General features: G+C 43.7%; 88 protein-coding genes, 4 tRNA genes, 3 rRNA genes, 3 pseudogenes and 1 riboswitch (2 of these 99 cut by a window edge). Of the genes and pseudogenes, 28 read left to right on the forward strand and 70 right to left on the reverse strand.

Going from position 1 to position 115,343, the window contains the following annotated elements; translation table 11 throughout:
• From C825_RS24120 to C825_RS24155, 8 genes are all read right to left on the reverse strand, one after another.
• On the reverse strand, window positions 1-1,124 hold the 5' portion of the coding sequence (locus C825_RS24120) for a hypothetical protein (RefSeq protein ID WP_228100149.1). Its footprint begins 1,078 nt before the window's first position; the window shows 1,124 of its 2,202 coding nt (coding positions 1-1,124); it begins with the start codon at window positions 1,122-1,124; the stop codon falls past the left edge of the window.
• A gap of 249 nt (window positions 1,125-1,373) precedes the next feature.
• Window positions 1,374-2,306 (reverse strand): DUF1735 domain-containing protein, encoded by a 933-nt coding sequence (locus C825_RS24125; RefSeq protein WP_228100150.1) that lies wholly within the window; start codon window positions 2,304-2,306, stop codon window positions 1,374-1,376.
• A gap of 95 nt (window positions 2,307-2,401) precedes the next feature.
• On the reverse strand, window positions 2,402-4,393 hold the full coding sequence (locus C825_RS24130) for a RagB/SusD family nutrient uptake outer membrane protein (RefSeq protein ID WP_007654202.1): 1,992 nt from the start codon (window positions 4,391-4,393) through the stop codon (window positions 2,402-2,404).
• 12 nt (window positions 4,394-4,405) lie between these two features.
• A complete protein-coding gene (locus C825_RS24135) occupies window positions 4,406-7,510 on the reverse strand; it encodes a SusC/RagA family TonB-linked outer membrane protein (protein ID WP_010800490.1) in 3,105 nt (1,034 codons plus the stop codon).
• Window positions 7,511-7,543: 33 nt separating this feature from the next.
• Complete coding sequence (locus C825_RS24140) at window positions 7,544-8,830, reverse strand: IPT/TIG domain-containing protein (protein WP_232434161.1); 1,287 nt, start codon at window positions 8,828-8,830, stop codon at window positions 7,544-7,546.
• Between the two features lie 828 nt (window positions 8,831-9,658).
• Window positions 9,659-10,705: an S-methyl-5-thioribose-1-phosphate isomerase gene (gene mtnA / locus C825_RS24145; protein WP_010800492.1), complete on the reverse strand. Its 1,047-nt coding sequence runs from the start codon at window positions 10,703-10,705 to the stop codon at window positions 9,659-9,661.
• A gap of 6 nt (window positions 10,706-10,711) precedes the next feature.
• The gene (locus C825_RS24150) at window positions 10,712-11,590 is read right to left on the reverse strand and encodes a hypothetical protein (protein WP_010800493.1); all 879 of its coding nucleotides are present in this window, start codon (window positions 11,588-11,590) and stop codon (window positions 10,712-10,714) included.
• A gap of 39 nt (window positions 11,591-11,629) precedes the next feature.
• Window positions 11,630-12,484, reverse strand: a complete 855-nt coding sequence (locus C825_RS24155) for a hypothetical protein (protein WP_044215225.1) — start codon at window positions 12,482-12,484, stop codon at window positions 11,630-11,632.
• 479 nt (window positions 12,485-12,963) lie between these two features.
• Here C825_RS24155 and C825_RS24160 point away from each other — a divergent pair, with 479 nt between their 5' ends.
• From C825_RS24160 to C825_RS24190, 7 genes are all read left to right on the forward strand, one after another.
• Complete coding sequence (locus tag C825_RS24160; protein ID WP_010800494.1) at window positions 12,964-14,751, forward strand: aminopeptidase P family protein; 1,788 nt, start codon at window positions 12,964-12,966, stop codon at window positions 14,749-14,751.
• Between the two features lie 20 nt (window positions 14,752-14,771).
• On the forward strand, window positions 14,772-15,296 hold the full coding sequence (locus tag C825_RS24165; RefSeq protein ID WP_010800495.1) for a gamma carbonic anhydrase family protein: 525 nt from the start codon (window positions 14,772-14,774) through the stop codon (window positions 15,294-15,296).
• Window positions 15,297-16,469: a serine hydrolase domain-containing protein gene (locus C825_RS24170; protein WP_010800496.1), complete on the forward strand. Its 1,173-nt coding sequence runs from the start codon at window positions 15,297-15,299 to the stop codon at window positions 16,467-16,469.
• A gap of 21 nt (window positions 16,470-16,490) precedes the next feature.
• Entirely contained in the window at window positions 16,491-17,606 is a 1,116-nt protein-coding gene (locus C825_RS24175) for a carbohydrate-binding family 9-like protein (protein ID WP_010800497.1), read from the forward strand.
• 467 nt (window positions 17,607-18,073) lie between these two features.
• Window positions 18,074-18,724: an HAD family hydrolase gene (locus C825_RS24180; protein ID WP_010800498.1), complete on the forward strand. Its 651-nt coding sequence runs from the start codon at window positions 18,074-18,076 to the stop codon at window positions 18,722-18,724.
• A gap of 88 nt (window positions 18,725-18,812) precedes the next feature.
• A complete protein-coding gene (locus C825_RS24185; protein ID WP_010800499.1) occupies window positions 18,813-19,376 on the forward strand; it encodes a Crp/Fnr family transcriptional regulator in 564 nt (187 codons plus the stop codon).
• A gap of 112 nt (window positions 19,377-19,488) precedes the next feature.
• Window positions 19,489-20,643 carry an acyltransferase family protein gene (locus C825_RS24190; protein ID WP_010800500.1) on the forward strand — a complete coding sequence of 385 codons (1,155 nt, stop codon included), beginning with the start codon at window positions 19,489-19,491 and terminating at the stop codon, window positions 20,641-20,643.
• A gap of 85 nt (window positions 20,644-20,728) precedes the next feature.
• On the opposite strand, the gene C825_RS24195 is transcribed toward C825_RS24190, so the two are convergent.
• From C825_RS24195 to C825_RS24205, 3 genes are read right to left on the reverse strand one after another with little or no spacing between them, the layout of a single operon-like run.
• Window positions 20,729-21,316 carry a YIP1 family protein gene (locus C825_RS24195; protein ID WP_010800501.1) on the reverse strand — a complete coding sequence of 196 codons (588 nt, stop codon included), beginning with the start codon at window positions 21,314-21,316 and terminating at the stop codon, window positions 20,729-20,731.
• Window positions 21,317-21,318: 2 nt separating this feature from the next.
• Window positions 21,319-21,597 carry a DUF2089 family protein gene (locus C825_RS24200; protein WP_007654224.1) on the reverse strand — a complete coding sequence of 93 codons (279 nt, stop codon included), beginning with the start codon at window positions 21,595-21,597 and terminating at the stop codon, window positions 21,319-21,321.
• Window positions 21,598-21,599: 2 nt separating this feature from the next.
• Window positions 21,600-22,568, reverse strand: a complete 969-nt coding sequence (locus C825_RS24205; protein ID WP_010800502.1) for an alpha/beta hydrolase — start codon at window positions 22,566-22,568, stop codon at window positions 21,600-21,602.
• 225 nt (window positions 22,569-22,793) lie between these two features.
• Here C825_RS24205 and C825_RS24210 point away from each other — a divergent pair, with 225 nt between their 5' ends.
• Entirely contained in the window at window positions 22,794-24,194 is a 1,401-nt protein-coding gene (locus C825_RS24210) for a C1 family peptidase (protein ID WP_010800503.1), read from the forward strand.
• 190 nt (window positions 24,195-24,384) lie between these two features.
• Here C825_RS24210 and C825_RS24215 read toward each other — a convergent pair whose 3' ends face one another.
• The 4 genes and pseudogenes from C825_RS24215 to C825_RS24230 form a co-directional block, all read right to left on the reverse strand.
• A complete protein-coding gene (locus C825_RS24215; protein ID WP_044215217.1) occupies window positions 24,385-24,819 on the reverse strand; it encodes a PD-(D/E)XK nuclease family transposase in 435 nt (144 codons plus the stop codon).
• Between the two features lie 111 nt (window positions 24,820-24,930).
• A complete protein-coding gene (locus C825_RS24220) occupies window positions 24,931-27,255 on the reverse strand; it encodes a GH92 family glycosyl hydrolase (protein WP_010800505.1) in 2,325 nt (774 codons plus the stop codon).
• Window positions 27,256-27,344: 89 nt separating this feature from the next.
• Window positions 27,345-27,991, reverse strand: a pseudogene (locus C825_RS24225) (nucleotidyl transferase AbiEii/AbiGii toxin family protein).
• On the reverse strand, window positions 27,946-28,272 hold the full coding sequence (locus tag C825_RS24230) for a DUF6922 domain-containing protein (protein WP_007654232.1): 327 nt from the start codon (window positions 28,270-28,272) through the stop codon (window positions 27,946-27,948). Before C825_RS24230 ends, C825_RS24225 begins: the two are co-directional and overlap by 46 nt.
• A gap of 1,089 nt (window positions 28,273-29,361) precedes the next feature.
• On the opposite strand from C825_RS24230, the gene C825_RS24235 reads away from it, so the two are divergent.
• Both C825_RS24235 and C825_RS24240 read left to right on the forward strand, forming a co-directional pair.
• A complete protein-coding gene (locus tag C825_RS24235) occupies window positions 29,362-32,502 on the forward strand; it encodes a SusC/RagA family TonB-linked outer membrane protein (protein ID WP_010800506.1) in 3,141 nt (1,046 codons plus the stop codon).
• 29 nt (window positions 32,503-32,531) lie between these two features.
• On the forward strand, window positions 32,532-34,424 hold the full coding sequence (locus C825_RS24240; protein WP_010800507.1) for a RagB/SusD family nutrient uptake outer membrane protein: 1,893 nt from the start codon (window positions 32,532-32,534) through the stop codon (window positions 34,422-34,424).
• A gap of 186 nt (window positions 34,425-34,610) precedes the next feature.
• Here the strand turns inward: C825_RS24240 and C825_RS24245 are convergent, their stop codons facing one another.
• Both C825_RS24245 and gltX read right to left on the reverse strand, forming a co-directional pair.
• Window positions 34,611-35,849 (reverse strand): 3-deoxy-D-manno-octulosonic acid transferase, encoded by a 1,239-nt coding sequence (locus C825_RS24245; protein WP_010800508.1) that lies wholly within the window; start codon window positions 35,847-35,849, stop codon window positions 34,611-34,613.
• 3 nt (window positions 35,850-35,852) lie between these two features.
• Window positions 35,853-37,370 carry a glutamate--tRNA ligase gene (gltX, locus tag C825_RS24250; protein ID WP_007654238.1) on the reverse strand — a complete coding sequence of 506 codons (1,518 nt, stop codon included), beginning with the start codon at window positions 37,368-37,370 and terminating at the stop codon, window positions 35,853-35,855.
• A gap of 94 nt (window positions 37,371-37,464) precedes the next feature.
• Here gltX and C825_RS24255 point away from each other — a divergent pair, with 94 nt between their 5' ends.
• The gene (locus tag C825_RS24255) at window positions 37,465-39,495 is read left to right on the forward strand and encodes an HD family phosphohydrolase (RefSeq protein WP_044215216.1); all 2,031 of its coding nucleotides are present in this window, start codon (window positions 37,465-37,467) and stop codon (window positions 39,493-39,495) included.
• Here the strand turns inward: C825_RS24255 and C825_RS24260 are convergent.
• From C825_RS24260 to mutA, 22 genes are all read right to left on the reverse strand, one after another.
• Window positions 39,470-39,961: a low molecular weight protein-tyrosine-phosphatase gene (locus C825_RS24260; RefSeq protein ID WP_010800510.1), complete on the reverse strand. Its 492-nt coding sequence runs from the start codon at window positions 39,959-39,961 to the stop codon at window positions 39,470-39,472. The two genes, C825_RS24255 and C825_RS24260, sit on opposite strands and share 26 nt — an antisense overlap.
• 33 nt (window positions 39,962-39,994) lie before the next feature.
• A complete protein-coding gene (gene priA, locus C825_RS24265) occupies window positions 39,995-42,457 on the reverse strand; it encodes a replication restart helicase PriA (RefSeq protein ID WP_044215224.1) in 2,463 nt (820 codons plus the stop codon).
• A 69-nt stretch (window positions 42,458-42,526) separates the two neighbouring features.
• Window positions 42,527-43,126 carry a porin family protein gene (locus C825_RS24270; protein ID WP_007654242.1) on the reverse strand — a complete coding sequence of 200 codons (600 nt, stop codon included), beginning with the start codon at window positions 43,124-43,126 and terminating at the stop codon, window positions 42,527-42,529.
• 268 nt (window positions 43,127-43,394) lie between these two features.
• Window positions 43,395-43,593: riboswitch (cobalamin riboswitch) on the reverse strand.
• Window positions 43,594-43,633: 40 nt separating this feature from the next.
• The gene (locus tag C825_RS24275; RefSeq protein ID WP_010800512.1) at window positions 43,634-44,680 is read right to left on the reverse strand and encodes a carbon-nitrogen hydrolase family protein; all 1,047 of its coding nucleotides are present in this window, start codon (window positions 44,678-44,680) and stop codon (window positions 43,634-43,636) included.
• 11 nt (window positions 44,681-44,691) lie between these two features.
• Window positions 44,692-45,891, reverse strand: coding sequence for a heparinase II/III domain-containing protein (locus C825_RS24280; protein ID WP_010800513.1), 1,200 nt, complete (start codon window positions 45,889-45,891; stop codon window positions 44,692-44,694).
• A 48-nt stretch (window positions 45,892-45,939) separates the two neighbouring features.
• The gene (locus tag C825_RS24285) at window positions 45,940-46,746 is read right to left on the reverse strand and encodes a hypothetical protein (RefSeq protein WP_135033564.1); all 807 of its coding nucleotides are present in this window, start codon (window positions 46,744-46,746) and stop codon (window positions 45,940-45,942) included.
• An 84-nt stretch (window positions 46,747-46,830) separates the two neighbouring features.
• Window positions 46,831-47,094 (reverse strand): hypothetical protein, encoded by a 264-nt coding sequence (locus C825_RS24290; protein WP_250690617.1) that lies wholly within the window; start codon window positions 47,092-47,094, stop codon window positions 46,831-46,833.
• Window positions 47,085-47,315: a hypothetical protein gene (locus C825_RS24295; protein ID WP_250690618.1), complete on the reverse strand. Its 231-nt coding sequence runs from the start codon at window positions 47,313-47,315 to the stop codon at window positions 47,085-47,087. The genes C825_RS24290 and C825_RS24295 overlap by 10 nt, the downstream gene beginning before the upstream one ends.
• A 22-nt stretch (window positions 47,316-47,337) precedes the next feature.
• Window positions 47,338-48,876 carry a Gfo/Idh/MocA family protein gene (locus C825_RS24300; RefSeq protein ID WP_010800515.1) on the reverse strand — a complete coding sequence of 513 codons (1,539 nt, stop codon included), beginning with the start codon at window positions 48,874-48,876 and terminating at the stop codon, window positions 47,338-47,340.
• Window positions 48,877-49,028: 152 nt separating this feature from the next.
• On the reverse strand, window positions 49,029-50,774 hold the full coding sequence (locus C825_RS24305) for a RagB/SusD family nutrient uptake outer membrane protein (protein WP_007654249.1): 1,746 nt from the start codon (window positions 50,772-50,774) through the stop codon (window positions 49,029-49,031).
• A gap of 12 nt (window positions 50,775-50,786) precedes the next feature.
• Complete coding sequence (locus tag C825_RS24310; RefSeq protein WP_228100151.1) at window positions 50,787-54,245, reverse strand: TonB-dependent receptor; 3,459 nt, start codon at window positions 54,243-54,245, stop codon at window positions 50,787-50,789.
• Window positions 54,246-54,437: 192 nt separating this feature from the next.
• A complete protein-coding gene (locus tag C825_RS24315; RefSeq protein WP_010800517.1) occupies window positions 54,438-55,526 on the reverse strand; it encodes a FecR family protein in 1,089 nt (362 codons plus the stop codon).
• Window positions 55,527-55,621: 95 nt separating this feature from the next.
• Window positions 55,622-56,215, reverse strand: a complete 594-nt coding sequence (locus tag C825_RS24320) for an RNA polymerase sigma factor (RefSeq protein WP_007654267.1) — start codon at window positions 56,213-56,215, stop codon at window positions 55,622-55,624.
• A gap of 158 nt (window positions 56,216-56,373) precedes the next feature.
• The gene (murQ, locus tag C825_RS24325; protein WP_010800518.1) at window positions 56,374-57,195 is read right to left on the reverse strand and encodes an N-acetylmuramic acid 6-phosphate etherase; all 822 of its coding nucleotides are present in this window, start codon (window positions 57,193-57,195) and stop codon (window positions 56,374-56,376) included.
• A 70-nt stretch (window positions 57,196-57,265) separates the two neighbouring features.
• Window positions 57,266-58,546: an acetylxylan esterase gene (locus C825_RS24330; RefSeq protein WP_007654269.1), complete on the reverse strand. Its 1,281-nt coding sequence runs from the start codon at window positions 58,544-58,546 to the stop codon at window positions 57,266-57,268.
• A 62-nt stretch (window positions 58,547-58,608) separates the two neighbouring features.
• Window positions 58,609-59,451, reverse strand: a complete 843-nt coding sequence (locus tag C825_RS24335; RefSeq protein ID WP_010800519.1) for a hypothetical protein — start codon at window positions 59,449-59,451, stop codon at window positions 58,609-58,611.
• A gap of 19 nt (window positions 59,452-59,470) precedes the next feature.
• Complete coding sequence (locus tag C825_RS24340) at window positions 59,471-60,769, reverse strand: MFS transporter (RefSeq protein ID WP_007654276.1); 1,299 nt, start codon at window positions 60,767-60,769, stop codon at window positions 59,471-59,473.
• Window positions 60,766-61,746, reverse strand: a complete 981-nt coding sequence (locus tag C825_RS24345; protein ID WP_010800520.1) for a DUF4922 domain-containing protein — start codon at window positions 61,744-61,746, stop codon at window positions 60,766-60,768. Before C825_RS24345 ends, C825_RS24340 begins: the two co-directional genes overlap by 4 nt.
• Window position 61,747: 1 nt before the next feature.
• Window positions 61,748-63,220, reverse strand: a complete 1,473-nt coding sequence (locus C825_RS24350; RefSeq protein ID WP_010800521.1) for a glycosyltransferase family 2 protein — start codon at window positions 63,218-63,220, stop codon at window positions 61,748-61,750.
• A gap of 41 nt (window positions 63,221-63,261) precedes the next feature.
• Window positions 63,262-64,488: a J domain-containing protein gene (locus C825_RS24355; protein WP_007654281.1), complete on the reverse strand. Its 1,227-nt coding sequence runs from the start codon at window positions 64,486-64,488 to the stop codon at window positions 63,262-63,264.
• A gap of 88 nt (window positions 64,489-64,576) precedes the next feature.
• Window positions 64,577-66,727: a methylmalonyl-CoA mutase gene (scpA, locus tag C825_RS24360; protein WP_010800522.1), complete on the reverse strand. Its 2,151-nt coding sequence runs from the start codon at window positions 66,725-66,727 to the stop codon at window positions 64,577-64,579.
• Window positions 66,728-66,739: 12 nt separating this feature from the next.
• On the reverse strand, window positions 66,740-68,602 hold the full coding sequence (mutA, locus tag C825_RS24365) for a methylmalonyl-CoA mutase small subunit (protein WP_010800523.1): 1,863 nt from the start codon (window positions 68,600-68,602) through the stop codon (window positions 66,740-66,742).
• A gap of 274 nt (window positions 68,603-68,876) precedes the next feature.
• Between mutA and C825_RS24370 the strand changes: the two genes are divergently transcribed.
• Window positions 68,877-68,949: transfer RNA gene (locus C825_RS24370), tRNA-Glu, on the forward strand.
• Between the two features lie 217 nt (window positions 68,950-69,166).
• Here the strand turns inward: C825_RS24370 and rbp are convergent.
• Window positions 69,167-69,544: an RNA-binding regulator gene (gene rbp / locus C825_RS24375; protein WP_010800524.1), complete on the reverse strand. Its 378-nt coding sequence runs from the start codon at window positions 69,542-69,544 to the stop codon at window positions 69,167-69,169.
• Between the two features lie 381 nt (window positions 69,545-69,925).
• Here rbp and C825_RS24380 point away from each other — a divergent pair, with 381 nt between their 5' ends.
• A complete protein-coding gene (locus tag C825_RS24380; protein ID WP_007654296.1) occupies window positions 69,926-70,141 on the forward strand; it encodes a winged helix-turn-helix domain-containing protein in 216 nt (71 codons plus the stop codon).
• 57 nt (window positions 70,142-70,198) lie between these two features.
• Here C825_RS24380 and C825_RS24385 read toward each other — a convergent pair whose 3' ends face one another.
• The 3 genes and pseudogenes from C825_RS24385 to C825_RS24395 all read right to left on the reverse strand — a co-directional run bounded on the left by C825_RS24385 (window position 70,199) and on the right by C825_RS24395 (window position 76,781).
• Complete coding sequence (locus C825_RS24385; RefSeq protein ID WP_007654297.1) at window positions 70,199-71,398, reverse strand: alkaline phosphatase family protein; 1,200 nt, start codon at window positions 71,396-71,398, stop codon at window positions 70,199-70,201.
• A gap of 82 nt (window positions 71,399-71,480) precedes the next feature.
• Complete coding sequence (locus tag C825_RS24390) at window positions 71,481-74,666, reverse strand: TonB-dependent receptor (protein WP_010800525.1); 3,186 nt, start codon at window positions 74,664-74,666, stop codon at window positions 71,481-71,483.
• Window positions 74,667-74,778: 112 nt separating this feature from the next.
• Window positions 74,779-76,781 (reverse strand): annotated as a pseudogene (locus C825_RS24395) (tetratricopeptide repeat protein).
• 134 nt (window positions 76,782-76,915) lie between these two features.
• Here C825_RS24395 and C825_RS24400 point away from each other — a divergent pair.
• Together C825_RS24400 and C825_RS24405 are read left to right on the forward strand one after the other, a co-directional pair.
• Entirely contained in the window at window positions 76,916-77,866 is a 951-nt protein-coding gene (locus C825_RS24400; RefSeq protein ID WP_007654301.1) for an SPFH domain-containing protein, read from the forward strand.
• 28 nt (window positions 77,867-77,894) lie between these two features.
• Window positions 77,895-78,086, forward strand: a complete 192-nt coding sequence (locus C825_RS24405) for a type II toxin-antitoxin system antitoxin (protein ID WP_007654302.1) — start codon at window positions 77,895-77,897, stop codon at window positions 78,084-78,086.
• Between the two features lie 43 nt (window positions 78,087-78,129).
• On the opposite strand, the gene C825_RS24410 is transcribed toward C825_RS24405, so the two are convergent.
• Window positions 78,130-79,152 (reverse strand): HU domain-containing protein, encoded by a 1,023-nt coding sequence (locus C825_RS24410; protein WP_007654303.1) that lies wholly within the window; start codon window positions 79,150-79,152, stop codon window positions 78,130-78,132.
• Window positions 79,153-79,234: 82 nt separating this feature from the next.
• Here C825_RS24410 and cbiB point away from each other — a divergent pair, with 82 nt between their 5' ends.
• From cbiB to cobC, 6 genes are read left to right on the forward strand one after another with little or no spacing between them, the layout of a single operon-like run.
• Window positions 79,235-80,185, forward strand: a complete 951-nt coding sequence (cbiB, locus tag C825_RS24415) for an adenosylcobinamide-phosphate synthase CbiB (protein ID WP_007654305.1) — start codon at window positions 79,235-79,237, stop codon at window positions 80,183-80,185.
• A 16-nt stretch (window positions 80,186-80,201) separates the two neighbouring features.
• Complete coding sequence (locus tag C825_RS24420; protein WP_007654307.1) at window positions 80,202-80,795, forward strand: S4 domain-containing protein; 594 nt, start codon at window positions 80,202-80,204, stop codon at window positions 80,793-80,795.
• A gap of 4 nt (window positions 80,796-80,799) precedes the next feature.
• Complete coding sequence (locus C825_RS24425; protein WP_010800527.1) at window positions 80,800-81,318, forward strand: bifunctional adenosylcobinamide kinase/adenosylcobinamide-phosphate guanylyltransferase; 519 nt, start codon at window positions 80,800-80,802, stop codon at window positions 81,316-81,318.
• A gap of 15 nt (window positions 81,319-81,333) precedes the next feature.
• Entirely contained in the window at window positions 81,334-82,371 is a 1,038-nt protein-coding gene (gene cobT / locus C825_RS24430) for a nicotinate-nucleotide--dimethylbenzimidazole phosphoribosyltransferase (RefSeq protein ID WP_010800528.1), read from the forward strand.
• Window positions 82,372-82,403: 32 nt separating this feature from the next.
• Window positions 82,404-83,156 (forward strand): adenosylcobinamide-GDP ribazoletransferase, encoded by a 753-nt coding sequence (locus C825_RS24435; RefSeq protein WP_010800529.1) that lies wholly within the window; start codon window positions 82,404-82,406, stop codon window positions 83,154-83,156.
• A 10-nt stretch (window positions 83,157-83,166) separates the two neighbouring features.
• Entirely contained in the window at window positions 83,167-83,700 is a 534-nt protein-coding gene (cobC, locus tag C825_RS24440; RefSeq protein ID WP_007654315.1) for an alpha-ribazole phosphatase, read from the forward strand.
• 98 nt (window positions 83,701-83,798) lie between these two features.
• Here the strand turns inward: cobC and rrf are convergent.
• The 6 genes from rrf to C825_RS24470 form a co-directional block, all read right to left on the reverse strand.
• A 5S ribosomal RNA gene (gene rrf / locus C825_RS24445) occupies window positions 83,799-83,909 on the reverse strand.
• A 104-nt stretch (window positions 83,910-84,013) separates the two neighbouring features.
• Window positions 84,014-86,892, reverse strand: a 23S ribosomal RNA gene (locus tag C825_RS24450).
• Window positions 86,893-87,023: 131 nt separating this feature from the next.
• Window positions 87,024-87,097: transfer RNA gene (locus C825_RS24455), tRNA-Ala, on the reverse strand.
• A gap of 23 nt (window positions 87,098-87,120) precedes the next feature.
• Window positions 87,121-87,194: transfer RNA gene (locus C825_RS24460), tRNA-Ile, on the reverse strand.
• Window positions 87,195-87,341: 147 nt separating this feature from the next.
• A 16S ribosomal RNA gene (locus C825_RS24465) occupies window positions 87,342-88,867 on the reverse strand.
• The 16S, 23S and 5S rRNA genes sit together here with 2 tRNA genes alongside, the layout of an rRNA operon.
• A 706-nt stretch (window positions 88,868-89,573) precedes the next feature.
• Entirely contained in the window at window positions 89,574-90,206 is a 633-nt protein-coding gene (locus tag C825_RS24470; protein WP_010800531.1) for a hypothetical protein, read from the reverse strand.
• A gap of 130 nt (window positions 90,207-90,336) precedes the next feature.
• Here C825_RS24470 and C825_RS24475 point away from each other — a divergent pair, with 130 nt between their 5' ends.
• Both C825_RS24475 and C825_RS24480 read left to right on the forward strand, forming a co-directional pair.
• Complete coding sequence (locus C825_RS24475) at window positions 90,337-91,770, forward strand: sensor histidine kinase (protein WP_228100065.1); 1,434 nt, start codon at window positions 90,337-90,339, stop codon at window positions 91,768-91,770.
• The gene (locus tag C825_RS24480) at window positions 91,767-92,450 is read left to right on the forward strand and encodes a response regulator transcription factor (RefSeq protein ID WP_010800533.1); all 684 of its coding nucleotides are present in this window, start codon (window positions 91,767-91,769) and stop codon (window positions 92,448-92,450) included. Before C825_RS24475 ends, C825_RS24480 begins: the two co-directional genes overlap by 4 nt.
• Before the next feature lie 5 nt (window positions 92,451-92,455).
• Here the strand turns inward: C825_RS24480 and C825_RS24485 are convergent, their stop codons facing one another.
• From C825_RS24485 to mltG, 5 genes are all read right to left on the reverse strand, one after another.
• A complete protein-coding gene (locus tag C825_RS24485) occupies window positions 92,456-93,244 on the reverse strand; it encodes a 4Fe-4S binding protein (protein ID WP_009859486.1) in 789 nt (262 codons plus the stop codon).
• Between the two features lie 5 nt (window positions 93,245-93,249).
• Window positions 93,250-93,756 carry a peroxiredoxin family protein gene (locus tag C825_RS24490; protein ID WP_009859487.1) on the reverse strand — a complete coding sequence of 169 codons (507 nt, stop codon included), beginning with the start codon at window positions 93,754-93,756 and terminating at the stop codon, window positions 93,250-93,252.
• Window positions 93,757-93,761: 5 nt separating this feature from the next.
• Complete coding sequence (locus C825_RS24495) at window positions 93,762-94,343, reverse strand: indolepyruvate oxidoreductase subunit beta (RefSeq protein WP_009859488.1); 582 nt, start codon at window positions 94,341-94,343, stop codon at window positions 93,762-93,764.
• Window positions 94,340-95,938, reverse strand: coding sequence for a thiamine pyrophosphate-dependent enzyme (locus C825_RS24500; RefSeq protein ID WP_010800534.1), 1,599 nt, complete (start codon window positions 95,936-95,938; stop codon window positions 94,340-94,342). Before C825_RS24500 ends, C825_RS24495 begins: the two co-directional genes overlap by 4 nt.
• 83 nt (window positions 95,939-96,021) lie before the next feature.
• Window positions 96,022-97,065 carry an endolytic transglycosylase MltG gene (mltG, locus tag C825_RS24505; RefSeq protein WP_009859490.1) on the reverse strand — a complete coding sequence of 348 codons (1,044 nt, stop codon included), beginning with the start codon at window positions 97,063-97,065 and terminating at the stop codon, window positions 96,022-96,024.
• Between the two features lie 146 nt (window positions 97,066-97,211).
• Between mltG and C825_RS24510 the strand changes: the two genes are divergently transcribed.
• Both C825_RS24510 and C825_RS24515 read left to right on the forward strand, forming a co-directional pair.
• Window positions 97,212-97,298 (forward strand) — tRNA-Ser (locus C825_RS24510).
• 251 nt (window positions 97,299-97,549) lie between these two features.
• On the forward strand, window positions 97,550-97,858 hold the full coding sequence (locus C825_RS24515) for a hypothetical protein (RefSeq protein ID WP_010800535.1): 309 nt from the start codon (window positions 97,550-97,552) through the stop codon (window positions 97,856-97,858).
• A gap of 76 nt (window positions 97,859-97,934) precedes the next feature.
• Here C825_RS24515 and C825_RS24520 read toward each other — a convergent pair whose 3' ends face one another.
• The 10 genes from C825_RS24520 to C825_RS24565 form a co-directional block, all read right to left on the reverse strand.
• On the reverse strand, window positions 97,935-98,192 hold the full coding sequence (locus tag C825_RS24520) for a hypothetical protein (protein ID WP_009859492.1): 258 nt from the start codon (window positions 98,190-98,192) through the stop codon (window positions 97,935-97,937).
• A 96-nt stretch (window positions 98,193-98,288) separates the two neighbouring features.
• A complete protein-coding gene (locus C825_RS24525) occupies window positions 98,289-99,032 on the reverse strand; it encodes an alpha/beta hydrolase (protein ID WP_009859493.1) in 744 nt (247 codons plus the stop codon).
• Window positions 99,033-99,081: 49 nt separating this feature from the next.
• The gene (locus C825_RS24530) at window positions 99,082-99,939 is read right to left on the reverse strand and encodes a helix-turn-helix transcriptional regulator (RefSeq protein ID WP_224264370.1); all 858 of its coding nucleotides are present in this window, start codon (window positions 99,937-99,939) and stop codon (window positions 99,082-99,084) included.
• Between the two features lie 292 nt (window positions 99,940-100,231).
• Entirely contained in the window at window positions 100,232-101,632 is a 1,401-nt protein-coding gene (fumC, locus tag C825_RS24535; protein ID WP_009859495.1) for a class II fumarate hydratase, read from the reverse strand.
• A 56-nt stretch (window positions 101,633-101,688) separates the two neighbouring features.
• On the reverse strand, window positions 101,689-103,008 hold the full coding sequence (locus C825_RS24540; RefSeq protein ID WP_010800537.1) for an MATE family efflux transporter: 1,320 nt from the start codon (window positions 103,006-103,008) through the stop codon (window positions 101,689-101,691).
• Between the two features lie 378 nt (window positions 103,009-103,386).
• Entirely contained in the window at window positions 103,387-103,755 is a 369-nt protein-coding gene (locus C825_RS24545; protein WP_010800538.1) for a VOC family protein, read from the reverse strand.
• An 89-nt stretch (window positions 103,756-103,844) separates the two neighbouring features.
• Entirely contained in the window at window positions 103,845-104,666 is an 822-nt protein-coding gene (locus C825_RS24550; protein WP_010800539.1) for an AraC family transcriptional regulator, read from the reverse strand.
• A gap of 225 nt (window positions 104,667-104,891) precedes the next feature.
• Window positions 104,892-105,749: an AraC family transcriptional regulator gene (locus tag C825_RS24555; RefSeq protein WP_044215299.1), complete on the reverse strand. Its 858-nt coding sequence runs from the start codon at window positions 105,747-105,749 to the stop codon at window positions 104,892-104,894.
• Between the two features lie 106 nt (window positions 105,750-105,855).
• On the reverse strand, window positions 105,856-106,227 hold the full coding sequence (locus C825_RS24560; RefSeq protein ID WP_009859500.1) for a DUF4907 domain-containing protein: 372 nt from the start codon (window positions 106,225-106,227) through the stop codon (window positions 105,856-105,858).
• Entirely contained in the window at window positions 106,202-107,203 is a 1,002-nt protein-coding gene (locus C825_RS24565; protein WP_009859501.1) for a Kelch repeat-containing protein, read from the reverse strand. The genes C825_RS24560 and C825_RS24565 overlap by 26 nt, the downstream gene beginning before the upstream one ends.
• A gap of 264 nt (window positions 107,204-107,467) precedes the next feature.
• Here C825_RS24565 and C825_RS24570 point away from each other — a divergent pair, with 264 nt between their 5' ends.
• Both C825_RS24570 and bamG read left to right on the forward strand, forming a co-directional pair.
• On the forward strand, window positions 107,468-108,790 hold the full coding sequence (locus C825_RS24570; protein WP_010800541.1) for a DUF4270 family protein: 1,323 nt from the start codon (window positions 107,468-107,470) through the stop codon (window positions 108,788-108,790).
• The gene (gene bamG / locus C825_RS24575) at window positions 108,777-109,979 is read left to right on the forward strand and encodes a BamG family beta-barrel-assembly machinery protein (protein ID WP_010800542.1); all 1,203 of its coding nucleotides are present in this window, start codon (window positions 108,777-108,779) and stop codon (window positions 109,977-109,979) included. Before C825_RS24570 ends, bamG begins: the two co-directional genes overlap by 14 nt.
• 11 nt (window positions 109,980-109,990) lie before the next feature.
• Here bamG and C825_RS24580 read toward each other — a convergent pair whose 3' ends face one another.
• The 5 genes from C825_RS24580 to rplS all read right to left on the reverse strand — a co-directional run bounded on the left by C825_RS24580 (window position 109,991) and on the right by rplS (window position 114,226).
• On the reverse strand, window positions 109,991-111,037 hold the full coding sequence (locus C825_RS24580; RefSeq protein ID WP_009859504.1) for a DUF2776 domain-containing protein: 1,047 nt from the start codon (window positions 111,035-111,037) through the stop codon (window positions 109,991-109,993).
• Window positions 111,038-111,139: 102 nt separating this feature from the next.
• Window positions 111,140-111,577, reverse strand: a complete 438-nt coding sequence (locus C825_RS24585) for a LytR/AlgR family response regulator transcription factor (protein WP_010800543.1) — start codon at window positions 111,575-111,577, stop codon at window positions 111,140-111,142.
• 150 nt (window positions 111,578-111,727) lie between these two features.
• The gene (locus tag C825_RS24590; RefSeq protein ID WP_009859506.1) at window positions 111,728-112,486 is read right to left on the reverse strand and encodes a LytR/AlgR family response regulator transcription factor; all 759 of its coding nucleotides are present in this window, start codon (window positions 112,484-112,486) and stop codon (window positions 111,728-111,730) included.
• Window positions 112,487-112,506: 20 nt separating this feature from the next.
• Window positions 112,507-113,691, reverse strand: a complete 1,185-nt coding sequence (locus tag C825_RS24595; RefSeq protein WP_010800544.1) for a sensor histidine kinase — start codon at window positions 113,689-113,691, stop codon at window positions 112,507-112,509.
• 187 nt (window positions 113,692-113,878) lie between these two features.
• On the reverse strand, window positions 113,879-114,226 hold the full coding sequence (rplS, locus tag C825_RS24600) for a 50S ribosomal protein L19 (protein WP_009859510.1): 348 nt from the start codon (window positions 114,224-114,226) through the stop codon (window positions 113,879-113,881).
• A 411-nt stretch (window positions 114,227-114,637) separates the two neighbouring features.
• Here rplS and C825_RS24605 point away from each other — a divergent pair.
• A pseudogene (locus C825_RS24605) lies at window positions 114,638-115,343 on the forward strand (glycoside hydrolase family 3 protein) (it continues 793 nt past the right edge of the window).

Raw genomic sequence — 115,343 nt, forward strand, 5'->3', positions numbered from 1 at the left:
TCTTTAAAATACCATCCGGGATTCTCCACAAATCCCTTCAAATCCGACACAAGTAACAGATCAGAGTAAATATTGCTTGACAGTGAATCCACAGAAACCGAATTATTATCCGTAATGCTTAATGAAAAAGAGCCTTTTGCCGGCAATCCCGATTCATTATCCAACCTGATATTTATTTTTATTTTTTCCCGACGCTCATATGTATCTTTATCAGTTTGTAAAGTCCAATAGCTTTCCTTCTTTGGATAATTAAATATCAGTCGTTCACTCAATTTATTACCAGCCTGATCCATCAACAGAAAATGAGAAATACCATCCGGAAAATAAGAAGAACTAATAACACCCGTATGATTCTCTTTACTTATTGGCAATAAAAAACGAAGTAATCCTCGCGTATGACCAATCAAATATAGGGAATCCGATTGTTGACTATCCGGCAGTGATGAAAATATCTGATAACGTATTTTTCCAGCCGATTGATTTAATGATAATGTAATGCCTGAATCTTCAGCTTTTGGTAATTGTATCTTTTTCTCTTCACATCCGGGAGAACGGACTAATGCGTAATATGAATTATCCTTCGCCGGAAGAAAAGAAAAAGTTCCCATTCCATCATGCTCGCTCTTCACTTGTGTTAGCGTATCCCCTGACTGATTGACTATATATCCTTCCAACATTCCACTATAACCATTTGAACGCTGACATTTAAAAGCCATTTGCTGACGATATCCCGTTAATAAATGTCCTCCCTCCGGAAAAAAAGAAACACTAAAATCATTTTTACTTATATCTTTCTTCTTTAGTTCCAAAGTATCCGGCCTATCCAAAGTATTGGCTATCGGAATATTTTTTTGAAAGAAAAAGTTTACATTAGCATTACGCATCCAATTTGTATATCCCCTCAATGTATATTCTCCTACAATCATATCCGTTGGTAATAGTAAATTACCCCAAAAGCCACCTTCATTTTTCTTTACTTTTTGCCTACAAACAATTTTATTATTCTGATTTACCAATTCCACATAAATAAAATTATCCGGCATATCCGGAGCATGGGTAGACGAGTTCACCAGATATCCTTTAAACCAAATTTGCTCTCCTGCAGCATAATAAGGTTTATCCAAATGCAAATACAACTTTTCCTGTTGAACTGTTTGAAGATTTAAAAAAAAGGAGATTATCTGTTCACTTGTTGTTTTTTCCCGAAACAAACGAAATGACATTCCATTCAATAGGACACAGACGATAGTTATAAATAGGAATTTCATAAATCAACTGATATTTTTCATCATTCTCTCACTGTGTTTTATAGTAGGTCCAAAAAACAAAACCATCGTTCCCGCCTTTTGGACCTACCGATAATCAGTATGATACTACTTCGCTAACTGTTTCATATTTTCAGTAACAACAACCCAATCACTCCATTCTGCCTCCAATCCTTCCGAAGCAGGAGTAACTAAAGTCCGATATCGATAAGAAATATGGAATCTCATTATTCCCAGTTCTTCTCCGTACCGATTCGATTCAGCCACTGTCAGGACTTCTTTATCTTCCTCACTTCCAAGCATCTCAACTTGTATATTTTCCTTATTATAAGGATAGACTGTCAATGGATAATAAGAAACACCTTTATAATTCAGCGTTTTTTCTTCGCCAATCTTTACAATAACGCTATATTTATTGATTAACTCCAGATCTGCCTTATTTCCACTGTTTTCCATACCTGCGTTAATCCTTACTTCCTGCTTACTTAAAGGATACATACGCTTATTGGCTGCAATTTTAGAAACAGGCCCATCACCGACCTGGCGAGTACCTCTCATCGACATTAATGTATTGTCCTTTTCCGATGCAAAATCATTCTCCAGAACAACCTGATAAAGCACACGGTTCTTCTTTGGATTAATTTCATAAGCTGAAACGCCTGTCAACTTCAATGGTATCATATATAAAGAGTCCGGAGAAAGTCCTTCCGGACGTATCTTGATCGGCAATAAAGCATAAGGCATTTCTCCCCCCTGCTTCATTGTTACCGAATATGACTCGATCGTGTATTTAGACGGATCCAATCTTTTTGCATATTTATCCGTATCCAAATCATAGTTCAGCAGATTATATTCACCCAACAACTCTTCATCAGGCTCCAACGTAAACGTTATATCCTGATCTATGTCCAATGTCCCTCCTGCATATAAAGTCAAATAACCAGTACTTTCTGTTTCATTTAGCGAATGAACAACCTGAAAAGCCATATTATCATCACTTAACACATAAAGCACCTTTTTATATTGTTCTTCCTTAAACATATCACTTTGGTTACAAGCGAGAAGTCCGGAAAAAAACAAACATGCGGTTATTCTATATATTACCTTGTTTATCATATCCATATATTTTAATATTATTAATTATCCCATCCCGGATTTTGATCCATTTTCGGTACTTTTCTGATCTCCTGGCGACTAATAGGCAACCAGATCATTTTTCTTTCGACTTTACGATTTCTGGCTATCGGATGATTGACCACCGTACGCTCATAATAACCGTCTTTACGTGATTCGGTGTCCATTCCGACAATAGGCTCTTTGTCGACCTCTTCATAAATACCCCAGCGACGTACGTCATAGAAACGACGATTCTCATGTAAAAACTCGATCATTCTTTCGCGTACTATTAAATCAAACATTTGATCAGGGGATGATAATTCAGCAGATGTCAATCCCGGAAGCCCGGCACGGTAACGGATCATATTAAAATATTTAGCCATCTCATTCACATCTCTGGTAAATGTCTGACTGTTACCTTCAGCATCTGTAATGGTATGCCCTCCCGTCAGGTTGTTGAGTGCTTCCACATAAGAAAGAAGAATTTCTGCATATCGGATTATAGGGAAAGGTTTTTCCAGTGTTTCCGCATCATTTCCGGCCCAGGCATCGTCTTTGTGGATAAACTTCTTGATTACGTAACCTGTGATCGGGTAATTTCGAATATCTGAATTTGTACGGTCTTTCCCGGAGTTCCCTCCCTTAAAATAGGTGATCGTCTGATTTCTGCGTCCACTCTCGCTTGTAGAAAGACAAGGCCAAAAACATTCACTGAAACCGATAGAGGCATAAAAGCGCATTTCTCTGTTCATATACATATTATATACACCATTATTCAACTGATAACCGGAGAAGGATTGCTTCTCACTGGAAAATCCGATTTCCGAATAAGGATATTCTTCACTCGAGTTGTTGATATCACGACCGTCTACCATATAATACGCATCTACAATCTTTTGAGGAATAGCCATACCATTCCAGCCACCTAAATTATCAATAGGAAACGCATGCCGGGTATAGTTTCTTACATTACTGGAAATACGCCCCCACACAAATTCCGTATTTTTTTGAGACAACGCTTCTCCTGTAAACATATCGCTATACGACTTGAAAGGGTCGATATTTCCCGCTCCATTAGGAAAATCTCCCGAAGGAACATTTTTGGGTAACGGCATAGTTGTCGAATCTCGTTTTACCGTATATAACTCATAAACTCCCATATCAATCACCCGTTTTGCTGCCGCAGCGGCAACCGCCCATTTCTTTTCGTCATATTGCTGTGAAACATAATCAACTCCATCGACCGTACGTTTCCACGATGCAAAATGGGTTTTAGCAGCTGCACCACCGTTAAACAAGGGACTTGCCTGCTGCAAACGCAGACGCGCAATCAGCCCGTAAGCCGCTCCACGGGTAGGACGTCCGAATTGCCCCATAGAAACAGTAAGAGGTATATATTTCGCAGCCAACTCCAACTCATCACAAATATAATCTACCGACTCGTCATAGGTCGCTCTTTCCCGGTTGTAATACTCCGGTTTCTCATTCGTCTCCAGAGTTTCATCACCTATCAAAACAACCGGACCAAAATTCATCAATATATGATAATAGGCATAAGCACGCATAAAATGAGCATATCCTAATATCTCACGCTCTTCTAAGGTCGTAAGGTCTTTACACTCATCTATTCGTTGAAAAATAAGATTGGTTTTCCGTATGATCTTATACATTTGCGGCCAGACATTCATACTCATCAGGTTGTCAGGATTTATATTTCCCAACACAAATTGCGTACCCGGATACTCATCATGGTCCCACATAGTAAAAGCTTCATCCGAACCGACAACTCCCGGTGTATACGTACTACCCCAAATAGCTCCTTCATCATAAAAAAAGGCTGCCGTACCCCATAAATATTGTTGTAAATTCAACTTATTCTGAAAGATAGAATCATATCCCAACGTATCCATAAAATAATCATCAACATTCAGATAATTACACGAACTCATAGAACAATACAAAGCAATAAAAGCAACAATGATTAAATGCTTCAAATATCTTAAATATCTCATATTCCGTTATTTTTAGAAATTAACATACATCTGTATCGCATACCGGGCCGGTATCGGATATACATTCCCGTTTTTACCGGCTTGCTCCGGATCTACCGTCTTTACCTTATCCCATACACAAAGATTATAGCCGACCAATTGAAGGTCTACAGAGGAAATTCCTACATTGTTCAACCAACCTAAAGACTTCAGGTTGTAGGTCAAGCTGATTTCCTGCAAACGCAAATATTTGGAATTACCTTTCCAGAAAGTCGAGACTTGTGTATTGTTCTCATTCTTTCCATAAGTCAAACGAGGAAACATGGCATCAGGATTTTCTGTAGACGGATCTCCTGAATACCAGGCCGGAGTCCATCGGTTTGCCTGGATGCCAGCCTGTACCGGAACATTACCTACTACCGCTTTATGGAACGGTATATACCCCATTTCATACACATCATAATTACCATAACCATCCGGTAAACCGGCTTTGTAATAGTCAGTGTTACCGGTACCTTTAAACAATACCGACAAGGTTAGATTTTTATATCTGAACTCACCACCAAAACCATACATCAACCGTGGATAATCAGAAAAAGATAAAGGAACCTTGTCGTCAGTCGTTATTTTTCCATCTCCATTGACATCTTTATATTTGATATCCCCTGGGCGAACCGTACCGAACTGGGCTGGACTACTTGCCACATCCTGGTCATCCTTAAACAACCCTAAAGCTATATATCCTCTCTGTATATTCAACGGATTACCGGCAATACGTTGATACTCATATTTAGGATATGCCTGTTCCCAGTCTTGAACATCATTTGTCGAATAGGTAAAGTTTCCACGAACCGTAAAAGCAAAATCTTTACCAAATGTTTGTGTATACGAAATATTACCATCAGATCCATAACTTCTCATACGTCCGACATTACCAAAAGGCATCGTTATAATACCTGCAAAATCAGGAACCTGGGTACGCTGTTGGAAAATGCCTTCCCGTTGATCATTAAAAAAGTCCACAACAAAATTCACTCGTTCATCAAACAAACGACCTTCAATACCTAAATCCGCTTTTGTTGATTTTTCCCAGGCCAGATTATCCGCGCCGACGATAGACTCGTTTACCCCCCAGGAATAACGACTTCCCCAACCGGTATTCGCAGTCGAATTGATAATAGTCAAATAAGGGAATCGTTTATCCGAAATACGGTCGTTACCTACTTGCCCGTAAGAGAATCTGAATTTCAAGAAGTTCAACCAAGGCAACGCTTTTTTCATAAAATCATAGTTTGTCGGAACCCAACCGACTGCACCGGAAGGGAAAAAACCGAATTGTTGTCCAGGACGGAAATTTTCAGAACCGGTATAACCAAAGTTAGCATCAATGAAATAAGTATCCTTAAAACCATATGTCACACGTCCGGATAACCCTTGATACCTCTTTGGTATCGCATCCATACTTGTTTTTACATTATATGTGTCTTTCTCATCACTCATATAGTAGTAAAGTAGTCCGGTAAAACGATGATCGTCACCGATCATATTTTCATAATTCACATTTGCTTCAAAATGGTATTTACGCCATTGCCGCTGATAATTCATAAACTGAGCCGCTTCCGCATTAATTTTCTTTACCAACTTCAACTCCCCGTCAGTCGAACGTCCCACCGCATAATACATATCAGGTAAAACATAGCGCGTTTCATCATAGTAACTCTTATTATTTAAAGCACCCTGTATCTTTACTTTTAACCCCTTCAGAATCGGAGAAAAATCCTGAGTTAAAGCAAGCGTCACCATATTGGAATAGGTCTCGGACGTTTTCATCCCCGTATGGTTCAACATCACATAAGGAGAATACTGGCTACCCGTTCCATAAGCCGGTAACATACCGTTTGAATATTTAGTTGGAATCGTAAGGGGAGTCAGAGCGGCTTGTGCATACCACAAATAGTCGGTATTTGCCATACCCGGTTCTTTTTTAGATGTTAAAGTTCCATCGAGTCCCAAATAGACTTGAGTCGTCTTCGTCACATTAACATCCAAGTTCGTTCTATAATTATATGTATTATATCCGGAACCGGCCTTATATTTACTATTCTTATCCTGTTTATAAGCGGCGCCTTCATCAGACATACCCAAACTGATGAAATAACGGGCAATACTACCTCCCCCCTGCGCATTGATATAATAAGTTTGCTGCAAAGACGTCTTATTCAAAACCTCATTCTGCCAGTTTACGTCCGGATATAAATCCGGGTCAAGCTGGTATTTGATCAAATCCATTTCCATGGGAGAATATAAAGGCGTTGATCCTGATACTACCCGAGCTTCATTGGCCAGTTTGGCATAATCGTAAGCTCCCACGTATTCCGGCAAACGCTTCAATGTAGATACTGTCAAATTTGCGCGCGCTGTAATTCTCAAACGATCCACCGTTCCACGTTTGGTTGTCACCAATACAACCCCATTAGCACCTCTCACCCCATATACTGCGGTTGCAGAGGCATCCTTCAGTACAGAAAAACTTTCAATATCAGCCGGTTCTATATGACTCAAATCCCCTTCCAAGCCGTCAATAAGTACCAAAGCACTACTATTTGCACCGAAAGTACTCATACCGCGAACCCAGAATTCCGATATATTTTTACCGGGCTCTCCACTCGTTTGTAAAGAAATTACTCCGGCAACTCTACCTCCCAGCATATTATTGATCGACGTAGACGGTACTTGTAAATCTTTTGTATCAACAGTTGAAACAGCACTAAGCACACTGATTTTCCGTTGTTTATTACCCATAGCAGTAACAACAGCTTCCTCCAACTGAACCGAAGAAGTTACCATTTTGATAACCAAATTCTTTTCTTCCTTTGCGACTTGGTATTCAAAATTATCATATCCCAAATAAGTAAAGACAATCATATCGCCTTTACTGGCCTTTATTAAAAATTTACCGTCTATATCCGAAGCCGTACCGACACCCGGACGATCCTTCAGGTATACATTCACTCCTGATAACGGTTCATTATTAAATGACGGATCAATAATTGTTCCTTGTATCGTAAATGTTTGCTTCTGTGCGACCACAACCAGAGCACACCATAGCAACATTTGTATGATGAAGAGTCTTTTCATACCATCAATTTTAAAATTGTTTAATTTATTAGATTATTCTATAGCCAACTTACGAACACAATTATTCCTTGCATCACCGACATAAATAGTGCCTTCTTTGTCGATAGCCACTCCTGTAGGATATTGAAACAAGGCATCTTCCGGCGAACCATCCACATACCCCTTTACACCGGCAATACCAATAACAGTACTAACCACACCATCACGTGTTATTTTTCGTATAACATGATTTCCGGCATCAGCGACATACATCACTCCGTCTTGATCAAAACAGATTTGTTTCGGATCATTAAATAAAGCATCTTCACGTTCTCCATCCTGCCATCCGGTTTCATTCTGAACACCGGCGTAGAGTTCATGCTTTTTGGTTTTGATGTTATAGCTATATATACAATGTTTAGCAGAATAACAGATATACAACATATCAGGCTCAAGAGTATCAAAACTAACAAAGCTATCAGAGCTACTTAATAATCCTTCATCCAGTTGTTCCGCAGATTTTGTTCTCGGATCAAAGCGAACAAGTTGACCATTATAGGCACGTGTATAGATTAATCCGTCGTTTACATTTGGTGCAACCGAATGCATCCAGTCAAGTGTAAAGGCAGGGGTTCCTTCTTTGGGCCTAGGTTTAATTCTTTTAGGCGCCCACTGAGTTTCAGGATCAAACTCGATCAATCCCTGAGACCCCTGATCTAAGGCTACAAAAACGGTTTTACCTTCTGCATCCGTTGCAGAAGCGTTGGGATACGGACAATTACCTGAACCTTTGACCAACGTACTGACAACATTCTTTTCCTCATTAATTTGGCGAACTGCATGTCCAAGACGTTCACTAACAAAAATATTTTTCTCTGCATCCACACATAAGAACCAGGGTTGATCAAAAGAAGCCTCTGCCAATGTTCCATCAATCATCTCACCATGTCCATCGTCACCTCCCACTGGTTTTCCGGCTATAGTAGAAACCGTAGTCTGCGTTGTATAGGAAAATGTGTTTTCAAAAGTAAGGGAGTCTTTTCCTATTGCAACAGATATTTGACACTCTGCACCGGGCTGTCTCGGAGTAATTACATAAAGCATATCACCGGCAGCACGCACAACAGCCGCTTTTTTGGTGTTATAATATACTTTTATAGCTTCCGGATCTGTTCCGAAATTAGTACCTTTAATGATCACCTTAGTTGCCATCCCTCCCGAATCGGGATAAAATGTTTCCAACTTGACCGGAGTATTCGGATCATAGGGTTGCCCGCTTCCATTTGCATTCGTCTTATCATCAGAACAAGAAAAAATGGAGATAAGCAAACAACTTAACATAAGAGATGGTACATTCTTAGTAACAAATCTCTTGGGTTTAAAATAAATTGTCATAATTGATTACTTTAGATGTTTAGGTATAACTTTCTGTTTCAGTATCATTGTACTGCAAAAACCGGGGTTCAACTTTATCCGCTCATAGACATTTTTTTAATAGGTTAACAATATATTCACATTGAAGAAACTCTATCCGGCTATTCTGTTTTTCAATTTTTTACATGGTGAATCGAGTTCTGCCAGAACTATGGTAATTATTCCTTATACATGCTGAATATCACCCAAAGCAAATAATAAGAGCTATTATATTAGAGTATTTTTTAATAAATGCGGGCTGGTTTAATCTGAATTTCCCAAAATTGGATACAAAATATCTTTAGCAATACGCAAACATACACGCGCAACAAAATTTAACACGTACAATAACAGACAAAACGAAAACTTTTATATTTATTGATTTGTTTTTCATAAATTTAGTCCGTACATTTGCATTCGAAGGACATAGTTCTGGCAGAACTATAAACAAGAAGAATTTCAAGGCTTAATTATCAACAATACCCTCATCCGGACTACACAGAGCGGATTAAAATGCTACCATTTAAATAGGTTACTTTTATTAAATTCAATTGCAGGCTTACATGTCTTCTAATTCTAGATAAACAATCTTTTTCCTTGGATACAAGAAAAAATCAATATCTTTTTCTACTCTATTTCTATCACTTAACAAAACACCACAAAACATTGAATACAAAGCAAGTAGATAACTGCATAACGACTTTTGGAGCCCCTGAAAATGCAGCTATCCCACTTAGTGTCATACCGATTTATCCACTATGACTCAAATCCCCCATTCGCCGGATTGAAAATTCCTTTTTCCGTAATAATTGCAGTAATTAATTCGTTAGGTGTTACATCAAAAGCCGGGTTAAATATTTTTACATCTTTCGGAGCCATACGATGCATATACCACATTTCTGTTACTTCAGCAGGATCCCGCTCTTCAATAACAATGGATTTTCCATCGGGACATTGCATATCAATCGTAGAAGTAGGTCCCAAAACATAAAAAGGAATGCCATAATGCCGGGCAAGTATGGCAACGCCCGAAGTCCCGATCTTATTAGCGATATCGCCATTGGCAGCGATCCTGTCACAACCGACAATGACCGCCTGTACCCAACCCTTCTGCATAACAGACGAAGCCATATTATCGCAAATAAGCGTGACATCCACCCCGGCTCTGTTCAACTCGTATGCCGTCAGGCGAGCTCCCTGGAGCAGCGGGCGGGTTTCATCGGCAAAAACTTTAAAACCATATCCTCTCTCTTCTCCCAGGTAAACCGGAGCCAATGCCGTCCCATATTCAGATACGGCCAGATGACCTGCATTGCAATGGGTCAAAATCCCCATCCCCGGACGCAACAATGACAGGCAATGTTCCCCGATACGCCGGCAGGCAGCCGCATCTTCCTCACGGATAGCCAGTGATTCCTTATGTAATAGTTCAACCAAAGCCGGTACTGTTTCCGAAGCATTTTCCAATACGACCTTTTCCATCCGGTTCAAAGCTGCGACCAGGTTGACAGCCGTAGGCCGCGATCCCGCCAAATATTCTTTAACCCGACGAAACGCCGTATAGAATTCATCGAATGAGCCGGCCTCGATCTGCCTGCTACAAACATATATACCATAGGCCGCAGCAACACCGATTGCAGGTGCTCCGCGTACTTTCAATTTATAAATTGCATCCCAGATATCCTCAGCCGAAGTAAGTTCCAAATAACATTCTTCAGCCGGTAACCGGGTCTGGTCCAGAATCACGACTGCATTCTGGTCGTCGCTGAGACGGACGGTTTTCAAATCTGTAATATTCTTCATTGTCATTTAAAAATGAGGCATATCAAGCGAAGGAGTTTTCGTTGCCAGTAATATAACAGTAGTAAGCCCGGCAACACCAAGAGCAACAGATCCCCAAATCAATCCGGTACGTCTGCTCCGATAATCGCAGTTATAAAAAAAGTTTCCTTCTTCATTTCTCCAGGCCTGAAAGCTGGAAGGGGCCACATTTCCGGCTTTTATCAACTCCGACAAATAAAAAGACGTTTCATAATAAGAATAATGACGTTCCACTCCGTTTTCTCCCCCGGTAAAAAGCGCCAGATAACTTCTGAAACGTAAAGGACTGTTTCTCTCACTGAAAGTCTTCATCTTCAAGTTTGTCCGGCCACCGTTTGCCTTTTCAAACGGCTGATCGGTCAAATCTTCACGTGATACTATATCAAATACTAATTTATCTAATGTAAGATTGGAGGATTCTATCTGAGCACAAGGAGGTATAAACTCCACTCCTTTCGGAAGCTGTATCTCTCCGGAGAAACTGCCACGCGAACGGCTACTCACCGAACCATATTGCCGGTTCCAGTTATACGAACTTCCGTACGAAGAAGACTCCGTGACCCCTTCGACAGGAATGGCATCTTTATAATAGCTGGTTGCCTTACCGTTAATGATCAATGCCGAACGCTGCCAGTCCACAAACAGAGGTTCATCCATTTTGTTTTGAACCGTCACCAATACCGGACCATCCTCTCCATGAAAGTTATAGATGATACACACACTATCGTTATCGATCACAAAATCTTTATTGACATCATAACGACCCGACCGGTCATTAGAAGCAAGCGTCGAATAGTAATAAGAAGAACAACTACTCAGACTCAACAACATCCCTGACAAACAAACCAAAAACATCCACTTCTTCATAACCTTCCATTTTTATATTATCCTCATTTCCTACCGCTATCAATAGTGATCAGGTGTCAGCGTCGACTCTATTACAATACCGGCAGCACCAATGGCTACGGCACCTACGATAATTCCGGCATCAGCGCCTTTTACCTTATGCACATAGAAAAAGTCTCCGGCCTGCTTTTTCCCGGCATCAAAAGAAGCTGGCGGCACATTCCCCGTCTTGATCAGCTGTGCAACATAGAAACTACTTTCATAAGAAGAATAGTTTTTCCCTCCGTTCTCCGGATTAGCCGTATATAAACTCAGATAACTCCTGAAAGACAAAGGACTATCATCCTCCGTAAACTTCTTCACTTTCACATTTACCACATCTGAATTGGACTTGGCAAATTTCTGTGTCGTATATGCCCCTTTGGGTATACGGTCGAACGGAAAATTCGTAAGTCTCAAAGGAGTAGATTCCACCTTTGACCTGGGAGGAATAAAACTGACACCTTTAGGCAAAGCTATCTGACCGGCAAATGAGCCGCTAGAATAAGCGTCTGTCGAACTATATCTTCTGCTCCAACTGAAACTGTCACCATATGAAGAAGATTCGGTTTGTCCCTGTATCGGGGCATTCTCCTGGTAATAGCTGGTTGCAACGTCGTCAATGATCAATGCAGAACGTTGCCAGTCAACAAACAGAGGCTCATCCATCTTATTATATACCGTGATAGATATAGGCGCATCTTCACCATAAAAACAGTAAGATATGCACACACTGTCATTTTCTATGACAAAATCTTTATCGTCATTTTTCTCTCCGACTGCATCATTCGACTCCAATACTGAATAATAGTAAGAAGAACATGAACTCATGCAAAGCAGAGCCACTACACTCAAAACAAACAACATTCTTTTCATGATCATCCGATTAAGTAAAGTCCAACAAATATATTCTTTTTTATTTAAAATCTTCAACGTTTCCAGCTTTAAACGAATGCGACCCGCACTTTTCCGTATTAGCTTACCGAAGTTGCCTGTTTTAATGACATCCTGGTATATTTAAGACATTCCATCAATAAAAAACCCCTACTTCATATGTCTAAATTATACTTACCACAGACACAATCCTTCTTATCGTTTCAATTTTTTTCCGTTACATTTTTGTTTGTTGATAACTATCGGCAAGCTTGCGCATAATTATCGATAAGATTACCTACAATTGTCGACAAGTTTGCCCATAATTATCGGCAAACAATTTCATCGGCAAAAATTCAGACAGACATAACGATGATATTTAAAGAGGATCACAATGTTCCGGTATTTTCCAGGTGAAGAAAATGGTTTTCCCGATATTTTCTTAACTTTGCGAATAGTAACGTTGACTAAACAATAATGCGATGAAAACAAACATTCCGGAACGTATTGCCGCGCTTAGAGAGGCAATGAAAGAAAAGAATATAGATGCTTACATCATCCCCAGTTCAGACCCGCATCTGAGCGAATACCCTGCCGACCGTTGGAAATCACGCGAATGGATATCCGGTTTTGACGGTTCTGCCGGAACAGTGGTCGTAACAGCCGATAAAGCCGGGTTATGGACAGACTCTCGGTATTTCCTGCAGGCCAGTATCCAACTCGAAGGTTCAGGTATCGAACTATATAAAATGGCTTTGCCGGAAACTCCGACAATCCAGGAGTTTCTGCTTCATGAACTGGAAAGCGGACAAACCGTCGGAACCGACGGACAGACATACAGCGTAGCTGAAACGGCAATACTTGAAAAGGCCCTGCGCCGGAAAGAGATCAAACTGGAAACATCCTGCGATCTGATCGATCTGGTCTGGAAAGACCGGCCTGCCATCCCTGGTAATCCGCTGTTTGAAATGCCTGTCGAGTTAAGTGGAAAATCCGTCCGCGAAAAGCTGGATGAATTAAATAACATGCTTCGCAAGGAAGGAGCCGACAGCCTGATCCTCGCTGCTCTCGACGAAGTGGCCTGGACATTTAATATACGCGGAACAGACGTCGCTTACAATCCGGTGGTAATCAGTTATGCGTTTGTCTCGGAAGACGAAAGTGTGCTTTTTATCGACCCTAAAAAGATAACGGCAGAGTCTGCTGAAAACCTAAAAAAAGAGGGGGTTATACTGGCCGACTACACGATGATACAGAAATACCTGTCCCGGCTTCCGGAAAACAGCCGCGTATTCATCGACCCGGCAAAAACAAATATATCATTGTACAACGCCCTTCCCAAAGGTTGCACGATCATCGAAGGCATCACTCCCGCCAACCACCTGAAAAGTATCAAGAACGAAACAGAAATAAAAGGATTCCGCAATGCTGTGATAAAAGACGGTATTGCCCTGACCCGTTTCTACATTTGGCTGGAAAAGAAATTAGCTGCAGGAGAAAAAGTAACAGAACTTAGCGCATCAGCCATGCTGACGGCTTTACGTGCAGAACAGCCGCAATACATCATGGATAGTTTTGAGACCATCTGCGGATACGCCGCCCACGGAGCCATCGTACATTATGCCGCCACGCCCGAGACCGATGTGGAAATAAAAGCAGACAGTATGCTTCTGATGGACTCCGGTGCCCAGTATCTGGACGGAACGACCGACATCACCCGTACAATAGCCCTGGGTGAACCGACCGAACAGATGAAAAAAGATTTTACCCGTGTGCTGAAAGGCACGATCGGGATTGCCAAATGCAAATTCCCGGCCGGAGCAAAAGGTGTTCAGTTGGATATCCTGGCCCGCAAAGCATTATGGGACGCAGGTATTAATTACCTGCACGGAACGGGACACGGAATCGGTCATTGCCTGAATGTACACGAAGGCCCGCAGAGTATCCGTATGGAAGCAAACCCCGTCCCGCTGAAACCCGGCATGGTTATCAGTGATGAACCTGCCATGTACCGGACAGGCGAATACGGCATCCGGACAGAGAATATGGTTCTGGTCCGCGAAGACAGTGAAACGGAATATGGCAAATTTTACGGATTCGACACACTGACTTTATGCTACATCGACACCAAACTGATCGTTGTCCCCATGTTGTCAGTGAGAGAACACGCATGGATCAACAAATACCACCAAATGGTATACGACTTGTTAAGCCCTCATCTGAATGAAGATGAAAAAGCCTGGTTAAAAGAGAAAACAGCAGAAATCTGAAGAATTACAATTATATAAACATGGCAATAATAAAATCAGTAAGAGGTTTTACCCCGAAGATCGGTAAAGACACATTTTTAGCAGACAACGCCGCAATTATCGGCGATGTCGAAATTGGAGACGGTTGCAGCATCTGGTTCGGGACTGTCCTCCGCGGCGACGTAAACTCGATCCGCATCGGAAACGGTGTCAACATACAGGATGGTTCCGTACTACATACATTATATGAAAAGTCAACCATAGAGATTGGCGATGACGTTTCGGTGGGACACAACGTTACCATACACGGGGCTAAGATATCCAACGGTGCCCTGATCGGAATGGGATCGGTTGTCCTCGATCATGCCGTGATCGGTGAAGGAGCGATCATAGCTGCCGGTTCAGTCGTACTGAGCAAGACGATTGTCGAACCGGGCAGTATCTATGCCGGCGTACCGGCTAAGTTCGTAAAGAAAGTAGACCCGGAACAGGCGAAAGAGATAAATCAGAAGATTGCTAAAAACTACCACATGTATTCAAGCTGGTATAAAGAAGATTCGGAATAAATGAAAAAAACAGGTTGGGCAATACTGCTGGCTCTATGTTGTATCGGAGGCTATCTGGTATTGCCCTCCAATTATTATCTGCGTCGTGCGCTGATTCATCTGCTCCCGAAGATCGACCAGTATCCGATCTTTGAAAACCGGACCATAGAAGCAGGAGCTCCACAAGCATGGATACAGTCTGAGGACTACAACAAACTCTCCATCCCCGAAAAATACCTGCCGGTATTTGATGAACTGGGAACGGTCGCTTTTGTCATTATCAAAGACAGTTCTTTACTTTTCGAACAATACTGGGAAGATTATTCCCCTAAATCGCACAGTAACTCGTTTTCCATGGCCAAAAGCATTGTTTCGCTAGCTATAGGATGTGCTATTGACGACGGATTCATCAAAAACGTAGATCAACCGGTCAGCGATTTCTATCCGGAATTTCAGGGATACAATGGGAAAGTGCTGACCCTCCGTCATCTGCTGACAATGAGTGCCGGTGTGGATTTCGACGAAGCCTACTCCTCCCCTTTCTCGCCTACCACGAAATTGTATTACGGGGATGACCTGGAAAAGATCGCTTTAGGCATGAAAGAAACGGAAGAGCCGGGCGTTAACTTTATCTACCAGAGCGGGGTGACACAACTACTTTCCCTCATTGTAGAAAAAGCGACCGGAGAAAACATCAGTTCGTACGTTTCAAGAAAATTATGGACTCCAATGAATGCGGAAGAAGATGCGCTCTGGAGTCTGGATAAAAAAGAGGGTATCGAAAAAGCATATTGCTGTTTCAACAGTAATGCCCGCGACTTCGCCCGTTTCGGACAACTAATCTTAAACAAAGGCAGCTGGAACGGCAGGCAACTGGTTTCCGAATCCTATATAACGGAAGCGACAACACCCGACACCTGCCTGACCTTCAAAGAGTATAATGAGACAAACCACTGTTACAGTTTCCAGTTCTGGCATCTTACCTATAAAGGCATGGAAATTCCTTATATGCGGGGAATTCTCGGCCAATATGTTTTTGCCATTCCGGAACTGAATGCCGTCGTCGTACGCCTGGGGCATAAACGCAGTGATACGCGTTCCGCCCAACATTATCCGGATGATATTGATACATGGTTGGGAGCAGCGGTGGAAATGATACAGGAATCAACTGAAAATCAGAATAAATCAGAATAAACATACTAAATTAAACAACAAATGAAGAAAACAGTTTTAACTGCGCCAATCGCAGCATTGTTACTCCTTTCTTGTGCAGAAGCGCCACAGGAGAAAGGGAAAGAGATCACTTACACGCCGCAGGCTGCTTACAATCCTCCGACGTATGTATGTTACAAGGCTCCGGCTCCGATCAAGATAGACGGCAAACTCTCTCCCGAAGAATGGGATGCGATTCCCTGGACTACCGACTTTGTCGATATCGAAGGAGACAAACGTCCTAAACCACTTCTGCAAACACGGGCAAAAATGACTTATGATGATAACGGTATGTACTTCGCCGTTCTGATGGAAGAACCGCATGTATGGGGCACCATCACGGAACACGATGCCGTAATCTATCAGGATAACGATTTTGAAATATTCCTCAATCCGACAAACGATACGCATAACTATCTGGAATATGAAGTAAACTCACTGGGTACGGAATGGGATCTGTATCTGAGCAAACCTTACCGGGATAATCCGCAAGTCCTGAACAACTGGGAATTTGCCGGTATGAAATCGGCCGTTCATGTAGACGGGACTTTGAACAACCCGAAAGATACAGACAAATCATGGAGCGTGGAAGTTTTCATTCCCTGGTCTTCCATCTATCAGGTGGCGAGAGGAAAAGAAAAACCTGTACCCGGCGAACATATCCGTACGAACTTCTCACGTGTGGAATGGACAACGGATATACGGGACGGAAAATACGTAAAAGTCCCTATCAAAGGCGAAGATAAGATTCGTGAATACAACTGGGTATGGGCTCCGACAGGGGTAATCAATATTCATATGCCGGAATACTGGGGATTCGTACAGATATCCGATAAAGTGGCCGGAACCGGCGAAACACCATTCGTAACAGACCCGAATGATGAAGTTAAATGGCTTCTGCGTAACCTGTATTACCGTCAGAACGAATATGCTGCTACCTTCGGCGAATATGCACCATCTGTAACCGCCCTCAAACCGGAAGAATTATGCCCGGCAGAACAGGCCAAACAGATCAAACTGTTCAATACGCCTTCCATGTATGAAATCACATTGCCCGGAACAGACGGTAATGTATGGCATATCCGGCAGGACGGATTGGTTTGGACTTCCAAGAAATAATTGAACCTACTTTTCCCTTGATGGAAAAGTAGCCAAAAGATCAAGGCTTAACCGGCTTCACTGCTACGGTGAAAGACTACACCGTCGCCTCTGAACTCGCTACGCTCAAACAGCAGATACTCCGAACGCTTCGTCTTTCCCCTTCGCGGACGTTCACCCGCTTAGGCCTTGACAAGAACGCAAAGCGTTCTTTTAGGATTGCCAATACTGTCTGTTAATAGGTATCAGTCTGTTATAGAAGGTCGGAATCGGCAACCCTAAAAGGAAGCTCCGCTTCCTCTGAAAGGCCTCATCTGGTGAGCATAAAGCGAAGCATCCGGAGTGAGCGCCCGAAGGCTGTGCTGTTTGAGCGAAGCGAGTTCACAGACGACAGCGAACGCAGGAGGCTGAGTAGCGAGGCAGATGTAGCCTTGATCTTTTGGTTACTTTTCTATCAAGAGAAAAATAACATTCAAATATGATAACAAATGAAACAATACAAATACCTCCTTTTTGATCTCGACGGTACAATTACCGATTCGGAAAGCGGGATTACCCGTTGCGTTGAATATGCACTGAACCATTTTGGCATTCAGGTAAACGATTTACGCGAATTATCACCGTTCATCGGTCCTCCTTTGATGGATTCATTCAAAGACTTTTACAATTTTACCGATGAACAGGCAACCATCGCCGTTGCCAAATACAGAGAAAGGTATGCTGTCAAGGGTATTCTGGAAAATGAGTTATATCCGGGAATTAAAGAATTGCTGGCACAAGTCCGACAAAACGGCAAAACCGTCATACTGGCCACATCCAAACCGGAAATATTCGCCAGACGCATTCTGGATTATTTTGAATTAAGCAGTTATTTTTCTTTCGTCGCAGGAAGTGGCCTGGATGGTTCGCTTCATACCAAAACGGATGTAATCAACTATATATTAGAGGAAAACAATACAACGAACCGAGATTCAGTCGTCATGATCGGCGACAGGAAACACGATATCATCGGTGCCAAAAACACAGGTATAGATTCTATCGGCGTTTTATACGGATTCGGAGATTACGAAGAACTATCGGAAGCCGGAGCGGATTACATAGCAGAAGATATTCCGGCACTCCGCAGATTACTTCTGTAGTTTTGCATTATTCTTCCGATTTTATTCACGTTTTCGGTGTTTTCCTCTTACTTTTGCATATGAAGGAAAGCAATTTAGTATTTGCCTTATGATGAATGTTATAGAAAAGATAAACTCTTCGTACCCCATTTCTGATGATACGATACGAACATTGAAAGAAAATGTGACTTTATGCCATTTCCCTAAAAAATATCAGTTGATAAAGGCAGATATGTTTTGCAAATCAGCCTATTTCATAGAAAAAGGAATGACCCGCTCTTTCTGGCTGGTAAACGGGGAAGAAATAACGACCTCCTTTTCTGACGAGGGGGGAATTGTATTCAGCATGGACGAATTATACTATAACAAACCCAGTGAAGAATTTGTGGAAACACTTGAAGACGTTGTTGCCTATAGAATATCACTGACCGATTTATTACGGCTGTTTGAGACAAATATTGAATTAGCCAATTGGGGAAGAGTCATTCATCAAAACGAATACAGACGATTGCACCGTTCACATAAAGAACACCTTACATTATCAGCCAAAGATAGATACGAAGAATTTAAACAGCAGTTTCCTCTGGTTTGCCAGCGAGCACAACTGGGATATATCGCTTCATATCTGGGAATAACGTTGTCGACACTCAGCCGTCTCAGAGCTCAGAAATAATCTTTCCCCGGCAAAATTTGACGTAGGACAAATGTTTGGAAACAGAAGTTCTCTAATTTTGGGGCGTCATAAGCAACAGCTTACAATAATAATCTAAATTATAAATTTTATCATGCAAAACATTTCTTCCGCTGCATTTACAGACACTAAACCTCATTACGACCTTCTTGACGGATTAAGAGGGGTTGCGGCCCTTTTAGTCGTATGGTATCATGTGTACGAAGGCTACGCTTTTGCCGGAGGCAGCGATACCATCGGAGGTATCAACCATGGCTATCTGGCCGTGGATTTCTTTTTTATCCTATCCGGCTTCGTTATCGGCTATGCTTACGACGACCGTTGGGCAAAGAGTTTAACCCTGAAAGATTTCTTTAAACGCCGTTTAATCCGTCTGCATCCGATGGTTATCATGGGAGCGGTTCTGGGTCTTATCACTTTCCTTATTCAAGGCAGTGTAAAATGGGACGGAACACATGTGGCTATCTCCACAGTTATGTTATCTTTGCTTTGCTCCCTGTTTTTCATACCCGCCATACCGGGAGCCAGTTACGATGTCAGAGGGAATGGCGAAATGTTTCCGTTGAACGGTCCCAGCTGGTCATTATTCTTCGAGTATATCGGTAATATTCTTTATGCCTTGTTTATTCGCCGATTATCCACCAAAGCATTGACTGTAGTCGTCTTTTTGATGGGTGTGGCACTGGCTGCGTTCGCTTCCCTCAATGTTTCCGGATACGGTAATATCGGAGTGGGTTGGACACTGGATGGCGTGAACTTTATCGGCGGATTGTTACGAATGCTTTTCCCTTTCTCCATGGGTATGCTCTTATCCCGTAACTTCAAACCCATAAAGATTAGAGGCGCTTTTTGGATTTGTTCAATTATATTACTGGGATTGTTCTCAGTTCCTTATCTGGAAGGAACCGACCCGATTTGCATAAACGGACTTTACGAATCGTTTTGTATCATCATCGTTTTCCCTATCCTTATTTGGTTGGGAGCATCGGGAACGACTACGGATATAAAGTCTACGAAGATTTGTAAATTTTTAGGGGATATCTCTTTCCCGCTTTATATCATACACTATCCGTTCATGTACCTGTTCTATGCCTGGTTGATCGACAAGCAGCTTTTCACTCTCGGAGAAACCTGGCAAATGGTTCTGGGTGTTCTTACCTTAAATATAGTTGTGGCTTATCTGTGCCTGAAACTATATGATGAACCGGTAAGAAAATGGTTAAGCAAAAAGTTCCTGGCTAAGAAATAAGTATTCTATACATTAATTATAATACAGACGCGGATTTACGGATAACTCTTTATACAAGAACCGTAAAGTCCGTGTCTGCAATATATTAATAACATAAACCAATCAGATACCGGCAAAGAATATCTCCGCCAAACACAGCCACACAATAAAGAATACCTAACGGATATCCTTTCAGATTACAGGACACTTTCAAAGCCTTGAACATCCATACCAATGCCCACACCAAAAATATCATACCGATCAACGACAGCCATATCCCGACCAGGAAACCGGGTTGAGCCATTAGTTCCATCGGCGGCACATTCATATCGATCTTCGCCAGGTTTTGCATCGGAGGCAGCATATTGAATAAATTCATAAAGATAAAAGGTAACTGGGCAAAAGCGACAGTCCCCAAGACATCGATCACCCTTATCCGTGAACGTGACAGGATCAATCCACCCAGATAAAACAACACAGCCGGGACTATCCAGACAACCAAATGTTCCACCGCATAACACCACCAGGCCGGATTAGGTGCCGGACCAAAATGTAACAACCCGTGATAATGCCAGCCGGAAAGATAACATATAACTGTAGAAACTACCATTCCTAATAATCCCCACCCTAACGCTTGTCCTCCGGCAATCCATTCAAACGGATTAACAAGAAAATTTAACCACTGTCTTTTCATAACTACTCTATCTTATTTAATTTATCAATCAGATCATCCAGTACATTCCTGACGGTAGGATAACTCACTCCCATACTCTTCGCCATGTCTTTCAGGCTTCCGCTTGACTTAATAAAATCAACGATAAACTGTTGTTCTTTCTCGGTCAACCGTGCCAAAAGAGGCAGTTCAAAGTTCCCGCAAACCTCCGTGTCGCATTGCCCGCAAAACAACCTCCCCACTCTCAGAGGGGAATCACAGGCCGGACACTGCAACGGCAAACGTTTTCTGACTTCTCCCATAATCACTTTTTCTCTTTAATAAACGAACTCAGCGACGAAATCAAAGTGGCATTAACCGGTAAAGAAGGATTTGCATACACCGCCATCTGTTTTTGAGGATCAGTCGTATCACAATCTTTCAGTACATGATTCATCTTTTCTATCAAAAGAAGTGTTGCAGAAGGAGCCGCTTTCTTCAACAACTCCGCATCTTCCACCAGAACCTGTATATCATTTTTCCCTTGTACGATCAACACTGGAATTTTCAACTCCTTTATTACCTGTTGGGGATTATATTTATACCATGATATCATATAGGGTTGGACCGATTGCCTGAACAAAGCCTCCATACCGAACGGTACATTCGGGACTAATTTACCCTGCTTCAACGAATCATTGATAGAAGCGATCATATTCCTGACAGATTCAGGTTGGGACGAAAGCTGTTTTTCTATTATCTCATAAGCCGGTCTTCCCGCCCCAGCCAAAGAAACAAAAGCCTTTACTTTCGGATCATTACGGCATGCCAGCATCCCGATCAACGAACCTTCACTATGGCCGATCACCGTAATACCGGTAAAACGTGAATCCTTTCCCAGATAATCGATCCAGCCTTTCACATCGTTGACATAATCCTCAAAACGTAGGTCAGACTCTTTCTTTCCTGCCGGTGCACTGGATGCTATTCCCCGTTTATCGAAACGTAAAGAAGCTATGCCCTGCTCTGCCAGATCTTCGGCCAGATACTTTAAAGAATTATTCGTCATCTGTCCGATCGCAGAATTACCATCCATATCGGTCGGTCCTGATCCGGCAATCAACAAGACTACAGGAGAAGATTTCATTCCCGGGGGAAGAAGTATTTTTCCATGAATGGCTCCGTTTTGAGTATTCAGGGTTACCGCCTCATCGGCCAGCGGCATCAACTGCCCGAAACAAACAACGGTAATAAAAGAGAAGATAATGCTGAATAATAATTTTACCTGTTTCATATTATTGCTTTTCTAATAACTTATCCGGACAAATATATAAATTATATTGAATAAAATTCAATACGAGATAAACTTTATTCAATTACAGATAAAAATAATTCATAACAGGTGAGGTATTCCTGTCCCAGGATATCCCTTATTTTTCTTTTCCCATATTTTAGCCATTCCAATTTGTATCCCTTATCTTTGCAGCAGATTAAATACATAACATAAACGAACTATATCATGAAACGAAACAACCTATGGATAACCACCCTGGCCTTGGGTATCGCGTTATCCGCCTACGGACAGCAAGCCGACGGAGGTATTTCCGCGGAGATGCTGCAACAGATCAAACAATCTTACAAAGGAACACCGACTGATAAAGCAATTCATAATGCGATCAGTAATAACGACATCAACAAACTGGCAGTAAACGCTGAAAGCAAAAACAATTTCGACACTTACTTTTCTCACAAAGTAAACGGTAAAGGCATCACCAACCAGAAATCTTCCGGACGTTGCTGGCTGTTTACCGGACTGAACGTATTCCGTGCACAGGCAATCGCTAAATATAATATGGGAGATTTCCAGTTCTCACAAAACTATTCTTTCTTCTGGGACCAACTTGAAAAAGCAAACCTTTTCCTGCAAGGCATCATCGATACCCGGGAAAAACCGATGGATGACAAGATGGTGGAATGGTTATTTAAAAATCCGCTCAGCGACGGAGGACAGTTTACCGGAATATCCGATATCCTGGGAAAATATGGCGTTGTCCCCTCCGACGTAATGGTAGAAACCAATAGTAGCGAGAGCACCGGAAGAATGGCAAACCTGATCAGTCTCAAACTGAAAGAATTTGGTCTGCAACTACGCGACCAGTCAGCCAAAGGGGCTAAAGTAGCCGCACTGGAAAAGAATAAAACCGAAATGCTGGGAACTATTTACCGGATGCTGGTCCTCAACCTGGGTGAACCGCCTACGAAATTTACCTGGACACGCAAAGACGCCAAAGGCGATCCGGTTGAAACGAAAGAATACACGCCCCAGTCATTCTTCGACGAATATATCGGAAAGGATCTGACAAACAATTATGTCATGTTGATGAACGATCCGAGCCGCGAATACTATAAGTTATACGAAATCGACTTCGACCGCCACCGCTATGACGGCAAGAACTGGACATACGTTAACCTGCCGATAGAGGACATCAAGGAAATGGCTATCGCCTCTATCAAAGACAGCACTATGATGTACTTCTCTTGCGACGTGGGTAAATTCTTCGATCGTGAACGTGGCCTGCTGGACGTGAACTATTACGATTACGGCTCACTGATGGGTACCACTTTCGGTATGGATAAGAAACAACGCATCCAGACATTCGCCAGCGGTTCGTCGCATGCCATGACCTTAATGGCAGTAGACCTGGACAGCAACGGCCAACCGAAAAAATGGATGGTTGAAAACAGTTGGGGACCGGGTGCCAACAACGGACATTTGATCATGACCGACGAATGGTTCAACGAATATATGTTCCGTCTGGTAGTCGATAAGAAATATATCACCGACAAAGTAAAAAACGTCCTCAAACAAACACCGACCCGTCTTCCGGCCTGGGACCCGATGTTTGCTGACGAAAATTAATCGTTCTTTTATTACTTTTCGAGATGTTTCCGTTGCAAAATAAGAGCCTGTTTAAATTTATTATCAGGCTCGATTTTAGAAAATAATGAGCCAATATGCCAATGTGCCAATTTAGAAATAATTGAAACAACAAATCAGCAAAGTACTCCGATGGTTCGGGACTTTGCTGATTCAATATCGTGTGAATAGCTTACAATTCGTTTATCTCTTCAACAGACAGACCAGTGCACAGGGTAATTGTCTCAATATTAACTCCCTGATTTTTTAAGTTGGCTGCAATTTGACGTTGTCCTTCGGCTTTTCCTTTAGCCAGCCCTTCTGCTATCCCTTCAATCTTTCCTTTTTTCAAGCCTTTCACCTCTGCTTCCTCTACCGCATATTCCAGCGTATTACGCCAGTCGCGATAAATCTTCAGGTTCTCATCGTAAACTGCCCGTTCGTGAGGAGTCATTGCATTCAGGTTGGCTACATCGAGCAGGCGTTTGAAAGCATCATTTTTCTCCTTAAACGGAGACATATCAAATAAATTCATATTCTTCAATATATAAACCATATTCTCCAGAGGTGTTTTACATTCCTCTTCTCTTAGATTGAACAGATCGAACGACAGATAAATCTGTTTCAGTTCTTTTTAGAAGTTTTACTTCCTATCCAAGTCCCTTGTTTCCACAAATACTCCAATAGCCCTTGTTTGTGACCCGACAGCCAGTAACGGCTGAAATGTTTTTATTCCGTTCTATTTCCCCCAATCCGAAGGCTCCGCCCCCATCTGCAAGACCAAAGTCCCTCCCTTCATCAGGTCGTCATGTATCAGATAACATTTATCGTAAGGCTTTCCATTTAGAGTTGCCTGCTGGATATATATATTTTCAGGGCTATTATTGTGAGCTTCAATCACAAATGTCTTTCCCTCAGCATAGTTCGGGTCCAGATTGAAGACAACCTTCTCAAACACCGGACTCGTCAATTCATACCGCTGATCGCCCGGACAAACCGGATGTAATCCACTAGCCGCCAACACATACCAGGCAGACATCTGGCCAACATCTTCATTACCGACCAATCCCAGCACCGAATTTTTATAAGCATTCCGGCAAATATCCCGCGTCCATTTCTGTGTAAGCTCCGGAGCACCCAGGCGGTTGAACAGGAATGGCACGTGATGTACCGGCTCGTTGGCATGATTATAATATTGATTCCATAAATAGTTGGCTGGTGTTTGTTCAAACATATCCGTCAGATCGGCCAGCACCTTTTCCCGTCCGCCCATCAGTTTGATCATACCTTCCACATCATGAGGTACAAACCAGCCTTGCTGGTAGGCATTACTTTCCACACAGCCATATCCTTCGGCCAGTCTTCCCTGTTCCGGCAACGGCAAATATTCCCCTTTTTCATTACGGGGACGAAACCATCCGTAATCCGGATCGTACAGGGTCGTATAAGTTCCTGCCCTACGATCAAAAACATCCTTATCCGCCTCTTTCCCTAGCCATTCGGCCAAACGGGCCATACACCAGTCGTTGTAAGCATATTCTAATGTATGGGAAATGGAACCCGGTGTATATCCGTTCTCATTATTTCCAAACATCCGGGATGTATTCAAAGCATACTGATAAGCCTTGTCTATATCATACGAACGGATTCCTTTAGAATAAGCGTCACATAACACGGAGATAGCCGGATTTCCCAGCATACAGCCGGAATAGGCATTCAGCAACTCCCAACGTTCCAGATAGTTATTTCCGCTCTGGTCCGCAATCTCAACCAACGAATTAATCTGGTCATTGATCAAGGTCGGATTAATAATCGTCTGCAAAGGCATTTGGCTCCGGAAAACATCCCAGCCGCTAAAGATCGTCCGTTTAGAAAACTGGTCTGTTACATGTACCTGTTTATCCGCTCCCATATACTCTCCGTTTACATCACTGCAAACACGGGGATCGATCATCGTGTGATAAAGGGCTGTATAAAAGATATGCTTTTCATCCTCCGTCCCGCCAGACACGGATATTTTGGAAAGTGCGTCATTCCATAACTGCCGGCAGGATGCCAGTGTCGCATCAAAATCCCACGCATTCATTTCCGAATGCAGGTTCTCTTCCGCATTCCTCATACTGGTAAAAGAGATACCGCTTTTCATCAGAATCTGATCTCCGGTTTCCGTCTCAAAGTCAGCATAGAATCCAAGATGTTTGCCTACATAAGAAGTCACGTCCGGAATGATCCGGGCATTCCTCACTACTTCCTGATAGCGTTCGCTCTCTATATCTCCACGTTTGCACGTCCAGTCATCCGGTATATCGGCCGACCATACGCCATGTGACCGAAACGGTCTCGAGAACTCGGCATAGAAATAGACAGTATAATCTGCTTTACCGTCGCCATTCCCCCAACCGCCGCCTTCGGGAGGACATTTCATCTCTCCGCGGATCGTATGGTCATTGATCACTTCGACGGCTTGCCAGGTGGAAGTTCCCCCCACCCTTCTCGCCAGGTCTATCTGGATACGCGATTCTTTACTTTCAGGAAATGTAAAACGCAACATTCCACTATGGGGAAGTGCCGTTGCCTCCGCTTTTATCTGATAATCCGTCAGCATCACAGCGTAATAACCGGCAGATGCTTCTTCCGAAGACTTGTCGTAGCGGGACCGGTATCCCTTATCCGGATCGTCCGATGCACCCGAAAACGTATGCAGTTTTCCTACCGTGGGCATAACCAGCAGGTTTCCCAGATCGCCATACCAGCCAATCCCGCTCATTTGTGTAAAAGCAAAACCTTCGATAGAAGTATGTTCGTCACTATACCCGGAACCATTATCCCCTCCGGTAATCGTATTCGGACTGACCTGTACCATACCGAACGGTGCCGTTGCCCCGGGAAAAGTCTTCCCCAGACCATGATAAGAACCTCCGGCATCCATACTGGTGGATGCCCCGATAAAAGGGTTTACATAAGAAGAAAGGGCCTGTTGCTCCTCCGACCGGTCTTTCACTGAGCCACAGGAAATATAAATTGCACCAAGAACCAATAAACACAAACTAATCTTTTTTTTCATAATGCTATCGATTGATAAGAATAAAATTAAGAATATTAGGACTACACCTCGAACTTTTCCATTCTGCAAACCTACATATGAGACATAAACTAAGAGAGCGGAAACGACTCAAAAACTTTATTTTGAATTTGAGTCATATCAATCAGTCTCCTTTCAATGAGTTTCCAATCATATTTACCATTCAACATAACAATATCTTCTTCGAAATCTATGTCTTCAAAATAAGTAATAGCTTTGAAAGGTCTAATGAGATTTGATCCGGGAAATTTACGCTCATACAATCTCAGCATTAAATTAAAAGGAAAGCGAGTGGAAAGGAAAGCTATATCAATGAAATCTTTTAGCCGCGAACCATTATCGGCAATAGCTGAAAGTTTCATGGCTACGATATCCTCCATACTATACAATCTTATATCAGACTCGGTGTATGGCTTCTCAAGATAACCCCATAAGAATGGGTAATGCAGTCTATCTTAACACCGTCTATGGTTCCCTTCAAGGTATTTTTTTCCATGAAGTCAGTACGGAAACCATATTTATCACGAAGGAATATTTCTAGTTTCCCTGCATCAAATGATTCCGGTGTAAAAAGATCCAGATCAACACTGATTCTATGACCTAAATATAAGGCCAAAGAAGTTCCCTCTGCCAAATTAAAATTTGACATCACACTTTCACTTTCCAGCATTTTTAAGAGTTCAAGAGTTGATCTCGCAACAGTTTCCGTGTGTAACATTTTAGTTCTTCTTTTTTAAGATTAAAGGCAATACAGACAAAATTCATATCCCGGGACGACAAATTGGGAACTTCTTTTATTATTTCCCTAAATCCTTCTATACCGCCATACAATTTAAATGCAGCATAAAAATCCTTTAGCCATCCCCTCTCTATGACACGTTGAACTACTACTTTTCTTGATTTCCACCAATCAAAATGAGACAAGTCATATTCCCAAAGCAAGGATGACGAGATTGATGTATCACCAGTGTATGTCTTATATTCATCAAATATAGTCATTTCCTGTTCTTTTTGTACCTATACAAATTTACTACATTTCGAAAGAAGACACAATTATTCAAACGTTTTTATTATTTATCCTCCTCACAACAATTATCTTTTTATTGGAATGCCCCATCGACTCCATCCCCTATTTCCCATATTCTAAATGTTTATTACATCATCGGAGGATACAATCACAAACTAACCGGCGAAAGCAGGGATACTAATTTATTCCTCCCTACTAACTAATTGACAAGTAAGGACTCATTATTGCCAGGGTGTACAGGGTAACCGATTAAGGTGTACAGGTTAATTCGCCAAGGTGTACAGGCTGGTCAGTTATCCTGTACAGGGTAATTATTCAGAGTCGGGAGTTAACTATTAGTTTGTTATAGGCTATGATTTAGTAAGACTGGAGGATAGCAATAGTTTAAAGAAGGGGGCATGATAAAAACATCCTTTATACACAAAGTTTTCAACATTCTATTTGTTATTTGCAATATACCGGTGTAACTCACTGCTAATAAGGATAATGAAGCATTGCAAATGGACTTTTTATTTGCAATGCTATTTGTCATTTGCCATTATTCTTCTTGCTGTTTATATATGACAAATGACAGGTTCATTTTTTCTAATCTTGAATATAACACCATTTAATAGGGATTAACCATCATTTTGATGCAGTAGCTCAGAATATTATGACATCATCTAATGAAAAACTTTTTCGTTTTTATTTGCTTTATTCAACACTTCTCCATACATTTGTTGCCGTACACACTGGTAAAGCGTTATTGGTCGGTACATTTTATTGATTACGGAAGCGTTTTAAAGATATTATCTTAGTTGGAAACTTCGACACTTTTCAATGTAGCTAGATAATAGACAACAAGAACGCTCACGTACCTTTCCTTGTTATATCTGTTCATAGGCATTGTTATATGCATATGTCTCTATGGATATACTAGATAAAAGGGCGTGAGTTGTTGTTTATATTAGCTACAGGGCAGTCGAAGGCCTCCAACTAGATATAATCAACAATCCTCACGCCTCTTTTATTTGTATAACCATCCACTTGGGGATTGATGGATATCTAGTATTAGTATTTGTATGAAAAATCATGTTCTCAGTTTTTTTCATCGGTTCGCCTTGATACTATTCTTATCAGGGATGTTTATCTGTCAGGCCTATGCGCAAAGAACTACCGTTAAAGGTATTGTAAAAGATCATTCAGGAGAAGCACTTATCGGTGTGAATGTTATGGAAAAAGGAAAGACCAATGGGACCATAACCGGTAGTGACGGAATGTTCAGTCTGAATGTATCTGGGAAAAAGCCGGTATTAGTATGCTCTTATATCGGTTATGTAACGGAGGAAATTCCTGTCGTCAGCCAGGAAATGCTCACAATCACGCTAAAAGAAGACACCGAAGAACTGGACGAAGTGCTGGTTATCGGTTACGGCACGGCTAAGAAAAAAGACCTGACTGGTGCTATTTCCCGTGTAAAAGCAGAAAAAATGGAAGCAGAAGCTCCACGGTCTGTCCAGGACCTGCTACGTGCCAGTGCAGCCGGTTTATCCATCAGTATGTCTACCGATGCAGCCGGTACAGCCGACCTGCAGATACGAGGGAAAAACACATTAAGCGCAGGTTCGGCTCCCCTGATCGTACTGGATGGTGTCATTTACGACGGTTCCATGCAGGATATCAATGCCATGGATGTCGAAAGCATCGATGTTCTGAAAGATGCCAGTTCAGTCGCTGTCTATGGGGCCAAAGCGGCGAATGGCGTTATTGCTATTACGACAAAAAAGGGGAATACGGGCAAGCCGGTTATCACTTTTAATGCCAATGTCGGCCTGGTACATAATTCGCGACTACCTAAGACTGTCGACGGAGCAGGCTTCCTGGCTTTCCGTCAGGAATATGCAGAAGGCTTGTTATCACAAGACGAGTTAACCGCACAACCCGGCAAATATGCCGACCCGCGAACCTTGTCATCGATGGGAATCGATCCATTGACATGGTATAATTACGATCAGAAAAATCCGGGTTCAGCCCTGCCTGATGACAAGACACTGGTCACGACCTGGCTGACCCGTCTGAATCTACAGAACATCGAGATTGAAAATTATCTGAACGGCGTGGAAACCAATTGGGATGACATTGTTTATCAGACCGGCCTGCAACAGGATTATACCACCAGTATTTCCAACCGTACGGATAATTTCTCTTATTACTGGTCGTTAGGATATGCCGACCGTGAAGGAGTAAAAACCGGCGACCGCTACCGGAACTTCCGCTCACGACTGAATCTGGAATCAAAGGTTACTTCTTTTCTTACTGTCGGACTGAATTCCCAGTTCGCAACCCGTATCGGCGGTTATCTGGCAGCTGATGTCGACCAGCGTGAACATAATTCGCCTTACACGACTAATGAAATTGACAACCTGGATAGTCCGTACCGGATGTATCCCTCCGGCGACAACAATACAAAAAATCCGTTCTTTGACAACCTGTACCGTGACAGACGCGATATAAACCATGATTTCAATGCCAATTTGTATGCCATCCTGAAACTACCCTTCGGCCTGGAATATCAAATGAATTTTACTCCCCGTTACCATTGGTACGAATACATGAACCATGAATCGTCCCAGCATCCCGAATGGGCCGGGGAAGGCGGCAAGTCGGAACGTAAAAACGAGAAAACGTTCAACTGGCTGCTTGACCATATTGTACGCTGGAAACAGGAGTTCGGAAAGGATCACCGTGTAGAAGCAACATTCCTGTTCAATGCGGAAAAAGGACAATGGTGGCAAACGGTAGCCAAGAACCAGCAATTTACCCCGAGCGACGTACTGGGATATCATAACATCGGAGCAGGAGCCATTCCATCCGTTTCCAGTAACGATACTTATAAAACGGGGGATGCGCTGATGGGACGTATATTCTACTCTTTCAAGGATAAGTATCTGATCACAGCCTCGGTACGCCGTGACGGTTATTCCGCTTTCGGGCAGATGAATCCGCGTGCCACATTCCCTGCCGTGGCTTTAGGATGGGTCTTTACTTCCGAAAAATTCATGGAGGCATCGGGCAGCTGGCTGAATTACGGAAAACTCCGTTTCTCCTGGGGACAGAACGGGAACAGGGATATCGGTCAATATGATGCATTGGCTTCCCTCAACTCCGGACTGCATCCCTATATCGACCAGAACGGAAATGTGTATGTTACCTCCCAGATATACATCAACCGTATGCCGAACAATACATTGAAATGGGAACGTACTGCCTCTTATAATATAGGTATCGACTTCTCTGTGTGCGGTGACAGACTGAGCGGCAGCATGGAAACCTACATGGCCGAAACCAACGATCTGCTGGTTAACCGCTCCCTGCCCTCTATTTTAGGATATGACAATGTGAAGGCCAACCTGGGTACACTGACCAACCGCGGTTTTGAACTGACCTTGAATGCCAATGTGATAGAGAACAGAAACTTCTCCTGGAATTCGAGCGGAACCTTCTCTTTCAACCGGCGGAAGATCAAACATCTGTACGGAGACAAAGAAGAAATAAAGGATGCCGACGGGAATGTGATCGGTTATAAAGAAGCAGACGACCTGGCAAACAAATGGTTTATCGGGCATGATACGGATCAGATCTGGGACTATGAACGCGACGGTGTCTGGCAACTCGGAGAAGAAGAAGAGGCTGCCAAATATGGGAATAAGCCGGGTGATTTCAAATATATCGACCAGAATAACGACGGGGTAATGGATAATGATGACAAAATATTCCAGGGTTACACCACTCCACGCTTCCGCTGGTCCTGGAGAAATGAGTTCACATTCTATAAGAACTTCAATTTATCCTTTATGGTGTATTCGCACATCGGGCAATACGGAACCTTCAACCGGGCAGCCAATACGGGAGGAATGTTTGACCGCTACACCGTTGTAGATATCCCGCGCTGGACAAAAGATAATCCGACGAACGATTACGGACGCCTGGGTTCCAAGAACATCGGCAGTAATTATGTAAAGAAAACATTCGTGCGTATGGAAAACATCACACTGTCATATAATGTGCCGCAGAATTTCCTGAAAAGATTCTCCGTACAGAACATGCGTTTCTCCGTTGCCGTCCGTAATCCGTTCGTCATCACGGGATGGACTTTCGGCGATCCGGAAGGCGGTGACACGACGCTGAGAACCGTCAATTTCGGTGTAAACTTTACTTTATAAACATTGATTAACCCATAAGAATTAAGATTATGAATCAGAATAATAAAAAATACCTGGTACTGGCTTTAGCTGCCTTACCTTTACTGAATTCCTGCAATGACAGTTGGCTCGACCCGAAGCCGCTATCTTTTTATACTCCCGAAAACACCTATGTAGATGCTGCCGGTTTGTATTCGGCACTGGTTGCCTGTGAACGTAATATGCGCCACGAATTCTTTACGGACGGCGCTCCGATCCTGACGGAAATGTACACCGCAGATATTGCCGTACATGGGAAAACCGACGAAAGCGGTTCGTTGGTGGACTTCGATAACGAGATGCTTCCTGCCCGAACCAAGAATGATATGAAAGGCAAGAACGGCTGGTATTGGGCAGAAGGTTTTAAAGGAATCAAGTATGCCAATATCGTGATCAGCCGTCTGGATGCCGCCACTTTTAAGGATGAGGCGGAGCGGAATGCCGTACTGGGCGGGGCCTATTTCCACCGCTCCTATCGTTACTATAAACTCACCCACCAGTTCGGAGACGTTCCTTGGTTAAGTGAAGAAATTACCCGGCCGAAACTCGACTTTTACTCCTATGACCGTTGGAGTATTCTTGAGCAATGTAAAAAAGATATGGAATTCGCTTACCAATGGGTACCCGAACAAATGGACCGGGGCCGAGCCAACAAAGATGCCTGCGGTATGTTACTGATGAAAATATGCATGTCATTGGGAGACTTTGACCGAGCCATTGAAGTTGGAAAGGAAGTCGTCGCACGGCACCCGCTGATGACACAGCGCTTCACGACCAACCAGAACAAGCCCAATACGAATTTAATGCATGACCTGCATAGTGTAGAAGCCAAAATAGACATGAGCAACACGGAGGGTATCATGTATGTGGTAGCCTACCCCGACATCGTCGAAGCCGGAGACAAACGTATTTATACGATGCGTAACGGACTCCCTTACTGGGCAAAAGGGGCAGCGATCAAGACACCCGACGGAAAATCAGGAACAGCCATCGTCCCTGCTTCCGAAGACAAAAACACGGAAATTGACAATGATGCCAACTACGGCCGTGGCATCGGAACCTGTCGTCCTACGAATTATTTCCAGTATGAGATCTGGACCGACAAGGAAAAGAATGACCTGCGCAGCCCGAACAATCATGACAGCTGGAAACGAATGGAAGACCTGCGGTATAATGAGCCGAGCCTGAAGAAGAACAACAGCCCGTGGTATGGTCAGCAACTGGTTCGTCCGAACGACATTTCCGTGGCAGACTCCATCCGTTGCTGGTACATGTGGCCGCATTATAAACTGTTTGTCCCGGACCCAACGAAAACCCAGGATCTTCAGGGTGGAGAAACACCCTGGTATATCTATCGTTCAGCAGAAACCTATCTGATGATGGCCGAATGCTATTACTGGAAAGGCGACAATGCCAACGCCGCCTCCATGCTGAATATCGTCCGTGCACGTGCCGGAGCAGAGCCTTTGACCGGCACGATCGGTATAGCAGAAGTACTGGCTGAACGTGCCCGTGAGTTGTATTATGAAGAGAACCGCCATGTAGAACTGGTCCGTATATCCTATCTGTATGCCAAAACAGGCAAAGCATGTGAGGCTTTCGGAGGACGTATCTATACCCTGAATAATTTCTCAGGACCAGGTGGAACCGGAACAAACAACAAAGATGCAGGCGTGAATTTCTATTTTGACTGGGTGATCAAGCACAATAACTTCTATAATAAAGGTATAGTTATCCCTTATGGCGAATATCGCCTGAGTGTACATCATGTACTGTGGCCCGTTCCGGAAAATGCGATCAAGACAAATACCGGAGGAGTTATCAATCAGAATATCGGATATCCGGGAGCAGAAAACAACATCACTCCCCTGAAAGTAGGTGAAGTAATTCCTGAAACAGAATAGACCAATGATAAGAAGCGCAATTCATTAGAAACATCAACAATGCGCTATGCCCCGGACGATCGGAAGAAAGTGGAATACACCGGATTCTGAGACTCCGGGGCTAAAAAACAAAATACCGATTGACTGGTGTCCAATTCCTTATCGGCATAAACCTAAAATCAAACACCAGATCAATCGGTATATTTTTTACAACTTTATTATTCGTAATATCTTATCTGTCGCCCCGGCATTGCCATTTACAAACTGTCCGGCACTTTCGCCCGCAGCTTCCAGCACTTCATGATAGGTCAGCAATTCATCCATCTTCTCGCAGAAGGATTGTTTATCTGATACGGAGAAGCCGCCTCCCACCTTGATCAGGTCTTTTGCTTCCTTGAATTTATGATATTTCGGACCGAATAAAACAGGGATGCCATACACTGCCGCTTCAAGCGTGTTATGAATACCCGCTCCGAAACCACCACCAATATAAGCGATCGTTCCGTACCGGTAGATAGAGGACAATAAACCGAAACTGTCGACAATCAGACAATCTTTACCTTCCGCCAAAGACTGGTCATGAAACACATCCGACAAACGGACGGAAGGACGTTTCAACAACGACTCGATATACATCAGATGTTCGCGATGAATCTCGTGCGGAGCGATGATCAGCTTCATCTCCGGATGCTCATTGAAATAAGGGATCAGAATCTCTTCATCCTGCGGCCAGGAACTTCCGGCTACAAGAGTCAATCTTTTCTCCTTTCCTCCTTCACAGACAAAATGTTCCACTGGCGATAACTCACGTGCCTGGTTACGGACATCCAGTACCCGATCGAAACGGGTATCTCCCGTAACAGTTACATTCGTTATCCCGAACTCTTTCAGCAAAGCTGCCGAACGGTCATCCTGCACAAACAAATGGGTAAAGCAATAAAGCATCTTCCGGTACGGATAACCGAACCACTGGAAGAACAACTGATCGCGACGGAATATGGATGAAATGATGTACACCGGGATATTGCGATGCTTCAACTCTTGCAGGTAGTTTCCCCAAAACTCGTATTTAATAAATACAGCAATGGAAGGATTTGCCAGATTCAGGAATTTCTTCACCCGGTAAGGCGTATCGAAGGGCAGATAGCAAATGACATCTACCCCGTTATAATTCTTACGGACTTCATATCCCGAAGGGGAAAAGAAAGTAAGTAGTATTTTATACTCCGGATGTTCCGCCTTGATCTTCTCCATCATCGGACGTCCCTGTTCGAACTCGCCCAGGGAAGAAGCATGAAACCAGATATATTTTGCATTCCGGTCGATCTTCTCACGAAGAATGGAATTCGTTTTCCACTGCCCCAGACGCATGATCCGGGCCTTCTTATGGAATGGAGAAATCAACGCAATGATAAATGCGTAAAAGTGGATTGCCAGACTATACATAACTTATTTAAGCACTTCAATCGCTCTTTCGATACGGCGAATAGATTCTTCTTTTCCTAATGCTTCTGTAATATCAAATATATGAGGACCTTTTCCTTCACCGACTAATGCCAAACGGGTAGCATTCATTATATTACCCAAATGGTAGCCTTTGCTTTCGATCCAGGCTTTCACCTCTTCTTCCGTTCCTTCGATATCGAACGGTTCACGAACGCGCAGTACTTCGATCAGTTCTGCCAACTGGGCAGCAGAATCGGCCTTCCAACGTTTTTTCGTTGTCTTCTCATCGTATTCGGTCGGAGCAACAAAGAAGAATGCACAAACATCCCATAATTCCTTAATAAAAGAAACACGGTCTTTCATCATGCCGACAACCTTCTCCACATATGCCGGATCGGCTTTTATACCGTGGCTTTCAAGGATAGGCATGAACAATGCTGCGACTTCTTTATTGTCTTTTTTCTGGATATACTGGTGGTTGAACCATTTTCCCTTTTCATAGTCGAACTTGGCACCGGCCTTGCTGCAACGGGTAAGATCGAAATAGTTGATCAGTTCGTCCATACTCATGATTTCCTGATCGTTACCTGGATTCCATCCTAACAGGGCCAGGAAGTTAACAACCGCTTCCGGCAGGTAACCGCTTTCACGGTATCCTGAAGAGATATCACCGGTTTTAGGGTCATGCCATTCCAACGGGAATACAGGGAATCCCAGACGGTCACCGTCACGCTTGCTCAGTTTACCGTTTCCTTCCGGTTTCAATAACAAAGCCAGGTGGGCAAACTGCGGCATCGTATCTGCCCAACCCAGATAACGGTACAGCAATACATGAAGGGGAGCGCTCGGCAACCACTCTTCGCCACGGATCACATGAGTGACTTCCATCAAGTGGTCATCGACAATGTTTGCCAGGTGGTATGTAGGCAACTGGTCAGCCGATTTATATAATACCTTATCATCCAGGATAGAAGAGTTGATTACCACTTCACCACGGATAATATCATTCACATGAATATCTTCGTTCGGCTCGATCTTGATACGGACAACATACTGGTTTCCGGCATCGATCAACGCCTTTGTCTCTTCAGCAGAAAGTGTCAGGGAGTTACGCATCTGCAAACGGGTGGAAGCATCATACTGGAAATTGGCAATTTCCTGACGTTTGGCATCCAGTTCAGCCGGTGTATCAAATGCAATATAAGCCAGACCGTCATTCAGCAACTGGTCGACATATTGCCTGTAAATAGCTTTTCGCTCGCTCTGACGGTACGGACCGTATTCGCCACCAAAGTTCACACCTTCGTCGAATTTGATACCCAACCAGGTAAGCGCTTCAATAATATAAGCCTCCGCTCCCGGAACAAACCGTTGAGAGTCGGTATCTTCAATACGTAAGATCAAATCTCCGCCATTCTGTTTGGCAAATAAATAGTTGTATAAAGCTGTACGAACACCTCCGATATGCAGCGCCCCTGTCGGGCTGGGTGCAAAACGGACTCTAACTTTCCTTTGAGTCATAATTATTTCATTCTATAATAATGCGGCAAAAGTAGTCCTTTTTTTTCTCTTACTAAACTTTTTTATGTACATTTCGCCCTCAAATGAGAATCTTATGAAACTAAAAAACTATAGTATACACCCAGCCGTATATTTCATCGTGGCATCTTTGCTGATCGCCTACTTTTTTCCTCGCGAGGGAAAGTTCCGTTACCAGTTCTATGAAGGTAAACCCTGGAGGTACGGATTACTGACGGCTCCAAGCGATTTTCCTATCTACAAGACTGATGCAGAAGTCGATGCCGAGAAAGATAGCGTTTTGAAAAACTTCGAACCGTATTTCCGTATGGATGCGACTGTCGAGAACACAGAAGTCGACAAATTACGGGCCGCCTATACCGATGGCCTGAACCGGAAAGCGACACCTGCCTATATGCATTATATCGAAAATAGTTTGATCAGCCTATATAAAAACGGGATTATCTCATCACAGGAACAGGAAAAACTGAAAAAGGATAACTATGAGCGTGTCAATCTGTTGGAGAACAATATCGCTCATTCCCGATATGCCAGTGACTTTTTCACCATAAAAACGGCTTATGAGTTTATCATAAACAACTGTCCGCCGCGGCTAGACAAATCGGTCCTGCAATCCTGCGATATAAATAACTATCTGAAGGAAAATATATCGTATGATGAAGCGATGTCAGAGAAAGTAAAAGACGATATGCTCCGGAGCGTATCCTTGGCGAACGGTATGGTACAGGCCGGAGAACGTATTGTAGACAGGGGGGAGATTATTGATAACCATACCTATAATGTACTGCGTTCGTTGAAGATTGTGCACGAGACCAAATCGGGTGGTGCACAACGCCAAAGCATTATTCTCGGAGGGCAGTTTGTATTGGTCTGCGGCATTATCTTCTGTTTCTGGTTATACCTGTGGTCTTTCCGGTTAAAGATATTGCACAACAGGCGGAATGCGCTTTTCCTTATTCTATGCATATTTGTCAGTTGCATATTAACGGAGTTATGCGTCACTTATGCGCTGTTCAATGTTTATATCCTGCCTTATGCGATCGTGCCTATTGTTGTCCGGACCTTCTTCGATTCGCGTACAGCCCTATTTACGCATCTGGTCATCGTGCTGATCTGTTCGCTGATGGTACCTTTCCCGCATGAGTTCCTGCTGTTACAGATCATTGCCGGAATGGTGGTTACATTCAGTCTGAGAGACCTGTCGGAACGTTCGCAACTGATTCGCTGCGCATTCCTGATCTTTATGTCCTATACGTTATGTTATATAAGCCTTGCCTTGTATCAAGAGGCGGACTTCAACAAGATCAACTGGTTGATGCTTCTATACTTCGGTATCAATTTCATCCTGCTGATGTTTACTTACATCCTGGTTTATATGCTGGAAAAAACATTCGGATATGTATCGAGCATCACGCTGGTGGAACTATCCAATATCAATACGCCTATTCTTAAAAAGTTGTCGGAAACATCTCCCGGAACATTCCAGCATTCCTTGCAGGTCTCTATCCTGGCATCGGAAGCCGCTGCAAAAATCGGAGCAAATGCCCAACTGGTCCGTACAGGAGCCATGTATCATGATATTGGGAAGATGGCAAACCCGGCTTTCTTCACCGAAAACCAAAGTAGCGTGAATCCGCACAGCCAACTAAGTTTCGACCAGAGTGCCAAAGTGATCATAAATCATGTCACCGATGGAGTCAGGATCGCTGAAAAGGCATTGTTGCCCAAGGCTGTCGTCGATTTCATCCGTACACATCACGGATTAGGAAAGGCTAAATATTTCTATAATTCATTCAAAAACCAATATCCGGATAAAGAGATCGACGAAAAGACGTTTACTTATCCGGGACCGAACCCGTTCTCGAAAGAGACTGCCGTGCTGATGATGGCAGACTCCGTTGAAGCCGCCTCCCGCAGCCTGAAAGAGCATACGGAAGAAAGCATCAGACAGTTGGTGGATAAAATTATTGACGGACAGATAGCAGACGGATTACTGAAAAGTGCCCCGCTGACGTTCCGGGATGTAGAGACGATCAAAAGCGTGTTTGTCGACAAGCTGAAAACAATGTTCCACACCCGTATCAGTTATCCCGACCTGAAGAAATAGTTTCGAGCAATCCTCCACAGGCGTCTTCCAACAAATCGAGTACCAACTCAAAACCGGAGGCGCCCCCATAATACGGGTCAGGGACATGATCATACAACTTATTACGGGAATATTCCGTCATCTGATGTATTTTAGCTACTGATTCCAGATCGGGAGCTTTCCGTTTCAGGTCATCTATATTCCGGTCGTCCATTCCAATGATCAGATCAAAATCATAAAAGTCAGTCGTACGAACCGGACGGGAAATAGAATCCAGCATATATCCCCGGCGGGAGGCATGCGCCCTCATCCGCTGGTCGGCACGTTCTCCCTCATGGTATCCCATGATACCTGCCGAATCGACTTCTATATAATTGTCAAGGCCGGCATCTTTTACCAGCTTCTTCATCACAGCCTCCGCCGACGGAGAACGGCAAATATTCCCCAGACAAACAAACAATATCTTATACTCTTTCTTCTCTCCCATAATTTTCAATTCTCAATTTTCAATATTCAATTATCAAGCCGGATCCACATCATAATGCACCAGCAATTGCCTGAATGGCAAATAGCGTTGCATCTCTGAATGGACAACCTCCAGTATTTCCCTGACAGGGGCAATGGCGGCGGCTATCTCTATTTTCAACACAATCTTCTTGATATGCAAAGTCTGCACACGTGTTACCGGAGGGGTGACAGGTCCCAGTACCCGCTCTCCGAGACGGGCATGCAGTTTCTCGGCATAGATCACCGACAGTTCCTGCAAAACCGACTCATTGCGGCTCCGGAGCACCAACACGATCAACCGGTAATAAGGAGGATACCGGAACATGCTACGCTCGCTCAACTGCAAACGAACCATTTCCTTATAAGCAAAATGCTGCACCATCCGTATCAGAGGATGTTCCGGCTGGGAAGTTTGCAAAACAACCGTACCACGTTTATCCCTTCTCCCTGCTCGTCCGCTTACCTGCACCATCAGTTGGAAAGCACGTTCGTGAGCCCGGAAATCGGGATAGTTCATCAGGTTATCGGCATTCAGGATTCCAACAACACTGACATTTCCGAAATCCAATCCTTTCGATAACATCTGCGTTCCGATAAGGATTTGCGTCTTTCCTTTCTCAAAGTCGGAAATGATGCGTTCGTAAGCCGTACGGGTACGTGCCGTATCGAAATCCAACCGCTCGACCTTCGCCGAAGGGAACAGGGAAGCTATTTCCTCCTCCACCTTCTCTGTCCCAAAACCCATCATCTTCAACTCCGTACTCTGGCATTCCGGACAATGAGGCGGTAACTGGATGGTATATCCGCAATAATGGCAAACCAATTGGTTATGATATTTATGATAGGTCAAGCTGACATCACAGTTCACACAATGAGGCACCCAGCCACAACTCTTACATTCGATCAGCGGGGCAAACCCACGCCTGTTCTGGAACAAGATAGCCTGTTCACCGCGTGCCAGGGACGCATTTACTTTCTCGACCAATAACGGGGAGAAAAGTGTATCCTTCATGATCTTTTTCCGCTTCAGTTCCTTTATATCGGCAGTTATAATCTCCGGCATCAGGCAGTCACCGTAACGGGTAACCAACTCTACCAGTCCATACTTACCAGTCGTTGCATTGAAATAAGAATCGATCGAAGGGGTAGCAGATCCCAGCAGCGTCTTTGCCCCATGCATTCCCGCCAGCACGATTGCAGCATTGCGGGCATGGTAACGAGGGGCCGGATCTTGCTGCTTATACGTATTTTCATGTTCCTCATCCACAATGATCAGTCCCAGGTCCTTGAATGGCAGGAAGAGAGAAGAACGTACACCCAGCACTACCATCGGTTCGTTCCCATGCAGGAGTTTGTTCCATACTTCCACACGCTCGTTATCCGAGAATTTCGAATGATATACCAAGAGCTTATTACCGAACAGTTTAGCCAGCCGTTCGGTGATCTGCGTCGTAATAGCTATTTCAGGAAGCATATATAGAACCTGCCGTCCCAGCTTCAGAACCTCGTCTATCAGCCGTACATAAATTTCCGTCTTACCGCTGGAAGTAACTCCGTGAAGCAGGCAAACATCTTTAGAAGTAAAGGTATCATGTATCTCGCTATACGCTTTCTCCTGTGCCGGACTAAGCGAACTGAGAGGTTGCAAACGGCATACCGGAACCTGCAAACGCCCCACTTCTTTTTCATAGCTTTCAAGGACTCCCCGTTTCAGCAACCCGTCCAATATCGTTGATGAACAACCGCTGCGTTCCAGTAATTCTTTTTTGGATACTTCCACGGTTAATGCCGGATTTAATGCGTGGCTCAGATCAAGGAAGCAAACCAGCAAAAGTTCCTGCTTCTTGGCCCGCTTAAAATCAGCAAAGGCTTCCTGCAAGCGTTCTTCGGTTGCATATTCCTGAGACAGACGGATAAATGTCTGCATCTTCGGAACAAACCCGCGTTTCATCTCTTCGCTGACCTCCACTGCCCCACGGGCCATCAGGGAAGCAACTACGGGAACGACATTGCGCAGGCCTGTTTTCTTTTCCAACTCCGAAACTGTTAACTTGAGCACTCCTTTAAAAGCATCCAGCACAGTCTGCTCATTAGGACGCAAAGGACCGTCTGCCTCAAAATCGGCATTATAAGTGACAGCCGTCTCGCTTTCCAGTTTCAGCCCGGAAGGTAAAGCCACTTTATAGACATCCCCCAGTTTACACATATAATAGGAGGCGATCCATTTCCAAAAGCGAAGTTGCGGCCTCCTTAGTACTGGGCTGGCATCCAGCAGGGCATAAATCTCCTTCGTCTCAAAGTCCGTATTCGGCCTGCGTTCATGTACTTCCATCACAATGGCAGTATAGTAACGTTTCTTGCCGAAATGAACAATGACCCGGCAACCGGGAGTTACGGCTGCCTCCAGATCCGTCGGAATACTATATGTATAGCTATTCTCCAACGGCAGGGGTAGTATGACATCTGCATATTTCATTTCCGAGGTCAAAAGTAACAAAAAAGGCCGGACTGTTAAAGCCCGGCCCCTCATATCTTCTGTCTGTTATCAGAACAAGATAGCGGCTGTCACCGACCATCCGCGGTTCTTGGCATTCAGATCATATTTTTCCGCACTGTAATTATCAGTCAGTCCCAGGCCATAGTTTATACCGACCTGCAAATGGCTGATCAGTTCCACACCTGCACCAAAATTAAGACCGGCACTAAAGTTTTTCGCTTTCACCTGTCCTACTACACTTCCGGGAATCTCCCAGAATTTATCGCCACCTACACGGAAACCGATATACGGACCGGCAGCCAGATATCCTTTAATGATAGGTAGTCCGAATTTCCATTTCAAATTCACCGGGACATCGATATAATCTGTTTTCACATTCGTGGAAGTTCCTGTCTCCGATTTCACATCCATCCCTTTCTGTGAATAGAGGATAGCCGCATCCAACCCTACTCCAATCAGAGGAATCGTTGTCTCGATCATCGGACCGATCTGGAAACCAGTCACATTATCCGCTTTCAGAATATCTGAATTCAAATGAACGGACGATATATTCAAACCACCTTTTACCCCAAACTTCAATTGGGATTTAGCGGGAACAGCAATAAATGCCATCAAAATAATCAAAACTAAACCTGTAACCTTTTTCATATTGCCTGTTGTTTTATAAATACTATCTGCAAATAAACATACTTTTCCAATAATAAACAAGTATTCCGTCTTAACTGTTCAGTCTTTGAAAAAGAAAAGCATGGACCACCGACGGAGCTCATCCCGTCAACCGAACCATGCTTCTTTTCCTAATTATTATGGCAAAATAATTAAAAACAGATCCTAAAAGGACAGCAAACTGGGAATGGAACAAGAATAGAAAGACATCAGATGTCTTGTTTTTCTCATCCGGCCTTTCCTCGAAGCCGTCGAAATAATATGCCTTGCAGGTCTTCTGACTTACTTCCGGATCAAGCGCCTTCCCATTCCCCTTACAGAACAGTGGCAAAAGTATGCCTGATACGTTATGAAGCTCACAGCAGCGGGACTGTCCGGGATTCACACCCGGTTCCCTTTTAATCCTTACCCGCGGATACAGGCTCGGAACAATGCATAGCGCAAATATAGAGATATTTTTACATCTTACGGTAGCAGATCCTATAAATTTTATTTATTATGTTTACGATATTCATCTATTGCGTCTTTTACCGGAGCTTTAATCAATTTTTGTTCACGAACAGCACGGGATTGATTGAAATAATCGTCCAATAACTGAATATCAAATTCATCTATCATCCGGTCTGCTGAAATCGAATCATGTTCACTGGTGATCATCACTGCCCCTATACGTCCGGGATCAGAGATAGAAACAAGATCACCGTACTTTCTTTTCAAAGCGGTCAATTTCTCCCAGTTATTATCGAGATGTACCAATTTACGGTCAAGGTTGACTGTAGCCACAGCATAATTATAATAGTTCGTACTTGAGGCGACCACCTCTCCCAATGGGTTACGTATCTCCGACGGAGCATTCAGAAAACCATAGGCACAAACAAAATAAGCCTGACAGGAATAAGCCCATTTGCTTTGTTCCAAACCTCCGTGATACATTGATGGAAACAAAATTATGTCCGGTTTTTGCTGAGCATACCGTTCCCTCAACTCATCAAAATTAAGATCGAAACAAACAGCACAAGCAACAGTCCCGAAATCACATAGCAGGAGTTCTGCTTCATCAGAAGGCATGATCTCATTCATTTCCTGGATAGTAGGAAAATTCTTATTATATATACCGGCTACTTTTCCACGTCGGTCAAGCAGTATACATGAATTCCACCAGCTTCCGTTTTCTTCCCTTTTGGTTCCAAAAGCAATATAACAGTGATTATCTTTTGCTACCGAAGCCAGGTAATCCTTTACCTGATCTTTCCTTACTTTATAATATTCAAACTGCTCTGCCGTAGTTAATCCGGAAGGACGATCGCATGCTTCCGTTAATAATATCAGATCCGGCTTATGTAATAACACTTTTGACAACTGCCTTTGCCAGTAATCGATCATCTGATCGACCATTTGCTGATAACTCATCTGATTATTTACGGAAACCGCAACCCCTCCACCTCCGATAGTGACTATTTTCACCGGATTCTTTGCCCGGGCTGCCAACACGACTGTAAAAACAGTTATAAAAATCAGGTAAACAGAATGTTTCATCTTCTTTCAGGTTATTTATGTTCCTCAATCACTGCAGGTGTACCGTCTAAGGAAAACAGAATTTTCCAACCGGCAACGGACGCCCCCAGTCTGCCATTTTCTTTAATCAATAGTGCCTCATCGGGTGTTATTTCCGGAGAACCGGCATCATCGACAAACAACACATGCAGGAAATAATCTTTCATCTGCTTGACAGCCGATGAAACTTCCAACCGCCAGGCACCAGTTTGTATCTGGGGTTTCGGCCAGCAATTCTTATTTAAAGGGTAATTGATGCCATTCACCCAGGCCTCTTTACCTTCTCCACCTATCAGTTCCAACCGGGCATTTTCAGGATAAAGGGTAAAACATGTCAATCGCCCTCCTCCGTTCTCTGCTACCATTCGATTCTCAACTACTTCCGGTTCATGAACCGTATGAAGCAAGAAACGTTTTTCAAAATCCTTCCTGGTACTTTCTACGCGATCGAAAACGACTATTACAGGACGGAATGTTGTATTTCTCCGCAGGTAAATAATCTCCCGCTGTGCAAGGCTGACCCTTTCCCGGTCATAGGCTTTAGTTGCATCTCCAACAGCATAAGTATATTCATCTGTCTCCCGACACAACGTGATTCCATCCAAATGAGCATGGCCGCCGGGCAGGATATCAGTCAGCTTTGTCGGTTCCTCTTCCCAGTAAGGTTGTCCCCCGTCATTGGATACCGAACGGCCATATACCTTATATTCCTGTTCCGGATCAAATACAATAATCCCGTTATGGGCAATTGTACGGGTAAAATAATTACACCAATGCGTACTTCCGTATCCGCCGTTTTCACAACCTTCATCATACATTCCGGAATCAATTGCCAGGGGTGACTTATAGTGGATCGTGAACGTATTTTCATCCCGGTGATGATGATTCGCCGAATAGAAAGGGACAGAACGGAACTGAAGCAAAGTTGTCTCTTCATCCCAACGATCCCGTGCTATAACAACTCCGGCATTTCCAAAATCCCGACTCAAAGGTAACGGTATTGTTTTATCATCCGGTGCAACCGGCCTAACGCTCTTATCAGCATACAAGATTCGGGCGAACGGATCTTTTGTCGGTTTGGCCAGCCAAGCTGCATAGGGATTTTTATAGATTCCGGCAGAAATATACAATAGCTCCTGTTCATCCTGCAAGTCGGTGTCAACCGAGTAAGCGTCCCCCGTATTCGCGAACAAACCATCTCCCTGCTGTCCGTATATCCAGAAAAGAGGTATTTCTGCCTGCTAGGGGAAATACATACATTCATTCGTAGCACTTGACATGACACTGTGCGTTCGTCCCGATAAATAAGGAGCACTGTAATTCCATCCCATATGATAGCCACCTTTCTCAGTGATCCATCCTTGTACAGGAAAATACCCCTGAACCCAGTGTTCACGTATCTCCAGTAATTTTTCTCTCAGCTCCGGTTTATCCGTAACCAAAGCCAGCAATCCGGTCAGCAAAGAAAAATTACCCCAGCGTGAATGTCCGCCAACATAATCCGCATAAGCCGAGAAATGCCAGTTCGTGTCCAAATGATCCAGTATTGCCTTTTCAATAGCCAGTTTCTCCCGGACAGTCAGAAAATGGTACAACCAATCATAGGCTACAGCCAGCGACATTAATCGTCCGCGGTATTCATCGTCATTTCCGACAGGACCGTCGTCCACCATCACCTGTACCCATTCTTTTACCCATCGGATATAGTTTTCATCTTCCGTCACCACAGCTACAAACGCCATATTACGTCCGATATCCCAATGTTTGAGATACCTTCCCCTACCCAACACCTCCGGAGAGAATCGTGAGATCTGTTCTTTGAGATAAGACAATAATTCATTCCACTCCTGCCTGAACTCACCACGAACACGTTCACGGATAACCGGTAAATCCGTATCACGAAAATACAACCTGGGATGTCCCGGGTAAACTTTCACCCGGGAGGTATCCGAATGGATTATTACCGACGGTATTTCTTTTTGCCCGATCGTATACCCCCATTGTCCATACGCATCCGTAAAAGGGAAAACGGAAAATATTCCTATCATCCCCTTTATTCCGGTCCTTATATATCGATGTACCTTGCTCTTCATTCTTGTTTGAATTTAGAATTATTACAACCTCCTTGCCTCCTATTTGAATCTGAACCGCCGGACAAAATAATCAAGTCCTGTGATATGGCTGGAAGGGAACCAGCAAAGCAGAAACAAAGCAGCCATTTCGATCAGATTCTTATTTACGACCCAATAACTTCCCTCTACATGAACATTTACTCCCAAGCTTGCAAACGGGGGATAAGCCAGATAATAGAATAACAGTAGTACGATCCCGAATATCTTACAATATCTGGAACATATTCCCAGAAACAATCCCAATCCCAGCAGAATCAGCCCCATTCATTCATCAAATCCACACAACGCAGTACGGTTTCCGACTCAGTCATGCTTTTAAACAAGGGAGCAAACGGACCTGTCGTATTTTGTAAATAGGCTTTGGCAGTCCAGCCCGGAGTATAAAATTTGATCAATCCTTCATACAAAAAATGCCAGCCGATCAATACACGTAACAACGTAAGAGCCCATAACTGGCCTGTTGAATATTTTATTTCTTTTTCCATGATATATCGATTGATAATAAGTTTATTCGATTATGACTTTCTCATTCACTTTATCCCAATGAACAGGTCGCCGGTGTTCATAAGCCAGATTTGCCAGATTAAAAGTGACCGCCTCTTCGAACCCGACATCGATCCCACAACTGGTAGTTCCGAATCCTCGAATAGCATCGATCCATTCTTTCAGATGCAGGAAAGTGGCGTCAATGACTTTCCCGTCGATATAGGTCGGACCATAACCACTTTTCAGGTAAGTCTTGGCCGTGGCCGAAGATATTGCGTCCACATCAGCACACGGTTCATAATAATACATGGGATCGTCTGAGCTTATCGCATGTTCTTTGTATCGCTCCGAGTAAGTATCCTTATACATCATAATCGCATTATCTATATCCATTGTCACCTCCGAACCCAAAATATGGGACTGACGATAAATTCCACTCTTCAGCGTACTGTCATATGTCATAGTGAGTCCCCTTTCCGGATAGGTAAAGATTGCACTGAACAAATCCGGCATATCTCCGTGTCCTTTATAATAATATTGTCCGCCTAAAGCTACGACAGTATCCGGTATCCCCAGTTCCAACACCTGATTAACACAATCATATTTATGGGTAAAATCATTTCCGGTAACTCCGGTCCCGTAATCACTATATCGCTGCCAGTTAAAATATCGCTTCGGGTCAAACTCAACCCAGGGAGCTTTACCCAGAAATTCTTTCCAATTAATTGTATCCGGATTACCCAAATGGTCAAATTCCCTTGTCCGTATCCAGGCACCATTCAGATCATTCTTGTTGGTATATGTCTGCACCAATGAAACGACTCCTAATGCACCTTTTCTATACAGTTCATTAGCTATCTTGAAACTCATTTGCTGACGATTTTCGTGTCCTAACTGGAAAATAACACCTGTCGATTTAATCACTTCCCTTAACTCCAAAGCCTCCTCAATGGTGTGTGTCATCGGTTTTTCCAGATAGACATGCTTTCCCGCTTTTGCAGCATCTATAGCAATCCGGGCATGCGTATGGTCAGGAGTAGCAATAATTACAGCATCTATTTCATCACTGGCTATCATCTCCCGGTAAGTAGGAAATACTTTAGCCGGCCTATGTTCTCTTTTATCACCTCCCCGCCGTACTTTATTCAATGATATCTCATATCCTCTTTTCGCATGAGCATCGAAAGTATCACAAACTCCGGCAAAATCGACGTACAAGTCCTCCTCATCCAACAGATCCTGAAGCCTTTTGGTATACTTACCATTAATCGTATTATCTTCCACATACTTCGAAGAGACAAAACCCATAGAATTCAACAGCTGATCACCACGCCAACCATTACCGATCACACCAAACCGAACAACATTACTGTTATTTCCCGTAGGAGGTCTTAACTTATCTTCCGGAGCAGACAGATGGTCTATTTTCAAGGTAGAGAGATAATCGTTCTGTATCCTTTCCAGTTCTGTTGTAATATTACCTTTTGCTCCAACTGCAAAATAACCCAAAAAGGGAACCGCAGCCATACCTTTCAAAAAATCTCTTCGATTAGTTTTCATGGTCTCATTCTATTTTCTAAATTAGATAATCTTTATTATTTTCCGGCCATAGTGATTCCGGATAAACTATGTTCCGGTCCCCTCACAACGGGACCGGCGACATAGCTTCCCCAATATATCAGCGTATCACCCTAATAGATTTATTATAAGCCTCAGTTAGTCTGCCAGCCCGGATTCTGCTTCAAATTCGGATTTAATACGATCTGAGATTCCGGGATCGGATTCAGATAATCTCTCTTCAGATCAAACCTGTATCCGTCAGGAAGCGACCCTTTGAACGGATCGAGATATCCCTTTTCATCAACCGGATAAAAATCCGTGAACTGATTAGCCTTAGCACCTTTTGGTCTTTTACCAACAATCAGCTCCTCCGCGGCAGCCCAACGGGCTATATCATCCCACCGGAAACCTTCGGAAGCCAGTTCCACACGCCGTTCTCTCCTGATTTCATTGATAACAGGAGAAAGGGAAGGAAAGTCCCATTCCGGGTCAGATACAATTTCCGATATAATTAAATTAGGCATCCCTACCCGGTCACGGAGTTTTTTAACGGATATATCAATGTCATTCTGTGTAAGTTCACCAAGTTCTGCTTTGGCTTCCGCATAGTTCAGTAACACTTCCGCATAACGATATACGACAGAAGGAGTTTCTTCATAATTCAAACTATGATATTCCATTCTCGGATCATATCCTTTACGCAATACATAACCGGAAGGTGCATTAAACTTCGTATTCGTATTGACCTGGTCATATACGTCTTTCCAGTAAGTCGTACTTGTCTCGTCAATCATCCAGGGAGCCTCCGGCGTAAATATAGTCTGTTTAAACCGGGGGTCACGATCCTGCATTTCATCCATCAATGTATTATCTCCTTGATACAAAGGACTTACTTTGATCGGTTTCCCATCTTTACACAGATAAGCATCCGCCAGATCTTTCGTTATCGATTTATCATTAGGATATTCCAACTGATAGTTCTTATTGTTATTGATATTTAAAGCCGTCGAGAACTTTTTCCACAACAGAACCTCCGGATTGGACGAATAATCCCGTTGAGCGAACAAATCATTATAATCCTTCTCCGGGTTCCCTGTCGAATAGATTTCAAATAATCCTGAATTCATAACCAGGGTAGCTGCTTCAACCGCTTTTCTCAGATATTTCTCCGGATTGGATTCCTGTGCCTTGAAGTCGTCATTCGCATGATATTTCTCCCAGGTTCCTTCATACAGGGCTACTCTGGATTGAACTGCCAACGCCATCCATTTATTGATGCGTGACACACCATCGGTTTTCAGGTCAGACATCAGGAAAGCCGCAGAATCAAGATCCTGAATAATACGGTCGGCAACCTGATTGCGAGGTGTACGGGGTTCATACAATTCCGGGGAATCCGTATTCAACGTCTTTGTTATTACCGGCACATCCCCGAATGTCTGTAACAACTGGAAATAAATCAACGCACGGAAGAAATAAGCCTCTCCCACATACTGTTTGTAGCTATTGAAATCGCTTTCACATTTATGGTAATTATCAAAAAAGTAATTTACAGATCTTACTTCCGAAAAATCCCAACGGACACGCCCTTCATAACCGACCGTACGACTTCCCATCAAACGGGGATCTATCAGGCTGCCGATGATCATATTATCACTATTGAAATCATCACCTCCACCCCGATATTTGGTTCCCAGTACCGGTCCATAATACACAGGCAATAATGCATTCGTATAAAACTGGTTCACATAAATCTCCATATCAGACGGTTGCTTGAAAAAATCGGCAGAAGAGACCTCGTCCAAAGGATGTTTCTCCAACAAATCATCATTACATGCCGTAAAAGCCAAAGCAACCAGCAAAGAGAAAAATATAATTGTCAATTTATTCTGTTTCATAACTCTGTAGATTTAAAAGGTTAGATTAATTCCAAATGAATAGTTTCTCGATATCGGATAGATGGCACCTGCATTTTCTTTATTTCCTCCTCCCAAAGTCGGATCGGATGCAACCGTTGTCTCCGGCTCCAGAGAATCGGGTAACTTTGTTATTGTCAGCAGATTTTCTCCGGATACATAGATACGTATTCGCTGCAAGAACAATTTTCTGGAAATATGTTTCGGAACCGTATAACCTAATTGAAGATTCTTCAGACGTAAATAACTGGCATTAAGCACATATCTTGACTGAGGCAAACGATTTTTCTCCAACTCATATGTAAAATAAGGCTTCGGAAAATAAGCATCGGTATTAGGTCCCAATGCACTTTGCTCATCAGCCGGACGCCAATAGTCCAAAGCCGGACTGTTACTGAACAATGCAGATTCTGATCCGGGCGTTCCGCCTATCACAACTCCGTAAAACCGGTTCAAGCTTACATTTGCCAGATAATCCCGTTTACCGATGCCTTGCCAAAACATATTGAAATCAAAATCTTTCCATGTCAAACCGGCCGTAATACCATAATTGAAACGGGGGGTATGGTTACCGATCACTTTCAGGTCGCCATGATCATTCAATGTCCTTGCACCGTCATCCAGAATATTATTACCGTCCAGGTCTTTATATTTCATATCACCAGGCCCCCAGGTATTGTAATATTTGGACTGGTCGGGCATCGGTTCACCTTCCGATTGTATGATACCGTCTGTTACAAATCCCCATATCTCTCCTACTTTTTTACCTTCATACCAGTCATCGATACGTCCGCTGTCATTTTTGTATTTAAGGATCGTAGAACGGCTGTCTCCCAAGCTGAAAGCGACATTATAAGACAAGTCCGAAGTGATATGGTCACGCCAACTTACTGTCAGTTCAAAACCTTTGGTAGACAACTTGGCATTATTACTGTAAGGAATACTTGTTCCCAATACGGCAGGAACACTTTCAGCCGGTCCGAACATATCGCTGGTCACCCTGTTATACCAATCAAAAACAACTCCAAGACGATTATTGAGGAAACCCATATCTGCACCAATGTTCAATGTAGTCACAGTCTCCCAGGTCAAGTCATTTGGAACAATACCGGGAACTGTTGCATATATAGGCAACGAGTTTCCGATTATATGCGGTAAATCCCTATTAACAGGAACTGTGGAAAGATACAGATAGTTAGCGACATTCTGGTTGCCCAATGAACCGTATGAAGCACGTAACTTCAAAGAATTCATATAAGGTTCCACCGGATTCCAGAAATCTTCTTTCGAAATATTATATCCGACTGAAACGGAAGGGAAAAAGCCCCATCTCGAATTCTTTGCAAAACGGGAAGAGCCATTATAACGTGCACTGAATTCAAACAGATATTTCTCTTTATAATTATAATTAACACGTCCGAAATAACCTTCTGTCGCCCAATGCGTGATTTCATCCGACAAGGTCACATTACCTAATGCCGTATTGATCGAAGGTACTTCTTCCGTGATCAATTGCATCTTTGAACCATACAAACCACGGAAATAACTCGTTTCCCTTTCATATCCGAATAATACTTTGAAATAATGGTCTTTCCATGTCTTCTCATACGAAGTGATCCCGTTGGCAAGCGTATAATAGGAATAAGCCAGTTGTTCCACAGAACCACTTTCCGGAGCACCGATATTTCCGATCGAACCATTCGGGTTCTGAACCTGAACCGGCTTGGGGTTCTGTATATTGGAACTGCCACCATAATTATAGTTATATGAAATACTGGTCTTCCATCCTGCTATCGATTCGATCTCACCACGAAGCGTCAATCCCAAATCATGATTTTCCTTACGTTCACGTCCGTTACTCTGCAAAGCACGGACCAACGGGTTACTGATCGTACCATCTTCATTATACATAGGCATCAGGGGTCCGAAAGACAGGAAAGAACGTAAAATATACCCCTGAGACTGTCCTACAATACCTAACGGACGATCTATCTCTGAACGGGAATATTTGGAACTGAAATCAAAACGCAGCCATTTCTTGATTTCCGAAGATATATTGGCCATCACATTATAACGCTGGTATTTATCATCCCCCCATTTATATAGACCACCCTGATCCAGATATCCGGCAGAAACATAATATTGCGTTTTCTCCCCTCCGCCTTCTATATTGATATTGTGCTTTTGCGAAAAAGCCGATTTCTTATAATACATCGAAGGCCAGTCATAATTCGCATTACCTTCCCATCTACCTCTCCAGATACTTGCAGGCGGACTCTCCAGATTATATTCCGGCTTATACGTCCCAGCCATATAATCTTTCACACGCTGCACCTGCGCATCCGGATAGATCGGAGCCAATCCGGAGTTTGCCTGTATCTGGTTATATGCCGTAACCCAAGTCAAAGCATCCACAAAATGCGGAATATTCAACGGAGAAGCAAAAGACAGGTTATTATTATACTGTATATGCATTTCCTGATTCTTTTTCCCTCTCTTAGTCGTTACCAATATAACCCCGAAAGGCGCACGCGAACCATATATCGCTGAAGCCGAAGCATCTTTCAGAACAGATATACTTTCAATAGACTCCGGATCCACAGTGTCAATATTAGTTTCCACTCCATCGACCAGAACCAACGGAGACTGGTTACCTGCCAATGAACCGGTACCACGGATATTCCATGTCCGTGCAGCACCTGGTTCACCACCCAGACTATTCATACTGATATTCAGGTTAGGAGAAGCTCCCTGGATCAACTGGGACATGGTTGGAGCCGAACGGTTTGCCAATACCTCTTCCGTGATTACATCGACAGAGCCGGTTAAATTCACTTTTTTCTGCGTGCCATATCCGACAACCACGACTTCATCCAGACTTTTAGAATCTTCCTGTAGCGTAATATTAAGCTGGCGGTTGCCTTTTACCGGGATTTCCTGCGTAATATAACCGATATAAGAGACCAGCAAAACAGCATTGTCCTGTACTGCCAAAGTAAATTTTCCATCCAGATCGGTAACAGTCCCATTTGTCGTACCTTTTTCCACCACATTAGCACCGATAACCGGCAATTTATGTTCATCCAATACAAGTCCTGTTATCTGCTTTTTTTCCACAACAGCCTGAGGCAGCCGGACTTCAGGATCCTGTTTCTTCTTATAAAAAATGACTTGACGATCTACAATTTTATAATCCGCCCCGGATCCTTCCAGCAGGTTATCCAGAATCTCATTTATAGAACCGTGAGACTTTTCCACATGGACTTTTTTAGACAAGTCAATCGCATTGTCATTATAAAAGAAAATAAATTCGGTTTTTCCTTCAATTTCGCTGAATACTTCTTGCAGGGTTTTATTTCCTGAAGACAGATGGATTTCCGTAACCTGGGCATACGTTGCTTCGTTCGCCCAACCATATGTTACAAACAGCAAGAGTAACAAAGTAATTCTCATAATATGAAGTACTTTCCGAAATTCTTTACAAGAATTCCGGGGATTTGTGATTAATTTCATACCTTTGTATATGTTTTTAGATTAAAAAATGTTTTTAGTAAAGCTTTTTTAATTTGAACTTAACCGGAAAGTAGGACCAGTACTTTCCGGTTTTCTTTTTTATGTCTTTTCTATCCCATGGTATTCCGTTTTTTATTGTTTAACACTAATCTTTATTACATCACCTTCTTTATCATATTCTATCGGCGCCGTGATAGATATAATCCGGAAAGTTTCCCTGATATCCGACTTTAAATCCAGTTTTCCGCTTACCGTCACTTTACTGATTTCCGCAGGATCAAAAGTCAGGACTACATTATAATATCTTTCTATTTTCTTCAGGACATCAGCCAACGATTCATTATGAAAAATAAGGAAACCGTCTTTCCAACAGATATATTCATATATATCCGCATCCTCTATCCGAGTCGCAAAAGTACTCTTCTCCAAAGTATAGAGTTGATTAGGCTTAATGGTTGTCGTATTCTTTTTATTAGCCACTTTAACCGCAACAGAACCTGTCGCCAAAGCGACGAACTGTTGTTTGTCATTTTTATAGGCAGATACATTAAATGATGTTCCCAGAACATTCACTTCCATCATATCCGTTTTTACCACAAACGGATACTTTTCATTACGTGCTACCTCCAGATAAATTTCACCTTCCACATATATCTCCCGTCTGTCGGACGCAAATACTGCCGGATAAACCAGTTTCGTTCCGGAATTTGCCCAAATAGCGGAACCATCGCTCAATGTCACACGGGTTGTTTTTCCATGCGGAACGATCAGTTGGTTGTATTCACGCCTCGATGGTTCCGGCAAATCTATCTGCTTCTGATTCACACGCATATTCCCATCCTCATCATGGGATACTTGTACATCTTTGTCTTCAAACTCTATTTTATCTTTATCGCCTAAAATCACCATCACATTATTCGAGGCATCATCCGGTAATTGAGTATTGGAAAGAATGCTGTTATAATCGATCTCTTCCCGGGGAGATAAACCGGTATATATATAATAGGTAGCAATACACAATATTGCTACAACAGCAACATAACGCAGGAACATAGAGAAAGAGACAGACATACGTTTCGGACGACGGATAGCAGATTCTATTTTTGTCCACAATTCAGCTTTAGCTTCTGAAGAAAGTCCTTCATCAACCACTCTGATCTTCCGTTTCAATAACCGAAGATCTTCTTCCGAACTTTTTTTATTTTCTTCCGAGTTGTTCATCCTATTATAGTCTGTTATGTATTCATTAGGGAAACGAAAATGAGGCGCGTTTTGTACTCACTCAAAAGAGAAAAAATCAGAAATAAATTAAGCAATCAATTTAACGAGCTCAAAAACAAGATGATAAGAGTATCCATATTCAGACAACTTCTAATTTTTTCCATTGCACGGTGAACAATGTTACGGGCTGACTGATTATTAATTCCCAGCAACTGGGATATTTCATCATACGACATTTCCGCCTGAAAACGCAAATAAATCGCTTCTTTCTGACGATCAGACAAAAGACTGAGGACTTCTTCAAACCGGGCTTTTATACTTTCATCCGGTTCCTCATCCTCCTCCTGTCCAAATGCAAATTGTACATGGAAAGGTAATTCTTCCGGCGAAATATAGACCATCCGCTGGTTATGACGGATCATGTCTATCAATAAATTTTTCAATGAACTGAACAAGTAAAACAGAGGATTGGATAAAGCCGGAAGTTGTTGTCGGTTCTCATACAGTTTAATGAATAACTCCTGAATGCAGTCCTTCACTGACTCTTCATCGCTGACAAACTTTGTCCCATATCTGTATAATTTATCCGATGTCAATTCAAAGAGCGCAGAAAAGGCACTCTCCTCTCCATTACGGAAAAGTTCCCAAAGTGTAGTTTCATTTTTGAGGTCTTGCGAGTTTCGGACCATATGATATTTCTATTAATACGAACTATAAACACATAATAATGAAAGAAAAAATACAGTCAAACCTTCCATCTTTATCTCATATCTCTAAGACAAAGATAAGAAAAGTATCGATAAATCCATTTTCTCTTGCTTTTGTTTCGCACCCTCATACTATCATATCACAATTTCCCTGCACGATAAGCATCTATCGCTTCCTTTACGGATCCATGCATAAGCAGCAGATGGTAAGACTCAATGTAGCCAAGGTTTAGTTCGTTCATCAACATCCGTGTCCCACGGTCGATCAGTTTCTGGTTGGTAAGTTGCATATTTACCATCCGGTTGCCTTTTACACGTCCCAGTTGGATCATTACCGAAGTAGAGATCATGTTCAGGATCATCTTTTGCCCTGTTCCGGATTTCATTCGCGAACTACCGGTAACAAACTCCGGACCTACGATCATTTCAATGGCTACATCTGCCTCCGCTGCCATCGGAGAATCCGGATTACTGGAAATGGAAGCTGTCAGGATTCCTTGCTCACGTGCCTTGCGCAAAGCTCCTATTACATAGGGAGTCGTTCCGGATGCGGCAATACCGATTACTGTATCTTTTGTTGTGATATGGTGCTCCTGCAATTCCTCCCAACCGCGATTCAGATCATCTTCCGCATTTTCTACCGGATTACGAAGCGCTTTGTCTCCACCCGCAATCAGTCCGATCACCAGGGTTGGCGGCATTCCGAAAGTAGGGGGGATCTCCGAAGCATCGAGTACGCCCAGACGTCCGCTTGTGCCGGCACCCAGATAAAAGATACGTCCCCCTTGTTTCATCCGGGGGACGATCTGTAATACAAGTTCTTCAACTTTAGGTATCGTTTTCCGGACTGCTGACGCAACTTTCTGGTCTTCCGTATTTATATCGTCCAGTAATTCGCGGACCGACTTGCTTTCCAGATTATTATATAATGAGTCTTGCTCTGTTATCTTAGTAAACGACATATTAAATATGTATTATGTATGTTGCTAAACAGATACAAAACTAACAAAATTTATGTCTGCGAACCTCTTCTTACTTATACATTTCTTTCAACCATTGGAACCGTGCCATATTTTGTTCCGGATAAGTCCAGTGACCGGTTTCCAGATAAAGATGCAGTTCTTTTGCTCCCGGAATGACATTATAAGCGGAATACATGGAAGTTGGAGGACAAGTCACATCATTATATCCCCAGCTATACCACCCCGGTGCATTTACACGACGGGCAAAATTAACCACATCAAAATAAGCTAATGTCTCCACCTCATTCGGACCAGGTTTTGCATTCCGGTAATAATGAGGCCAGCCACCGGCACGCTGGTGTAAATAACCGGCATAATCACATAAGGCCGGATAGAATGCTGCCAGAAACTTAATACGCGGATCCAATCCTGCCGTAACGATAGAAAGCGCTCCTCCCTGACTACCACCGGTTACACCGACAGTCGAACCGTCAAATTCAGGTAAAGAGAAAATAAAATCCACCGCTCTCACACAACCGAGATACACCCGTTTGTAATAATGGGTGTCACGATCATTCTTATTGATCCCGGGATAGCCGTTCAAAGCACCGGATGCCAGGTTGTTATATACTTCTTGTGGCATATTTACCGGAATCCCATGAATTCCGATCTCTAATGTGATAACATCATCCCCTAAATTCATGCCGTTATACGGACGGATACCGGCACCCGGAACCTGGAGGATAGCCGGATATACCCCTTCCTTTTTGGGGACAACCAGAATACCATACATACGGGAACCCGGACGCTCATTCTGAAAACTGACATGATAAACGTTTTGCGTAGACGTACATCTTTCCGGCATCAACACCATTTTAGGGTCCAGAGACGTTTTACGGGCATCTTCAATCGCCTGCTTCCAGAAACTGTCGAAATCTTTCGGATCAGCGGTTGTCGGCCGGATTCTTTCTTCGTCTACGGCAACCGTGGCCATTCCTTCATAATTGCGACCATCTACTTTTGCTATGACCTTACAACGCAAAAAACCAGGTTCATTCATGGAGCCTTTTAATGTTGTTTTACCATTTTTCAAAAGTACATCCGCTTCCTTCTTTACGGGGAAATACTCCGGTCCCACTTCATAATCAACCACCACGTCTTTCAGGAGATTTTCATTCCTAAAGACCTGAACGGTAAAAGTAACTTCCTCCTTTTGTTTATATTTCCAGTCTGTCCGATCCGGAGATACCACCACATTGACCAATTTCTGAGCCGGCTGAGCCTCCAGCCTTAACGAACTTCCTACCAGCAATACCAGAAGGAAGCAGAATGAGAATAACACTTTTTTCATCTTGAGAATTTATTAAATATAAGATTACAAACACAACAAAGATAAATACGATCTATCAGATATCAAAACGTTGATTGACCATGATATGCAATCAGTCCTTCCATCGGACTTCGGGCGATCGTCCCCAAACGGATTCCCAAATCAAACGCGATCTCCTTCAATATATCCTGATAATACCAGGCTACCGAACCTACCAGGTGGACAGGCAGTTCAAAATAATCGTACTGTTTCACATTCCGGGTAAAAAAAGCCAGAAAACTACGGGTAACCAACTCCCAGATAGCCGGTTCATCCAGATGCTCCCGTATAAAAGGAGAAAATCCTGCCAGAAAACGGTTAGGGAAAGGCTGCCGGTAAACCTTGTCCATAATCAGGGCCGGGGTCAACTCATATTGTGTCAGAAACTGATCTTTCAGGGCCGGAGACAACTGGTCTTTCAAGACATCACCAATCAATAATTTCCCCAATACCGCACCACTCCCCTCATCGCCCAGGATAAATCCCAGAGGAGAGACATTCTTTACAATCTCCCTGCCATCATAATAACAAGAGTTGGAACCGGTTCCCATAATGCAGGCAATCCCCGGCTGATCTCCGCACAGGGCACGGGCAGCCGCAAGCAAGTCGCTCCCTACCTCAACCGGAACAGACAGATACCGGTTGACGGCCCGCCTGATCATATTATTCTTCTCCGGGAAAGCACATCCTGCTCCGTAAAAATAAATAGCTGAAGGTTCGAAATCTTTTAGAGAAGGTAACAGGCCGGCTTCTATCTCCTTCCCGATTTCCTCTTCTGTCTGAAAAAAAGGATTCATGCCCCGTGTTTTGAAACGGAGGATAAATTCACCATTCTCCACTACACACCAATCAGTCTTCGTGGACCCACTATCAGCTATCAATATCATATTTCACTTTATTATAAAATCAATCAATACGTCTGTCTTTTTTGCCAAATGCAGGATCTATCTTCAGGAAAGCCGTCACTGCCAAAGTGATCAGGCAGCATCCCATCACCCACCAGAAAAAGTGCTCATATCCCAACTGCTCCTGCAACCATCCGGCAATCATTCCCGGCAGCATCATACCTAAAGCCATAAATGCCGTACAGATGGCATAATGAGCCGTCTTATGTTCACCCTCTGAGAAATAAATAAGGAACAGCATATAAGCCGTAAAGCCGAATCCATACCCAAACTGCTCAATAAAGACACATACATTTATGATAAGCAGATTCTCCGGCAGGGCACTGCTCAGGTAAATAAAGACCAGATCCGGCAAAGTAATTGCCAGCGCCATCGGCCAAAGCCATTTCTTCAGTCCGCCTTGTGCCGCAACAATTCCACCGATGATCCCGCCTAAGGTCAGTCCGATAATCCCGATCGTACCATAAACAAAACCGATCTCTGCCGTTGATAATCCGAGTCCTCCAACATCACGCGGATCAATCAGGAAAGGAGTGACCAGTTTTACCAGCTGTGCTTCCGGGAAACGGTATAACAGCATAAACAGGATCGCAATCAAGGCCTGTTTCTTCTTAAAAAACGAAACAAATGTAGCAAAGAATTCTTTAAACAGGGTAGAAGCCGTCACAGCAACAGCCGGTCTGTCCGATTCGGGTGTCGGCAATATATATTTATGATACAGGCATAACCCGATAAACAAACCTGCCAGGATCAAAAATGTAACCGACCAGGCCAGCGGTATCTTTCCGGTACTTTCTTCCAAAGCACCAGCCAGCATCACCAACAGACCTTGTCCGGCAATAGTTGCGATACGGTAAAATGTACTTCGTATCCCGACATAAAAAGCCTGGTCATGCGAATCCAGCGCTAACATATAGAAACCGTCAGCCGCAATATCATGCGTAGCAGAACTAAACGCCACCAACCAGAATATAGCCAAAGTCAGCTGAAAAGAATAATCCATCGGAATAGTAAAAGCAATACCCGCCAGTCCTGCACCTATCAGGAACTGCATGGTAACCACCCACCAGCGCTTCGTCTTCAGTAAATCGACGAAAGGACTCCAGAAGGGTTTGATCACCCAGGGGAGATAAAGCCAACTGGTATAGAGGGCTATATCTGTATTACTGATCCCCAAACGTTTATACATGATGACAGAGATCGTCATCACTGCCACATAAGGGAGGGCCTCTGCAAAATAAAGCGTAGGTATCCAGCTCCATGGAGACGCTATTGTGGATTTTCCGGTTAATAGTTTCATTTTCGCGAGCTAGATTGTATCATTTTACGTACTATTTCATTCTTCTCTTCTTCCGAAATGCTTACTTCCCGCAAAATAGTTTCAAGATCTTCAGACGTCACCTTATCAAAATCCTTCTCTAAAGGAGTGATAAAAAGACCGGCCATCTCAACCGTTGCCGGACTGATCAGGATATTGGCATCCCCTTCTGCATAAAAACAGGACGGACGCAATTCCTTACGAGGGAATATACAGGATATCCAGTTATCCTCATCCTTCCAGTTATCCTCATCCTTCCAAGTAACCACATTCATCATCGGTTCAGAATCTCCTTCTTTTATTTCCAGTTGTGCGTATAATTGTTTAAAAGCATAGTCAGCTTCGCGCAAATCACTGGAGATCAGCAGAAATGCAGACGCCATAAAATCGTAAAGTACATAAAGAACCGTATTACGCCCCTCCCAGACTATACCCTTGGAAGCCTTTTTATAGTTCATTTCAATCGGCAAATTCCCCAGTTCCATTGCCTGGAAATGCATGTGATCCGGTGCAGAGGCTCCACATTTCGGACCATTGTAAAAGACGGCATAATCCTGAAGATCGTGTGCCAACCACAGCATATCCTCATAATAAGGAAGAATTTGCTGATCTTCATGCCACTTCAATGGTATCGTCAGATGTCCGCTGGAGATTGGATAAGGATTAACCAGTATATCGAAAGCATCATTGTAATCAATACCATATTGTTCTTCCGGCCGGTGACAGAAAAAACACGGTCGTGCTTGCAAAGAAGCAGTGTCTGTTTTAGCAGCAGAGGAACGGATACGCTCCGGATTGAACTGTAATATAACAGGGAAATCTCTTATGTAAAGATACCGGGTCTTAAGGCTTGCCAAAGCATAGGTATTCGTGCGAACCAACTCCCAATCTCTTATCTGGTTATCGAGAAGATCTTCTACGCGTTCTCTCAACTCATTCATTTCAGACTTATCAATCATATCATTTTTGATTTAACGTTCTTCGGGTACCCAATTCAATGGCTCGGATACTGTCTTTATAGGCATTATGTTCGTTGGTTTTCCGGATATCCAATGCGGCATCGGTATTGTCCTCCCAACGGCGGCAGAGATAAAGGACATCGTAAATACGCCCGATCCGGTAAATACGCGATATAGCCAATCCTATGGCATAATCTTCGCCATAACTCACATTCGGCATTTTCAACTCGCGAAGAATCGGGGTATAGAAAGCACGGGGTGCTCCCAGTCCATTGATACGCAAAGCATTATTACGTCCATTCTCTTCCGTCCATTCCCGGTGGTCGATAATGCCGGGCGCTATTTCATTCAGGTCGAAATCAGTCATTTTATAGGTTCCGATCACCATTGCACAACTTTCCGCATAAAAAGCATCCACAATCTTTTGCAAAGTATCGGGACCGCTATACACATCATCACTGTCAAGCTGTACACAAAACTTACCGCACGAAGGATGCCCAGCCGCCTCATTCCAGCAACCGCCGATTCCGAGATCGTCACGTTCGGGGATCAGGTGTATCAGACGTTTATCTTCTGCATACTGCTGAATAACCTCTGTTGTCCCGTCGGTCGAATGATTGTCGACAATGATCAGGTTGAAGTCAAAATTGGTCTGCTGCCTAAAAACAGAACGGATCGCATCCTCGATCGTACGGACGCGGTTGCGGACAGGGATGATCACAGATGCTTCGCAAGGGAAACCTTCCTTCTTAAACTTTACCTTCAAAGGCTTCTTCTTCAGAAAAGCACCCAAATATTTCAGATAGACAGTACAGGCCGATTCCATTTCCTCCTGCACCTCACGGTTCTTTGGATCCACATAATCAAACTGTTTCTCGCCACTTTTCCGATTATCTTCTTCTGTAAAAGAATAAAGATACTCCCGGATATGAACAATAGTCTCCGGCATAAATGAGGCATTGAGCTGGTAAAGATAGAAACCTGCATAGACATACTCCGGAAACATTTTTTTACGAGATTCGAAATAATAGTTCAATTCATCGTAATTAAGCAGCAATAACGGACCGAAATCAAAATCATCCCGTATGCTTCCCTCCTGATAATCGTTCAACGGGTGTTCCTGCCGAATACCGTTACATATTTTATAATGATCGGCATAAACGATTTTACAACATCTGTTTTCAGCAACAAAAAGCATCCGCTCCAGTCCGTTTTGTCCGAACCTCAAAGGAGTTGTACCAGTATAAAATAAGACATTCCGTTCGTCAGCATGTTCCCAAATAGTACGCAAAGTATTTGTACCGGTCAGCGTATCGACCTGCAGGATTTCGCAACCGTCACAAGCTTCTGCCTGCAATGAATCAGAAGCTAAAAGATATATTTTATTAACCAGCCCGGTACTCCTGAGTTCGTCTACAGTCAGTTTCACCATGGCTGGAGAAACATAAGGCAAAAAACAATTTACTGTTTGCATAATAGCACTTTTAAGATTGTCGGGTAAAGATAACAAAAAGATTAATCCTCCTCCCAGTAAAAGTCATCATAAAGCTCTTCTTCTCTTTGTTTTTTCCGGTATTTTTTCAGAAAAGCTCGCATTCCCGTAAGTGTAGAAACGCTTTGCATATACTCTTCCACTGTTTTCAGCAGGTTTTTCTGCTGGGATAAAAGAATATCCAGGTGAATATCTATCTCTTTCAAAGGAACAGTTCTCAATTGCGTATAAGCATTTTCCACACCAGATAAAGGAGCCTGACAAATCAGGTAAAATTCTTCTTCCAAGCGATTCAACTGTGCACGCAGAATCTTATTATAACGTTTCAAAACCTCATCCGTTTGCGATTGAGGTGTCTTTGCCGATTCTTCCTGCAACCAGTTAATCTGCATCATCAACAAGGAAGCCAAGTCTTTTTGTTTATATGCTTCCGTCAGTTGTTTCATCCGTTCTTCCTTCTGTGCACGCAATGTTTCATCAGTTTCCCGGTCCGGATGAAGTTCCTTCACCAGTTCCAGATATATTTCACGCATTGACTTTAAAGTTTGTTCCTCCTGCAATTTCTGATTCAATTCGGCTTTGGTCATTTTCCTTTCTCTGGACTGCGACGATTTCTGTTCCTCTCTGGCTGCACGCCTCTGTTGTTCTTTTTCTTCCGCCGCCTCCATTTTCTCCATCTCATTCTTCATTAAATCATTAAAAGCGTTGAGCAGTTCCTCTTCCGTCTTTGCGTTTTTCATTTTCTTATTGAGTTTAAAACCCATCATTTGGATAGCGAACAACGTATCCTGTACTGCTTCCATTTCCAGTTCTTCATGAGTCATTCCGGATAAGAGTTCCTCATATTTATGAACGAGGGGAACAATAACGGAGCGTTGCTCTTCATTCATATAGTCAGTCACTCCTTCGCTTTCAGCAGCAATAAGATCTATCAGCGTTTTCCGATCCGTTTTACTCAGTTTTCCTTCTTCATATATTCCATCCAGATAAATCAGATAATCATATTTCATTGCAGTCTCTTTCTCAAATAGAGATTTAGCATGCTCCTGATAGAAAGTTCTGATTTTTCGTTCCTTCTCAGGAATAAACGTGATTTCTGCCTTTAGTTCATTTATCTTCCTGTTCAGGCGATTGAACTCAGACTGGGCAGCGGTAAGTTTCGTTCTTCCTTTCTTTTTAATAACAGGAGTCAGGGACAAATCATCATTTGCCACATCCTGATCTTGAAATAGTTTTGCTTGTTTGTTCATATCAATACTTATATGGTAATAAAAAAACTGCGTAACTCTCCACCGAAAGCTACGCAGTCTCCTATTTATAATAAAAACTTTACAGCTATTATTCTTCTCCTAACAGGATTTCCAGGATTTGAACGGCAGCCTTAGCGACTGATGTACCCGGACCGAAGATAGCGGCAACACCTGCCTTGTACAGGAAGTCGTAGTCCTGTGCAGGAATAACACCACCGGCGATAACGATAATGTCTTCGCGGCCTAACTTCTTCAGTTCATCGATAACTTGCGGAACCAATGTCTTGTGTCCGGCAGCCAAAGAAGAAACACCCATTACGTGAACGTCGTTTTCAACAGCCTGGCGGGCAGCTTCAGCCGGAGTCTGGAACAACGGTCCCATATCCACGTCGAAACCACAGTCGGCATAACCGGTAGCTACAACCTTAGCACCACGGTCGTGTCCGTCCTGACCCATCTTAGCGATCATGATACGCGGCTGGCGACCTTCTTTCTTAGCAAACTTTTCTGTCAGCTCGCAAGCCTTCAGGAAGTCGGCATCTTTCTTTGTTTCTGATGAATACACGCCTGATATAGTTCTGATGATTGCTTTATAACGTCCTACAACAACTTCGCAGGCATCAGAGATTTCTCCCAGTGATGCACGCAAGCCGGCAGCCTTAACAGCCAGTTCCAGCAAGTTGCCTTTCTTAGTTTTCACACATTCGGTGATGTCAGCCAATGCTTTCTGAACAGCTTCTTCGTCGCGGTTTTCACGCAACACCTTCAAATTGGCAATCTGTTCGTTACGTACGGCAGTGTTGTCAATCTCAAGGATATCGATCGGATCTTCTTTCGGCAGGCGGTATTTGTTAACACCAACGATAGTCTGAACGCCTGAGTCGATACGAGCCTGAGTACGAGCAGCCGCTTCTTCGATACGCATCTTCGGAAGACCTGTTTCGATCGCTTTTGCCATACCGCCCATGCTTTCGATTTCCTGGATCAAAGCCCAACCTTTGTGTACCAGTTCGTTTGTCAAAGATTCTACATAGTAAGAACCGGCCCACGGGTCGATTTCCTTACAGATCTTTGTTTCTTCCTGGATATAAATCTGTGTATTACGAGCGATACGTGCAGAGAAGTCTGTCGGCAAGGCGATAGCTTCGTCCAACGCATTGGTGTGCAAAGACTGCGTGTGTCCCAGTGCAGCTGCCATCGCTTCGATACAAGTACGGCCTACGTTGTTGAACGGGTCCTGTTCGGTCAACGACCATCCTGAAGTCTGGCAGTGAGTACGCAGCGCCAAAGATTTCGGGTTCTTGGCACCGAAACTCTTTACAATCTTCGCCCACAACATACGTGCGGCACGCATCTTGGCGATTTCCATGAAGTGGTTCACACCGATTGCCCAGAAAAAGGACAGACGCGGAGCAAATGCATCCACATCGATACCTGCGTTCACACCGGCACGAAGATATTCCATACCGTCACACAATGTATAAGCCATTTCGATATCTGCTGTAGCACCGGCTTCCTGCATGTGGTAACCGGAGATAGAGATAGAGTTGAACTTCGGCATCTTCTGTGATGTATATTCGAAGATATCAGCGATGATCTTCATAGAGAATTCGGGCGGATAGATATATGTATTACGCACCATGAATTCTTTCAGGATATCGTTCTGGATAGTACCGGCCATTTCTTCCAACTTAGCGCCTTGTTCCAGACCTGCGTTGATGTAGAATGCCAATACCGGAAGAACACCACCGTTCATGGTCATGGAAACAGACATCTTGTTCAAAGGAATACCAGCGAACAATACTTTCATGTTTTCCAAAGAACAGATGGATACACCGGCTTTACCAACGTCACCTACAACACGTTCGTTGTCAGCATCGTATCCGCGGTGAGTCGGAAGGTCGAATGCAACAGACAGACCTTTCTGACCGGAAGCCAGGTTACGGCGGTAGAATGCATTTGATTCTTCTGCGGTAGAGAAACCGGCATACTGACGGATCGTCCAGGGACGCATCGCGTACATACCGCTATACGGGCCACGCAGATAAGGAGGCAGACCGGATGCATAGTGCAGATGCTCCATACCTTCCAGATCTTCTTTTGTATATACTGGTTTCACCTCGATATGCTCGGGTGTTTTCCAATTGGCTTCGATGCCATTGGCTTTTGCCCATTCGGCAGCATTGGTAGCTGCAAAACCGGCATTCTTTATATCTATATTCTTAAAATTTGGTCTCATAATTGTTTCTACTTAAGCGATTCCTAATTTTGCGTTGAAAGCCTTCAATGTTTCAAGTACGTTGCTCTTCACATTGATAAACTGATCGATACCCTGAGCTTTCAGGTCTTCCATGCATTCAGGAGCACCTGCTACAACGAATTCAGCACGTCCGGCCAACGCCTTATAAGCGGCAGGAGCATATTCTGCATATTCGTCATCACTAGAACAAAGAACAACGATTTGAGCACCGGCTTTCATCGCTGCCTCAACACCAGCTTCAACAGTTTCAAAACCTAAGTTATCAATTACCTTATATCCGGCGCAAGCAAAGAAGTTGCTTGAGAACTGTGAACGGGCAATACGCATAGACAAGTTACCAATAGTCAGCATAAAGACATTCGGTGTCTTGCCGCTGTTTTCAGTTGCCAGACGCAATGCTTCGAATTCAGATGCACCACGAGAGAAATCAAGAGGAGTAACCGTTGCTTCACCACAAGAATGACCACCACCGCAACAGCAGGAAGCTGTTTCTTTAATCTTACCGGCAGCTACTTCTGTGAAGTTCGGGAACTGGTTAGAACCCAGCAGGATTTCGCGACGGGTAGCAACAGCTTTCTTACGAGCTACGTTAGAAGCATTTACTGCATTCTGTATGTTACCGTTAGCCACTTCAGCACCGAAACCGCCTTTGTCTTCTACTTCCAGGAACAGTTTCCAGGCAACGTCAGCCAACGAGTTAGTCAGTACTTCTACATAATAAGAACCGGCAGAAGGATCGACCACCTTATCCAGGTGACATTCTTCTTTCAGTAACAATTGCTGGTTGCGTGCGATACGTTCTGAGAAATCATCCGGAGTTTGATAAGTCTTATCGAACGGACGAACAGTGATAGAATCGACACCTGCCAAAGCAGCAGACATCGCTTCAGTCTGAGAACGCAACAAGTTTACATGAGCGTCGTAAACAGTCATATTCCATTCGGAAGTCTGAGCATGTGCGTTCATCTTGCATGCACATTTGCATTCAGGATTGTAAGCAGCAACAATTTCAGCCCACAACCAACGTGCTGCACGGAATTTTGCAATTTCCATGAAGTAGTTAGAGCTGATACCCAGATTAAATTTAATCTTTTTGGCAACTTCATCTGCGCTGAATCCAGCTTCAGTCAGTTTAGCCATCAGTTCGTTACCCCAAGCCAGTGCATAACCCAGTTCCTGAGTAATATAAGCACCTGCATTATTGAAGTAGAAAGCGTTTACAGCTAAAACTTTATAACCCGGCAGCGCCTGACCAGCTTTGAGCACAGCAGATGCAGCTTCTACCCAGTTTTCATTTTCTTTCCCTTTTACCAACGGTTTCTTGAACGGGTCGTAGTTAACAGAACCGAAACATTTGTTCAGGTCTACGTCTTTTCCCTTCAGGATATATTCCAGAATACCGATCAGTTTTTCAGCCTTGCAGTTACAAGTGTTGAAGTTCAGTTCAGTAGCTTCCGGACAGATACCGTTTAATAATGTTGCAATATTTTCGGCATTCACTTCATCACCTTTGATGATGAAACCGAGAGAAGTAACACCTTTGGTTAGCAAATCAAGAGCCTTTTCGTTGGCTTCCTTGAAACAGGTTACTTCAATGTTCTGGCGTACCTTCCAGTCGTTATCCTTCTTTGTTCCGCGAACATAAGGGAATTCACCGGGAAGAGACTCGGTAGTCTTCAAACCTTCGATGTCTTCTGCACGATAGAAAGGATTTACATTAAATCCTTCGCCTGTCTTCCAGACAAGCTTTTTCTCAAACGGAGCACCTTTCAGGTCAGCCGTAATCTTCGCCATCCACTCTTCAGTAGTGACCGGAGCGAATTCTGAGAAAAGTTTTTCTTTTAGTTCTGCCATAATATTAGTTATTTTAATACTGGTATTAGTAATTGTTCAATAGTATATTGTTCAATAACAGGTGGCAAAGGTAGAATAAATAAACAGGAAGAACAATGAAAAATAAACGAAATTGCGCTCAGTTTTAACGCCTTTTAGGTGTATAGAGACAATTATAGTAGCATAATGACAGGAAGATACAAAATTCTTTACATTTTTTCCCGTTCCGGAGAACACCGAAACGAAATAATAACTATTTTTGTCCCGTCAAACAATGAAAACTATGATATGAAACGGTGCATTCGTCTAGTGGCCTAGGACGCCGCCCTCTCACGGCGGAAACTCGGGTTCGATCCCCGGACGCACTACAAAAGCCTGCTGAATGATTTTGGCAGGCTTTTTTTATGGAGATCAACGTACAGTTTGCAAATTTCTCATATATTATGATACTACATTCTCACATATTATGCGACTCTAATATCATAATATATGAGAATGTAGTATCATAATATATAAAATCTGCGTCCATAAGAAACAAAAAAGCGACCTGTTGCCAGATCGCTTTTCCATTTGCTATAATGCGAATTAATATCTTCTTCCGCCGCCGTTACCGTAGCCACCGCCACCGCGATTGCCACCACCGTAGCCACCGCCACGATTACCGCCGCCGTAACCACCACGATTACCGCCGAAACCACCGCCACGGTTTCCACCACGGTCTTCTCTCGGACGAGCCTCTGTTACGTTGATTACTTTTTCATCATAAGTAGCCTGGTTTAATTCTTCGATAGCCTTCTTGGCTAAATCGTCATCCTTCAATTCTACAAAACCAAAGCCTCTTGAACGGCCTGTTTCTCTGTCTGTGATAACTCTAGCTGAGAGGATTTCCCCATAGTCAGCAAACAACTCGTTTAAGTCAGCGTCTGTGACGTTATAACTTAAATTTGAAATGTAAAGATTCATTTATAAAAACTTATTTAGTTAATTGTTTATTGAGGGATGAATAGAATAATAGTTGAATGAATATACTTTACAAATCTAAGTTGCGAGCAAAACTTCAAATACAAGTTTAAATCAATCTCAATAGGCTACAAATGTAAGATTTAATTCGACACCACCATACTTTATGACAATCTTTTTCAAACATTTTTTCCCAAAAAACGCTTATAAACAAACAATGATTTATTTTAAGTTCGTGAATCTCCATCCGCCTGTTTTACAAAAAAAATCTTTTGACGGAATCTCCTTTTTATAAAACACACTAAAAAAAACGTCGGAATATATCATTTCCGCTTTAATTTCTGTTTTAACTCAACATACCATAAACATAAAAGAGAATTTGTCATGACGAAAGGAACAATTGGATTAAATGCAGGTACCATCAGGAATCTGTTACTGGATGGTGGATGTTGGAGTTTGGAGGAGTTGAAAAAGGCAACCTCCTTATGTGAAGCTGATTTATGGTCTGCAATCGGATGGCTAGCCCGCGAAAACATGATTCAGATCACTAGTGCCAAAAGTCAGATAGCTTTTTGTCCGGGGATGAATTTCAATTATTAAATGAAAGATACCCTTTGATATTAAAAAAGCGACCTTCAACAGATCGCTTTTTTATTTTTACCGGAATAAAGTATTTACAACCACACTATCACCGTCATTCGGAGCGGGCTCCAAATTCAACAACCGGGATATGATCAGATAAAGATTTACATTTGCCATGACAGGCAATTCGACATTCTCTTTAAATGAAGGACCTGCCGCATAAAATATAGCTTCCATCTCCGGTGAAAAATTATCATAACCATGAGTTGCACCCGGATAAGGATAGGATTTATCACGGAAATGCAGGTAAGTTCCGATATTGGGAAGCACAACCAAATCACCTATACGGGGATTATTCCCATAAACATATTCAGCAGGAATTTCCTCTTTCTTCCAAACCGTCACATTCGGAACCTTTTTCAGGATATTGTATGCGGTCTCGGTATAACCATTCTTCGGATAAAGCAAAGTCGGGACACCGTCAAAAATATAATCAAAACTGTCACGTGGCAAATAGTCGTTCAGATTGACATATTTCTCAGGCGTATAAGTAGCCATTCCGTGATCGGACAGAACTATAAAATCTATTTTATCGAAAATATCCAGCTTGCGGGCCTCGTTAAAGAAATGGTTCAATACACGGTCCAGCTCCTCTACTTTCTCTAAAGTTGCCGAAGAGTCAGGCGTACAGATATGACCGATCGCATCCGGCTCTTCGATATACCACATAACCAGATGAGGACGTATATCCTCCGGTAGCTGCAACCAGGCTACTACAGAATCGGCGCGGTCCGAATAAGGGACCTTTTTATCAAAAGGTTTCCAGATGGAAGGCTGGCGGCCCTGGATCGGATACTCACTGCCCACCCAGAAGAAAGAGGCTGCATGCACTCCCTGCTTCTCTGCCGTATTCCAGATCGGTTCCCCTCCATAAAAGCCGGGAGTGGGGTCCGCCATACGGTAAATACTATCCAAGTCGGAGGCATAAAAGAAATTATTAACCAGGCCGTGATGATCCGGGTGCAAACCGGTTGCCATACTGTAATGGTTCGGAAATGTTACGCTGGGAAAAGAAGGACGGAAAGCGGCACGAATCCCGACTTTCGCCAAAGAATCCAATGTCGGGGTATAAGCACGATCGGGATAATCGGAACGGAATCCATCCATGGAAAGAACGACCACATAACGGTCATGGCGTTTCGATGACGAACAGCCGGAAAAAAGTATACCAGCCAGAACGATACATCCTATAAATAAACTTACATATCTTTTCATATACAATCACCTCAAAAAGAAAGAGGTCCACAAAGATAGTGAACCTCTCCCGATTATTTTATTCAAATTGTTAAATACACGGCTAGAAAATATATTTCAATCCAACCTGGGCATGCCAGCGGGAAGTGATATTTGTATTAGTATACATTTCTCCCGGATCATAGAACTGGTAAGTTGCTCCATTTGTCCCAATCTTAGTTGTAAGAGGAGTCAAATCATAACCTGAATTAGTTTGATAATACATACCCCACTTTTTATTCAATAAATTGCCAACATTGATAATATCAAAATTAAGCTGGATTGTATTTCTTTGTCCTGCGATATCAACAAAAAAGTCCTGAGCAAAATGGAAATCAAAATGATGCTCAAATGGCAAAGTCATTTGATTACGTTTAATATGTGTTCCTTGGGATTTGCGAAGTTCACCATTTCCTTCAATCCATTTTATTAAAGCATCCTTTTGTTCTGCAGCAGTAACAGTATTATTGTTAGAATGAATATCAGTAAATACCATCTTCTCCAGTTCTGCATCTGTAGGCACATACATCAAATCATTACGATATCCATCTTTATTCAGATCCGTATAATCCAAAAGGGAATATCTGCCACCTGTCTGCCCATTATAAAACAAGCTGACTGTTGTTGCAAAATGTTTTGCATATTCCTTACGGTAAGATACAGAACCGATCACACGGTTACGGACATCAAACATCGACCATGTCAATTCTGGATTCATATCACCGTAATATGTTGCATTATATTTCCAACCGGAATAGGCTTGTGAAGAATTTCCGTCATTCAATGATTTTGCTTGCCCATATGTATAAGCGATCATTGCATTCAAACCGAAGTCAAATGATTTTTCCAGTTTTGTCGTAATATTAAAAGTATAACCTTTGCTTGTGTTTTTCAACAGCATGACCTGAGTGAAATGATTGTCCTGCTTTTCATAAACAGGACGGTCATCTCCTCCGTTGTTCAAAGTCTCGCCTTTCCACTGATAATTAATATTTTCGTATAAAATATTATTCAGAGTCTTGGAGTAAAGTCCCTCCAATGTTCCTCTGATACCAAATGGAAGCATTTGTTCCACAGCTAAATTTGCACGGAAAACAGAAGGGAAACGGAAGTTTTTAGCCATTACATCGACTTCCGATGTAGGCACTTTTGCATTAGGATCTTTATATTGCTTGTTCGGATCAATATTAAACTTAAAATCTGAAGGATAGTTGCCCAAACTGGAAGAATAAGCGGTGCGAACCATCTCAACTCCTGCATTTCCAAAACTATTTGAAATCCAAACAAATGGAACACGGCCTGTAAATATACCAGCCCCACCACGCAATAAAGTTGTCCGGTCTTCATTTAAGCTCCAACGGAAACCAACACGGGGAGACCACAGTACTTTGGTTGTAGGCATTTGGTCTGTTGCCAACCCCATACTCGTCGCTACAGTCGAGCTATTAAACACCTCATTCGCTCTAGGCTTATCAAATAATAAAGGAATATCCAGACGTAACCCGTAAGTCATACTAAAACGATTCGTAACTTTCCATTCATCCTGAGCATAAAAACCAAGCTGGGCAGCGCCAAACACTGGTGCCCAACGATCTGTTCCTGTTATTTTTTCATTAGAGTAGGAGTATTCATATGAATTCGGTAATACCTCATTTGCTGTTCCTACAGTCAAAAAATCATCTAACGAATTATAAACATAAGAACCATAAATATTAGTGATATACAGATTTTTCATATGGAAGAACTCATTATGGGTTCCCAATGTTATCGTATGATTTCCTTTATTCCATATCAGGTTGTCCTCCAGTGTAAAAATATCCTGGTCCAAAGCATTGGCGGCTGAATTTCGTTCTGTACCTAATTCCAAGCTTGATTTCTTGGTAGGATCACCATTATTTATCAAATTATTAATCGTTATATTTGGAAGAGGTTGTCCGATTGGATCACGATAATCCCTAACATAAGTCCAACCAAACCTGAACTCATTCGACCAGGAAGGGGTAAACTGTGTATTCAATTCGGATACCAGCGAATGCGTTTTGTTATTCATAAAATAACCGTTATCATTCAGTTTTGCAGAAGAGACAGAATTTGAAAATACCATTTTTCGCCCGTCCAGAAAGCTATAACGAACAGTAAATTTATTCTGTTCATTGATGTTCCAATCCAAACGGGTAAGAATTTTATTAGAGTACGTATCAATATCCTGTGGTCCATAACCACCTGCATTATAACCTCCTGTCAACTGGGATATTTTATTAACGATTTGGTCTACTTCTTTCACATCCAGATTAGACTCAGTCGAACCGATATTATTAGAAGACGGGTATGTTTCCTTTACCCGTTCATAGTTTGCAAAGAAGAACAATTTATCCTTTACAATCGGCCCACCTAACGTAAAACCATACGTTGCGCTGCTCTGATCACCTAACTTCTTACGTTCTTTTGCATCCTTTCCCGGAGTCTTCCCATAAAAATTCTCATTATTATAATACCAATAAGCAGAACCATGGAATGTATTCGTACCGGATTTTGTAATTGCATTTATACCTCCCCCGGTAAAACCTCCCTGACGGACATCATACGGCGCTATTACTACTTGAATTTCTTCAATCGCTTCAAGAGAAATCGGGTTGGCACCAGCTTGTCCGCCATTCGTTCCACTAGACGAAAGACCAAACACATCATTGTTTGTAATACCATCAATTTGGAATGAATTATATTTGTTACTCGAACCTGCAAAAGACATGCCACTAGCGGTATTCACTCCTAATGGATTCATCTTTGTCACATCAAAAATACTACGGCTGACAGAAGGAGTCGCCTGAATTTGCGATTGATTGAAGTTTTGTGCCGCCCCGGTCTTCTGAGAATTAAACAAGGCTGCCTTCGATGCCGTGACAACCACTTCATCCAACGATAATGATTCTGTCAACTTTACATCCAACAAATAAGTTTCACCTAATTGAAGTGTAATACTTTTATATACCGCTTTCTGAAAGCCGACATAAGACACCTCAACGGTATAAGGACCGCCGGTACGCATCCCCTGCAGACTGTAACGTCCATCCGCATTAGTAACAGTTCCATACGTAGTACCGGAAGGCTCATGAACAGCCTGTACTGTTGCGCCGATCAGAAGTTCGCCTTCCGCCGTCACTTTTCCACTGATCCCAGAAGTGGTAACCTGGCCATTCAACGTGAATGTCAGACAAAAAAGAAAAAGAACAAACACAGATAAGTTCTTCATACTAGATAATATTAAAATTAAAACAATCGAAACACTTTTTATACAACGCCACAAAGATATATAATCTATGTTACCAACGCATTACGAATATGCTTGATTTTTATGGACTTTCTTAAATATTTCGATTTTCCCGCAAACTATCGGCTATATCCTGATGCTGCTGAGCAAGTTCTTCCTCCCCGACAAAACGATAAGCTTCAGCCAGATACTCGTGTGCTGATGCGTGTTTGGGCTTAATGGAAACGGCTTTTTGGAGATCAGCGACCGCCTCCTCATAATATTTCATGCGTAGATAACATTTTCCACGATTATAACGGGCCTTAAATGAAAGGGGCTCAGTTTGACAGCTTCATTCAATGCCACTTGGGCATCGTATGTTTCGCCAATATCCAGCAGCGTGACACCTTTGCGCACCCAGGCATCCACATACTCAGGATACAGTTTCAAGGCTTTATCGAATGAGCGGAGAGCAGCATTCGGATCATTGGCTTTGGTTACACATTCATTTCCCATCAAATAATATTCATGGGCATATTCTTTCAGGATTTCACGTTGCGCGTAAAGTTCTTCTTTTAGTTTCTTGATTTCCTGGCGTTGCGTATTCATACGCTGAAGTTTGGAACGGAGCAGGCGCTGCACCAGCGGTTTGTCCATTTCGTTTCGTTTCCCTATTGCAAGAGCAAAAGACTCCACGGCATCCTTCATATTCCCACGGTTAAAATCATGGGCAGCACGGGCATATAAAAGTTCCGCCTCACTTTCCCGAAGGCTCTTTTCAATCAGTTCCTTACTATTGAAGATCTGGCTGAACTGAACAATTTCTTTACGTACAAAAATATCGTGAGGAGTCACTTTACTCTTCAGAACCAGTCCTTCGAGGGATGTGCAACGGCTTAGTGCCACGTATGTCTGACCGCCGGCAAAGACACCTCCGGTCAAATCCACGACAACCCGGTTAAACGTAAGTCCCTGGCTTTTATGCACGGTAATTGCCCAGGCAAGACGGATCGGCAATTGTTCGAAAGTACCGACAATCTCCTCCTCTATCCGTTTTTCCTTTTCGTTATACTTATATTTATAATTACGCCACGAAGTAGGTTCCACCAGATGTTCGATTCCGTTTTCCAACAGGACATATACATTCCCGTTCTCATCGATACCCGAAATCATACCGATAGTTCCGTTCACCCACCGACGTTCATAATCATTATCAATAAAAATCACCTGTGCCTGTTCCTTGATTGCCAGATTCAATTGTGTTGGCAAAGATGATTCGGGAAAATCACCATCTATACGCCCTGCGGAAATAAACTCTTCACCAGGCAATTCCGACAACTTCTTTTCATTGATGAAGTCTACCTGATCGCGCCGGGTAGCAAGTGTAATGTACATATCTTCGTTATTCGGCTCAAATTCAGGAAAATAACGGGTATTCAAAATTTCCAGCTCCTGTCTTCTTGCCGCATTGCTCCGTATTCGGTCCAATATATTAATAAATACGGGATCGGTCTGGCGATAAACTTTCTGCAACTCAATAGGCACCAGGTTGATCGACTTGAAAACCCTGGCTGAAAAAAAGAACGGACTGGCATAGAAAAGACTGAGTATCTCTTTCTGGTCAGACGGCACAACCGGCTCCAACTGAAACACGTCTCCGACAAACAATAACTGTTTTCCTCCAAACGGCAAACGCATATTTCCTGAAAAAACACGTAAAATACGATCTACACAGTCGATAATATCCGCCCGCACCATCGAAATTTCATCAATAATGATCAGCTCGACCTCCGATATTATTTTCCGGTGCTCTTTCCGGTATTTGAAAAATTCAAAGATCCGCCCGTCTTTCAGGCTTAAATCTGGATCATCCGGTAACATCGGACGGAACGGCAGTTTGAAGAAAGAATGCAAAGTCACCCCTTCAGCATTAATAGCCGCGATACCAGTCGGAGCCAATACGACATATTTCTTTTTGGTATGCGAACAAATATATTTGAGAAAAGTGGATTTGCCCGTCCCCGCTTTCCCTGTCAGGAAAACAGACTGGCGGGTATGGGTAATCAGTTGCAGGGCATCCTGAAATTCCTTGTTGTCCGTATCTAGTTGAAATTCCAATCGTGTAAATTTTGAGTAGACAAAGCTAAATAATATTTTAAATATCCCCTTATAAAAAGAGTATATTTTATTTGGTCATGTGCAGGAAATTGTTTTCATTTGTGATATCAAAATAATATCAAATACAAATTATTATGAAAGCAGAAGAACACAATTTTAAAGGACTAATAATCAATGGATTCATTGGTCTATTTATCAATCTCATTCTAATACCATTATTCATTGTATTAGTTCTCTATTTTTATGGAGAGACAAACTATATCTGTGCTCCACTGACAATAGTGTTGTTCATAGCATTCATCCTAATGCTTCCCGGATATATTTCCCAGGAGCCGAACGAGACCCGGGTCATGGTATTTTTTGGAAAATACGAAGGCACATTCACGCAAACAGGGTTTTATTGGGTAAATCCATTCATGAACAAAAAGAAACTTTCTTTGCGTGCCCGCAATCTGGATGTTGAGCCAATCAAAGTAAACGACAAAATCGGCAATCCGATCCTGATAGGACTTGTGCTGGTTTGGAAACTGAAAGATACTTACAAAGCGATGTTTGAAATCGATGCACAAACGATGGCTAATAATAAAAAGAATGGTCAGGCAGGTGTAACAGTAGCCGAACGGATGAATGCTTTCGAAGATTTTGTCCGTGTACAAAGCGATGCCGCTCTCCGACAAGTAGCCGGGCAATATGCTTACGACAACAACGAACAGGAAACCAACAAGCTGACCCTTCGAAGCGGAGGTGAAGAAATAAACGAACAGCTGGAACATCAACTGAATGAACGTTTGGCGATGGCTGGCATGGAGATAGTGGAAGCTCGTATTAATTATTTGGCTTATGCCCCGGAAATTGCTGCTGTCATGCTACGGCGCCAACAAGCTGATGCCATTATCTCTGCCCGCGAAAAGATCGTTGAAGGAGCCGTCTCGATGGTAAAAATGGCATTAGACAAATTATCGGAAGAAGAAATCGTCGAACTCGATGACGAAAAAAGGGCGGCAATGGTAAGCAACTTATTAGTCGTACTATGCGCAGACGAGCCGGCCCAGCCGATTATCAACACAGGTACATTATACCAATGATTCTAAATTTTTAATATTAATATAAGTGATGGCCAAAAAAGAGAATGCAACCAAAAATTTTGTTCTGCGGATCGATGCGGAGATGATGGATGCTATCGAAACCTGGGCTGCGGATGAATTCCGCAGCACCAATGGCCAGATACAGTACATTCTGGATCAGGCACTACGAAAGGCAGGCCGGTTAAAAAAGAAAAAGCAATCCAAGCAGGAAGATGAATAAAAGGAATTCGTATAAAATGAAATCAATACAAGAAGGGAGTTAATTATCGGCTGATAAACAACCAGGCATCTTTATATTTCTCATTCGTACGCAAAGTAGCCATATAGCTTTCAGCCTGCTCACGATTATCAAATCTATCGGCATAGATACGGTACTTACCATCACGAACAACTTTACTCACATGCTTGCAATCTTTACGATCTACCCCGGCAATATATTTATCAGCTTGTTCTTCCGTAGGAAAACTGGCTATCACGATATGATACATTTTCTGATTCGGCTTACTGACCGCCGGTTTGGGAGCGACCTCCTGCTTTTTCACTTTCGGGGTTGGTGCAACAGCTATCGCATCGTTTTTCACCTCCGGCGCCTTGGTTTCAGGAGCCACAGTCTCAACCGGTGCGCTCATTTCCTCCGTTTTCATTTCTGGCGCATTTCTAGCAACCATTTCCGTCGGAACAAAACTGGCAGTATAAGCAGCCTGGTTCACATCTTCCACCGGAGTTGAAACCAATAAGAATAAAGCGACAGCAGCAGCCGAAGCAGCTACTACGCGGAGAAACTTCCGGCTGACCGGTATATATAATGTATCTTTTTTCTTCTTTCCGGTAAGCAATGCTACCTCTTCACGCGCAGCCAAAACAGGTTTAAGCTGTGGAAAATTAAAAGCCGCCAATCCATATGAACAGACACTGAATGCATCCGATTCTCCCGGATGGAAAATCATCTGGCCTTCCTGTCCCAGACTGAAAGAACCTAACAGACCAAAGGATAATCTCTTTTCTTCCTGCAAAGCTGCTTTCATATCGTCGACATCTTCCTCCAGCATCAATTGTGCCTTCCGGTAATTAACACCATACATTTGCATGTATGACTCTGAAAGTAACCCGTCGTTATGTTGCAGTGTGATATTAAAAACGATTTCTTTGCGTTGCGGACTGAACAAATGTTCCTCTCCGTTGCATACGGCAGAAACTGTTTGCAGTACAAAACCTCCAAATTTCGGTACAATCACACAGTCATGTACCAGTAATAATCGTTCTATATGTGTTATTATCCTAAGCATAAGACAAAGGTAGATATTTATTAGTGAATTTACAAAACAAAAAACGGTACAATTTTCTACCTTTGTCTCTCAAACAAATAATATGTACTGGTTAACTCAATCGATATATTCATTCAAGGTAATCCCCTTTCTGGGCGGATGGCTGGCAGACCGCCTGTTAGGTGATCCGGAAGGCTGGTCCCACCCCATCGTCTGGTTCGGCAAACTCATTTCTTTCGGAGAGAAAAAACTGAATCAGGGTGAGAACCGTTTCTATAACGGAGGTCTGTTGACACTAATCCTTGTAGCAGGCATTTACTTTATAACCCGGCTAATCCTTTTCTGGGGAGCATTTATAAATACTTATTTATACGCAATTCTTGTCGGAGTAGGTGTATTCTATTGCCTTGCCGGAAAAACATTGATTACGGAAGTAAAAGCCGTTTTTGAAGCAGTAGACCGTAGTGTGGAAGAAGGACGGACACAAGTCGGACGCATCGTCGGACGTGACACCTCCGATCTATCCCCACAGGAAATCAGGGCCGCCGCCCTTGAAACTTTGGCGGAAAACCTGAGTGACGGAGTGATCGCCCCGATGTTCTGGTTTGGCTTTTTAGGATTGCCCGGAATGATGGCTTATAAAATGATTAATACACTCGACTCGATGATCGGCTATAAAAACGAGCGATACAAAGAATTCGGAGAAGCTGCCGCCCGGTTGGACGACGTTGCCAACTACATACCTGCCCGGCTGACAGCTTGCCTGATGTTACTGGTTTCCGGAAACTGGCACAAAAGAGATTTTCTGACACGTTTCGGTAGGGCACATCTCAGTCCCAATTCAGGTTATCCGGAAGCAGCATTGGCAGCCATCCTCGATTGTCGTTTCGGGGGTACACACGATTACTTCGGTCAAGCAGTGGAAAAGCCTTATATCGGAGTCAACGACAGGCCTTTTACAACAGAAGATATGTTAATAGCAACTAAAATAAACAGCAATACAGAACTAGCCATGGGATTGCTTGTTTGTCTTCTATCAATATTATTACAATAAAGAAAATTATACAGACATGGAAATAAGACTAAACAAATTGCTCAGTGACGCAGGACTTTGCTCGCGCCGGGAAGCAGACAAGTTCATCGAAATGGGGCGGGTTACCGTCAACGGAAAACAGCCGGAAGTCGGCCAGAAAGTTAGCAAAGCTGATATCGTCATGCTTGATGATATTAAAGTTAATTTCAGCCAGGCTCAGGAGCATGCACGCACCGGTTCCGGTAAAACTCAAAATCTGATCTTCGGCGACCCTGTTGCCAAAGTGGAGAAAAAAGAAAAGAAAGTGGAAGACAGTGCGCCTGTTGAAAAAAAGAAACCTTCCGGTTCCGGCAGTAAGCTGAGACCTGGTAAATATGTCAAATACAACAAATATGCTGCTGCCAGAAAAGCGGCTAAAAGTGGAGAAAAACCGAAAGACAAACTGACTCCGGAAGAAAAGGCACTCAAAGATGCCATGCGTCCGAAGTTCGGTAAATCTTTGGGAAAAGCAGCCGTTGCGCAACGCCTTGCCGCTTCTCCCAAATCTGCCAGTTTACGAAAAACGAGTAAAAACAATCCGATAAACAAAGGAAAACGAGTTGCTACCCGCAACAAGCCTAAAGGAGAATAATACGATGCCGCACAAACATATCGTACTTATTACAGGAGGTCAACGTTCCGGCAAAAGCGGATATGCACAAAAGTTAGCCTTATCATTGAGCACTAACCCGGTTTACCTGGCGACTTCGCGTGTATGGGATGAAGAATTCCGTCAACGGGTTCTCCGTCACCAGGCAGACCGTGGTCCGGAATGGACAAATATAGAAGAAGAAAAATACCTGAGCCATCATAATCTGAATGGCCGGGTAGTCGTTATAGATTGTGTCACGTTATGGGGCACAAACTTTTTTTTCGACAATGACAGTAATGTCGAAAAATCATTGACAGAACTGAAAGAAGAATTCAACCGGCTGACCCAACAGGAGGCTTATTTTATATTCGTGACCAATGAAATTGGGCTAGGCGGAGTCTCGCCAGATCCGGTTCAACGCAAATTCACGGACCTGCAAGGGTGGCTGAACCAACATATAGCCTCCCGAGCCGACGAAGTCGTACTGATGGTAAGCGGAATACCCATGAAAATAAAAGGATAACAAAATAACAATACAATGATTACTTTTAATATTGAAAAACCAGATGCTGCTATCGCAGAAACATTACAGGAAAAAATAAACAATCTGACAAAACCTAAAGGTTCATTAGGTAGATTAGAAGAATTAGCTCTTCAGATCGGTTTGATCCAGCAGACACTTACCCCTTCCCTACATCATCCGGTCAATGTCATTTATGCCTCCGACCACGGTATTGCAAATGAAGGAGTAAGTAAATCACCCAAAGAAGTCACCCGCCAGGTAATTCACAATTTCCTGAACGGCGGAGCCGGTGTTTGTTTTCTTGCCCGCCAGCATGGCATCGAACTGAAGATTGTTGATGGTGGCGTAGATTTCGACTTTCCTTCCATTCCACAACTAATCGACCGGAAAATCAGGAAAGGGACCCGTAATTTCCTCCATGAAGCAGCAATGACACAGGAAGAAATGGAATTGGCACTACAATACGGAGCTGAAATTGTGAGTGATTGCCATAAGGAAGGATGCAACGTCATCAGCTTTGGCGAAATGGGAATAGGTAACACGGCAGCTTCCAGCATGTGGATGACCTGCCTGACAGGTATTCCATTGATAGAATGTGTCGGTGCAGGAAGCGGATTAGACAGTATAGGCGTACAACATAAATATAATGTGTTGAAAGCATCGCTTGAAAACTATAAAGGAGATAATAGCCCATTAGATGTGATCCGTTATTTCGGAGGATACGAAATGGTCATGGCTGTCGGTGGAATGCTCCGGGCAGCAGAACTCAAAATGATCATACTTGTCGACGGGTTTATCATGACCAACTGTGTTCTGGCAGCTTCCCGGTTATATCCTGAAATGTTACCTTATTGCATATTCGGTCATTGCGGAGACGAAGCCGGACACCGGAAAGTACTGGATGTATTGCAGGTAAACCCGATTCTAAACCTGGGACTGCGTTTGGGAGAAGGTTCCGGTTCCGTGTGTGCTTATCCGATCGTAGACTCGGCCGTACGCATGATCAACGAGATGCATACTTTCCAACAGGCGGCTGTGACAAAATATTTTTAACCGGATGGTATCCATTCCTAACATTTAAATATATGTTGCGTATACTGACTGCATTCATATTCTTTACACGTCTGCCTTTTTGGAAACTGGCTGAAGTACCTGCCGAATATTTTAAAAATATAGTGAGCCGGTGGGCTTTAGTCGGCTGGTTTACTGCCGGGCTGATGGTGATTGTACTATATGCAGGCTCACTTGTTCTGCCTTCCGGAGTTGCTTTAGCCCTGGCTATGATCACCCGTTTATTAATCACAGGCTGTCTCCACGAAGACGGCCTGGCTGATTTTTTTGACGGATTCGGAGGAGGCACAAACCGGGAACGGATATTGGCTATTATGAAAGACTCGCATATAGGAAGTTATGGAGTCATTGGTTTGATCTGCTATTTTGGCCTGTATTATTTGTTGCTCAGCAATCTCCCGGTCGAACTGGCAGGTTGTGCCATCCTTGCAGGTGATCCTTATAGCAAAGGTATTGCAGGTATGATCATCAATCGCCTCCCATATGCCCGAAAAGAGGAAGAAGCAAAAAGTAAAACAGTTTATAGCCGGATGACAACCGGAGAATATCTGTTCAGTCTGATTTGTCTGTTACTGCCTCTGTGCTGGTTGCCTGAACCCGTATATTTTCTGGCAGGTCTCCTACCCGTTGCTACCTGGTACCTATTGACTACTTTTATGAAAAAGAAAATACAAGGATATACCGGTGACTGCTGCGGAGCTACATTTCTATTATGCGAATTAAGCTTTTATCTGGGTATAGCTGTTATATATACAACAACACTTTAGTTATTTACATATGAATATCTATTTAATCAGACATACGTCTGTCGACGTTCCCGCAGGTTATGCTTACGGACAAACCGACGTACTACTGCGCCCATCTTTTGAGGAAGAAGCCGAAAAAGTAAAAGAATCATTATCCGGACTTACTTTTGACAAAGTCTGGTGTAGTCCGTTAACCCGCTGTGTAAGGTTAGCCTCCTATTGCGGTTATCCGGATGCCATTCGGGAAGATCGCGTAAAAGAATTGAATTTTGGGGAATGGGAAATGATATCCTGGGAAGACTTATCCTCCGACCCACGTTCCGAAGCCTGGTTTGCAGACTGGATCAATATCAGAACACCAAACGGAGAATCGTTAAAAGACCAATACGACCGCGTCAGTTCATTTCTTGATGAGATCAGAAAAAGCGGAATGCAAGATGTCTGTATATTTGCCCATGGAGGTGTTTTAACTTGTGCGCGTGTTTATGCGGGAGAATATGGAATAGAGGAAGCCTTTAAAAACGTGCCATCCTACGGAGAAATAATAAAGCTGAGTTTCGACTGAGCTTTATTATCTTATTTGACATTTATTATTTCTATTTGAACCGTCATTTACATAAAACAAAAAGGAGTCCACTCTATCGAATGAACTCCTTTTATCTAAAACGGCGGCTATCTACTCTCCCACTTTTACGCAGTACCATCGACGTGGTTGGGCTTAACTTCTCTGTTCGGAATGGGAAGAGGTGGATCCCCAACGCTATAACCACCTTAATACCTTTTAAGATGTTTGACCTGGACAACGCTACTCTTTCAGTAACCTTCGCTTTGTTAGTATCTCTACTAACCCTGCTGATATATCAATCCTTCCTTCCGGAAATAGAAAGTCTCGGGCTATTAGTACTACTCGGCTTCGACATTACTGCCCTTACACCTGTAGCCTATCAACGTCGTAGTCTACAACGACCCTCAGGGAGATCTTATCTTGAGGCTGGCTTCGTACTTAGATGCTTTCAGCACTTATCCAATCCAGACTTAGATACCCGGCGGTGCACCTGGCGGTACAACCGGTAAACCAGAGGTCTGTCCAACACGGTCCTCTCGTACTAGTGTCAGAGCCACTCAAATCTCCTACGCCCACGATAGATAGAGACCGAACTGTCTCACGACGTTCTGAACCCAGCTCGCGTGCCACTTTAATGGGCGAACAGCCCAACCCTTGGGACCTTCTCCAGCCCCAGGATGTGACGAGCCGACATCGAGGTGCCAAACCGCTCCGTCGATATGAGCTCTTGGGAGCGATCAGCCTGTTATCCCCGGAGTACCTTTTATCCTTTGAGCGATGGCCCTTCCATGCGGAACCACCGGATCACTATGCTCTAGTTTCCTACCTGATCGAGTTGTATCTCTCCCAGTCAAGCACCCTTATGCCATTACACTCTACGACCGGTTACCAATCGGTCTGAGGGTACCTTTAGAAGCCTCCGTTACTCTTTTGGAGGCGACCACCCCAGTCAAACTACCCACCATACAGTGTCCTCGTTTCCACGAGTTAGAACTCAAACAACCAAAGGGCCGTATTTCAACGGCGACTCCACCGACACTGGCGTGCCTGCTTCGCAGTCTCCGGCCTATCCTACACATTAGTTGCCCAAATTCAATGTAAAGCTATAGTAAAGGTTCACGGGGTCTTTTCGTCCCATCGCGGGTAATCGGCATCTTCACCGATACTACAATTTCACCGAGCTCACGGTTGAGACAGTGTCCAGATCATTACACCATTCGTGCAGGTCGGAACTTACCCGACAAGGAATTTCGCTACCTTAGGACCGTTATAGTTACGGCCGCCGTTTACTGGGGCTTCAATTCAAACCTTCTCTTGCGATGAGCTCTCCTCTTAACCTTCCAGCACCGGGCAGGTGTCAGGCTGTATACTTCATATTTCTATTTCGCACAGCCATGTGTTTTTGTTAAACAGTTGCCTGGACCTATTCTCTGCGCCCCGCCATCGCTGACAGGGACCCTTTATCCCGAAGTTACAGGGTCAATTTGCCTAGTTCCTTAACCGTGAATCACTCGAGCGCCTCAGTATTCTCAACCCAACTACGTGTGTCCGTTTACGGTACGGGTACTCTATAGATATGCTTAGCGGATTTTCTAGGGAGCCTGTTTACATCCATATTGCCTTGTACAAGTACTCGGCATACTCTCAGGTTCGACTCTCACGGCGGATTTGCCTACCGCGATCAACGTCTACACCCTTTAACCAACTATTCCGTCAGTTGGCAGGACTGTCACTTCTCCGTCTCCACATCGCTCTATAAAGTAGTATGGGAATATTAAACCATTCTTCCATCGGAATCGCCGTTCGGCTTATCCTTAGGTCCCGACTTACCCTGATCCGATTAACGTTGATCAGGAAACCTTAGTCTTTCGGCGAGGAAGTTTCTCACTTCCTTTATCGTTACTTATACCTACATTTGCTTTTCCAGCTACTCCAGCAAGGGTTATCCCTCACCTTCAACGCCACTGGAATGCTCCCCTACCATCCATTACTCTGGATCCATAGCTTCGGTAAACAGTTTATGCCCGAGTATTATCCACGCCAAACTCCTCGACTAGTGAGCTGTTACGCACTCTTTAAATGAATGGCTGCTTCCAAGCCAACATCCTAGCTGTCTCTGCAGTCTGACTTCGTTAGTTCAACTTAACTGTTATTTGGGGACCTTAGCTGATGGTCTGGATTCTTCTCCTCTCGGACGCGGACCTTAGCACCCGCGCCCTCACTCCTTATCAATATATAGCACGCATTCGGAGTTTATCTGGACTTGATAGGCGGTGAAGCCCTCGCATCCAATCAGTCGCTCTACCTCATGCTATACTAAATAAAGGCTGCACCTAAATGCATTTCGGGGAGTACGAGCTATCTCCAAGTTTGATTAGCCTTTCACCCCTACCCACAGTTCATCCGAAAGCTTTTCAACGCTTACCGGTTCGGTCCTCCAGTTAGTGTTACCTAACCTTCAACCTGACCATGGGTAGATCACTTGGTTTCGCGTCTACTCCCTCCGACTATGTCGCCCTGTTCAGACTCGCTTTCGCTTCGGCTCCGTATCTGAAATACTTAACCTTGCCGGAGAAAGTAACTCGTAGGTTCATTATGCAAAAGGCACGCCGTCACAACTTACGTTGCTCCGACCGCTTGTAGGCAGACGGGTTCAGGGTCTATTTCACTCCTCTGTTCGAGGTTCTTTTCACCTTTCCCTCACGGTACTGGTTCGCTATCGGTCTCTCGGGAGTATTTAGCCTTACGGGATGGGCCCCGCTAATTCACACAGAATTTCTCGTGCTCCGCGCTACTCAGGATACCACTAGGCTTCGTTAGAAAGTCGTGTACGGGATTTTCACCCTCTACGATCACTTTTTCCAAAGTGTTCCACTTTCCTAAGTTCTTGCCACAGCGTGGTCCTACAACCCCGGTATTGCCTAAACAATACCGGTTTGGGCTCTTCCGCGTTCGCTCGCCACTACTTGCGGAATCATTCTTATTTTCTCCTCCTATGGGTACTTAGATGTTTCAGTTCCCCACGTTCGCCTCCCTTACGGGATGACAGGCCTTCAACCTGCCGGGTTGCCCCATTCGGAAATCTGAGGATCAAAGATTATTTGCATCTCCCCCCAGCTTATCGCAGCTTATCACGTCCTTCGTCGCCTCCGAGAGCCAAGGCATCCACCGTCTGCCCTTGCTTACTTTCTTATTTCCGGTTACCACAGGGGTAAATCGGATTGATATATCTTCAGCTTGCTCTTGTTACTTTATTTTACGTTGTCCATCATGTCAAAGATCTTGTCGTTACTTTACGTTTCTGATGTCTCGGTAACTTTTTGTGGAGAATAACGGATTCGAACCGTTGACCCTCTGCGTGCAAGGCAGATGCTCTAGCCAGCTGAGCTAATCCCCCAAAATTCTCTCTCAGAGATTCTGTAGTCCCAGGCAGAGTTGAACTGCCGACCTCTACATTATCAGTGTAGCGCTCTAACCAACTGAGCTATAGGACTGTCAACTTTGCCTTGGTTTCCCTCAGCATCATTTTTCTCTCTTGCCGACACTTTATTGCCGGTAGATCTATATTTTATACATATTCAACCGTAGTACAAGTTAACTAATACCTCTGAGTCAACTTGATAACGAACTCTGCGCTCCAGAAAGGAGGTGTTCCAGCCGCACCTTCCGGTACGGCTACCTTGTTACGACTTAGCCCCAGTCATCGGTTTTACCCTAGGCCGATCCTTGCGGTTACGGACTTTAGGTACCCCCAACTCCCATGGCTTGACGGGCGGTGTGTACAAGGCCCGGGAACGTATTCACCGCGCCATGGCTGATGCGCGATTACTAGCGAATCCAGCTTCACGAAGTCGGGTTGCAGACTTCGATCCGAACTGAGATGGGGTTTGGAGATTAGCATCCGCTCACACGGTAGCTGCCCTTTGTCCCCACCATTGTAACACGTGTGTCGCCCCGGATGTAAGGGCCGTGCTGATTTGACGTCATCCCCACCTTCCTCACAGCTTACGCTGGCAGTCTCACTAGAGTCCTCAGCATGACCTGTTAGTAACTAGTGATAAGGGTTGCGCTCGTTATGGCACTTAAGCCGACACCTCACGGCACGAGCTGACGACAACCATGCAGCACCTCGCAAATTGCTATTACTAGAGACTCTGTTTCCAGAGCTGTCAATATGCGTTCAAACCCGGGTAAGGTTCCTCGCGTATCATCGAATTAAACCACATGTTCCTCCGCTTGTGCGGGCCCCGTCAATTCCTTTGAGTTTCACCGTTGCCGGCGTACTCCCCAGGTGGATTACTTAACGCTTTCGCTGTGCCGCTTACTGTGTATCGCAAACAGCTAGTAATCATCGTTTACTGCGTGGACTACCAGGGTATCTAATCCTGTTTGATCCCCACGCTTTCGTGCTTCAGTGTCAGTTATAGTTTAGTAAGCTGCCTTCGCAATCGGAGTTCTGCGTGATATCTATGCATTTCACCGCTACACCACGCATTCCGCCTACCTCAAATATACTCAAGTCAACCAGTTTCAACGGCAATTTTATGGTTGAGCCACAAACTTTCACCGCTGACTTAATTAACCACCTACGCACCCTTTAAACCCAATAAATCCGGATAACGCTCGCATCCTCCGTATTACCGCGGCTGCTGGCACGGAGTTAGCCGATGCTTATTCATATGGTACATACAAAAAGGAACACGTTCCTCACTTTATTCCCATATAAAAGAAGTTTACAAACCATAGATCCTTCATCCTTCACGCGACTTGGCTGGTTCAGGCTCTCGCCCATTGACCAATATTCCTCACTGCTGCCTCCCGTAGGAGTCTGGTCCGTGTCTCAGTACCAGTGTGGGGGACCTTCCTCTCAGAACCCCTATCCATCGTGGACTTGGTGAGCCGTTACCTCACCAACTATCTAATGGAACGCATGCCCATCTATCAGCGATAATTCTTTAACAAATATTTCCATGTGGAACCCCTGTTTTATGCGGTATTAGTCCGACTTTCGCCGGGTTATTCCCCTCTGATAGGTAGGTTGCATACGCGTTACTCACCCGTGCGCCGGTCGCCACCAATGTATTGCTACACCGTGCTGCCCCTCGACTTGCATGTGTTAAGCCTGTCGCTAGCGTTCATCCTGAGCCAGGATCAAACTCTTCGTTGTTTAAATTGTTTTATATCTATGCTCAGAATTCGTATTTATTTTCAAGTTATTGACGGTATTAATTTTTAATACTTGTACTACTTGTTGATATGTAAATCTTTCAAAGAACTTTCGCTTTCTTTTCGATTGCAGCTGCAAAGGTAAGGACTTTTTTTAAACTACCAAATTTTTCAGAAGAAAATTTGAAAAGTTTTTTTGAGTCGCTGTGGCGGTTGGAATTTTGCTTAGAATCTCTAACCTCATCCCCTTTCCTCAGGTTACCTCTTTCATCATGTTGGTGCGCCGTTCTCTCTCGAATGCGGGTGCAAAAGTAGTAGATTACTATATATACTCCAAACTTTTTACCAACTATTTTTCATTTATTTTTTAACGGCAGGCACTGTAATATAATGTACGCACAAAGAAGACTGAAAAAATATTCCTCACTTACCGGTACTACCCGCATCTTTCGATTCGACCATACGGTTACTTTAGGTTTTTGTCTACTTATTTCAGGACACGACTTCCCTTTCTTTTATTCGTTCAATATATATTGAATGAATAATACACTATTATCAAATGAATAAAACATATATGTCTTCTTTGCGTTTGATATATATCAAACGAATCACTTATACTGTAGCCGGGCTGAGTTATATACAAGTATATACAGAAAACGAAGGAAGGAAAAAGGTATCTATACATAACCTTAAAAAACTCAGGATTACTAAATATTTTTCTTCCCATATTTAAAAATATAACTAAAACCAATCCCTATTTCTATAGGAGTCGATGTTTTCAGTTTCTTATCAAATTCAACAATTCCTGATTTATAATAATCCAACGTGCTATATCCCAACCAAGCGGCTATAGAAAAAGAACGACCTACCGGATACTGATAACCAGCCTTTATTACATATTCGAATTCGTGATGAATAGATTGCCCCTTATTTGCCAAACGATCGAAATTCCAATTCAGTCGGTTGTAAGCAAATTTATTTTCAATAAAGATATAATGGGAACGATCAATTTTTTCTTCGTATTTAATTGGCAAATAAAACTTCGGAGAGATATGAAGAGAAAAAAAAGAACCTTTATAGACTAAATTATCCCCTCTTAATCCTCCCAACCCAACTCGCTGTGTAAAACCACCTCCACCAAAACCAGCATTAACCCCAAAAAAAGGGACAAAATCAAATTCATATCCGATATCAGCGGCAATAACTCCAGGATTACCTATTTGGCTCAATGTGTAATGCCAACCGAATAAATATTTGAAACCGGCATTAATCTTCTGTCCTTCCTGAGCATAAGATACGACAACAGGCAATAGCAATAATAAAACCAGTATCTTCTTCATATTATTCTTTCGTTTAAGACAATACAAATATAGAAAGAGCCCCCAAATCAAACCGTTACCACATTGCCATCTTCTGTTATTTAGTGTTACCACAGGAATAAACGAAGACAAATCAAGTTATATTTGTAATATGAAATTACAAATGCGTCTTATACTGATCTTCGTTTCCTTATCGGTCCTGGGAATATTCTTTTTCCAGGGATATTGGTTATGGAACAGTTATAACATAGAAAAACAACAAATCAGAAGAATTATCAACGAAACACTTCAGCAAGCAATTAATGAAGATCTGACAGACCGGATGGAAAAAATGAAAAACGACACGACACCCGGTGCACCTCACGGCCAAGTGGAGTTCAGTTTTTCTATGGACAGTACTTCCCATACAGCCTCCCAACAGACACCCCGGAAATATTATTCCCGTACCCGGCTCCAATTATCCAATGAAACCGACAGCACCGTTTTTCAGGCTTATAAGCCGGAAAACACCCCCATGATGAGAATGGCATTCAAAGGAATCTGGCAAGCTATTAACGGGATTTCTCCTGTAAACATTGAAAAAACCGACAGCCTATGGTCTACCTTTCTCAGTGCAGAAGGTATATACAACCGTCATTTTATCGACTTTACACTAGGCAATGACACTCTCCTGGCCTCTTCTTTGCCGGATAACCAGAATCCAACCAATTTGCTTGCCACCCAAAAAATAGGCGTTAACAGTGACGATAGTATCGGCATGCAAGGATTTATCATTGCACCCGGAGAGACAGTACTCAAGCGGATGGGGCCATTGTTTCTCGCCTCATTCTTTCTGATTATCATTACGACAACTTGTTATATCTACCTGATACGAACCATTTTACACCAGAAAACGATCGCCCAGATAAAAAATGATTTTGTCAACAACATGACCCATGAACTGAAGACTCCGATCACCATTACTTACTCAGCTATCGACGCTTTGCAAACATTCAATTTCGTCGAACAAAAAGAGACACGGGAGGAATATTTCACACTTTGCCGCCAACAATTAAAGCATCTTTCCGGTCTGGTTGAAAAGATACTTAGCATGGCTGTCGACGAGCGCAAAAACTTCCGGCTGCAAAAAGAGACTTTCCGGATAAAACCGGTCATAGATAATCTGGCACAACAGCTTACGCTAAAAACAGATAAACCTGTTTCTTTTCAGATCGTCTGTGAACCTGAGGAACTGACGATATATGCCGATAAACTGCATTTCACCAATGTAATCAGCAATATGCTCGATAATTCAATCAAGTACTCCGGAAAAAGCGTACTAATCTCCATTCGGATAAACCGAATAGAGAAAGGGACTCAAATCGACCTGACAGATAACGGTATAGGCATCCCTACCGTTCAACTAAACCGCATATTCGAACGTTTCTATCGTGTCCCCAAGGGGAATATACATGACGTGAAAGGTTTCGGACTCGGACTCAGCTATGTCAAAGACATCATAGAGCGGCATAACGGGACTATTACCGTTGAAAGCAAAGAAAAAGAAGGAAGTACATTTACTATTATAATACCGGAAAAGAAATGATACATGTATTATTGGCCGAAGATGAAATAGCATTAGCTAAAATAATCAAAGACAGCTTGGAAAGCCGCCGGAAATTCCAAATTACAATTGCGGCAAACGGCAATGAAGCAATGTCTTTATATCACCGCTCAAAACCAGATATCCTGGTATTGGATGTGATGATGCCTCAAATGGATGGATTCACGCTTGCCAAAATGATCCGTCAAACCGACACACAGACACCGATCTTATTCCTTACCGCACGCTCGTCGGTCGATGACCTGGTAACCGGTTTTCATCTGGGAGGAAATGATTATCTGAAAAAGCCGTTCGACATGGAAGAATTGATCGTTCGCATCCTCGCCCTATTGAACCGTCCGATAATCATAGAAGAAGAAAAGCGACCGGAGGTTTTCAGCATCGGTCAATATACGTTCGATTACCCCCGTCAGACGTTACAGATAAGCAACCAAACAGAAACATTATCGCATCGGGAAGCCGAGATTCTACGCATGCTTTGCCAACATACGAATGATGTATTGCACCGTAAACCGGTTTTACTGGAGTTATGGGGAGACGATTCCTTTTTCAATGCCCGCAGCATGGATGTTTTTATCACCAAGCTACGTAAAAAATTAAAAGCCGATCCCTCGGTTCAGATTGTGAACATCCGGGGGATCGGCTATAAACTGATCATATAGTAAAATCAAATAAACAATTCCGGTTCGCGACGTGCGCTGAAGTTTTTATGAAGCATAGCCGTATAGGGAGTATCGAAAGTACGGGCCCCTTCCGGACATTCTTTTACGCAAGCACAGCATTTAATACAAAGCGACGGATCACTGAACATACGATCATCGACAATCGATATCGCCGCAACAGGGCATACATCGATACAATACTCACATTGTGTACACAAATCCTCATCCGTCACAGGAGCCTGTGGAGTGGAAGGACCTTTTACTTTGTACGGGAAATTTCCTTTTACCTCCAACGGCTGTAAATCCGTCAACGTCGATACGTTATCCAACTTTTTCAGAATTTCGCTACCGAATTCGGATGCTTTCAACAAATCGTCCTTATCCGGCCGACCGGCGGCAATAGGCATATCTTTCCGACTGTATGAATGCTCACCGATAAAGGCACCGGCACTCACCGGCACGAATCCCTGAGCGGAAAGTGCATCGCTTAACTCCTTTAAAGCGTCTTCGTAATCGCGGTTTCCGTAGACTACGACAGGAATAACCGGAGTTGCGTTTCCTTTAAACATACGGATGCGCTCCATAGCCGTCTCCGCAACGCGGCCTCCATATACAGGAACCGCAACGATTACCAGTTCATTTCCTCCCATCGAAAGCGGTTCCTTCAATCCTTCATGGGTAATATCCGATTCGGACAAAGTATCCGCTTCCAACGCTTCGGCAATTGCATAAGCTATTTTTGCAGAAGTATGCGTCGGAGAGAAATAAATCAAATGTATATTCTGATATTGCATATCGTTTACTTTAAAGATGCACCAATCTTATCCATCAATCCGGCAAACTCCTCTTCGGTATATCCCTTGCCGGCATACATCACTTTTCCGTCTTTACCTATCAGATAAGTACGGGGAATCAGGTTCTTTGCAAATGCCCCGAAGATGGCACGGTTCTTATCCGGATACAACGGGAAGGTGAAACCTTTTTTCTCATTATACTTTGCCAACTCGGCATCTGTATGTTCACGTCCAATCACCAACATCTGAAAGTTTTTATTATCCTTAAACTTCGGCCACAACTTCTGCTGTACTTCCGCCAGTTCTTTCTGACAGGGAGGACACCAGGTTGCAAAGAAATTTATCAGCACTACTTTCCCTTTCAGGGAAGCAGACGAGATTTGTTTACCATCGTCGGAAACGATCGTGAATGCAGGCATCTGGTCGCCCACTTTTATAATATCACCATCGTTCTGAGCACGGGCTACAAACGCGAAAATTGCAAGCAGGACGGTTAAGAGGTACTTCTTCATAGGCTTTATTTTATTCTTTGGGCAACATCGTAACCGGCTTTCAGGGCTTTCAGGTTCATCTCAACCACTTCTTCCCCTTTACGACCGAAGATACGACGGATACCATCTTCTATTTTATTATACTCAATTCCAATAAAAGGAGCAGCAGCACCCAACATCACGATATTGGCGGCACGGGCCGTAGCGACTTCCTTAGCTATAGCTTCCACATCCAGGATAACCTTATGCGGCAATTTATCCAGCTCTTCGTTTACTTTCTCCATATCCGGATAATTAGGGATATTGACAAACGGCTGTGAATTAGTCACCAACCAACCATCTTCTTTCAGATAAGGAAGATAACGGAGACTTTCCATCGGTTCCAGGGAAATGATCAGGTCGGCATGTCCCTTCGGAATCAGGTCGGACGCGATCGGCTGGTCAGACAAACGCAGGTTCGACTGTACGTCGCCACCACGCTGGCTCATTCCGTGAACTTCCGCCTGCTTCATATACAAACCTTCTTTCAAAGCGGCTTCTCCAATAACGGCGGCAATAGAGAGGATACCTTGTCCTCCTACACCTGACAATATAATATCTGCTCTCATTTCTTGCTTGCTTTTTTCTTTCTTGTTAATGTCTGGATACATTCACGACGCGGGATCAGGACAGATACGCCTTTGTATTCGATCTCTTCGCGGATGATCTGTTTCATTTCTTCGTAATTCTTCTTCAACGGGATCATAACACGGATATGAGCGGGATCAACACCGATACCTGCACAGATAGCTTCCAGGCGTCCTGTTCCGGCTGAATCCTGTCCGCCGGTCATAGCCGTTGTTTCATTATCGGAAATCACGATTGTGATGTTTGTATCCTCATTGACACAATCCAGCAAACCGGTCATACCGGAATGCGTGAAAGTAGAATCACCAATTACCGATACGGCCGGGAATACACCGGCATCAGAAGCCCCTTTTGCCATTGTAATGGAAGCCCCCATATCGATACAAGAATCGATTGCACGGAACGGAGGCAAAGCTCCCAACGTGTAACAACCGATATCGCCGAATACTTTCGGGTCTTTATATTCAGCCAGCACCTCATTCAATGCTTCATACACATCGCGGTGACCGCAACCCTGGCATAATGCAGGCGGACGCTGTTCCACCACTTCGGGGATAGCATAGTAACTGGTAATATCTTTGCCTAAAGCCTTGCCTACGGCATCCGGAGTCAACTCGCCGTCACGCTGTAAAGTCCCGTCCAAACGGCCGTGAACAGTTATCCCTTTACTCAGGAACCCTTTCAATTGTTCTTCCACAACCGGATAGCCTTCTTCAAGCACCAGAATTTCCTTACATTCACCGGTAATCTTTTCCACCAACTTACGTGGCAACGGATATTGAGTAATCTTCAATACCGGATATTCGAACCCGTCAGGATAATTCTCCGACAGATAGTTGAATGCAATACCGGTTGTAATGATACCCATCTCTTTGTTGGGAGCATCGAAATACTGGTTATATTTTGAACTTTCAGCCGCTTCGGTAAACCCTTTCTGCGCTTCCAGCAATACTTTGAAACGTTTGCGTGCCAAAGCCGGAAGCAAGATAAAACGCTGACGGCCGTCAGGCGGACAACTCATCGTATTTTCTTCCTTGATCGGACGCGTTACCACACCGGCACGAGAGTGCGCCATACGGGTAGTAATACGCATCAAGATCGGATAACCCAGTTTTTCTGAAAGCTCGAAACCTTCATACACCATATCGTATGCTTCCTGCTGGCTGGATGGTTCCAACATCGGGATCATAGCAAAATTTCCATATACACGGTTATCCTGCTCGTTCTGTGATGAGTGCATGGAAGGGTCGTCAGCCGTAATAATAATCATACCACCGTTGATACCGCTCATTCCGGCATTCATAAAGCAGTCTGCCGCCACATTCAGTCCGACATGTTTCATACAGCAAAGCGAACGCTTTCCGGCATAACTCATACCTAAAGCTGCCTCCATTGCTGTTTTTTCATTCGTACTCCAACGGCTGTGTATTCCCCGTTCTTTCGCTACTGCCGAGCCTTGTATATACTCGGTAATTTCAGTAGAAGGGGTACCCGGATAGGCATAAACACCGGAAATACCGGCATCGATCGCAGCCTGTGCGATAGCCTCATCCCCCAAGAATAGTTGTTTTTCCATGTATATTTGTTTTCTTAAATTGATTTTTATGTTATACCAACAGCCAAAGATACAGCTTTTACCATAAACAAAAAGCAAAAAGCCTACCGAATCTTTCTCCTGTTCAGTTCAGCCCGGTAACGGTTTGCATTGCGATTATGCTCTGCCAGCGTTGCCGCAAAATTATGCCGGCCCGAAAAATCTTCTTTGGCGCACATATAAAGATAATTATGCTTCATATAATTCAAAACGCTGTCCATCCCCTTGATAGTCGGGACACGCAGCGGTCCGGGCGGCAACCCGGCATATTTATATGTATTATATGGAGAATCTATTTCCAGATGTTCGAACAGGATACGTTGCAAGGTAAAATCACCCACTGCAAATTTGACGGTAGGATCGGCTTGTAACGGTATGCCACGATGCAGACGATTCAGATACAAACCAGCCACAATCGGATATTCATCCGCCGCAGCCGTTTCTTCCTCTACGATGGAGGCCAGGATGGCGACTTCCGCAGGTGTCAGATCAATCGCTTTTGCCTTCTCCAGACGTGCTTCCGTCCAGAAGGCTTTATATTCACGATTCATACGCTGCATCAGTTTTTCTGCGGGAATATTCCAATAGACCTCATAGGTGTTCGGAATAAACATGGAGAGGATTGTTTCGGTAGTAAATCCCAGCGAATCGCAATAAGCCGAATCGTTCAGCAAGACAAGCAGGTCATCTTTATCCAGCATCAACTGTTCGTCCAACCGTTCCACCAGATCATCTTTAAAGCGGATATTATTAAAGGTAAGACGAGTTGCCACCTGATGACCGCGCCGCAGATCGTTCAACAGTTCCAGGTTGCTCATTCCCGGCGATACCGCATATCGGCCGGTCTTCATATTTCCCTGGTATTGCAGGAATCCGGCCAACTGTTTAAAACTTCCGATACGATTGCAGCCGGCCGAATCAATCAACTGACGGCAAAGTTCGCCGAAATCCTTGTCTTTTCCTATATACAGATAAACCGTTTCTTTGGGAGTAAAGTTAGGCGCCCATGCCAGACGGTATCCCCAGAAACCTGTGCCCGCCAGCAAAAAGACTAAAAATACGACAATCCCAATTAGTATATTACGCTTCCCCTGTTTTTTCTTATTCATTTTTTCCTCCAATAAAATACTGATTATCAGAACAGGTCACAAAAGTAATACCTTTTTCCGAAAAAATAGATGCAAAATCCTTTGTTTATTTAAAAACATCCGCCTATCTTTGCAGCGCAATTCTAAGGAAGAAGCACAGAACACATGGAAGTGTGGGTGAGTGGCTGAAACCACCAGTTTGCTAAACTGACGTACTCGTAAGGGTACCGGGGGTTCGAATCCCCCCGCTTCCGCTCCAAAGGCTGTTAGTCGAAAGATTGACAGCCTTTGTTGTTTTATCCCCTAAAACGAACCTGCCATTGAGGAAAATTTCATCACATTTCCCCAATTCCACATCCCCATTCTACAGTCTGGCACAATCACGAATACGCAATACTATTTGATTATCAACACACACGCAATCATAGCATCCGTTTGGCACACGAATTGAATTACATTAAGCGTATTAGTAATAAAAGATTGTTGAATTAAAAAAATTAAGATCATGAAAAAGGTATTAGTAGTAATGGCAATGGTTATGGGTGTTGGTTGTATGAGTGCTATCGCAGCAGAAACAAGTGTTGATTCAGTAGCTTGCTGTCAGTCTACTCAGGATGAGTACACAAAGGTTGAAGTGGCAGATGTTCCCGAAGTAGTGAAAACAGCAGTTGAAAAAGCCTATGCAGGCCAGACCATCAAAGAAGCCTCTGTAGCAGAAAAAGACGGAGCCAAGACTTATAAACTTGTTATCGCTACAGCCGAAGGTACGGAAAGCACAGTTACCTTCAATGACAAAGGCGAAGAAGTAAAATAAAATTTAATAACAACAGTTATGTCGGTTAAGACAAACGTCCGGATGTCCCCAGGGAAGTCCGGACGTTTTGTTGTTTTTAGCTCTCATGTTTTTCAGCCCATTCAAATATAACCGGACTCTGCACATCCACACCGAACTCCGCCGCTTTTTGCAGGATACGGTAAGCCAGCAACGGCTTCTTATCCTCGGGTGCATATCTGAAATAAGATTCGGCAGCCCTTACATGGGCCGCATCGGGCATAGGAAACTCACGGGTTTCCGGAAGGCCAAAATCAGAGGAAGGAAGTTCCTTGCGTTCTTCTGTCGTCAACTTGTCACTAAACCTGTTTACCATAATCATTTATTTTTGATTGTTCATTATAACCCACTCAACAACCAAAAAGCTCATTTCTATTGCCTGATTTAGCAATTATTCTATTAAAACAGGGAATCAATCCTCTTTCTTCAGCAAGATGATATCCAGAATGGAACTGACTGTATCCGCTTTTTTGACCACCATCAGATGATCGCCTCCCTCAACGGGAAAAACATTTTCAAGCCGGTCATAAGGAAAGATCTGATCGGCCGTGCCATGAATATGATAAAGGTGTTCGCTCTTATTGTCCGGTACCCAGTCAGTGATCTGTTCTACCGCCCATTTGATATATATGGGATCGGTAACAGTCATATACTCTGCCAGGTCGGAATTGGAGGCATTATATACCAGGCGGTTAAAGGCATTGGTAATAAAGTCGGTCGACGAGAAAAGCCGTTTAGGCATAAACTCCATCAGGTTGACTTTCCTGACTGCCTGGAAAAGAATAGGGATTTCCCTTTTGCTTTTAAAGGAAGAAATGATAACGCACTTCTCCGGTTTCAGAAAAAGTGTCATCTCCTGCATGATAACGGCACCAAAAGAATAACCGATCAGGATAAACGGGCGCGAGGTGTCGATCGTCTTTGCCATCTTATGGGCATACTCCGACAATGATTCGTCGGGGCTGGGAATAAACCATTCAATATAGGCTTTTTTATACCCCTTCGGAAGCCGCAGTTTGTCAAAGACCTTACAGTTATAGCACATCCCGGAAATAAAATAGACAGTAATATCCTCCGCCTCCTTTTTCCAAAGCCAGTTTACCAACGATGACAAACGTCTCCACAGTCCGGGTGATTGCACTTTACTTCCTTCCATATATCATTTTTACTTTATAAGCATAAAGATAGTGGTTTTGTTCAAATGATCATCTATCGGCTTTCAGCTGACGTAATAATTCGGAAGGAGTGCAGCCAAACTGCTGCTTGCAGAAACGTGTAAAATGAGTCGCCGAGTTAAACTTATACAACCGCATAACATCACTCAGCGTATTTCCCGGTTCGGCCAGTTTGAAACGCACATGTTTTGCTTTTTGTTTCAATAACCATTGATGGGGAGAGATTCCGAACTCTTCCTTGAACTTATTATTAAAATTCGTACGTCCCATACCGGCTATTTTTGCCAACCCGTCCACCTGGTCCACCTTCAGATAATTTTCAAGTATGAGGGAACGGAAATCCAGCGATTTTCCAACGATAGGATGAAATAAATAAGCCAACTCTTCTTTTCGATAAAATCCTCGAAACAGCAAAAACAGCTCCATCGACTTTATCTCATGCAAATGCTTGCAGTTCATCTTCGACTCCAGGTATTCTATGATAGTCTCCAGGAATAAACGTAAAGGCGGATATATAACAGTCGGCTGATAATCATACTCGATCTCACGACTAAGGGGAGCCAGCGATTGAAGTTCCAGTTTATTGCAAGCACCGGGGAAACGGTCAAACGTAAATATAACAAGGTTGGAATCAGATAATATCTTACAGAAAAAATCAGAAGACTTCGGGATCAATATAAACTCATCCGACCGGATGATTCTGTTTCTTTGCTCATTACAACAAATAACAGCTTCACCTTCCAGGAAAAAGATCAGATGATGGCAATCCTTGTCCTGCTCTTTCAGTTCACTCTCCTCTCTTACTATACGATGTTTAAATCCAACTAAAATATCCGGAGAATAATCTTTACAAGATATATGCTCTTCTAAATAAAGTAACTTTTTCATTACATCCCCCATTTTTAATTCCGACATTAGTGTTTCCTCATATTTACCTTTACAACGGTATCGCATTCAGTCGGTTATTCACTCACTATACAAAAGGCTCATTTCACAATTTGAAACAAATGTATAACTTTTTCCGGTTAAACAACTCACATATCCATCGTTAATGTTTACATATCTGCTACGGAAATACGGCGAGGCTATTATTGTCCGGCGCTTTCCGAAAATAAAAAAGTGCAGTTCCTGCATATATTACAAAAACAGCACTTTATCAATTACTTATCAGAAAATTAAGTTACTCAATCCTGCCTACCATTCCGGAAGGATCCACCCATTCATCGAACTCTTCGGCCGTAAGCAACCCGGAATCAACGGCTGCCTGCTTCAACGATTTGTTTTCACGAAATGCTTTCTGGGCAATCGAAGCTGCTTTATAATAACCGATCTTCGGATTGAGTGCCGTCACCAACATCAAGGAGTCGTCCAGATGTTTCTTTATAGTCTCTTTTACCGGCTGGATACCGACAGCACAATGGTCGTTGAAACTCCGGCAACCATCACCGATCAGCCGCGCGCTGTGCAGAAAATTATAAATAATCATCGGCTTGTACACATTCAACTCAAACTGCCCCGACGCACCGCCTACGGAGATCGCCACATCGTTCCCCATGACCTGCGCTGCAATCATGGTGAGAGCTTCGCACTGGGTCGGGTTCACTTTCCCCGGCATGATAGACGAGCCCGGCTCATTTTCCGGCAAACGGATTTCACCGATTCCCGCACGCGGACCGGAACCCAGCATACGGATATCGTTAGCTATCTTCATCAGGCTGACTGCGACGCCTTTTAACGCACCGTGCGTTTCAACGATCGCATCATGGGTTGCCAGCGCCTCGAATTTATTGGGTGCCGTGACAAACGGCAGATCGGTCAGTTCCGATATTTTCTTTGCCACCTTCTCCCCGTAGTTTTCCGGAGTGTTGATACCGGTACCGACAGCCGTACCTCCCAGCGCCAGTTCCGCCAGATGCGGCAATGTATTCTTTATCGACTGGATGCCGTATTCCAGTTGGGCGGCATACCCGCTGAACTCCTGCCCCAAAGTCAAAGGAGTCGCATCCATAAAATGAGTACGCCCGATCTTGACGATCGGCATGAACTCCCGGCTTTTCATGACGAGGGTACGGTGCAACAACTCCAGAGACGGAATCGTATTCTCCCGAAGCATCTTATAAGCGGCGATGTGCATAGCCGACGGGAACGTATCATTAGACGACTGCGATTTATTCACATCGTCGTTAGCCATCAGGACCTTTACCTCATCGGTCAGTTTTCCGCCATTCAGGACATGTGCACGGTTGGCAATCACTTCATTCACATTCATATTGGTCTGCGTACCGCTACCAGTCTGCCAGACCACCAGGGGAAACGCCTCATCCAGGCGGCCCGCCAGTATCTCATCGCAGACACGTACTATCAGATCGCACTTTTCCGCCGACAGCACACCTGCATCCTTATTGGCCAGCGCAGCTCCTTTTTTGAGGTAGGCAAAGGCATAAATAATCTCTTTGGGCATACGGTTTATATCTTGTGCAATCTCAAAGTTTTCGATACTACGTTGCGTCTGCGCTCCGTAATAAGCATCCACGGGAACCCTGACGATTCCCATGGTATCTTTTTCTATTCGACATTCCATAACTTCTTCTTATTCGTTTTTCTTATAAAACCATTCAGATTATGAATTGTTTACGATTACAACCGGTATGTCTTTTTATATACACACTTCATGTACCAATAAGATAAGACGAAGAGAGACAGGACATAAATATGTTCCGTCGTCCAATACACAGCGAGAGGGAGATTCGGGGTTGCGGACAATACATACAGGTATATCACATAGAAAACCGTCGTAACCACTTCAAAAAGGAAAGCCGTACGGGTCCTTCCGGTTCCGGTAACGGCATTGCAATAAATATGAGCCGGAACCGAAAAGAGGTAATTAGCCAACATGACCGTAAAAGGCCAGAAGGCAATCCGGATCAACTCCTCATTCTTCGTATAAACGCCCAACACCGCATCGGAGAAAAAGAAGGTCAGCACAATCAAAGGAAGTCCTACAAAATAACCCAGGCAAACCATTTTACGGCACAAAGGCATCACCTTTGCGTATTCGCCTGCCCCTATCAGATTGCTGACCAACGATCCCGTTGTTGTCGAGAATGAGCAGACGATCACAAAAAAGACCGTCGATATGCTCCGGATGATATTGGCTACAGCCAGTATGTTTTCTCCCAGATGTTCAATCATCACGAAAAAAAAGAACCAGGGAGCCACACTGATAAAAGCATGCATCATACTCCACACGGAGAGATGAAGCAAACGGAGCAACAACAGGCCGTCATACACAGGCCGCAAGCCATACTGACGTTTGTCTACCTCCCGGAAGATATAGACAAGAAAGACGATTAAAAAAGATAATTCAGACAAGGTCGAAGCCAGAGCTGCGCCGGAAATACCCAACCGTGGAAACCCAGCATGACCGAATATCAACAGGTAATTCAGTAGGATATTGGTCGTCACCATAACCACGGCCCCGACAGTCAACACCCTGGTTTTGATAATCCCGACAAAGAAAGAACGGAAAGCCAGTGCCGGGAAAGTAAACAGAAGCCCGAATGTCCGCCAGTCGAGATAATCTATTACGGCACCATAGACCTCATCCGAAGTGACCAATCCGGATAAAATAACCGGTGCAATCCATTTGGATAACAGGAACAGGAAAACCGCCAGCACTACCAGGAAAAACAATCCCTGAAAAAACACCTTTCCCGTTTCATCGTATTTCTGTTCGCCGTTACGGCGTGCCACCATAACCTGCAATCCGAGGCTAAAACCAAAACCCAGCATATAAAGAATCAGGTAATACATGCCGGCCAGGGCAGAAGCGCCCAGTTCAACCTCCCCGTAATGCCCCAGAAATATAGCGTCGGTAATATTGATCAGTTGTTCCATTAAAATGCTCATCATCACGGGATAGTTGATGAGCCAGATCTGTTTGTATGTGAAATTCATAATTCAACTTAATATATAGCGTCGGCATACGTTCCCGCCAGAGAACATACCGCGACCATGAATACTAAAAAATAGATAGATTGTACCCTGTATAAAATAGGATAGCGAAAGTCAGGCAAAACAGTTTTTGCCTTATGTCCGGGAGAACGACGCTATATACAGAGTTGCCACTTCATAAGTTGAATAATCGGATTATTTGATTCGGGAACAAATGTAGGAGTTTTTTCAGGAAATAACAAGGAGGTGCCCAAAGTCTCTCCACAGTCATCCTTGGATAGCCCTAGGATCGCATACTACACCGACAAAACAGGTTGCATGAATTGTCGGATCAAGTGCGTCATGACAAAACAGACTTTACAGCACCTCCTTCAAGCATGTTTACTTATCAGAATACAATCCCAACGTATTTCCTTCGCTATCGGAAAACATTGCGAAATAGCCGCGGTCTTCGGATTCGATCTTTGTCTTTTCGCGGACGATGCTGCCACCGTTGGCTTTGATCAGAGCAAGCGTTGCATCCATGTCGTCCACATTCAGATGGACAAGCACGCCGTTCTTTGCCGGAAGGAAGTCGGCCGCCCATGAGATAGCACCCGGAGCCAAGCCGTCCTCGTCGGGGAAGAAAGCCATCTTTTCGGATTCGCATTCCATCACGCTCAATTCCAGGTTCAACACTGTTTCATAAAACTTCACGGCTCTGCCAAAATCTGCCGTAGGGATCTCGAAGAAAGAAACTAACTTTTTCATGTTCACTTTTTTTATCGTTAAACTATTTCTGCCAATTGACAATGCAAAGGTAGGACACGCCGAAGGAGCAAACTTGGAAAAAAAGGACATTAGTCGTTTTCGGTAGAAAAATAATCGGAATAGGGTGCACAGAGGGACAGGTATTCCTTCGGCGTATAGCCGGAGAATATTTTAAACTCGCTGATAAGATGAGGCTGGTCGTAGAAACCGCATTCGCAGGCCAGCCGCGAAAAGGTCATGCCCGGAACAGACTGCAACATATACAAAGCATGCTGGAAACGGACTATGCGCAGGAAATCTTTGGGACTGATCCCTATATGCCCGGTAAACACACGCTGAAACTGCTTGGTGCTTAAAAAGACGGAAGATGCCAGGTCGGATACACGTATCTCCCCTTTTTCACGGTCGATCGTCGAGATCACAGAACGCATGCGCTCCAGGTTATACGATTTCAAGGGATTTAACCGACGAAGGAGGAATTGCTCGACCAGACGGATACAATTCCGGTCTTCTGCTTCGTATAGGAGGCGGTCTTCCAGTTCCAGCAGGTCGCGGTCGCCTGCCTCACCGGCAGTAACCTTCCGGTCACAAAATTCGCTGACCGGTATACGGAAAAACGCATTGGCGGCATAGGTATGGAAAACGACAGCCAATATCTTTATATTTCCGGTATAGCTCAGGTCGGAGAAGCCGACGAACTGCCCGCACAGGACGGACTGGCTATCCAACCGGCGGGTATCCTGCCGGGAAGAAAGCGAGACCGGATTTCCGCGGTAGAAAAGCATCTGGATATTACCACACGGAATAATACGCTCGGTACTCCGGGCGACACTATCCGTCTCCAGCAACCAGTAATGCCTGATGTAAGGAGCAAGTGTCGGCGATGGTAATACGATCTGAAATGATTCCATGGCGGCAAATATACAAATTTATCCGGCCGGGATATAACTATCGAAGTACAAAACTGTCGGAGAGCTACCGACATCATTCCGGCAATCTGCCACCCTTTTTCCGTGGACTAAGGCAGGAATCATCCTACATGATTGCCACAATCATCCCACATGATTACTACAATCATCCGGGATGATTCCTGCTTTAGTCGTATAGGCGACCATGCCGATGTCCGGCAAAGCCGTCTATTCGACCGGGACATAAATCTCGGTCATCAACTCTTCCGGTGCCGTATTGGCCGGATTGTTCAGATACTTTTCATACCCCGGGGAGTCGGCCGGTTTATAGCCGCCTTCCGGTAACAGGTGCGAATAGACCGTATCGTATACGGATTTCAGATGTTCATAAGAACCCTGATAGCGGTAAACAGCATATTTGCCGCCCGGCAACTGTTTTACTCCTATTTCACCCCGCGGTTCCGCCGGTTTGGGGAGGATAAGGCAAACGTCTGTCCGCAACTTATCCGGCTCGGTCACTTTGGGATCGTTATGATAAATACAGATATGCTCGATGCCCTCCGAGAAGAGGTTCTGTTCTTTCACGAATCCCCATAACTTTTGCCAGGCTCCGCAATAATCGAGGTTCATATACGCTCCCGACAGACGCAGGTAAGCGATCTGGCAGGCCGGAAGTTCTTTCACTTCCGCTTCTATTTTCAAATCGTGTCTTATTTCTAATGGTCTCATGATAATGTAATCTTTGTTTTTACGATATCCGTTCGGCGAAATACCATAGAACTGTTTGAACACCTTCGACAGAGAAGAGGGTACATCGTATCCAACGCGCCAGGATATTTCCTGTACCGGCATATCAGAGTGACGCAGTAACCGAGCGGCCGTCTCGACTCGCATCCTGACGATAAAGGCACCTATATTTTCACCGAGGAATGCCTTTACTATCCGATGGAAATGCCAGGGCGAAAAACCGGACATTTCTGCCAGTATATCCAGATCAATTGTTTCGCTCAAATGATTGTTGATATACTCCACGAGGATATTTACTTTACGCTGATACTCTTCCGTTGTTGCAGGTCGTTGTTCCATATTCTTTTGTATTTCGCTACAAAGATAACCTCCGGCCTGAAAACCTACTTGTCCTATCTTGCTAAAAAGAGAAAGGGCGACCATCACTGGCAGCCCCTTCCGACGTTCACGTTGAATTATCGTTTGTTTCTAAATCAGAGAGTGAATGTTTAATATCATCCATTGTTATTGAAAAATTTTCATTGTTGTTGAGCCTTTCCAGGACCAGCGCGCCGATCTTACGGGCACTGGCCTCATCCGGGAAAGACCTTAGCGTGTCAATTGCAGGAATGGTGGGCTGATATATCAACACCTTCTCATTCATCACGATCCGATAGCCCCAGCCATCCTCCAATTGAAACGTTTGCAACTCCGGTTGCCGGCCGTCCGGAGACCCCTTTTCCCCGGGACGGAAATAAATAAGTAAAATAAGTACCGGTAGCAGCACCAAGCCCCAAAGAGCTTTTCTACCTTTAATAGTCATCATCGTCGTATTCATAAGGGTGAAGTTCCCAAACGTCATCAAAACGGTAAGTGCTGCTTTTACCCGTTGCCACAAATCCCCTCTCACCATTGGAGAAGCCGACCGCAACCGTACGGGCCGTACCTTTGAATTTGGCTACATTTTCCCACAAATCGGTTGCAGGATAATATTTCCAGGTGTCAGAACGTAAACTTCCGCTTTCACCGCAGGTCAGGTAGACAGCTCCGTCGATCACGAAAGCCACACCATTCATACGTGCTATATTATAATCATCGTCATAATCATCATCTGAAGTATCGGCTATGTCGCGTAATTGCGTCCATGATTCCGTCGACGGGTCAAACATCCAGAAATCGTCCACATATTCTCCGTTGTTCACTCCGCAGCAGACATATGCCTTGTTGTCCAAAACAAAACTGGTGGCACCCCAGCGTTTAGTCCCCCCGATACTAACGATCTGCTGCCAGCTGTTGGAAGAAGGATTGAACGCATAGAAATCTTTCAGATAATTTCCGTCGTCACCACAACCGATATAGGCCTTTCCGCTGACACCGAAAGCCACCGCACCGTAACGCGCCGTTCCGGGGAAGTCGGCTTTCTGTGTCCAAGTATTGGTAGCAGGGTCATATTCCCAGAAATCATTCAGACGGTTCACTCTGTCATAGCCGGTTCCGAAATAACCTTTACTATCGACAGTCATGGCCACCGCTGAGTTTCGGGCTGTCCCCGGGAAGTTAGCCTTTTGTGTCCAGGAATCGCGGTCCATATCATACTCCCACAAGTCTGACAGACAGTTTTTACCATCATACCCGCAAACCAGATAGCCTTTATTTCCGATAGAGAACGAAGAGGCATCACTGCGTGCCAGGCCGTCGAAGTCGGATACGCGATACCACTTACCTATCAAATCATCATCATCGTCATCCCCACAGGATACCATTACCAGAGGCAGCAACGCCAGCAGGAACAGAAATAGTCTTTTTTGTGTCATCATATAACGTGTTACTGTTTACGGTTGCAAAAGAATAAAGTATCCGAAACACCGGCAAATTAAATCGACAAATGGCGGTTCCTGTCCGATGAACGGGTATTTATGGGAGGTAAAAGGCTTTTTCGGACGTTGTTTCCAGCTTAGCGCCGACTAATCTCCGGAATCAGGCGATTAACAGAGAAATCCGGGGCATTGGCAGGTTATTCTTGCACAGGAAATACCGAATCCGGTTCTTTGTGCGGTCAATAGAATAGTATTATATATATGAAAAGAAGCCTTTTTCTGCTATGGATATGCTTGGCAACAGCCGGTTGCCTCTTCCAATCCTGCTATGACGAGAGTAATAAGTATGGTAACGGATTAGTATCTTCGGCATTCCGCAATATCAGTACCGACACCAGTACGGTGACAGTCGCAGCCATGTTGATTGACTCGCTGGAAACCTCCGGCAAGGAGCTCATCCTGCTGGGTGAATATACGCATCCGGTATGGGGCAAAATGTCCTCCTCCGGTTATGTATCCTATAACCGTCCTTCCTATAATACCGATATAGACGAGCGCGTCGTACTCGATTCGCTTATGCTCACCTTCAGGTACGGAGGTTATTATATCGGCGACACGCTGAAGGCCCTACGCTTCAACGTACACAGGCTAACCCAGAAACTCAGGCTGGGAGACAACGGTTATCTTTACAACACCTCGTCGTTCACCTATGAAGCCGAACCATTGGCAAGCCATAGCTTTATCCCGCGGCCAAACAGCGGGGAAGAAGTGGAAGTGCGCCTCCCGGACGAAATGGGACAGGATTTCCTGACCCGTTTCCACAGCCGCGACGTACAGGTTAATTCCGATTATTTCGAAGATTATTTCAAAGGGCTGGTCGTTATTCCCGAAGGGGCCGACAACCAGTCGCTCCTCTCCTTCCAGGTGGCCGACAGTTCTGCCGTGCTCGTTCTCCATTACCATATAATAGATGAAAAGGAAAACGAACAGGAACTGACCTTTACGCCCAATACCAGCACCCAGTTCAATCATTACGAGCATGACCGGAGCGGTACGGCGCTGGAACCGTTTCCTCCCGGGCAGAAGGAAATCCCTTCCTCCCAACTGGATAACAGGGGTGTTTTGTTTGGCGGACTGGGATGGTATGCCCGCTTGGAATTTCCTTATATCAATAATATCCTTATGCAGGGAGAGCAGGTGGCGATTGAAAGCGCACTGCTAAAAATTTATCCTGAACCGGGCACGTTTTCGGCAGAGAATGCCCTGCCCGACAGCCTTTATCTTTATATCGCCGACGAGAACAACGTGGTTACCGATGCCGTGACCGACTATCTCGGTGAAGAGGTGCAAAGCGGAACATTGGTAAAAGATGACACGTATGATGAAAATACCTATTATTACTTCGACATTACCAGTTTTATGCAACAGGAACTGGGAGCTTTCGGTATGTATAAGCATAACCTGCAACTGGTATTCAACGAAGATACGTATACAAAGACATTCCGCAACCTGACCTTCAGCGACCAGCAAGGCCGTTCGCCCATTGTTTTACAGCTAATCTACAAAGTATATGAAAGTTATTAAGCATCTGACTCTATTCCTTTTACTGACAGTTACCGTCAACGCACAAAATATAATGACCTCGTCGCCTTACTCGATGTTCGGGATCGGCGAGATCGTAACGGGATTGTATGGTTCCAATTCGGCGATGGGGGGTGTATCGACAGGTATGCGCAGCACCTGGTTGCTCAATACGGAAAATCCGGCTGGCCTGACGGGGCTCGACACGCTCCGGTTGTTTGCCGAGACATCCGCCTTTATGAAAAGCGAGTCGTACCAGTCGAAAAACGGTAACAGCAATGCTTTCACCGGAAATATGTCGGCTTTCACGCTGGCAGGACGTATCATGCCGCACTGGTATATGGCAGCGGGATTGACCCCTTATTCATCGGTCGGCTATTATTTCCAGAGTACGGAGCCGCTGGAAGGTTCACCCGGTTCATACTATACAAGTACGTTCGAAGGATATGGCGGACTGTCAAAGGTTTACCTGACTAATGCATTTATGTTGGGCAAGAATCTATCGGCTGGCGTCAACGTCAGTTACATCTTCGGAAACACTAAACTTACGGAAAGCCAGAGCAGCATTTCCGTAGAAAACAGAATGTACACGCATGCGTTCTATGCTGATTTCGGATTGCAATATCACCGCCAGATCGGAAAAGAGACGGCTTTTACAATCGGGGCCGTTTACGGATATAAACAGCGTCTGAGCATTGAAAATTCGATCGCGATCGTTTATAGCAGCAGCGAAACAGAGGAAAGCAAAAGGAATACAACCCAATATCTGCCTCAATTTGCCGGCATAGGCGGCTCGCTGACTTACAAGAAATGTACTTATGCGCTCGACTATGATTTCCACCAGTACAGCAGCCTTTCATCGGGCGACAGCCGGGTAAAATTCAGGGATTCGCATAAATTGCGGCTGGGGTTCGATTATTCGCCCAACGGTTATTCGTCTTCGAGTTTCTGGAAACGCAGTTCGTATAAGGCCGGAGTAAACCTGTCGACTCCTTACTTGCAGATCAACGGGCAAAAAGGTTACGCCTACCGCTTCAGTGCCGGAATGGGACTTCCGGTAACGAACGGACGGATCAACGTAGCCCTTTACTACGACAAGACCCAACTAAATAATGATGTATACGGACAGAGCACTTTCGGGATGACGGTTACGTATACGCTGAGTGAGTTGTTTTATAAGTTGAAATTGTAATCGGGAGCCTTCTATTTCGAAGATGTCCCGCTCTCCAGAATGCTGACAATGGAGAATAAAGTAAAGCAGATGCCACCCAAGCCGGCTAAAACTCTGGCCGGAACAAAATAGTAAGCATGAGCGGAACCCAGTTCGAACAGGAAGGCGGACAGGAACAAACAAGTCAATGCCGTAAATATAGGTATTAACGGAATACGGTTTGATAATTTGAATTCGTGCCGCCATATTTTGGATAGCAGGATCACTTTGCTGGAAATGCTATAGCATACCAATCCCAGTCCGATCATGATATAGCCTGTTGTACCGTTTGCCGGATTGATGGTAGCCAGGATCAGGATAATTCCCCATACAACACAAATACTGCCCATGACCAATACCATAATAGGCCAGAATTCACGTTCGGTAGGAGAAAATATATTCCTGATCTGCCGGGCAATAGTCGCTACCAAGGCAATCAGACTCGTACAGATACAGGCCAGGCCGATCATCACATGGCCAGCCACAAAATATTTCGAGCTCTGGTCGCTATGGGCTAACAGGCAGAATGCCCATATCCAGACAGTCAAGGCGATCAGTCCGGCAATAGCAATCAGGGTCAGTCCCTGGGCACGGGTAAAAGCCTCGGGCGGAATATCATGGCCTGTCTTTTTCGAATTGACGGTAATCATGGTGAACCGGGTGGAAGAGGTGGCAGTTGTGGCTACACAAGCAGTAATCAGTCCCACTCCGCAGATTACATGACCGGCTACAAACGATGCCGTATCAGGCGACCGCATAATCCATATCCCTGCAACGACCGTCAGGATAGCCGACAAATATCCCAATGCCGGAAGCGCATACCGACTGATCTCTCCGAAAGTATTAATAATCTGCCTGATAATGGTTGCCGCCGTTGAGAACAGGGCTATACAAATCATACCCAAAGAAAATACGACCGGACCAGCCACAAAACGGCTCGGGTCGGTTCCATATTCATACACGAACCAGCCGTAACCGAAACAGAACAGGGCCATCAACAAGGGTATAGCCCTAAAAAGAACACTAATGCCGTAATTCATAGTCTATTTGTTTTTAATTTTCCTCCAAACAGACAGGATTACGGCATTGTTCCTCAAATTACATTTTTATAGAATCTTTTTAGTTATCAGGGACAGGGAGACCTATTCCTGCAAGGCCAACCGCCCCATAAGTGCCGGAAGGTAGGAGTCGCTGATCGGGATCAACTCGTCACCGATGCGGATACGTTTCCGTTCGATATAACTGATGTGGGAAAGAGATACGATATAAGAACGGTGCACACGGCAAAACAAACTGTCGGTGAGGTTTTCTTCAAACCGCTTCAGGCTGACCTGCGAAAGCAGCGGTTTGCCGTTCGTGCGATGAATCTTCACATAATCGCCATAGCCTTCCAGAAAAAGAATCTCTTCTTTACGAAGGCGAATGATCTTACTTCCTTCCCGAACAAAAACAGGTTGTTCAGTCTGTTCTTTGTGCAACACTTCATGCACATCAGCCAATGCTTTATCCAACTTCTCAAAATAGCCCATCAGAGCATTCAACGTAGAAGCATCTCCATCGAAAGTAATACATTTCAACATAGTCGCTTTTCTTTTAAGTTTACACTACAAATAAATAAGAATATTCGGTGAACAAAGGTTAAGAACCGATAAATGGTAGAATTGGGTCGGTGAATCGCCCGGAGGAAGAGGGTGAAAAAAATCACCTCGATGATGCAGTATTTCACCGGATCATTCTTCCATCAATATCCATTTCTTGAATACCGGGGTTTTCGTTTTACTGATAATGATACGTTCCGGAATAGGCAAAGTGAGGTTGACCGACAGGCGGCTGCCGAACCAAAGGTCAATATCCTTAATGGCTTTCCGGGAGATAATGAACTGGCGGTTGGCACGAAAAAAATGCTTTTCATCCAGTTGGTCGCCCAAGGCATCCAGAGTGCGGTCTACCGGATGCAGCTTGCCGTCGGAAGTATAAGCAGTAACCTTTTCATTCATTGTATAAAAATACAGGATATCTTCTACCTGCAACGGATAAAATTTGTCGGTGAGCATGATCAGAAGGCTCTTTATGACGTGCCGTCCCTGTATGGTATCGTTCGTGCGCCGGATATGGGCCAACCGCTCTTCGGGGCTGAAGAGGCGCAATTTTCCTAATGCCCGTTCAAGGGAAGTCAGTGTGATCGGTTTCAGCAGATAATCGATACTGCTGACCTGGAAGGCTTGCAGGGCATACTCGTCATAGGCCGTTGTAAAAATGACCGGTGCAGCGATTTCCACCTGTTCGAATATTTTGAAGGCTGAGCCGTCAGCCAGGTGGATATCCATAAAGATAATATCCGGCTGGGGATAGTTATGGAAATAAGTAACGCTTTCCTCTATACTCTCCAGTTCGGCCACTACCTCGACAGGCATCATGGTGTTTTGCGAAAGAATTGCTTTCAGGCTACCAACAGCAGCCGTTTCATCCTCGATAATTACAGCGTTCATACAGTTTAATCTTTTAATTGTTATACCCGTCCGTTACCGTTCAGCAAAGGAAGGGTTACCTTAAAATAATCTTTCCGGTTAGAGATATGGATATCCTTTCCGGTAAGCATCCGGTAGCGTCCCCAGAGGTTCTTCAACCCGATGCCGCTTCCTGTGCTCTCTTCCACCTTCGGCTGTACCCTGTTGGATACGACCAGTTGGCTCTCTTTAGTAGTATAAACGTCGATTTGCAGCGGATACTGCTTGCTGATCACATTATGTTTAACCGCATTTTCGATCAGCGGCAGAATACTCAGGATGGGCAAATGCCATAATAAAAGTGCCGGAACCGCTTGAATAGAGAAGAATAGCTTCCCTTCATAACGGACGCCAAGGAGATAAGTATATGCTTTTACAAACTGCAATTCTTCTGCCAGCGTAACCATTTCTTTCTTGTTGCTCTGCAAAATATAACGGAAAACATTCGACAACTCATCCAGATAAGTCAATGTCTGCTCCTTCTCCCCGCTCCTGATCAGGGAGTTCAGCCCATTCAGGGAATTGAAAAAGAAATGAGGGTTGATCTGTCCCATCAAAGCATTGTATGAAGTCTGGAGTTTTTCAGTCTTCAATTGTTCATATTCAAGCATCATCTGTTGTTTACCATTCAGCAGGCGTATCAAAAGGACACTCAGCAAAACGGTTAGCAGTATAAATAGATGTTCCGTCAGAAAGGGTTTCGGGAAATCTGTCGCCCGGCTGAGAACCATAGACATATGCGGATCAGGGGAAGCAGGGGGTGTCGCTTTCTTTCTTGCCGCATCTTCCATTATAACAAAACTATCAGAACGGAACATTTGATCAACTTCCAAAAGGTCGATCATCACAAAACGGTGTATGACCGGATACATGAAAAAGAACGCAATGCCACAGACGATTGTCACACCGACAGACAACAGGATTGTTTTATATTCTTTATTACAAAACAGACGGTCGCCCAACTTATACATTTGAGAATCCAGTATAAACAGCAGAAAGGCATATACGAAAAACCAAAATAAGGAATAATAAAGAAATTCATCTCCGGACGAATAGTTCCCCGGGAAAGGGACTCCCAGCGACTGCATTTTATAAGTATGCATCAACATGGTAAAGTTGACGAATAGGCTTAACAGCACTGACACGATAAAACCAATCAGCAGATTGTTTTTTACGGAATGTTGCATAAGTGTTTTATTTATAGGTGACAAAGATAACCCTATTCCCCTGCCGGAAAAACACAAACCGACGAAACGGCTAAAAACATCGGCGAATCGCCTGTCCCTGCTTATAAAGCATTTATCCCTATCCAACAAAAAAGCCACCCGAAACGAATCGGATGGCTTTTTTGTATGGCAATTAAATCCCGAAGGATTAGAATCTTCTTTCTTTGATTCTTGCTTTCTTACCTGTAAGAGCACGCAGGTAATACAATTTAGCACGGCGTACTTTACCCAGTTTGTTTACAGTGATGCTTTCGATGAACGGTGATTCGATCGGGAAAATTCTTTCTACACCAATGTTCTCAGACATCTTACGAACAGTAAAACGTTTTTTGTCACCATGTCCTGAGATACGGATAACAACGCCTCTGTACTGCTGGATACGTTCTTTGTTACCTTCTTTAATACGGTAAGCTACTGTAATAGTGTCACCACTCTTGAATGAAGGATATTCCTTCTTTGTAGCAAACGCTTCTTCTGCAATCTTAATTAAATCCATTGTTTTATAGCTTTTTAATTGTAATTTTAAATGAAACGCAATTTAACGGGCTACTTCTCCCGACAGAGATTGCGCAAAGCGGATGCAAAGTAACGAAAGATTTATTTGATACGCAAATTGTTTACGGAATAATTCATGAATTATCGCCACTCTATAGAGACTATTCAGCTTATTTTCTTATTTTTGGTGGATAATAATGATAACGTGAAGATGAGGAAGATACTTACAATGCTGTTATGTTCTGTGTGTTTACTAACGGCCAAAGCACAGACTATTCCTAATATGTACCGTAACGTCGATCAGGCAAAAATGAATCATTGGGTTGATTCTGTGTTTGATAAGATGAGTTACGATGAACGGATCGGGCAACTCTTTATGGTGATTTCCGAACCGAAATCGGATAACCGCACCATGCAACGGCTTATGCGATACGTCAATGAAATAAAGCTCGGAGGAATCCTCTTTCATAAAGGGAATCCTGTTACCCAGGCTGAAGTAACCAACCGGTTGCAAAAAGCGTCACGTGTCCCGATGTTCGTTTCGCTGGACGGAGAATGGGGCTTGTCCATGCGCCTTAGCGGAACGACCCGTTTCCCTAAAAACATGATGCTGGGAGCTATCGAAGATGATAAACTGATTACCGAATACGGAAAGGAAGTAGCCCGCCAATGCAAAGAGATGGGCATTCAAATCAACTTTGCCCCGATATAGATGTAAATAGTAATACCGATAACCCGGTAATCGGCCTCCGTTCGTTCGGAGAGAATCCCCGTGCCGTTGCCGATAAAGGAATAGCCTATGCTCGCGGATTGGAAACTGCCGGTATCATCTCTGTAGCTAAACATTTCCCGGGGCATGGCGATACTTCGGATGATTCGCATAATACATTGCCTGCCGTCCATCATGACCGGGCACGCCTGGACAGCGTTGAATTGTATCCTTTCAAACGTTACATCTATGATGGTTATGCCGGAGTTATGACCGGACATCTTTATGTTCCGGCACTGGATAAAACCCGTAATCTCCCTTCCTCCTTTTCCCGTCCGATTGTAACGGGACTGTTGCAGGAAGAACTTGGTTTCAGAGGCCTTTGCTTCACAGACGCGCTGGCCATGAA

The sequence above is a fragment of the Parabacteroides sp. ASF519 genome (assembly GCF_000364265.2).
Taxonomy (GTDB): Bacteria; Bacteroidota; Bacteroidia; order Bacteroidales; family Tannerellaceae; genus Parabacteroides; species Parabacteroides goldsteinii.

Coding starts and splice junctions, on each gene's coding strand:
- C825_RS24255 (WP_044215216.1), top strand. CDS start 37,465: ATGAAACTAAAAAACTATAGTATACACCCAGCCGTATATTTCATCGTG.
- C825_RS24380 (WP_007654296.1), top strand. CDS start 69,926: ATGACGAAAGGAACAATTGGATTAAATGCAGGTACCATCAGGAATCTG.
- C825_RS24165 (WP_010800495.1), top strand. CDS start 14,772: ATGGCAATAATAAAATCAGTAAGAGGTTTTACCCCGAAGATCGGTAAA.
- C825_RS24485 (WP_009859486.1), bottom strand. CDS start 93,244: ATGCAATATCAGAATATACATTTGATTTATTTCTCTCCGACGCATACT.
- C825_RS24180 (WP_010800498.1), top strand. CDS start 18,074: ATGAAACAATACAAATACCTCCTTTTTGATCTCGACGGTACAATTACC.
- C825_RS24390 (WP_010800525.1), bottom strand. CDS start 74,666: ATGAAGAACTTATCTGTGTTTGTTCTTTTTCTTTTTTGTCTGACATTC.
- fumC (WP_009859495.1), bottom strand. CDS start 101,632: ATGGAATGTCGAATAGAAAAAGATACCATGGGAATCGTCAGGGTTCCC.
- C825_RS24335 (WP_010800519.1), bottom strand. CDS start 59,451: ATGATATTGATAGCTGATAGTGGGTCCACGAAGACTGATTGGTGTGTA.
- priA (WP_044215224.1), bottom strand. CDS start 42,457: ATGAAATATGCAGATGTCATACTACCCCTGCCGTTGGAGAATAGCTAT.
- C825_RS24140 (WP_232434161.1), bottom strand. CDS start 8,830: ATGTTAAGTTGTTTGCTTATCTCCATTTTTTCTTGTTCTGATGATAAG.
- C825_RS24340 (WP_007654276.1), bottom strand. CDS start 60,769: ATGAAACTATTAACCGGAAAATCCACAATAGCGTCTCCATGGAGCTGG.
- C825_RS24330 (WP_007654269.1), bottom strand. CDS start 58,546: ATGAAAAAAGTGTTATTCTCATTCTGCTTCCTTCTGGTATTGCTGGTA.
- C825_RS24470 (WP_010800531.1), bottom strand. CDS start 90,206: ATGAAGAAGATACTGGTTTTATTATTGCTATTGCCTGTTGTCGTATCT.
- C825_RS24525 (WP_009859493.1), bottom strand. CDS start 99,032: ATGGAAGGAAGTAAAGTGCAATCACCCGGACTGTGGAGACGTTTGTCA.
- C825_RS24175 (WP_010800497.1), top strand. CDS start 16,491: ATGAAGAAAACAGTTTTAACTGCGCCAATCGCAGCATTGTTACTCCTT.
- cbiB (WP_007654305.1), top strand. CDS start 79,235: ATGTACTGGTTAACTCAATCGATATATTCATTCAAGGTAATCCCCTTT.
- gltX (WP_007654238.1), bottom strand. CDS start 37,370: ATGACTCAAAGGAAAGTTAGAGTCCGTTTTGCACCCAGCCCGACAGGG.
- C825_RS24355 (WP_007654281.1), bottom strand. CDS start 64,488: ATGAACAAACAAGCAAAACTATTTCAAGATCAGGATGTGGCAAATGAT.
- C825_RS24310 (WP_228100151.1), bottom strand. CDS start 54,245: ATGAGAATTACTTTGTTACTCTTGCTGTTTGTAACATATGGTTGGGCG.
- C825_RS24560 (WP_009859500.1), bottom strand. CDS start 106,227: ATGAATACGACGATGATGACTATTAAAGGTAGAAAAGCTCTTTGGGGC.
- C825_RS24435 (WP_010800529.1), top strand. CDS start 82,404: ATGTTGCGTATACTGACTGCATTCATATTCTTTACACGTCTGCCTTTT.
- C825_RS24410 (WP_007654303.1), bottom strand. CDS start 79,152: ATGCTTAGGATAATAACACATATAGAACGATTATTACTGGTACATGAC.
- C825_RS24590 (WP_009859506.1), bottom strand. CDS start 112,486: ATGAACGCTGTAATTATCGAGGATGAAACGGCTGCTGTTGGTAGCCTG.
- C825_RS24270 (WP_007654242.1), bottom strand. CDS start 43,126: ATGAAAAAGGTTACAGGTTTAGTTTTGATTATTTTGATGGCATTTATT.
- C825_RS24200 (WP_007654224.1), bottom strand. CDS start 21,597: ATGGGAGAAGTCAGAAAACGTTTGCCGTTGCAGTGTCCGGCCTGTGAT.
- C825_RS24545 (WP_010800538.1), bottom strand. CDS start 103,755: ATGAAAAAGTTAGTTTCTTTCTTCGAGATCCCTACGGCAGATTTTGGC.
- C825_RS24515 (WP_010800535.1), top strand. CDS start 97,550: ATGAAAAAGGTATTAGTAGTAATGGCAATGGTTATGGGTGTTGGTTGT.
- C825_RS24350 (WP_010800521.1), bottom strand. CDS start 63,220: ATGCAAACAGTAAATTGTTTTTTGCCTTATGTTTCTCCAGCCATGGTG.
- C825_RS24285 (WP_135033564.1), bottom strand. CDS start 46,746: ATGATAGGAATATTTTCCGTTTTCCCTTTTACGGATGCGTATGGACAA.
- bamG (WP_010800542.1), top strand. CDS start 108,777: ATGAAAGTTATTAAGCATCTGACTCTATTCCTTTTACTGACAGTTACC.
- C825_RS24315 (WP_010800517.1), bottom strand. CDS start 55,526: ATGAACAACTCGGAAGAAAATAAAAAAAGTTCGGAAGAAGATCTTCGG.
- C825_RS24260 (WP_010800510.1), bottom strand. CDS start 39,961: ATGGGAGAGAAGAAAGAGTATAAGATATTGTTTGTTTGTCTGGGGAAT.
- C825_RS24405 (WP_007654302.1), top strand. CDS start 77,895: ATGGCCAAAAAAGAGAATGCAACCAAAAATTTTGTTCTGCGGATCGAT.
- scpA (WP_010800522.1), bottom strand. CDS start 66,727: ATGAGACCAAATTTTAAGAATATAGATATAAAGAATGCCGGTTTTGCA.
- C825_RS24245 (WP_010800508.1), bottom strand. CDS start 35,849: ATGTATAGTCTGGCAATCCACTTTTACGCATTTATCATTGCGTTGATT.
- C825_RS24235 (WP_010800506.1), top strand. CDS start 29,362: ATGAAAAATCATGTTCTCAGTTTTTTTCATCGGTTCGCCTTGATACTA.
- C825_RS24320 (WP_007654267.1), bottom strand. CDS start 56,215: ATGGTCCGAAACTCGCAAGACCTCAAAAATGAAACTACACTTTGGGAA.
- C825_RS24580 (WP_009859504.1), bottom strand. CDS start 111,037: ATGAATTACGGCATTAGTGTTCTTTTTAGGGCTATACCCTTGTTGATG.
- C825_RS24540 (WP_010800537.1), bottom strand. CDS start 103,008: ATGAATTTCACATACAAACAGATCTGGCTCATCAACTATCCCGTGATG.
- C825_RS24570 (WP_010800541.1), top strand. CDS start 107,468: ATGAAAAGAAGCCTTTTTCTGCTATGGATATGCTTGGCAACAGCCGGT.
- C825_RS24210 (WP_010800503.1), top strand. CDS start 22,794: ATGAAACGAAACAACCTATGGATAACCACCCTGGCCTTGGGTATCGCG.
- mltG (WP_009859490.1), bottom strand. CDS start 97,065: ATGAATAAGAAAAAACAGGGGAAGCGTAATATACTAATTGGGATTGTC.
- C825_RS24190 (WP_010800500.1), top strand. CDS start 19,489: ATGCAAAACATTTCTTCCGCTGCATTTACAGACACTAAACCTCATTAC.
- C825_RS24275 (WP_010800512.1), bottom strand. CDS start 44,680: ATGAAACATTCTGTTTACCTGATTTTTATAACTGTTTTTACAGTCGTG.
- cobT (WP_010800528.1), top strand. CDS start 81,334: ATGATTACTTTTAATATTGAAAAACCAGATGCTGCTATCGCAGAAACA.
- rbp (WP_010800524.1), bottom strand. CDS start 69,544: ATGAATCTTTACATTTCAAATTTAAGTTATAACGTCACAGACGCTGAC.
- C825_RS24550 (WP_010800539.1), bottom strand. CDS start 104,666: ATGGAATCATTTCAGATCGTATTACCATCGCCGACACTTGCTCCTTAC.
- C825_RS24155 (WP_044215225.1), bottom strand. CDS start 12,484: ATGAAAAGAATGTTGTTTGTTTTGAGTGTAGTGGCTCTGCTTTGCATG.
- C825_RS24555 (WP_044215299.1), bottom strand. CDS start 105,749: ATGGAACAACGACCTGCAACAACGGAAGAGTATCAGCGTAAAGTAAAT.
- C825_RS24150 (WP_010800493.1), bottom strand. CDS start 11,590: ATGAAGAAGTGGATGTTTTTGGTTTGTTTGTCAGGGATGTTGTTGAGT.
- C825_RS24475 (WP_228100065.1), top strand. CDS start 90,337: ATGAAATTACAAATGCGTCTTATACTGATCTTCGTTTCCTTATCGGTC.
- C825_RS24585 (WP_010800543.1), bottom strand. CDS start 111,577: ATGTTGAAATGTATTACTTTCGATGGAGATGCTTCTACGTTGAATGCT.
- C825_RS24230 (WP_007654232.1), bottom strand. CDS start 28,272: ATGACTATATTTGATGAATATAAGACATACACTGGTGATACATCAATC.
- C825_RS24305 (WP_007654249.1), bottom strand. CDS start 50,774: ATGAAACAGAATAAATTGACAATTATATTTTTCTCTTTGCTGGTTGCT.
- C825_RS24420 (WP_007654307.1), top strand. CDS start 80,202: ATGGAAATAAGACTAAACAAATTGCTCAGTGACGCAGGACTTTGCTCG.
- C825_RS24565 (WP_009859501.1), bottom strand. CDS start 107,203: ATGACACAAAAAAGACTATTTCTGTTCCTGCTGGCGTTGCTGCCTCTG.
- C825_RS24495 (WP_009859488.1), bottom strand. CDS start 94,343: ATGAGAGCAGATATTATATTGTCAGGTGTAGGAGGACAAGGTATCCTC.
- C825_RS24345 (WP_010800520.1), bottom strand. CDS start 61,746: ATGATTGATAAGTCTGAAATGAATGAGTTGAGAGAACGCGTAGAAGAT.
- C825_RS24185 (WP_010800499.1), top strand. CDS start 18,813: ATGATGAATGTTATAGAAAAGATAAACTCTTCGTACCCCATTTCTGAT.
- C825_RS24170 (WP_010800496.1), top strand. CDS start 15,297: ATGAAAAAAACAGGTTGGGCAATACTGCTGGCTCTATGTTGTATCGGA.
- C825_RS24220 (WP_010800505.1), bottom strand. CDS start 27,255: ATGAAAAAAAAGATTAGTTTGTGTTTATTGGTTCTTGGTGCAATTTAT.
- C825_RS24595 (WP_010800544.1), bottom strand. CDS start 113,691: ATGCAACATTCCGTAAAAAACAATCTGCTGATTGGTTTTATCGTGTCA.
- C825_RS24490 (WP_009859487.1), bottom strand. CDS start 93,756: ATGAAGAAGTACCTCTTAACCGTCCTGCTTGCAATTTTCGCGTTTGTA.
- C825_RS24290 (WP_250690617.1), bottom strand. CDS start 47,094: ATGGGGCTGATTCTGCTGGGATTGGGATTGTTTCTGGGAATATGTTCC.
- C825_RS24205 (WP_010800502.1), bottom strand. CDS start 22,568: ATGAAACAGGTAAAATTATTATTCAGCATTATCTTCTCTTTTATTACC.
- C825_RS24530 (WP_224264370.1), bottom strand. CDS start 99,939: ATGAAAAAGTTACTTTATTTAGAAGAGCATATATCTTGTAAAGATTAT.
- C825_RS24195 (WP_010800501.1), bottom strand. CDS start 21,316: ATGAAAAGACAGTGGTTAAATTTTCTTGTTAATCCGTTTGAATGGATT.
- C825_RS24385 (WP_007654297.1), bottom strand. CDS start 71,398: ATGAAAAGATATGTAAGTTTATTTATAGGATGTATCGTTCTGGCTGGT.
- C825_RS24400 (WP_007654301.1), top strand. CDS start 76,916: ATGAAAGCAGAAGAACACAATTTTAAAGGACTAATAATCAATGGATTC.
- mtnA (WP_010800492.1), bottom strand. CDS start 10,705: ATGAAGAATATTACAGATTTGAAAACCGTCCGTCTCAGCGACGACCAG.
- C825_RS24160 (WP_010800494.1), top strand. CDS start 12,964: ATGAAAACAAACATTCCGGAACGTATTGCCGCGCTTAGAGAGGCAATG.
- C825_RS24295 (WP_250690618.1), bottom strand. CDS start 47,315: ATGGAAAAAGAAATAAAATATTCAACAGGCCAGTTATGGGCTCTTACG.
- mutA (WP_010800523.1), bottom strand. CDS start 68,602: ATGGCAGAACTAAAAGAAAAACTTTTCTCAGAATTCGCTCCGGTCACT.
- C825_RS24500 (WP_010800534.1), bottom strand. CDS start 95,938: ATGGAAAAACAACTATTCTTGGGGGATGAGGCTATCGCACAGGCTGCG.
- murQ (WP_010800518.1), bottom strand. CDS start 57,195: ATGTCGTTTACTAAGATAACAGAGCAAGACTCATTATATAATAATCTG.
- C825_RS24425 (WP_010800527.1), top strand. CDS start 80,800: ATGCCGCACAAACATATCGTACTTATTACAGGAGGTCAACGTTCCGGC.
- C825_RS24135 (WP_010800490.1), bottom strand. CDS start 7,510: ATGAAAAGACTCTTCATCATACAAATGTTGCTATGGTGTGCTCTGGTT.
- C825_RS24240 (WP_010800507.1), top strand. CDS start 32,532: ATGAATCAGAATAATAAAAAATACCTGGTACTGGCTTTAGCTGCCTTA.
- rplS (WP_009859510.1), bottom strand. CDS start 114,226: ATGGATTTAATTAAGATTGCAGAAGAAGCGTTTGCTACAAAGAAGGAA.
- cobC (WP_007654315.1), top strand. CDS start 83,167: ATGAATATCTATTTAATCAGACATACGTCTGTCGACGTTCCCGCAGGT.
- C825_RS24520 (WP_009859492.1), bottom strand. CDS start 98,192: ATGGTAAACAGGTTTAGTGACAAGTTGACGACAGAAGAACGCAAGGAA.
- C825_RS24300 (WP_010800515.1), bottom strand. CDS start 48,876: ATGAAAACTAATCGAAGAGATTTTTTGAAAGGTATGGCTGCGGTTCCC.
- C825_RS24130 (WP_007654202.1), bottom strand. CDS start 4,393: ATGAGATATTTAAGATATTTGAAGCATTTAATCATTGTTGCTTTTATT.
- C825_RS24125 (WP_228100150.1), bottom strand. CDS start 2,306: ATGTTTAAGGAAGAACAATATAAAAAGGTGCTTTATGTGTTAAGTGAT.
- C825_RS24480 (WP_010800533.1), top strand. CDS start 91,767: ATGATACATGTATTATTGGCCGAAGATGAAATAGCATTAGCTAAAATA.